The sequence below is a fragment of the Oenococcus oeni genome (genome assembly GCF_020510245.1).
Classification (GTDB): Bacteria; Bacillota; Bacilli; order Lactobacillales; family Lactobacillaceae; genus Oenococcus; species Oenococcus oeni.
In genome coordinates, this window is record NZ_CP084701.1 from 1786915 (window position 1) to 1870168 (window position 83254).

General features: G+C 36.5%; 86 protein-coding genes, 4 tRNA genes and 3 pseudogenes (1 of these 93 cut by a window edge). 29 read left to right on the forward strand and 64 right to left on the reverse strand.

The window, feature by feature from the left end:
* From J3U91_RS09225 to J3U91_RS09235, 3 genes are all read right to left on the reverse strand, one after another.
* Positions 1–442: the beginning of a CTP synthase gene (locus tag J3U91_RS09225; protein ID WP_002819657.1), read on the reverse strand. 1193 nt of this gene lie to the left of the window's left edge; only the first 442 of its 1635 coding nucleotides appear in the window; the start codon lies at positions 440–442; its stop codon lies beyond the left edge, outside the window.
* 193 nt (positions 443–635) lie between these two features.
* Positions 636–1223 (reverse strand): DNA-directed RNA polymerase subunit delta, encoded by a 588-nt coding sequence (gene rpoE / locus J3U91_RS09230; RefSeq protein ID WP_002817721.1) that lies wholly within the window; start codon positions 1221–1223, stop codon positions 636–638.
* A 26-nt stretch (positions 1224–1249) separates the two neighbouring features.
* A complete protein-coding gene (locus tag J3U91_RS09235; RefSeq protein WP_002819658.1) occupies positions 1250–1690 on the reverse strand; it encodes a YwiB family protein in 441 nt (146 codons plus the stop codon).
* A gap of 42 nt (positions 1691–1732) precedes the next feature.
* On the opposite strand from J3U91_RS09235, the gene J3U91_RS09240 reads away from it, so the two are divergent.
* Positions 1733–3025, forward strand: coding sequence for an HD domain-containing protein (locus J3U91_RS09240; RefSeq protein WP_002819659.1), 1293 nt, complete (start codon positions 1733–1735; stop codon positions 3023–3025).
* A 16-nt stretch (positions 3026–3041) separates the two neighbouring features.
* Here the strand turns inward: J3U91_RS09240 and J3U91_RS09245 are convergent, their stop codons facing one another.
* From J3U91_RS09245 to J3U91_RS09315, 15 genes are all read right to left on the reverse strand, one after another.
* Entirely contained in the window at positions 3042–3548 is a 507-nt protein-coding gene (locus J3U91_RS09245) for a universal stress protein (protein ID WP_002819661.1), read from the reverse strand.
* A 186-nt stretch (positions 3549–3734) separates the two neighbouring features.
* The gene (locus J3U91_RS09250; protein ID WP_002818298.1) at positions 3735–4418 is read right to left on the reverse strand and encodes a VIT1/CCC1 transporter family protein; all 684 of its coding nucleotides are present in this window, start codon (positions 4416–4418) and stop codon (positions 3735–3737) included.
* The gene (locus J3U91_RS09255; RefSeq protein WP_002818299.1) at positions 4415–5095 is read right to left on the reverse strand and encodes a VIT1/CCC1 transporter family protein; all 681 of its coding nucleotides are present in this window, start codon (positions 5093–5095) and stop codon (positions 4415–4417) included. The genes J3U91_RS09250 and J3U91_RS09255 overlap by 4 nt, the downstream gene beginning before the upstream one ends.
* A 72-nt stretch (positions 5096–5167) precedes the next feature.
* Positions 5168–5614, reverse strand: a complete 447-nt coding sequence (locus tag J3U91_RS09260) for a universal stress protein (protein ID WP_002820331.1) — start codon at positions 5612–5614, stop codon at positions 5168–5170.
* Positions 5615–5712: 98 nt separating this feature from the next.
* Positions 5713–7311, reverse strand: a complete 1599-nt coding sequence (locus tag J3U91_RS09265) for an Nramp family divalent metal transporter (protein WP_002817728.1) — start codon at positions 7309–7311, stop codon at positions 5713–5715.
* A 219-nt stretch (positions 7312–7530) separates the two neighbouring features.
* The gene (locus J3U91_RS09270) at positions 7531–8421 is read right to left on the reverse strand and encodes a cation diffusion facilitator family transporter (protein ID WP_002819663.1); all 891 of its coding nucleotides are present in this window, start codon (positions 8419–8421) and stop codon (positions 7531–7533) included.
* A 9-nt stretch (positions 8422–8430) separates the two neighbouring features.
* Positions 8431–9132, reverse strand: a complete 702-nt coding sequence (locus J3U91_RS09275; RefSeq protein ID WP_002819664.1) for an NAD-dependent protein deacylase — start codon at positions 9130–9132, stop codon at positions 8431–8433.
* Positions 9132–10655: a phosphoenolpyruvate carboxylase gene (gene ppcA, locus J3U91_RS09280; RefSeq protein ID WP_002819665.1), complete on the reverse strand. Its 1524-nt coding sequence runs from the start codon at positions 10653–10655 to the stop codon at positions 9132–9134. Before ppcA ends, J3U91_RS09275 begins: the two co-directional genes overlap by 1 nt.
* Complete coding sequence (locus tag J3U91_RS09285; protein WP_002819666.1) at positions 10648–11739, reverse strand: hydroxymethylglutaryl-CoA reductase, degradative; 1092 nt, start codon at positions 11737–11739, stop codon at positions 10648–10650. Before J3U91_RS09285 ends, ppcA begins: the two co-directional genes overlap by 8 nt.
* The gene (gene trpS, locus J3U91_RS09290; protein WP_002817733.1) at positions 11736–12761 is read right to left on the reverse strand and encodes a tryptophan--tRNA ligase; all 1026 of its coding nucleotides are present in this window, start codon (positions 12759–12761) and stop codon (positions 11736–11738) included. The genes J3U91_RS09285 and trpS overlap by 4 nt, the downstream gene beginning before the upstream one ends.
* Before the next feature lie 171 nt (positions 12762–12932).
* Positions 12933–14270 (reverse strand): hypothetical protein, encoded by a 1338-nt coding sequence (locus J3U91_RS09295; RefSeq protein WP_002819667.1) that lies wholly within the window; start codon positions 14268–14270, stop codon positions 12933–12935.
* 89 nt (positions 14271–14359) lie between these two features.
* Positions 14360–15256, reverse strand: coding sequence for an ATP-binding cassette domain-containing protein (locus J3U91_RS09300; RefSeq protein WP_002819668.1), 897 nt, complete (start codon positions 15254–15256; stop codon positions 14360–14362).
* Complete coding sequence (locus tag J3U91_RS09305) at positions 15243–15614, reverse strand: GntR family transcriptional regulator (protein ID WP_002819670.1); 372 nt, start codon at positions 15612–15614, stop codon at positions 15243–15245. Before J3U91_RS09305 ends, J3U91_RS09300 begins: the two co-directional genes overlap by 14 nt.
* A 15-nt stretch (positions 15615–15629) precedes the next feature.
* Positions 15630–16439 carry an ABC transporter permease subunit gene (locus tag J3U91_RS09310; RefSeq protein WP_002817735.1) on the reverse strand — a complete coding sequence of 270 codons (810 nt, stop codon included), beginning with the start codon at positions 16437–16439 and terminating at the stop codon, positions 15630–15632.
* Positions 16439–17362 carry an ABC transporter ATP-binding protein gene (locus J3U91_RS09315; protein WP_002819672.1) on the reverse strand — a complete coding sequence of 308 codons (924 nt, stop codon included), beginning with the start codon at positions 17360–17362 and terminating at the stop codon, positions 16439–16441. The genes J3U91_RS09310 and J3U91_RS09315 overlap by 1 nt, the downstream gene beginning before the upstream one ends.
* A 193-nt stretch (positions 17363–17555) precedes the next feature.
* Here J3U91_RS09315 and J3U91_RS09320 point away from each other — a divergent pair.
* Both J3U91_RS09320 and J3U91_RS09325 read left to right on the forward strand, forming a co-directional pair.
* Positions 17556–18961, forward strand: a pseudogene (locus tag J3U91_RS09320) (ABC transporter substrate-binding protein/permease).
* 9 nt (positions 18962–18970) lie between these two features.
* Positions 18971–19960 carry an asparaginase gene (locus J3U91_RS09325; RefSeq protein ID WP_002819675.1) on the forward strand — a complete coding sequence of 330 codons (990 nt, stop codon included), beginning with the start codon at positions 18971–18973 and terminating at the stop codon, positions 19958–19960.
* Between the two features lie 29 nt (positions 19961–19989).
* Here J3U91_RS09325 and J3U91_RS09330 read toward each other — a convergent pair whose 3' ends face one another.
* The 5 genes from J3U91_RS09330 to J3U91_RS09350 all read right to left on the reverse strand — a co-directional run bounded on the left by J3U91_RS09330 (position 19990) and on the right by J3U91_RS09350 (position 23916).
* Positions 19990–20613 (reverse strand): ATP-binding cassette domain-containing protein, encoded by a 624-nt coding sequence (locus J3U91_RS09330; RefSeq protein WP_002819676.1) that lies wholly within the window; start codon positions 20611–20613, stop codon positions 19990–19992.
* Complete coding sequence (locus J3U91_RS09335; RefSeq protein WP_002819677.1) at positions 20613–21443, reverse strand: hypothetical protein; 831 nt, start codon at positions 21441–21443, stop codon at positions 20613–20615. Before J3U91_RS09335 ends, J3U91_RS09330 begins: the two co-directional genes overlap by 1 nt.
* Positions 21440–21949: a hypothetical protein gene (locus J3U91_RS09340; RefSeq protein WP_002819678.1), complete on the reverse strand. Its 510-nt coding sequence runs from the start codon at positions 21947–21949 to the stop codon at positions 21440–21442. Before J3U91_RS09340 ends, J3U91_RS09335 begins: the two co-directional genes overlap by 4 nt.
* A 14-nt stretch (positions 21950–21963) precedes the next feature.
* Complete coding sequence (locus J3U91_RS09345; RefSeq protein WP_002819679.1) at positions 21964–22524, reverse strand: hypothetical protein; 561 nt, start codon at positions 22522–22524, stop codon at positions 21964–21966.
* 462 nt (positions 22525–22986) lie between these two features.
* The gene (locus tag J3U91_RS09350) at positions 22987–23916 is read right to left on the reverse strand and encodes an IS30-like element ISLpl1 family transposase (protein ID WP_071439631.1); all 930 of its coding nucleotides are present in this window, start codon (positions 23914–23916) and stop codon (positions 22987–22989) included.
* A 298-nt stretch (positions 23917–24214) separates the two neighbouring features.
* On the opposite strand from J3U91_RS09350, the gene J3U91_RS09355 reads away from it, so the two are divergent.
* The gene (locus J3U91_RS09355) at positions 24215–24472 is read left to right on the forward strand and encodes a hypothetical protein (RefSeq protein ID WP_002821034.1); all 258 of its coding nucleotides are present in this window, start codon (positions 24215–24217) and stop codon (positions 24470–24472) included.
* 194 nt (positions 24473–24666) lie between these two features.
* Here J3U91_RS09355 and J3U91_RS09360 read toward each other — a convergent pair whose 3' ends face one another.
* Positions 24667–27120, reverse strand: coding sequence for a phosphoketolase family protein (locus J3U91_RS09360; RefSeq protein ID WP_002821033.1), 2454 nt, complete (start codon positions 27118–27120; stop codon positions 24667–24669).
* Positions 27121–27278: 158 nt separating this feature from the next.
* Here J3U91_RS09360 and J3U91_RS09365 point away from each other — a divergent pair, with 158 nt between their 5' ends.
* The 5 genes from J3U91_RS09365 (at position 27279) to J3U91_RS09385 (ending at position 30761) form a co-directional block, all read left to right on the forward strand.
* Positions 27279–27788 (forward strand): aminoacyl-tRNA deacylase, encoded by a 510-nt coding sequence (locus tag J3U91_RS09365; protein ID WP_002817744.1) that lies wholly within the window; start codon positions 27279–27281, stop codon positions 27786–27788.
* 44 nt (positions 27789–27832) lie between these two features.
* Positions 27833–28480 (forward strand): hypothetical protein, encoded by a 648-nt coding sequence (locus J3U91_RS09370; RefSeq protein ID WP_002820672.1) that lies wholly within the window; start codon positions 27833–27835, stop codon positions 28478–28480.
* 233 nt (positions 28481–28713) lie between these two features.
* Complete coding sequence (gene tyrS / locus J3U91_RS09375; protein WP_002820673.1) at positions 28714–29967, forward strand: tyrosine--tRNA ligase; 1254 nt, start codon at positions 28714–28716, stop codon at positions 29965–29967.
* Between the two features lie 42 nt (positions 29968–30009).
* Positions 30010–30082 (forward strand) — tRNA-Ala (locus J3U91_RS09380).
* A gap of 28 nt (positions 30083–30110) precedes the next feature.
* Positions 30111–30761, forward strand: a complete 651-nt coding sequence (locus J3U91_RS09385) for a DUF1345 domain-containing protein (RefSeq protein ID WP_002820674.1) — start codon at positions 30111–30113, stop codon at positions 30759–30761.
* Positions 30762–30878: 117 nt separating this feature from the next.
* On the opposite strand, the gene J3U91_RS09390 is transcribed toward J3U91_RS09385, so the two are convergent.
* The 6 genes from J3U91_RS09390 to J3U91_RS09415 form a co-directional block, all read right to left on the reverse strand.
* On the reverse strand, positions 30879–32615 hold the full coding sequence (locus tag J3U91_RS09390) for a pyruvate oxidase (protein ID WP_002820675.1): 1737 nt from the start codon (positions 32613–32615) through the stop codon (positions 30879–30881).
* Positions 32616–32915: 300 nt separating this feature from the next.
* Positions 32916–33134 (reverse strand): DUF2188 domain-containing protein, encoded by a 219-nt coding sequence (locus J3U91_RS09395; protein ID WP_002817749.1) that lies wholly within the window; start codon positions 33132–33134, stop codon positions 32916–32918.
* A 176-nt stretch (positions 33135–33310) separates the two neighbouring features.
* A complete protein-coding gene (locus J3U91_RS09400) occupies positions 33311–33766 on the reverse strand; it encodes a GNAT family N-acetyltransferase (RefSeq protein WP_002820676.1) in 456 nt (151 codons plus the stop codon).
* A gap of 82 nt (positions 33767–33848) precedes the next feature.
* Positions 33849–34664 carry an undecaprenyl-diphosphate phosphatase gene (locus tag J3U91_RS09405; protein ID WP_002820677.1) on the reverse strand — a complete coding sequence of 272 codons (816 nt, stop codon included), beginning with the start codon at positions 34662–34664 and terminating at the stop codon, positions 33849–33851.
* A 104-nt stretch (positions 34665–34768) separates the two neighbouring features.
* The gene (locus tag J3U91_RS09410) at positions 34769–35527 is read right to left on the reverse strand and encodes an LCP family protein (protein ID WP_004164923.1); all 759 of its coding nucleotides are present in this window, start codon (positions 35525–35527) and stop codon (positions 34769–34771) included.
* Entirely contained in the window at positions 35521–35826 is a 306-nt protein-coding gene (locus tag J3U91_RS09415) for an LCP family protein (RefSeq protein WP_004164925.1), read from the reverse strand. Before J3U91_RS09415 ends, J3U91_RS09410 begins: the two co-directional genes overlap by 7 nt.
* Positions 35827–35983: 157 nt before the next feature.
* Between J3U91_RS09415 and J3U91_RS09420 the strand changes: the two genes are divergently transcribed.
* On the forward strand, positions 35984–36871 hold the full coding sequence (locus J3U91_RS09420; RefSeq protein WP_002820678.1) for a LysR family transcriptional regulator: 888 nt from the start codon (positions 35984–35986) through the stop codon (positions 36869–36871).
* A gap of 63 nt (positions 36872–36934) precedes the next feature.
* Here J3U91_RS09420 and J3U91_RS09425 read toward each other — a convergent pair whose 3' ends face one another.
* Together J3U91_RS09425 and J3U91_RS09430 are read right to left on the reverse strand one after the other, a co-directional pair.
* A complete protein-coding gene (locus J3U91_RS09425) occupies positions 36935–37711 on the reverse strand; it encodes a YibE/F family protein (protein WP_226489948.1) in 777 nt (258 codons plus the stop codon).
* Positions 37708–38337: pseudogene (locus tag J3U91_RS09430) on the reverse strand (YibE/F family protein). The gene J3U91_RS09425 and the pseudogene J3U91_RS09430 overlap by 4 nt, the downstream one beginning before the upstream one ends.
* Between J3U91_RS09430 and J3U91_RS09435 the strand changes: the two are divergent.
* Positions 38327–39097 carry a MerR family transcriptional regulator gene (locus tag J3U91_RS09435; RefSeq protein WP_002820682.1) on the forward strand — a complete coding sequence of 257 codons (771 nt, stop codon included), beginning with the start codon at positions 38327–38329 and terminating at the stop codon, positions 39095–39097. The pseudogene J3U91_RS09430 and the gene J3U91_RS09435 sit on opposite strands and share 11 nt — an antisense overlap.
* Positions 39098–39533: 436 nt before the next feature.
* On the opposite strand, the gene J3U91_RS09440 is transcribed toward J3U91_RS09435, so the two are convergent.
* Entirely contained in the window at positions 39534–40343 is an 810-nt protein-coding gene (locus J3U91_RS09440; RefSeq protein ID WP_002820683.1) for an alpha/beta fold hydrolase, read from the reverse strand.
* 154 nt (positions 40344–40497) lie between these two features.
* Here J3U91_RS09440 and J3U91_RS09445 point away from each other — a divergent pair, with 154 nt between their 5' ends.
* Complete coding sequence (locus J3U91_RS09445; protein WP_002826832.1) at positions 40498–40701, forward strand: hypothetical protein; 204 nt, start codon at positions 40498–40500, stop codon at positions 40699–40701.
* 322 nt (positions 40702–41023) lie between these two features.
* Positions 41024–43837, forward strand: a complete 2814-nt coding sequence (locus tag J3U91_RS09450) for a YfhO family protein (RefSeq protein WP_002820685.1) — start codon at positions 41024–41026, stop codon at positions 43835–43837.
* A gap of 71 nt (positions 43838–43908) precedes the next feature.
* Here the strand turns inward: J3U91_RS09450 and J3U91_RS09455 are convergent, their stop codons facing one another.
* Entirely contained in the window at positions 43909–44790 is an 882-nt protein-coding gene (locus J3U91_RS09455; RefSeq protein ID WP_002820686.1) for an AraC family transcriptional regulator, read from the reverse strand.
* 120 nt (positions 44791–44910) lie between these two features.
* On the opposite strand from J3U91_RS09455, the gene J3U91_RS09460 reads away from it, so the two are divergent.
* From J3U91_RS09460 to J3U91_RS09475, 4 genes are read left to right on the forward strand one after another with little or no spacing between them, the layout of a single operon-like run.
* Positions 44911–46926, forward strand: coding sequence for a beta-galactosidase (locus J3U91_RS09460; RefSeq protein WP_002820687.1), 2016 nt, complete (start codon positions 44911–44913; stop codon positions 46924–46926).
* 2 nt (positions 46927–46928) lie between these two features.
* Positions 46929–47990, forward strand: a complete 1062-nt coding sequence (locus tag J3U91_RS09465) for an MFS transporter (RefSeq protein ID WP_002820688.1) — start codon at positions 46929–46931, stop codon at positions 47988–47990.
* Complete coding sequence (locus tag J3U91_RS09470; RefSeq protein ID WP_079994139.1) at positions 47896–48156, forward strand: MFS transporter; 261 nt, start codon at positions 47896–47898, stop codon at positions 48154–48156. Before J3U91_RS09465 ends, J3U91_RS09470 begins: the two co-directional genes overlap by 95 nt.
* 58 nt (positions 48157–48214) lie before the next feature.
* Complete coding sequence (locus J3U91_RS09475; RefSeq protein WP_002819684.1) at positions 48215–49552, forward strand: glycoside hydrolase family 30 protein; 1338 nt, start codon at positions 48215–48217, stop codon at positions 49550–49552.
* Between the two features lie 124 nt (positions 49553–49676).
* Here the strand turns inward: J3U91_RS09475 and J3U91_RS09480 are convergent, their stop codons facing one another.
* Complete coding sequence (locus tag J3U91_RS09480) at positions 49677–50591, reverse strand: 1,4-dihydroxy-2-naphthoate polyprenyltransferase (protein ID WP_002817775.1); 915 nt, start codon at positions 50589–50591, stop codon at positions 49677–49679.
* A gap of 118 nt (positions 50592–50709) precedes the next feature.
* Between J3U91_RS09480 and J3U91_RS09485 the strand changes: the two genes are divergently transcribed.
* Entirely contained in the window at positions 50710–51717 is a 1008-nt protein-coding gene (locus J3U91_RS09485) for a polyprenyl synthetase family protein (protein WP_002819685.1), read from the forward strand.
* Between the two features lie 52 nt (positions 51718–51769).
* Here J3U91_RS09485 and cydB read toward each other — a convergent pair whose 3' ends face one another.
* The 6 genes from cydB to J3U91_RS09510 form a co-directional block, all read right to left on the reverse strand.
* On the reverse strand, positions 51770–52777 hold the full coding sequence (gene cydB / locus J3U91_RS09490; protein WP_002817777.1) for a cytochrome d ubiquinol oxidase subunit II: 1008 nt from the start codon (positions 52775–52777) through the stop codon (positions 51770–51772).
* The gene (locus J3U91_RS09495) at positions 52777–54219 is read right to left on the reverse strand and encodes a cytochrome ubiquinol oxidase subunit I (RefSeq protein WP_002817778.1); all 1443 of its coding nucleotides are present in this window, start codon (positions 54217–54219) and stop codon (positions 52777–52779) included. The genes cydB and J3U91_RS09495 overlap by 1 nt, the downstream gene beginning before the upstream one ends.
* Positions 54220–54244: 25 nt before the next feature.
* Positions 54245–55417 (reverse strand): NAD(P)/FAD-dependent oxidoreductase, encoded by a 1173-nt coding sequence (locus J3U91_RS09500; protein WP_002819686.1) that lies wholly within the window; start codon positions 55415–55417, stop codon positions 54245–54247.
* Positions 55418–55852: 435 nt separating this feature from the next.
* Complete coding sequence (locus J3U91_RS09505; protein ID WP_002819687.1) at positions 55853–56398, reverse strand: LysM peptidoglycan-binding domain-containing protein; 546 nt, start codon at positions 56396–56398, stop codon at positions 55853–55855.
* Between the two features lie 194 nt (positions 56399–56592).
* On the reverse strand, positions 56593–56715 hold the full coding sequence (locus J3U91_RS09905) for a hypothetical protein (RefSeq protein WP_256207141.1): 123 nt from the start codon (positions 56713–56715) through the stop codon (positions 56593–56595).
* A gap of 6 nt (positions 56716–56721) precedes the next feature.
* Positions 56722–57066 (reverse strand): DUF669 domain-containing protein, encoded by a 345-nt coding sequence (locus J3U91_RS09510; protein WP_002819688.1) that lies wholly within the window; start codon positions 57064–57066, stop codon positions 56722–56724.
* 89 nt (positions 57067–57155) lie between these two features.
* On the opposite strand from J3U91_RS09510, the gene J3U91_RS09515 reads away from it, so the two are divergent.
* Positions 57156–58016 (forward strand): CPBP family intramembrane glutamic endopeptidase, encoded by an 861-nt coding sequence (locus tag J3U91_RS09515; protein WP_002819689.1) that lies wholly within the window; start codon positions 57156–57158, stop codon positions 58014–58016.
* A gap of 32 nt (positions 58017–58048) precedes the next feature.
* On the opposite strand, the gene J3U91_RS09520 is transcribed toward J3U91_RS09515, so the two are convergent.
* A tRNA-Asn gene (locus J3U91_RS09520) sits at positions 58049–58120 on the reverse strand.
* A gap of 175 nt (positions 58121–58295) precedes the next feature.
* On the opposite strand from J3U91_RS09520, the gene J3U91_RS09525 reads away from it, so the two are divergent.
* The 6 genes from J3U91_RS09525 to J3U91_RS09550 all read left to right on the forward strand — a co-directional run bounded on the left by J3U91_RS09525 (position 58296) and on the right by J3U91_RS09550 (position 61518).
* Positions 58296–59147, forward strand: coding sequence for a sulfite exporter TauE/SafE family protein (locus J3U91_RS09525; protein WP_002819690.1), 852 nt, complete (start codon positions 58296–58298; stop codon positions 59145–59147).
* Positions 59147–59521: a DUF1634 domain-containing protein gene (locus J3U91_RS09530; RefSeq protein ID WP_002819691.1), complete on the forward strand. Its 375-nt coding sequence runs from the start codon at positions 59147–59149 to the stop codon at positions 59519–59521. The genes J3U91_RS09525 and J3U91_RS09530 overlap by 1 nt, the downstream gene beginning before the upstream one ends.
* An 11-nt stretch (positions 59522–59532) precedes the next feature.
* On the forward strand, positions 59533–60342 hold the full coding sequence (locus J3U91_RS09535; RefSeq protein ID WP_002817784.1) for a Cof-type HAD-IIB family hydrolase: 810 nt from the start codon (positions 59533–59535) through the stop codon (positions 60340–60342).
* Between the two features lie 257 nt (positions 60343–60599).
* Positions 60600–60682: transfer RNA gene (locus J3U91_RS09540), tRNA-Tyr, on the forward strand.
* A gap of 47 nt (positions 60683–60729) precedes the next feature.
* Positions 60730–60802, forward strand: a tRNA-Gln gene (locus J3U91_RS09545).
* A gap of 254 nt (positions 60803–61056) precedes the next feature.
* Positions 61057–61518 (forward strand): hypothetical protein, encoded by a 462-nt coding sequence (locus tag J3U91_RS09550; RefSeq protein ID WP_002819693.1) that lies wholly within the window; start codon positions 61057–61059, stop codon positions 61516–61518.
* A gap of 751 nt (positions 61519–62269) precedes the next feature.
* On the opposite strand, the gene J3U91_RS09555 is transcribed toward J3U91_RS09550, so the two are convergent.
* The 10 genes from J3U91_RS09555 to J3U91_RS09600 all read right to left on the reverse strand — a co-directional run bounded on the left by J3U91_RS09555 (position 62270) and on the right by J3U91_RS09600 (position 71212).
* On the reverse strand, positions 62270–63433 hold the full coding sequence (locus tag J3U91_RS09555; RefSeq protein ID WP_002819695.1) for a GNAT family N-acetyltransferase: 1164 nt from the start codon (positions 63431–63433) through the stop codon (positions 62270–62272).
* Positions 63434–63486: 53 nt separating this feature from the next.
* Positions 63487–64572 carry a DUF871 domain-containing protein gene (locus J3U91_RS09560; protein WP_002819696.1) on the reverse strand — a complete coding sequence of 362 codons (1086 nt, stop codon included), beginning with the start codon at positions 64570–64572 and terminating at the stop codon, positions 63487–63489.
* 24 nt (positions 64573–64596) lie between these two features.
* Positions 64597–65898 carry a PTS cellobiose transporter subunit IIC gene (gene celB / locus J3U91_RS09565; protein ID WP_002819697.1) on the reverse strand — a complete coding sequence of 434 codons (1302 nt, stop codon included), beginning with the start codon at positions 65896–65898 and terminating at the stop codon, positions 64597–64599.
* Between the two features lie 138 nt (positions 65899–66036).
* Positions 66037–66288: a phosphoheptose isomerase family protein gene (locus J3U91_RS09570; protein ID WP_032804930.1), complete on the reverse strand. Its 252-nt coding sequence runs from the start codon at positions 66286–66288 to the stop codon at positions 66037–66039.
* Positions 66289–66419: 131 nt separating this feature from the next.
* Positions 66420–66878: a MurR/RpiR family transcriptional regulator gene (locus J3U91_RS09575; protein ID WP_226489949.1), complete on the reverse strand. Its 459-nt coding sequence runs from the start codon at positions 66876–66878 to the stop codon at positions 66420–66422.
* Positions 66879–66956: 78 nt separating this feature from the next.
* The gene (locus J3U91_RS09580; protein WP_002819700.1) at positions 66957–68414 is read right to left on the reverse strand and encodes a 6-phospho-beta-glucosidase; all 1458 of its coding nucleotides are present in this window, start codon (positions 68412–68414) and stop codon (positions 66957–66959) included.
* A gap of 16 nt (positions 68415–68430) precedes the next feature.
* A complete protein-coding gene (locus tag J3U91_RS09585) occupies positions 68431–69876 on the reverse strand; it encodes a 6-phospho-beta-glucosidase (RefSeq protein ID WP_002819701.1) in 1446 nt (481 codons plus the stop codon).
* A 6-nt stretch (positions 69877–69882) separates the two neighbouring features.
* A complete protein-coding gene (locus tag J3U91_RS09590) occupies positions 69883–70218 on the reverse strand; it encodes a PTS lactose/cellobiose transporter subunit IIA (RefSeq protein ID WP_002819703.1) in 336 nt (111 codons plus the stop codon).
* Positions 70219–70333: 115 nt separating this feature from the next.
* Positions 70334–70642: a PTS sugar transporter subunit IIB gene (locus J3U91_RS09595; RefSeq protein WP_002819704.1), complete on the reverse strand. Its 309-nt coding sequence runs from the start codon at positions 70640–70642 to the stop codon at positions 70334–70336.
* Between the two features lie 243 nt (positions 70643–70885).
* Positions 70886–71212, reverse strand: a complete 327-nt coding sequence (locus J3U91_RS09600; protein WP_075703294.1) for an HAD family hydrolase — start codon at positions 71210–71212, stop codon at positions 70886–70888.
* Positions 71213–71339: 127 nt separating this feature from the next.
* Between J3U91_RS09600 and J3U91_RS10020 the strand changes: the two genes are divergently transcribed.
* Together J3U91_RS10020 and J3U91_RS09610 are read left to right on the forward strand one after the other, a co-directional pair.
* Positions 71340–71555, forward strand: coding sequence for an IS3 family transposase (locus tag J3U91_RS10020; RefSeq protein WP_079994120.1), 216 nt, complete (start codon positions 71340–71342; stop codon positions 71553–71555).
* Between the two features lie 91 nt (positions 71556–71646).
* A complete protein-coding gene (locus tag J3U91_RS09610) occupies positions 71647–72513 on the forward strand; it encodes an acyltransferase family protein (protein ID WP_338042088.1) in 867 nt (288 codons plus the stop codon).
* A 42-nt stretch (positions 72514–72555) separates the two neighbouring features.
* Here J3U91_RS09610 and J3U91_RS09615 read toward each other — a convergent pair whose 3' ends face one another.
* The 6 genes from J3U91_RS09615 to J3U91_RS09640 form a co-directional block, all read right to left on the reverse strand.
* On the reverse strand, positions 72556–72975 hold the full coding sequence (locus tag J3U91_RS09615; RefSeq protein ID WP_002819709.1) for an Ohr family peroxiredoxin: 420 nt from the start codon (positions 72973–72975) through the stop codon (positions 72556–72558).
* 157 nt (positions 72976–73132) lie between these two features.
* Positions 73133–74548, reverse strand: coding sequence for an MFS transporter (locus J3U91_RS09620; RefSeq protein WP_002819710.1), 1416 nt, complete (start codon positions 74546–74548; stop codon positions 73133–73135).
* Between the two features lie 24 nt (positions 74549–74572).
* Positions 74573–74989 (reverse strand): MarR family winged helix-turn-helix transcriptional regulator, encoded by a 417-nt coding sequence (locus J3U91_RS09625; RefSeq protein WP_002819711.1) that lies wholly within the window; start codon positions 74987–74989, stop codon positions 74573–74575.
* Between the two features lie 567 nt (positions 74990–75556).
* A complete protein-coding gene (locus tag J3U91_RS09630; RefSeq protein WP_002819714.1) occupies positions 75557–76087 on the reverse strand; it encodes a phosphatidylglycerophosphatase A family protein in 531 nt (176 codons plus the stop codon).
* A gap of 59 nt (positions 76088–76146) precedes the next feature.
* On the reverse strand, positions 76147–76779 hold the full coding sequence (locus J3U91_RS09960) for a hypothetical protein (protein ID WP_002819715.1): 633 nt from the start codon (positions 76777–76779) through the stop codon (positions 76147–76149).
* Between the two features lie 2 nt (positions 76780–76781).
* Complete coding sequence (locus J3U91_RS09640; protein ID WP_002819716.1) at positions 76782–77159, reverse strand: PaaI family thioesterase; 378 nt, start codon at positions 77157–77159, stop codon at positions 76782–76784.
* A 146-nt stretch (positions 77160–77305) separates the two neighbouring features.
* Here J3U91_RS09640 and J3U91_RS09645 point away from each other — a divergent pair, with 146 nt between their 5' ends.
* Entirely contained in the window at positions 77306–78199 is an 894-nt protein-coding gene (locus J3U91_RS09645; RefSeq protein WP_002819717.1) for an aldo/keto reductase, read from the forward strand.
* Between the two features lie 81 nt (positions 78200–78280).
* Entirely contained in the window at positions 78281–80152 is a 1872-nt protein-coding gene (locus J3U91_RS09650; RefSeq protein ID WP_002819718.1) for an FAD/NAD(P)-binding protein, read from the forward strand.
* A 39-nt stretch (positions 80153–80191) separates the two neighbouring features.
* Here the strand turns inward: J3U91_RS09650 and lepB (J3U91_RS09655) are convergent, their stop codons facing one another.
* The 6 genes and pseudogenes from lepB (J3U91_RS09655) to J3U91_RS10025 all read right to left on the reverse strand — a co-directional run.
* Entirely contained in the window at positions 80192–80812 is a 621-nt protein-coding gene (lepB, locus tag J3U91_RS09655; protein ID WP_002819719.1) for a signal peptidase I, read from the reverse strand.
* A complete protein-coding gene (gene lepB / locus J3U91_RS09660; RefSeq protein ID WP_002819720.1) occupies positions 80809–81429 on the reverse strand; it encodes a signal peptidase I in 621 nt (206 codons plus the stop codon). Before lepB (J3U91_RS09660) ends, lepB (J3U91_RS09655) begins: the two co-directional genes overlap by 4 nt.
* Positions 81430–81431: 2 nt before the next feature.
* Entirely contained in the window at positions 81432–82292 is an 861-nt protein-coding gene (locus tag J3U91_RS09665) for a membrane protein insertase YidC (protein ID WP_002819721.1), read from the reverse strand.
* A complete protein-coding gene (gene rnpA / locus J3U91_RS09670; protein WP_002817798.1) occupies positions 82273–82641 on the reverse strand; it encodes a ribonuclease P protein component in 369 nt (122 codons plus the stop codon). Before rnpA ends, J3U91_RS09665 begins: the two co-directional genes overlap by 20 nt.
* Before the next feature lie 30 nt (positions 82642–82671).
* The gene (gene rpmH, locus J3U91_RS09675; RefSeq protein WP_002819722.1) at positions 82672–82806 is read right to left on the reverse strand and encodes a 50S ribosomal protein L34; all 135 of its coding nucleotides are present in this window, start codon (positions 82804–82806) and stop codon (positions 82672–82674) included.
* Positions 82807–82988: 182 nt separating this feature from the next.
* Positions 82989–83159, reverse strand: a pseudogene (locus J3U91_RS10025) (hypothetical protein); the annotation flags it as partial.
* Between the last annotated feature and the right edge of the window lie 95 nt (positions 83160–83254).

Genomic DNA, 83254 nt, shown 5'->3' on the forward strand with positions numbered 1-83254 from the left:
CAATTTCCGTAATAATTACATCGGCTTCGGATTCTTTTGCACCGCGAAAAATCTTGTCCTTGATGGCATCGGTCACATGAGGAATAACTTGCACTGTCCTACCCATATAGTCACCGGTTCGTTCACGATCAATTACCTCTTGATAAATCTTTCCCGAAGTAACATTAGAATACTTATTGGTATTAATATCCATGAAACGTTCATAATGGCCAAGATCAAGATCAGTTTCAACGCCATCCTGGGTCACAAAAGTTTCACCATGCTGATAAGGCGACATCGTACCTGGATCCGGATTCAAATAAGGATCGAATTTTTGAACGGTCACTGCCAGTCCCCGAGACTTGAGCAAACGGCCGAGACTTGCTGCAACAATGCCTTTTCCAAGCGAAGAAACAACCCCACCAGTCACAAAAATATATTTAGTTTGTTTCTTGTCTGTCATAAAATAAAAAAAACTCCCGACTTATTAGGTTAGGAGCTTGGCTCTATCGATTAGAGCGCCCTTATTCACATTACAGGTATGTTTGACAATCGTCAAGCTCTCTTTCTTGAAAATAAGAATTCAGAAAACGAAAGCTGAAAATGTCTTCCAATTTAAAAATCCCACTGAAATCAGTGGAATTAAAGATATCTGATTAAACCTCTTGGTCTCCATCACTCAAATCGTCAAGATCATTTTTATCTTTCAGGACATCAAGGCTTTCATCGTTTGTATTTAATTTAATTTCGCCTTCATCGCTATCGCTTCCAGCTGAAGAATCATTTGAATTTGAACTATCGGTATCGTCTTCGTCATCATCATCGCTATCGTCAGAGTCTTCGTCATCATCAGTATCGATCACATCGTCGTCATCATCATCGCTATCGTCGATACCAATCACATCGTCTTCGACTGCAGCAGCTTTCTTGCCGCGTTTCTTCTTTGGCTTTTCGTCTTCTTCATCGAGATCTTCATGAATCGACTCGTTAATTGAATCAATGGCAAACCAAGAACGCAAAGCCCATTCATTTTCACCCATGCTGATAAAAGATCCATCAGCATTTAAATCTGTATAAATCTGAACAATTGTTTGTTCGTCGAATTTTTCACCGCGAACCTTTTCAAGAGCAGCCAACAAATCAACGAATTTTGTCTGTTTGCGCTTTTCGTTTAATATCTCACGAGCTAATTCAATGTTGCTAAATTCCGCAATTTGTTCTTTTGTGTTATCTTTTAGTACCATCTATATTCCTTTTCCTGTCTAGGATGCTAATCTATCTTACTAACCGTTGGTGAAAATTGCAAGGTTAAATCGAATTTTCCTAAAGAATCCTTATCCTGAAACAATTCATACTCTATATGTAAGGAACCGGTCGCATCGACTTGATCGAAATCAACATTCTCCGTTTTAACAAGCATATCTATAATTCCCTGATCAGAGGCGTATTTTGATTCAGCCAGGTCGATTTTTTCATCATATACAAGTACCGTTCTACCGCCATGACCAAAATAGACAACTCGGGTTTTTTCTGGGGCAACTTCCAAGCGTATAAGATGATTTTCCATTTTATAAAGAATTGTATAAGAATGATCTTCGTTTAAAAGCAAGTCCCCTTGAACCGCTTGATTAACTGTCTGCTGTTCGCCGGCTTGATCAATTTTCGAAGCAATTTTGATATTAATAGCCGATTTAAAACTGTCTCTCATCATTAAAATTATACAGTTGTTCAATAATAGTCTAAAATTTAATTAATGACAACTCTTAATTCTGAAAAAGTCTTCCGAGATCCAATTCTTGGTTTTATTCATGTTGATGATTCGATTATTCTGGATTTAATTAATTCGCACGAGATGCAGCGTCTGCGTCGGATTAAACATCTTGGAGTAGCCAATTCAGTTTTTCACGGTGGGGAACAATCACGTTTCCAACATTCACTGGGTGTTTATGAAATATCTCGACGAATGATCCAAGCCCTTGACGACAACGAAAAATTTGCTAATGAAAGACACTGGGATCATGAAAATGATTTATTGGTTCAAGCTGCCGCTCTGCTTCACGATGTCGGCCATGGAGCTTATTCCCATACTTTCGAGCATTTGTTTGATACTGTCCACGAACAGTTCACTCAAAAAATTATTGTCGATCCGAGCACCGAAGTGAATGCTATTTTGAAAACTGTTTCAAATGATTTTCCAGAGCGAGTTGCAGCGGTAATTGGAAAAAGCTATCCGGATAAAAGAGTTGTTCAACTGATTAGTTCGCAACTGGATGCCGATCGAATGGATTATTTGTTAAGAGACGCTTATTATACCGGCGCGGAATACGGTCGATATGATATCGAAAGAATTCTTCGCTTAATGCGGCCGATTAAAGACGGTTTCGCTTTTGATATCGCCGGTGTCCATTCGATTGAGGATTATGTAATTTCCCGTTATCAAATGTATTTGCAGGTTTATTTCCACCCTGTCTCACGCGGAATGGAAGTCGTTTTGGAAAATCTTCTGATTCGGGCACAGGATATATTTGATAAAGATCCGGATAATCCTATTTTCTTCCCTATTATTAGACCGATTTTTGCTTTGAAAAACAAAATAGACATTCAAGACTACATTTCTTTGGATGATTCGGTTTTTAATACCGCCTTTAATATCTGGCAAAAAGTCGATGATAAAATTCTGGCCGATTTGTCCAAAAGATTCTTAGATCGTAAACCCCTCAAATCAATTGTTCTCAATGAGAAAACAAAAGACCTCATTCCAAGTCTTAGAAAGAAGATCAAAGATCGTGGATTCGATCCGAAATATTATACTGGTGAGAATGACGCAACCGATCTTCCTTATGAGAGTTATTCGCCAAAAACCGGCGAAGAGGGAATTAAATTTGTTTATCCCGATGGTCAACAGGTCGAACTTTCAAAATTGAGTCCATTGGTCGAAGCAATCAATGGAAAGGAATCAATCGACCGACGCTTCTTTTTCCCGAGAGAAATGCTTAGCAATCCGGAAATTAATCAACTTTACCTAAAATACAAAAAAACCTATTAAAATTACGAGTAAATAATTATTGTCGATTCAAGAAACCGATTTTTTCTTCATCTTCCGATATTTTTTTATCACGAATTATTGTCACTGATACAGGAGCGGTCTTTGCAATGTAACTCGCTTGAGAGCCTAAATGGCTTGACCATCCGGTTCTTGAATGTGCCCCAACAACGACCAAATCGATATCAGTATGTGGTAAAACATCTTTGACAACTGTTTCACCGGCATTGTCCCCTTGAGCGAACATTTTTTCTACTCGATCATTTTTTAAACCAAAATTTTTGGCTATCTGTTGGTAATCCATTAACGCTTTATCGATTCTATCTTGAAGCAGACTCATTTCATTAGCGTCCAAACGCGTTGTCACCGGCAGTTCATCCTCTTCAAGGACAGATAGGATTGTTAATTTTGCATGATCTTCCTTAGCTTGATGAATTGCAAAACTCAACGCAGATTGACCCTGAGGCGAGTCATCAACAGCGGCAAGAACATGTTTGAATTGTTTTGGCTTGAATTTGCTAACCATAAGTGCTCAACGTCCCCTTACAAATTAAGAAATACCAAATTTAATTTAAATCTGGTAATAACCCAAAGGCCATAAATCTGCTGAAACAAAAGCCCAGCATCATTAAAAACCGTGAAATTATTTATTATAGGTTATTGAACCTATAATACTTCCCAAGTTAAATTATCGTATAAGCACTCCTGAGAATCAAAAAAGTTTTCCAATATAGTAGTGAATTGCAACAGTTATCAGTCCGATCACAATATTTCGAATAATTGCCGGCCGCAAATGAAACTCGCCAAGTTTGGCTGCCAAACTTCCAGTAAGAGCAACAGCAAAAGTCGTTGCAACGATTGTTCCGGCAAATTTGAGATGGCCCGGCAATAAAAGCATTGCCAGTAGTGGAAACAAACCACCCAAAGCAGCACTAATCAAAGAGCTAAAAGCCGCCCCCCATGGATTTACATACTCGCCGATTTTTAAAGTATATTTAGCGGAAACAAGCGACTCAATCTCATGTTTTTGAATCAATTCATCAGCAATAAAATATGCAGTTTCTCTGTTAACTCCCCAACTGATGTAGTTTCTAGCGATCGTTTTACGTGCATAATTTTTGTCACGATCAATTTTCCTTTGTTCAATTTTAATAACAGCTCTTTCGATCTCGCGTTGCGCAGAGACGGAGGCATATTCTCCAGCTGCCATCGAAAAAGCGCAGGATAACAAATCGGAAAAGCCTGCAACCAGAATTAAAAAATTATTACTCGTTGCTGCAGCCGTTGAAAATAGAACGCCGACAACCGTTAGAATCCCATCATTGGAACCAAGGACACCAGCTCTAATCTTGTTTAAACGCTGCTCTAAAGTCTGCTTGTTTTTGGAATTTTTCATTTATGCAGCAACCTTCCAATTAAGTATGTAGCTGTCATTGTAAATAAACCGGAAAGGACATTTCTAGTAATACCTTTTTTTCGGTCATTGTTGCCAATCCGAGCAGCCAGATATCCAGTAATTATCAAGGCAAGCAGTACCCCAAAATAGGTCGAAGCAACCTTATAAGAACGGTTAACCATTAAAATTGCCAACATTGGCAGGGTAGCACCAATCGGGAAACTAATAAAAGAAGCCAAAGCGGCATGATAAGGATTTATTTTATCGCTAATATTAAATCCGTGTTTAACGCGGACAGCTGTTTCAATCGGCTTGGTCTTCATCATTTCGCTGGCAGCCCTTTGAGCGAGTTCTTTTGAAATGTCGTCTTTAATTAAAAAATCTTTTACCAAAGAAATTTGTTGATTAAAAGATTCCTGATTAGCAATTTCTTCTTTTTCAATCGCAGCATTTTCGGCATCACGTTGCCCATGTACAGAGACATATTCTCCAGCTGCCATCGAAATCATGCCGGCAATTGTCCCGGAAAATCCGGCAACAAAAATTACCCAATTATCATTAGTACGACCCTGAGTCGCGGCAAAGACACCCAAAACAATCCCAGCTACTGAAATGATGCCATCATTTGCCCCCATCACACTCGCCCGGACAACATTTATCTTCTCAGCTAAATTCATATTTCTCTCCATATAAATAAAAATGGATTGAGCATCCATTTTATTTTAAAAACTTAATCTCTATTTTGAATCTTATCGGATAATTAAGACAGAAATTGGCGCATATTTAGCCATATAAGCAGCTTGTGAACCAAAATATTTACTAATTCCCTTTTTTGAAAGTGAGCCAATAATCAAGAGATCGGCTTTCACCGCCGGAATAACATTTTTAACGATTGTTTCTCCAGCATTGCCTTCATCAACGATTTCCTTAATATCCTTTACACCGGCTTTGGCGGCTATATCCCGGTATTTTTTTAAATGTTCGACCAATTCATAACGTTCTCCGTGGACATAATCTTTCGTCAAAGCTTGATAGACATTCATTTCATCATTCTCCAAAATAGAAGTAATGATTAAAGTCGCATTGTCTTTAACAGCTCTCCTGACTGCGTATCGAAAGGCTAACTGCGCATCGGCTGAATCATCGACCCCCACGAGAATCCTATTAAAAACTTTATCTATTGGTTTTTCAGACATTCTAATACCTTTCTTAAGTAATTTTTATTCAGTTTTATATCTTTTTGTATCCGCCTAGTAAAAATAAAATCACGATTCTCAAGTTTTTCAAAAATCTCTTAATCTTCGACACCGACAACCGAATGATTTTCTAGTTGATAACGTTTATTGCCTTTTAATATTTCGACAATCGTCCAAACCAACAAAGCTATAATCGCAACAATCAAAGCATAAGCAATGATGTTAGCCAAAAATAACTGAGATTTAGTGGCATTGTCACCAAAGAAGGCAGCAATCTGTCCATTAGCTCCAGGCAGATTGATCAAATTTAGTAAAGTCAGGCTAAGAACTGAAATCCAGCCAAGGACTTTAACCCACATTGTGTTTTTAAAACGCCTTCCCATTTCAATATCACTATCCGTAAACATTAAAAGGGGCAGCATTGAAAACGGCAATGCAAAAGCTAAAAAGACCTGCGAATTGTTCATTAAAGTATTTAAAGCTTCGTGCTCATTGATAGCACTTTGTCCACTAGTCATCGAGACACAAATCAAAACCGGAATAACAGAAATCAAACGGGTTACCAAACGACGCAACCATAAGGGCATTTTCATATGAACAAAGCCTTCCATAATAACCTGGCCGGTTAAAGTTCCGGTAATTGTCGAATTTTGCCCGGAAGCAAGCAGAGCGACGGCAAACAAAGTAGATAAAATACCGGTTTTTGCAACACTGATTAAAATGCCATTACTTAAAGTCGATGTATCGGACAAGGCCTCAAACAAACCGAAAAAGGAAGGATCTTTAACAGCTCCGGATTTAAAGACAGCAACACCCATGATTAAAAGCAGTGCATTAACAAAAAAAGCGGCCGTCAGTTGGATATTTGAATCCCAGCTGGAAAAACGAACTGTCCGGGCAACATCTTCCTCATCATTGTGATCAATCTTACGGGTCTGCGAAATAGCCGAATGCAAGTATAAATTATGGGGCATAACGGTTGCACCAATAATTCCCAAGGAACCGGTTAACGGTGTCTGCCCACCAATATGCGGCGAAGTTGCAAATGCTTTTGCGCTTGGGACAAGTCCCGCAATGACCCCACTCCAATTAGGATCGGAGAGAGCCACCTGATAAACAAATACAAATAGAATTACAAGAATCAAAGCCACCACGATTGCTTCAATCTTTCGAAAACCGATTTTCGTCAACAATAAAAGTAAAAGAACATCGAAAACTGTTATGAAAACCGCAATAACTAATGGAATATGGAACAACAAATACAAGGCGATCGCAGCCCCGATGACTTCGGCGATATCGGTCGCCATAATTGCCAATTCAGTCATAATCCAGAGTACAATTCCCAGTGATTTGCTAGTCCGAGCACGAATTGCCTGGGCCAAATCCATTTGAGAAACAATTCCCAACTTCGCGGCCATATATTGCAGAAGCATTGCAATCAGGCTTGAAATCAGAATAGTTGACATCAGCAGATATTGAAAATTTTGGCCACCAGTAATAGAAGTCGACCAATTACCAGGATCCATATATCCAACCGCTACAAGTGCTCCGGGACCCGAATAAGCAAACAGGGTTCGCCAAAAACCACGTCCTTTTGGTACCTTGACAGTGCCGTTAATTTCCTCCAAAGAAGGACCATTCGCATAATGGATCAAGCCATGATTCCTGCGAGTTTTGCCTTCAGCATTTTCGCTCATGATAAATAAAACCTCTCATTTCTAAAAGAATCAATCAAAAAAGAACTATTAAAAAATTTTTAATAGAAAATTTGAATCTTTTAATCAAAATAAATCTGGCTATTTCCTGTTTATCATATCTGTCAATCCACTTGGATGTGGGTAGCTGATAAATAAAAACTAACCAAACTCACTATACAATAAAAAAAGCCTAAAAAAGGCAATTTTTCGCTAAATTATCTATATTTTCGATTCCTTGTGCTTTTTATCGCTGGTTTCCAATTGCAAAGTGACGTGATCGATATCGAATTTCTTTCGCAAACCATCGGTGGCATCGTCGAGAATTTTCATGTAATCAGCCGGTCGATTGCATTGTAAATGAGCCGAAATAGCAACTTCCGTAGTCGATAAAGCCCAAATATGAACATCATTGATTTTTTCGATTTCCGGAAAGCTTAAAAGATATTTCTCAACTTCATTTTCACTAATATTGTCGGGAACGCCGTTCGTCACTAAACTAAAAGCATGGCAGAGAACGCGCCATGACTCAAAAAGAATGAAGACAGCGGCAAAAATTGAAACCAGGGGATCAAGGATCACCCAGTTGGTAAAATTAATTATAAAACCAGCAAAAACAACGCAAAGACTAATCAAAGCATCGGCAAAAAAATGCCAATAATTGGCTTTTTCATTTAAGTCCCGTTTTGACCCTCTGTGGAAAATATAAGCAGTCAAGCCATTGATTGCAACACCAGTTAAGGCCACGATAACAACAATCCAGCCATCAACATGATCTTCCGGATTCATTAGACGCAAAAAAGCTTCCCAAATTACAATTGCCAAACTGGCGACCAAAATCAAAGAATTGGTAAAAGCTGCCAAAATTGTTGTGTTATAAAAACCATAGGTATGGTGTTTGGTCGGTTTGCGTTTAATCAAAATAACCGCCACGAATGCAATCACCAAACCGAGAACATCCCCCAGATTGTGAATCGCATCAGTTACGAGCGCCAAAGAACCGGCAAAAACACCACAAATAACTTCAAAAACAATGAACAACAAATTGATTGAAATGCCAAACCAATATTTATTGTTCGATTTACCCCTCTGAAAAAAACTCTCCTGATCCATAACTTAATACTAATGCGAGATCAACTCGGAAAAGAATTTTGTTGCATCGCCAATGATTTGTCGAATGGGGGCAGTTGTATTAATTCGTTCCATGTTAATGGCGATTTTATCCGCATCAGCCGGTGCATAATCGATCAAACCGGCAAAAGGATAAACCTGAAAGCTTGTACCGACTATAACAAGTAAATCGGCTTTGGAGACTGTCTCAACTGCTTCTTGAACATGCTGAGGCATTTCTTCGTAAAAAGTTATGTCGGGGCGTAAAACAGCATGATCCGATGCCCTGTACATCGACTTCAAATAATCGTCGACATTCGCTGACTTTTGATCGACCGGGGCGTAAATACGATACAAAGAACCATGAAATTCGATAGTTGAAGGGTCCAGTTTTGTATGCAAGCCGTCAACGTTTTGTGTAATAACGCGTGCCTTACCGGCTTTAACAAATTCGGCCATTTTCCGATGGATCGCGTTTGGTTTAGCATCAGGAAAATACATATTTTCTTTCATGAATTTGTATTGCCGTTCCGGGTCTTTTTGAAAACAGGTGTGGCTCAATAAATATTCCGGCCTGTCCAAGGCGCTCGTTGTATAAAGCCCTCCTTTGCTCCGATAATCGGGAATTCCCGAAGCGGTTGAAACGCCAGCCCCGGTCATAAAAACGATACGTTTTGCATTGTTAAATAAATTTTGAATTTCATCAGTAAGCATTAACCTAAAAAGTTCCTCAAGACAGCTTGTTTTTGAATCAAAAGCGTTCTTGTTGTTGGATCGGAGATCTTAACCAAGTCGGAAGCCAAACGAGAATGTTCTTCTTCTTTTTCATTGCTTGGGCCAATCTCAAATTGAAGAATCGATTGCAGGTCCTGAATATCTTTTTTTGCTTCCAACCAAGCTGGATTTTTAGCAATTAAGCTCTCCAATGCATCCACGCTAATATAATGTGCCAGGAAAGTAAAGTCATTCCTTAAATTCGGATAATGACGAGTAAATATTGCCAGTTCTTCAGCATTCAAGCTCATTAAAGCCAGACCGAAACCAATAAATTCCGGTGGAACCCCAACCGAGTATAAACTACCGGTAAAGGTGATTGCCCGAGGCATTTTGTAACCGTCGACCTGTCGGGAATAACCGAGAATGCCAACGTGCTGACGACGATCGCGACGTTTTGGAAAAGCATCGAAAATTTTTTGTAAATCATTGATCAGCTGATCGAGAGTTTCGTGATAACAATCCGCTGATTTCTTGGCGACATTAATTAAAACGTTTTGTTCCCGATCTGTCATCGAGACAGCTTGATTGTTTTGAAGGCCCGAACGAAGTTCTTTGATGGCTGATTGTACTTGCTTAAGCGGATAGTCGTAACGAAAAGCTGATTGAACAGTTGCTGTTTTTAAGCCGGGAAACTCTTGCAGATAGCGTTTAATCCATTTCGGTGATAATCCCCCGCGGAAAATCGTCGAACCAGTACCGGCGATCGGAAAAATTGGTAAATCCTTTTGATCGGAAAATTCATGCAAACGAGTCAAAGCAAGTTTATTGCCAATAATAGAATTCATAAATCCATTACTTAAAGCCGAATCGGAACCAGCCAAAAAAACACGCAGATAAGGAAGAGACTGACCGGTGCGCTGTTCATACAATTGTAGATACTCTTTTAAAATCTCTGGCGAATGCAATTGGGTTTTAAATCCCTCGAATAAAGGAATCATTTCAATGTGATCGGTATTGTTTGAGCCACTTGTAAATTCATCTGATTTAAAATGAGCTAATTTCGAAAACTTGTCTTCGATTTCGATTAACTGTTCGGACGTCTGCGCCATGGGCAAAATCGCTTCAAACAAGGGACGCTGTTCAAAAGACAGATCCCTGGCAAAATCTTCGGCTGAAAGCATTGTTGTCATTGCCTGCATCAGGCTGTATCCTTTTTCTTCCCAGATATTCGGCAGGCGGAAAGTCAGAAATTTGTCGCGGCCAAGTTGATGCCCTTTAAAATACTCGTAATGTTCGGAATACAAACGATCGATTACGGCCGCATCGGCGTGTTTGCCTTCCCAATCCCACATATATTCATCAGTATCCAAAACAGCAAAATTATTGAAGGCATCGTCGACCTCTTTATAGGCGGTAATAAAGGGATTTTTACTCTGATCGCCTTTAAAAAAAGGGACGCCTGCATTATCAGGATGCTGCGTACCCATAATATTAGGAATTTTTCTATCGATTTTATGCATGAGCGTCTCCTTCAGCGCGATGCTGCATTTTCATGTGTCCCTTTTGAATACCCTCCGAAACCAAAGCTTTTAAAGCGGCGAAATTTTGTACCAAACCAGTTGCTAAAACGACTTTCGCGAGTTCGCCGGACGTTTTAACATCAAGCAAGCGAAGAGCAGCTTGGGCGCTTTTTAAGCCATTAATCGTTCCACCGACAATCCCCAGACTAACCGGCAATTTAACACTGGCAGTCAATTGATTTTTAGAATTTATTTTCCAAGAGGTAAAAGATTTATAATTCCCATCAACTGCGGCATAAGCATGGGCTCCGGCCTCAAAAGCCCGCCAATCGTTTCCGGTTGCTAAAACAACCGAAGACGCGCCATTGAGAAAGCCCTTATTATCCGTCGCTGCCCGATGTAGATCAATCAAACCGAAATGTGATAAATCGGCAATTTTTTTAGCCGTCGATTGGTCGATCCCGGAAACGGTCGCCTTTAATTCTGTCATACTCGTCGTCGGTAAATTAGAAATAATCGCTGCAATCACGCTAATATTTCTGGCACGTAAAAAGTCAGCCAGACTTTCAAGGATTGTATTAACAATATTTGCTCCCATCGCATCTTTTGTATCAATTAAAAGATCAAAAGAAAAATGGTTTCCATCCAACTGTCGAAAATGAATTTGCTGCAAACCACCGTTTCGTTTGACAATTGAGGGGTAAGCCGAGTCTGCAATTTCTTTGAACCGCTTTTGATTTGCTTGATAAACCGTATTTATCTGATCAAAATCGCCGACCACCAAAATCTGTCCAAAACGTGAATGAGTCTGATAAACAGTTTGAATATTCCCTAAATATTTCGATCCATTATTTGCCGCAGCAACAACGCTGGCCTCTTCTGTCGCCATCGGAACAACATATTTTTTTCCATCGACCTGCAGTCTGTACAAGACACCCACCGGCAGAGAAAAATCAGTTAAATAGTTCTCGATTAATTTCTCATGCTCAAAAACAGCTTGCTCTTGGAAACTTTTTGCCAAACTTGGATCACTGACAATTTCAGCGAGCCGTTCCTGATAGTTTTTTTCATAAAATTTAGTCATTTCAAGCCATCAAAATAGTTTACGCCGATTGCCCGACGGACTTTTGTCATTGTTGCCTCGGCAACTTCATTAGCGTGATCGGAACCGTTTTTAAGCATTTGCAAAACAGCCGGAATATCTTGCGCAAACATTTGCCGCCGTTCTCTAATCGGTTTGAGTTCGTTTTCAAGAACATCAATCAAATGCTTCTTAAGCTTCATATCGCCAAGTCCTCCATGCATGTATCGATCTTTTAAATCGGCAACATGTTTCTTGTCCGGATCAAAAATATCCAAATAGGTAAAAACAACATTACCCTCAACATGTCCCGGATCTTCAACACGAATATGTTTGGGATCGGTATACATTTGCTTGACTTTTTTAGCAACGGCATCCTCATCATCGGACAGATAGATCGCATTGCCTAAAGATTTGGACATTTTTGCATTGCCGTCAATACCAGGAATTCGGCCAAGCCCGTTTGGAGGAAAAACACCTTCCGGTTCAACAAGTGTATCAGTATGATAAGCAGAATTAAAAGAACGGACCAATTCGCGAGCCTGTTCAATCATCGGTTCCTGGTCATCACCAGCAGGAACTTTTTGTGCACGAAAAATGGTAATGTCAGCCGCTTGGCTGACCGGATAGGTAAAAAATCCGACCGGAACAGATTCGCCGAAACCTTTTTGCTGAATCTCAGCTTTGACAGTCGGGTTTCTTTGCAAACGTGCCACCGAAACCAAATTCATATAATACTCAGTCAACTCAAAGAGGCCTTTAATCTGTGATTGAACAAAGATTGTTGTTTTTTTAGGATCCAGGCCAACTGCCAAATAATCCAAAGCAACTTCCGTCAGACTGTTACGAATTTTTTCCGGATCGCGGGCATTGTCTGTAAAAGCTTGCGTATCGGCAATCATGACAAAGGAATCATAATTACCGGAGTTTTGCATTTCAACACGATTTTTCAAAGAGCCGACATAGTGTCCAATATGAAGTTTTCCGGTTGGACGATCACCGGTCAAATATATTTCTTTTGTCATGTTTTCAATTATAGATTTTTAATCAAACAATTTTATAAGGAGATAATAATTATTCGACAAAAGGGTATAAATTTCAGCCTGGTTTGAAATCAAGACAGATTTTTCTAATTAAAAATTAAAAAACAGAATCGGTATTTTTACCGGTCCTGTTTTCAATCAATTAATAAATCTCTAGCGGGTTCTCTTTTTTAAAAGCCAAAAACGTTTTCCAAAAATCAACCACCAGGTAAAAGCCGTGATGCCGACACCCCAGGCCATCCACCAAATTGTTGTTGATAAATTGCTTGTAATCGAAAAGAAATACGATGGGGAAAATAAGCTGAGCATCATAGGAAAAGCGAAATCCCAAAAAGCCAACAAAGCCACAAAAATAAAGAAGGGTTTCTTCAACTTTGGGAAGCGAACGTATTTCGTATCACTTTCAAGTGAATAATGTTTATAAAAATACATGGCCAGAATAAATAATGGAATTGAAATTATAAAGAAAAACGTCAATAAGTAAATCGGATAAATTGAAAGTTTGCTTAAAAACGATCTCAGACCATTGTCGATTCGAAAATGCCATTTATATTGGTAAGCCAGAAAACGTATAAATTCTGCCAAAATAGCTGAGGCCAGCAGGACACTGAACCAAGCGGCAAAAAAAGTGTAGAATTTTCCAAAAATAGTGCCGACAAAAGAATCGATTAACAAACCAACCGCGACTAAAATTGTCGCAAACTCCAAAACAATGATTTCATTTTGCAGCAGCCAGGAAAAATGTAACTTGATAAATTCACCGGGTATCAAAAGAATTTTTGTCAAATATTCGAATACCGCCCAGAAAATAGCTAAAACAGAGGGAAGGAAAAACAACCAAAAAGTTTTTGCCAAGGCAACCTGAATACCGTTTTTTGTACGCTGCAACATATATGCGTTAATCCAGTGTGTCTGATCAATCAAGAAAAAAATCGCTCCAATTAAGATAATCAATAATACCGAACTCATTCCATCCGACTGATTAAATTTAAAAGCTTGGGCATAAAATCCATCTCTATTAAAGGGCCCGGCGTTTTTTGAACTTTTCGCAGTTATCGGAAGAAGAACGTAATTACTAGCACTCGATCCTCCAATTGAAGTTACACTGTTGTTGCTTACATATATACTAGCGGACAAGGAACTATCAGAAGATTCCTTCCGATCGCCGTAGTATTGAAGAACCTCTTTTTTAAATCCGGCAAAAGTTTTTGGAAGAATTTTAATCATTTTTCGATAACTGTTAGTGGAATTATTAAAATTGGGATTGATAGTACTTAAATAAAGAAATAATTGGTTGGATTGGGAATTTCCTTTGAATTTTTCTGTATCGCCGTAAGCTGCTTTTTTCTGCCAATCATTAACTAATTTTTCGGCTTTTTTTGTGCCAACCAAACTATTGGCATAGTCTTGTATATCGTAATAATGACGGGCGTCGAAATGCCTGTCAAAAGCGTTTCTTGCCTGGTACCAGCTTGCATCATTTAAAGCCATACTGCTCAAACCGAAAATAGTGACAATTACCAGAATTGTCCAAATCGATACCTAGCGCAATTGATAATAAAGTTTGATTGAATGTCTCATTATTTATTGGTCCTCTTACCCGCCGATTGACGCAAACGATAGTCCTCTTCAAAAGTGGCCCGAAAAATATCATCGGAATTAACCGGCAATTGCTCAATGTATTGGGCCTTGGTTCGTTTAATCCGAGACGCTACTTTACTGTTGTAATCTTTAAAAAGAACAACATATAAATGCCCGCGTTTTTCTAAAATATGCCCACATTCCGAAACGACTTTCGGTAATTCACCTTCAATTACCATCTGAAGTTTAGCGACGTTGGCAGTTTTTAGTTCTTCACCCGGCAAATAATCTTTTTCAATCTTCCCATTTTTTAATAAAATAATTCGATCAGCCAAAAAATCCAATTCCTCTAAATTGTGGGAGGCAATCATAACCGATGTATCGCTATTGGAAACAGCGGTAATCAACATTTGTTTTACCTGATCTCTGATAATCAAATCCAAGCCATCCAATGGTTCGTCAAGGAAAATATATTTGGACTTACTCGTAATTGCAGAAATAGCCAATATTAAACCACGTTGCCCCTTCGACATACCAGAAAGTTTTTTATTAAGAGAAAGATTATTCGTTTTAAGCAAGTTTTTAAACCAGTCGATATCAAGTTGTGGATAACTAACTTTAAAAATTCGTGCCAACTGGTTTGCTGTAAAAGCATTTGTAAAATTATCCGGCGAATCAAGATAAAAAATCTCTGAGCGGGCATCAGCGGATTCGTCAGAAGTAACCCTGCCCTGGTCAGGCACATATTCTCCGCTAATCAAGCGAAAAAGAGTCGTCTTACCGACTCCATTACGTCCAATTAAACCAACAATTTGACTAGGTTTTAACGAAAAGCTAATTCCGGAAATAACTTTCTTGTTCTCTAATGTTTTCGTTAGATTATCAATTTTCAGCATTCTTCCCTCCCAGTATGTCGTTAACAATTTTTTTGATTCTTTCTCCTTTGACGCCGCTTTTTATTAATTCGGCAATCACTTGAGACAGATCGGCAAGCAAACGATTTTGATTAGAATTTTTAACACTGGCTGTATTACCGGTTATGAAAGTACCCTTACCAGGAATCGTTCGAATTACTTTTTGGGCTTCAAGCTCCTTGTAAGCTTTTGCCACTGTGTTTGGGTTAATTTTTTCTTGTAAAGCTGTTTCGCGAACAGACGGAAGCTGGTCGTTGGCAGATAAAACGTCAGTTGCAACTTCATTTTTAATTCGATCAACTAATTGTAGATAGATCGGTCTTTTCTGAGTTATTGCCATCTGGCCTCCGTAAATTTACAAGTTGCGCCGATTAAAAACGACTCCAGCAATAGTAAAAAATATTAAAGTCCAAATAATCGAAGCGCTAATAATTCCCGTTTGACTAATGTGCGAGAGCTGAGCCATAGCTTTGGAGCCGTCAAATACTTGAAGCTGAATATAAGTACTGACATTAAAAGGATTCCATTTAATTAAGTGAAAGTGTTTGTAAAGAAAAGCTGATAGCAAGCTGCTAACAATACTGCCACCCAACCAAATTATAAAAGCCGATGCAATGGCGATCGAATTTGATTTCAACAGACTTGAAAGCATCAGGGCTATTGAACCAATCAAGAATATATATAGAAGATAAGTCACAAAGTTTTCCCAAATATAAGTGATTTCCCCGTGTCCGCTTGAAACGAATACAAGTCCTTTATTAGCGACTGTTATCGATTTGCCAAAATCTTTACCAGAAAATACGATCAGCCAACAGAGAAGATAACTCGCTACAGCGAGCAAGTACCAAAGAACATAATCAAACAATAATTTAATAATTTTTGCAAAGAAGATAATCATTCTTGAATTGCCACGGGAAACAATCACCTTGATCGTATCGAATTGAAATTCTTCGGCGAGTGTCGAACCAAACGAGACAAGCATGAAAATGAAAATAAAGGCATCAAAATAACCGTGATGGTAAACAAAATCTACTTCAGCATGGCTTGGATCAGCCAATAAATAAGCAATCATAGCCAAAATTGGAGTGAAAAATATGATAAGGCTATAAACCAAATAATTCAAACGATGAAAAGATTTAAAAAACTCTTGTCTGATTGCCTGCATTATTCTTCACCCCCATTAATCAAATCAATAAATGAATCTTCCAAACTTTGTTTTTCCTCTCTGATACCTTTTATTTCAATCTTATTCATCACCAATTGCTGCAACAATTTATTTAAATTATGTTTTTGATCGGTTAGGACCTGCAAATCTTCTGTGACAGTTGTCGTCTGAAAACCCGAAGTCTTTAAAAGATCTTCTGCTTTGGAATCATTTCCGGTTTGCAAAACAATTGTCGATCCCTCTTTGCCATGTGATTGGCTGGCAAAGAAATCCGTTTTGGTGCCATTGAATAAAATATGACCATGATTGACTACTACCAAGTCGTCGGCCACCAGCTCCAATTCGCTTAAAATATGAGAACTAATCAAAACAGAAACTCCCTGATCGGCAAGACTGCGCAATAAAGCACGCATAGAATGAACTGATTGTGGGTCAAGACCATTCATGGGTTCATCCAAAATTATCAATTCCGGATTATCAAGCATTGCAATTGCAACGCCAAGACGCTGTTTCATTCCGAGAGAATATTTCTTGGCCTTCCGATTAGCAAATTCGGTAATCATTGTCTGTTCCATGATTTTGCCCAAATTTTCGGCAGAAGTTCCCTGAGCGTATAATTTCAGGTTGCTATATCCAGACATATACGGGTAGATTCCCGGAGTTTCAATGAGGGAACCGACTTTCTTCAATGGCGCCGTGTGTGTTTTGGAAACCTTTTGGCCATCAATTTCGATTGTTCCTTGATAACCGGTCAAACCGGCAATTGACTTCATAATTGTTGTTTTTCCGGCCCCGTTCGGACCGATAAGTCCAACGATTCGACCCGGTTTTATATTAAAAGAAACATCAAACAAGACTTTCCGATTACCAAAATTTTTATTTACTGCTTTGACACTTAACAAACTCGCAGTCTTTTCAAGCATTTTCCCTCCCAAATTTTATCATGTGTACTATATTAATTAGTACAGTTTGAAAATGCAAGTTTTTATTTTTTTGATTTTCGATAATCTTGTCAGAAAAATTGACATTAAAAATATTTTTTACTTATTCTAATGATAAAATTTTAAACTGTATAAATTTCTTTCAAAATTATTTAGCTCTGTTTTTATATTATTAATGATTTTTCCTATTTTTGCGGTCGAAGCGTCAGCACAAAAACCGCATTATAATATTACAACCGATGTCACCTATCCGCCTTTCGAGTTTCAAAAGAAAAACGGTACATACACCGGTATAGATGTCGAAATTATTAGAGCAATTGCCAAAAAAGAAGGCTTTACGATGACTTTAAAGCCGATCTCATTTAATTCGGGAGCTCAAATGGTACTTTCCGGACAAATGGATGGGATAATCGCAGCCATGACCATCACATCTGAAAGAAAGAAAGTTTATGATTTCAGCAAACCCTATTACCGAACTGGAATTATTTGGGCAGTTTCAAAAAAATCACATATTACGAAACTTTCTCAACTCAAAGGCAAGACCGTCGCTTTGAAGACGGGGACTGCTTCAGCGGATTACGCCAAAAGTCTACAGAAGAAATACGGCTTTAAAATTACTTATTTCAGTGATTCCAATACTATGTACAACGATGTCGTAGTCGGAAATTCAGCCGCTACCTTCGAGGATCAATCCGTTATGAAATATGCGATCAAAAATGGTCTGCAGTTAAAAATTCCAAGTAATAAGATTGGAAATGCTGGCTACTATGGTTTCGCCGTTAAAAAAGGAAAGAATGAAGCGCTTTTGAAAGCCTTCAATCGTGGTTTGGCTTCAATCAAAAAAGATGGTACTTATGATAAAATCGTCAAAAAATATCTCGGTGAAAGTCAAAAAAAGATCTCCAGCAATTCAGCAAGTACTGAAAATTCTTCTTCAATTTGGTACCTATTGAAACAAAACTGGCCAAGTTTCGTTAACGGAGTAATCGAAACAATCAAATTAACAGTTGTAGGAATAATTTTAGCCTCGATTTGGGGAATTCTCATGAGAGTCTTAGGGGTTGCCGAATCTAAAATTCTTCGTACTTTTTCCAACATAATTATTTACATTTTTCGTGGTTTGCCGCTCTTGGTTCTGGCTTTCTTTATTTATATTGGTCTTCCACACCTTTTAAATGTCAAGATTCCTGCTTCTGTCGCCGGTATTTTGACATTGACGCTCAACAGGGTGCCTACACAGGTGCTTTTGTTAAAGGGGGCTTTTTGTCCGTTGACAAAGGGCAGATGGAAGCAGCCCGTTCCAATGGACTGAGTTACTGGCAAGCAATGCGTTATGTCGTTATGCCCCAAGGAATGAGAATCACGGTTCCGAGTTTGATCAACCAGTTCATCATTACCTTGAAGGATACTTCGATTCTTCAAGCGATCGGCCTCGTTGAGCTGACTCAGACAGGTAATTTAATTGTTGCCAGGACCCAGCAAGGTTTTCAAATTTGGGCAATTGTAGCAATCATCTATTTGGTTATGATTACCTTATTAACTTGGCTTTCAAATTTTGTTCAATCAAAAATAAAAGCTTAGAATATTTTTATGAAGAGAATCCTTGTTTTAGCAACCGGTGGGACAATTAGCTCAACACCTCAAAAAAACGGTTTGGCACCAGGAATAACAATTGAGCAATTATCTTCTTTTTTTGATCGGGCCGATAACGAGATTGAATTTATTCCAACTATGGATAAAGATTCAACCAATATCCAACCAGAAGACTGGTTGACAATTGGTAGACAGATTTTAGAACACCCAAAATTTGACGCTTATATCATCACTCATGGAACCGACACGATGGCCTATACAGCTTCCGCTCTTTCTTATTTATTAAATGATTTGAAAAAGACCATTGTTTTGACCGGTTCGCAAATTCCTCTCTCCTTTGAACACACCGACGCCAAAAGAAACATCGCCGACGCTTTAACTGTTGCTTCAAAAGCGGATTTTCCCGGAGTTTATTTAGTCTTTGATGGTCAAGTGATTGCCGGGACGAGAGCAGTAAAAGTTAAATCTCATTCATTTGATGCTTTTGCCAGCATTAATTTCCCAGTTGTCGCAAAGGTTGAAAATAATCAGCTGGAGAAAAAATATAATCCCACTTTCAATCCCGCAGCCTTCAAAACAAAATTCTCTCTCGATACAAATGTGTATTTATTAAAAGCTTTCCCAGGTTTATCGGCCAACTTCTTTGATTTTGTTTTGAAAGAAAAAGCCGGTTTAATCGTTGAGAGTTTTGGAAACGGTGGTTTGCCGGATATCGGACGCGACTTGGTTTCTGGTGTAAAAAGTCTATCCAACGCTAATTTACCGGTAATTATTACAACTCAGATTATGAATGAAGGCCAAGATATCAGCCTCTACGAAGTTGGTCAAAAAGTAGCGGCAGCCGGCGGAATTACATCCGGAGATATGAACACCGAAGCCATTGTGGCTAAATTGATGTGGGCCATGGCACAAACCAAAGACTTATCCCAAATAAAAAAAATCATACAAACCCCTATCGCCCACGATTTAGATCGGCTATTAACTTAAAAAGGAGCACAAAAGTGCTCCTTTTTAAGTTAATAGGGACTATATTGACTGACATCAATTACTTGATCGGCCTGTCCAGCTACAAAGCGGTCATGTGTTGCAACAATCACAATTTTACCCATATCGGCCAGATGACGAAGACTTTGCACAACGATCTGTGTGTTTTGAAAATCAAGCGCATCAGTTGGCTCATCGGCTAAAACAATTTTTAGATTTTTTAAATAAAGACGTGCCAGCGCAACCCGCTGCGCTTCGCCACCCGATAAAGTAAAAAATTTACGCTTCAAATAGGATTCATCCAATGAGAAATGATCCAAGGCAGAGACCAAATCCTGTTTAGGAAAACGTCTGCTAATATTGAGATTACGCTGAACACTGTCTTCTTCAATCAGTGCATAATTTTGAAAAAGATAACCTAAATAATTCCTGAAATAACCTAGTGGCTTAATGTCATCTAAATTGATATCGTCAACCCAAATGTCACCCGAAGTAAAATAATTTAATTTGGCTAGGCAATCAAGGATTGTCGATTTTCCAATACCGGATGGGCCGGTAAGTGCATAGAGATTACCACTATGAAAATTGCAGTTGACATTCGTCAAAAGACTGCGATCACCTTGATACTTTTTTTCTCCTTGTTCAACTCTAATCATCAGTCTTCTCCTTTGATTGCTTGGCTGATTCTATGATCAGCACGTAAAGCTTGTATGATTAACAATAATAATTGGAAGATTGTCATGGATGCGATTACACCCGAAATTAAAGCCCGATTATTGTAACCATTATATATGGATGCAGCAAACATTCCTTCCAAAACTGTTACCGACAGGCAAACTAAAGTAAAGAGAAAATGAATACGCGCCAAGTATCTTCCAGATAGTCTGCGAATAGCAATCTTTCTATCATAATTTGAGAAATATATTTGGTTAACCAGGATATAATTTATGAACAGCATCAAAATCAAAATAGCCAAGACGGACAACAACAAAACTAAATGCTGTCTGACCTGCTGATAAGCCTGTAAAGCATGACTTCGAATATTCAAGTAACCACCAATTTGACGACTAATATGTCGCTTTTGGGCTTGTTCGGCCAAAGCATGATAGTTTGATACAACCAGTCCCTGTTTTGAAATCAACGAATCCCAGTAATGATCGGCATCTTCGTTATCGCCGCCAAGAGAAACTGTGGATAGTACCAATATAACCGGTTCTTTAACATAACCATCGTAAAAACCGAAATCGATGCCTTCTGTGTTATAAGTAAACGCCCGTTGTCCATTTTTAATCATAATTTTTTTATAGTTCAGTTCCCTGCCATACAGTTTGGAAATTTGAGCCATTGGCAGTTGGTCAAAATAATTTTTTGAGAGACGATCGCTTTGAGACTTCAGTTTTTCAGGAAAAAGAAAGTAACTATTTTCACTTTGTGCAGGTATGCTTAAGCGATGACCACTAGCAGTTAAAATTTTATTTTTCTTCAAATATTCGGCATTAACAATAAGGACATTACCAAAATCGACATCATCATAATCGTTAGAGGTTTTGCCTGTTGATTCGTAAGCCCCATAACTCGCATGATACCTTTGTGCTTTTCTGACCAGTTCACCAGCCGGTAAGCAGCCTTGTCCTCCTGGTCCTGTTCATTATCGAGCAAGGCATATGGCGAAAAATACGGCGTGTAATAATTTCCCAAATGCTGCCAGTTTGATAATTGTTTCTCCATACGACTGTTAATTGCAAACTGGCCTAGCAGCAGCATTAGCGTGACAATAATCGTTAGCTCCGTAATGGCCTTAAAACAAATACTGGTAACAAGTATTAAAGTACTTTTTCCATCACCTTTAATACTGTTTTGCAAACTATTAGTACTATGTGATGCCATGTGGAATAAAAAGGCAAAGACACTGACAAGAATTTCAGCAAAAATTAAAAGAACAGCAAAATAGACTGTTAACGGCATAACACCCATTACTCGATAGGAAAACATCGTAATCACAACAATTAAAAACCAGGAACGAAAGTAATTAAAAAAACAATTTGATCATGAATGAAATATTTCCAAGCATCCTGAAATTTTGAAACGCCTTCTAAGTAAGCAATATTAGAAGCACGCAAACGTTTAAAATTAGCTACGATGAAAACAACCAATAAAATAAGCAATAGTAAGATTAAAAAAACAGCAAAATAATTATCACTTAAAAAATTATAAATAATTGTATTCCAATTGCCACTATCACGTTTATAGTGCAGTCCCAATCTGTGAAGTTCTTTAGCAACAGCGGTACTGGAAATGTTGCCGAAGAAATAGAGTGGATATCTTAAGTCACTGGTTTCAAATTCTTGTTTGCTTGCAATTGATTGCTTCGAAATTAAAGACTTCGAAAATTTTCTTGTACTGCCGATAACATAAAATTTAGTTCGAGGAACATTCTCAGTTGTTGGCACATTAAAAACTTTCACAATATTAATTTTGCGTTCATTAGCAAATTTAGCTAAATGATGATTTACCACATTAATCGAAGTGCCGGCATCGAGAGAAGTGATATTGTAGGGACGCGCCAATGTAGAAATATAGTTTCTACCTGTCTGTAAGGAAAATATCACAATCAACAAACAAAATGATATTGCGGTCACAATAATTGATAAACGTCTGACTTTTTGCAAAACAAGAAACCCTTTCTTTATAAAAACAACCACCTCGGAAGGGGGCTGTTCAACATTAACAGATATTAACGAACTTTAACATAATTATAACGAGTCTTGTTACCAGCGTTAGGTATTTTGGCAACTGCAAGGAATCCTAAGTTGAATCTCAAATCACTCTAATCAAATTTTAGTTGAAAACGATGCTCTATCTATCCCCACCAAAAAACATCGTATCAGACCATATAGAGAAACACATGTAATTCAAATTTGATTAAATTGTTAACCATTAGCGACTTGAGCGCGCATATTTTATCAATGGCATCAGGATTTCTTTTAGCTATTCAGCAAAAGAATCCCTTTTATTGGTAGATTGCAAATTTAATCCGAATTTTTGGACAAATTTGTCAGCATAACCTGATACGGTGTTTGCCAGTCGAGTATTTTAAGCGGTCGCTGGTTAATTTGGAGTAACGTCGTCGTTAAATCTTGAGCACTAATGTGCTCAAAATAAGTCCCTTTAGGATAAAAATAACGTAAATTCCGATTAAAGCGTTCATTACTACCACGTTCAGCTGGCGTATAAGCATGGCAGTAATAGGTCTTAATACCATATTGTGATTCAAGTGATACTAGCCCACTAAACTCAGTGCCACGGTCCACAGTAAAGCTGTGCACCGGACCATTAAAAGTGGTTAGGAACTTAGTTAGTGCTTCATTAACAGTCGCTGTCGTCCGATCTTTTAACCGGTATGCCCAAAGGAACCGTGATTTTCGATCGATTAAAGTTAATAAAACTGCCTTACTATGCCCACGAGGACCAACGACTGTATCTAGTTCAAAATCGCCGATGCGATTACGTTGATTAATCATCATGGGACGCTGTTCAATTGATCGCCCCAAAGATTGATTATATTTGGATCGTTGGTCAACGTTACGCCGTTGGCGTACGCCATGTTCAGGTAGATCATTCAAGGAGAAACCAATTCTCCCCTGATTTAGCCAATTATAAATAGATTTAGTAGCTAGTTTAAATTCGTGAGCAATCATTCCTGGTGACCAGCTTAGACGTAAATGGTTGAGAATTTTTTGCTTTAACTCATCGCTCAGCTTAGTTTTCCGACCACATCGTGATCGCTTGTATTCGGCATCTGTTTGTGCTAATTCAGCCTGATAAGGTTGACATCGAGATAATTCATAAGAAATTGTTGACGGTGATCGGTTCAGCCGAACGCCCATTTGGATATTGGACAGCCCTAGTTCACAAAAAGTTTCGATTTTAATTCGTTCGGAATAGGTTATACTAGACAAAAGATCAGCTCCTAAAAGATGGGTTTGTGGTAAACACCATTTTAAAGGAAGCTGATCTTTTTTGTCCGAACAGCGTTCGGATTAATTTTACAATCTACCTATTAAAGAAAAGATTTTTGTAATTTTAAAAAATGAAGCATATGTTGACGATTTTAAAGAAATAGTAATTTATTACTATTTTTAGGGCCTTTTTCGCGAAAATTAGTACTATCTGACTAGTTTTTTACTTTTTATGAAAATTATAGTAAAATAAAAATGTTAAACGTTAATAAATAATTGTAGTTTTTAAAAAATTGTTATGGATAACTTTGCAATTCTCAAGACAATTCTGCTCATCTTACTAATTTTGTCAGTGCTACTGAATAAGTACTATTATCGTGAACACAAAGAACAATTAATTCGCTACCGAATTTATCTAATTTCAGCTTATGGAATATTGATTTTCCTGATTTGCAACCAAGTGATTATGTTCGATCTATTAAATTCATTAATGTGGGCATTAATAATTATCAGTCTTTATTATCTAAGCTTAAAAGTGTATTTAAAAGAAGATTAAATATCAAAAATAGAGATTTGTTTTCTTAGTAATTAAATCCCCCAGATTAAATTATTTAATGGCTTTTTTGTCTTATCTAAATTCCACAAACCTTGGAACCATTGTTTCAAATGACTTATTTTTTTAAATTTTTGGGCAAAGAAAAACCACGGATTAAAGTCCGTGGTTTTAATTAAGTAATTCAATAAAAGTTATTACTTTAAAGCAGTCCAGTTCCAGTCAGTGAATTCTTCAATATCACGGCCTTCATTACGAGTAACTTCAAAGTGTTTATCAAGAATTTTATTCATGTCATCGATAAAGCTATCGGCTTTTTCACCATCAATAACGCCTTCGTCTTTCAATGCTGAAACGGCATCGATAGCTTGGTGGAAACGATCCAAATGAGAATAAACACGCATATCATATTGGGTAGTAATGTCACCATCTTCACGGTAACCATGAGCATGAAGATTATGATGATTGCGCTCATAGAAGATTGCTTCAATCAAATCTTCAAAGCCATGGAAGCCAAAGACAACCGGCTTACCAGCTGGAAAGAATTTATCAAATTCTTCATCAGATAGTGAACGATCATCGTTTAACGGACCAACCTTCTTCTGCAAACGACCTAATTCAACAACATTGACATAGTGGAACTTTACGTCTGGGAAGCTCTGATTGACCAACCACAAAGCGGCCAAAGTCTCAATCGTTGGTTCAGTACCAGCAGATGCGAAGGTAATATCAACATCCCCATCAGGAGAAGTAGAAGCCCAGTCGACAATACCAAGACCATTGTTAACCAGTTTCTCAGCTTCTTCAGCAGTAAACCACTGTTGACGAGGTTGTTTAGAAGCAACAATATGATTAATCTTTTGACGATCAACCAATGCACGAGAAGCAACGGCTAATAATTCATTACCATCAGCCGGTAAGTACTGACGAATATAATTTTGTTTCTTCTCGGCTAAATTAGTCAACATTCCAGGATCCTGGTGAGTATAACCGTTATGATCTTGTTGGAAGACAGTCGAGGTGGAAATTAAGTTCAATGATTGGTACTTATTACGCCATGGTTCGGCATCGGCTTGGCGAATCCACTTGAAGTATTCATTAATCATTGAATCAACAACGCGCAAGAATGATTCATAAGAAGCAAACATGCCGACACGGCCAGTCAAGGTATAGCCTTCCAGCCATCCCTCAGCTTCATGTTCAGAAAGTTGAGAATCAATAATCCGACCTTCAGGCGCCAACAAAGCATCATTAGGGAATTTAATCTTGCTCATCCACTGACGAGGTGTCTTATCAAAGAGTTTCCAAAGACGGTTAGACATCGTTTCATCAGGTCCAAAGAAACGGAAACGAGTTGGATTTAGTTTAGCAACGCCAGCCAAGAACCCAGACAAGGTAACCATATCCATGTTCATGTTAGCATCCTTCATTTCGGTTCCACGATTCTCAGGAGTAACACCAGTTGAATATTCCTTCCAATCAGGAAGCTTCAAATCAGAATTATCAACACCAGCATTAGCCAGTGGATTTGCAGCCATTCTCTTGCTGCCCTTAGGAGCAATTGCAGAAATCTCGGCTTTCAAAGAACCATCTTCATTAAACAGTTCTTCAGGCTTGTAAGAATTCATCCACTCTTCGAATTGTGGCAATTCTTCCATGTGCTCTGCCGAGAAATTCAATGGAACTTGGTGAGCACGGAAACTATTTTCAATAGGATTACCATCCTCATCAAACTTTGGACCGCCCCAACCCTTTGGCAAACGAGCAATAATAACCGGCCATGCAGGAATTGTGCCATCTTGATATTTGTTGTTTTCGCGAGCATCTTTTTGGATTTGTTTAATATCTTCGATCGCTTGATCAAAAAGCTTTGCAGCCTTCTTGTGATAAGTCATAAAATCATGAATCTCATCATTTTCAAGGAAGCGAGGAGACCAGCCAAGTCCTTCAAAGAACTTGGCAATCTGTTCATCACTCATACGGCTAAAGATTGTTGGGTTGGAAATCTTCCAACCATTCAAATCAAGAATAGGAAGGACAGCACCATCGGTCTTAGGGTTGATAAACTTGATACCGTGCCAAGCTGTCATAGCTGGACCGGTTTCAGCTTCACCATCACCAACCGTAACGAAACCAACTTGGTCAGGATTATCAAGAATAGCTCCGATACCGTGGGAAAGTGAATAGCCTAGTTCGCCACCTTCATGGAGTGATCCAGGAGTTTGAGCGGTAGCGTGAGATCCGATTCCACCAGGAAATGAAAAGCGCTTGAATAACTTGGACATACCCTTAAGATCTTGAGTAATTTCAGGATAATCCTCAGTATAAGAACCATCAAGGTATGAATTAGTAACCATAACTTGGCCACCATGACCAGGTCCTTCGACATAAAAAGCATTCAAACCATACTTATTGATGAGACGGTTTTCATGGGCATAAATGAATGTCTGTCCTGAAATCGTACCCCAGTGTCCAATTGGCTTGAACTTGACGTCTTCCGACTTTAAAGGAGTCTTTGTAATACTAAAGAGCGGATTGTTCTTTAGGAAAATCATTCCGCCTGACAAGTAGTTGGTTGCACGCCACCACTTATCGACGAGTTCTAGATATTCAGTTGAATCATAATCAACTGCAGGTGCATTAACTGCCATGTATTTAATATCTCCTATAATCTTTTTGTTCTAAAGCACGTGTTTTAGACGCACCCTAACATGATCCATTATACAGCAAAGATTTAGCCGGTTAAGACCGTAAAAACCCTTAGTATAACTGATAACGCTTACATTTAATAAAGAATTAAAATCTAATTATGAGCAAAAGAACAAAGATTAAAAAAACACAAGTTGAACAACTTTTGGATAAAAATAAGATTCCTTACCAATCATTAGAACTTAATGTTTTAAATCAAAGCAGCACAGAAATTAAAAAAAATTTGTCAAAGGCGGGTATCCCCCGAGAGTCTTTGATTTATAAAACGCTGGCCTCAAATGGTGACAAAAGCGGCCCGGTGATTGCCGTTTTACCAGTCACAAAACATTTGGACGAGAAAAAACTGGCAGCTGTTTCCGGAAACAAGCGTACAGAAATGATTCCCTTAAAAGAACTGCAAAAAACGACTGGATACATTCATGGGGCAAACAATCCTGTCGGTATCTGGCATAATCATCATGGTAAGTTTCCAATATATTTCGACAAAACGTCCTTAAGCGATGAATTGATTTATGTTTCTGCCGGAGAACTGAACAGAAGCGATTTAATTAATGCAAAACAGGTTGCCGAACTAATCGGTGCTTCCTTTGCCGATTTGTTAGCCGATTGAATTTGATAAACTTTTTTCAACAAACAATTGAATATTTCCTTATTATGTTGGGAATTGCTATTTTAATTCCAGCTTTTTTCGCTTGGCTGATTTCCTATTTAATTAATCGCGCCGGTTCGGAAATTATCAGTCGCTTTGGCACTGGTTTTTACTTATTTATAAGTTCAATCGGCGTAATCGTTCATGAATTATCTCATTTGCTTTTAGCTTTGTTTTTTGGTCATCATATTGAAAATTTTCATTTATTACAAGTCCCGAAAAATGGTCAGGTTGGTTTTGTCACTCATTCATCAAATCCAAAAAATCTTTGGCAGGCCTTTGGCAACTTATTAATTGGATTTGCACCTATGATCGGGAATTCCCTGGCAATTTATTATTTGACTCTATGGCTGCAACCGGAAATTTTTTCCTTTAGAGTCACATTCAACTGGAGCCTGCTTGTTTGGTTTTTGATTAGTTTTTCTCTGGCCTTGGGAATCGGATTGTCTCACGAAGATTTTCAAAACTCGCTTCAAGGACTGTGGCCTGCTTTATTAATTCTTTTAATCCTTGCTTTTCTGTTCGAGATAATAAATAAGATTTCAATTAATCAACTACTATCCTTCTCTGAAAAAGAAACAACTCTCTTTGGCTTGGCGTTGATAATCGCTCTGACCGAATTAATAATTGCAAAGATTATTAGCGCAATTTGAACTTGTTTGTTATAATTTAAGCAATCTCGGCTGATAGTAGTGGATTGGCGGTCACACAGAAAGTTGGTGGAGCTGAAAACCAACCCAGAAAATTCATGAATTACACAGCAAACTTTGAGATCCGTCTCGATAATTAAGTTGGTGTTTTCCTTGAAAACACAATCCGGGTGGTACCGCGGAGAAATTCGTCCCGATTATATCGAGGCGTTTTTTATTGTTTAGGAGCAAATAATATGGATATTATTGAAGATTTGAAATGGCGTGGCTCGATAAAACAAACGACAGACGAAAGTGGTTTAGCCAACTTATTAAAACATAAAAAAATCAGTTTATACGTTGGCGTCGATCCAACCGCCAAATCAATTCACATAGGAAACTTAATTCCGCTCACAATTTTAAAACGTTTCCAAAATGCTGGTCATCGTCCCGTGATAGTCGTTGGAGGCGGAACCGGAATGATCGGAGATCCCTCAGGAAAAGCATCAGAAAGAAAACTTTTGCCAAAAGATGTTTTTGATGAGAACGTTAGCCGAATTACAAAACAAATGACCCGCCTATTCGGCAAAGATGGCTTCGAAATTGTGAATAATTACGATTGGCTTTCGAAACTGGATTTAATCAGTTTCTTACGTGACTATGGAAAACTCTTTTCAATTAACGTTATGCTTAAACGCGATGTGGTCGCCTCACGTTTACAGGCAGGCATTAGCTTTACCGAATTTACTTATCAAATTTTACAAGCAATTGATTTTTATACTCTGTTCAAAGAAAAAGCTGTCCAATTGCAGGTTGGCGGAGCCGACCAATACGGAAATATTTCCAGCGGTGTTGAATTAATTCATAAATTAGTTGGTCCGGACACCGAGGCTTTTGGTTTAACAGTTCCGTTGTTGTTGAAATCGGATGGTACAAAATTCGGAAAATCAGCCGGTGGAGCTATTTGGCTTGATCCGGAATTTTTATCGCCATATGAGTTTTATCAATTTTTCTATAATCAGACGGATGCCGATGTGGTTAAATTACTGAAAATTTTCACTTTTCTGAACCGCGAAGAAATTGAAGAATTGGCCGATAAAGTTAAAAACGAGCCGGAGAAACGAGAAGCCCAGAGACGTTTAGCCGAGGAAGTAACAAAATTTGTTCATGGCCAAACAGCCGTCGAAGAAGCAGAAAAGATTTCTAGAATTCTATTTAATGGAGACGTTGAAAACTTGACAGCTTCACAGGTTGCCGTTGCATTTTCAGGAGTTCCAACAATCGAAGTCGCAGATCAAAAAACAGATGTAGTTGAATTATTAGTGAAGGACAAAGTAATCGAGAAATCTCGCCGCCAAGCCCGCGAGGATTTAAAGAACGGTGCAATCACAATTAATGGCGAGAAAATTTCTAATGTTAATGGGGTAATCGATCCAACAGAAAAATTCGACGGTAGATTCATCATCATTCGTCGTGGCAAGAAAAAATACTTTTTGGCTAAAGTGCAATAAAATAAAGTTATTAGTAATGACAAGATTTATTTCTTGTCTTTCGGGCGTTTAGCTCAGTTGGGAGAGCGCTGCCTTCGCATGGCAGAGGTCACGGGTTCGAATCCCGTAATGTCCAGAATGGTATAAAGGAAGAATCCAAATTTATGGATCATAAAAGCCAGAAAAAAGTTATTCAAAGAAAAAGAAGTCGTTTCATACTCTCATTTGTCCTGGGATTATTTATCTGTATTTTTGCAAAATTTTGGTTCAATTGGGAAATATCTTTATTGATTGCTTGGGACAGTGGAGCTTTAATTTTAATTGCTTTAATTTATTTAGCATTCCAGCCGGATGATGGTCAACATACTAAACAAATCACTTTAAAAGAAGGAGTTCGTTACCCAATTTTAGATATCTTGATTATCGTCGCCTGCTTGGCCAGTTTAGTTATCGGGATTATTATTTTTACCTATAGTAAAGGAAATCCCATTGAAATTATTTTTTGTATTGTCAGCATTTTCTGTTCTTGGAATTTGATACATATTCTATATGCAGTCCATTATTCAGAAATGTATTACAAGAAAAATATCGGTAAAAAAGAGGGCGGAGTCGATTTTAATAACAAGGAGCTGCCTAATTTTTGGGATTTTATTTACCTGCCTTATACCATTGGCATGACTTATCAGGTCTCAGACACTAACTTTTCAACAACCGAATTTCGAAAGGTAGCATTGGGCCAAGCTTTAATTTCCTTTTTGTTTAGTACGGTCCTTATTTCCACAATGGTTAATTCCCTAGCCAGCATAATGCGATAACACATTTTAAAATTAATTAGCCATGATATAAAATCATCAATTAAAGTAGAAAATCATAATTCTGAATATATAAAAAACGAGTTCCCGAAGAACCCGTTTTGTAGTCGAAAATTATTTTCAGAAAAACTGTCTCAGAATATCTTTGAATGGCGGCAATTCTGGAATCTTCCAATAATTTTCTAAGTATTCCTGACCAAATTTAGCAAAACCTTTTGCCTCGTCAAGTACGATTTTCCCAGGTAATGGTGCGTTATCTTCTACATACGCATTAATCAAGACCGGTTTGTCCTTGGTTTGGTAAGCCTGATCAAGGGCTTCCTTAAATTTATCATTGCTTTTTACTGTAATACCAATTCCGCCGGCTGCCTGAGCGAATTTTCCGAAATCGATATCTGCGAGATTTATTTCGTAATTGAGTTGTCCAGCAGATTGCTGTTCATATTCTATAAATGCCAATTTTTGGTTATTAATAATTACAAAAATAATTGGAAGTTTGTACTTAACAGCTGTGACAAAGTCCTGCATGACCATTGAAAATGCACCATCGCCAATTAGCGACAAAACTCTTCTTTTCGGAAATACTATCTGACCAGCTATCGCTCCTGGAAGACCACATCCCATCGTTCCCAACCAAGCCGAGATAGCGAACTTTTGGTTCCTTTTCACATGCAAAAATCGTGCAGCCCAAGAAGTCGAAGTGCCAACATCTATTGAATAAACTAAGTCATCAGGAGCAGTTTGATCGATATAGGCTACCATACTTTCTGGAGAAATCGGAGTAGTATCAAGTTCTCTCTTTTCTTGCATCCATTTGTTCCAGTTATCCATATTCTTTTGGCAGGCTTGCAAAAAGCTTTTATTATCACGCAAAACTCCTTTTTTATTGAGAGCGTGAACCACATCGTAAACATCGGCTTGGATTGCCGTCGTAACGCTATATCTCTTACCAAGATTTTCAGCTTTTAAATCTACTTGGATACATTTTGCCTGGCCCTTATTTGGCAAGTATGGTAGATAAGGATAATTGCTTCCTAACAAAATCAATAAGTCGGCGTTTTTCATCGCTTCATAGGCCGGTTTCGTTCCTAGCTTACCGACGTTGCCCAAGGAATTTGGATGATCATCGGAAATTGTGCCCTTAGCCGGAAGAGTTTGCACAAATGGAATATTATTTTTTTCTAGAAAGGAAGTAACTTCTTCTCCGGATTCTTTAGCCCCCAACCCAATTAAGGCAATTGGCTTCTGAGAATTTTTTATTAGTTCCGAAGCCTTGTTAATCTGCTCCTCGTTTATTGATGGCTTAGCTAAAGAGAAAGCTTTAGCAGAGGAATGATAAATTGTTTTTAACTCTTGATCAGGTATATCATCAGGGATAGTTAGAACCGCAACTCCTTTGTTTTCGTAAGCACTCCGAATAGCTTGATCCACAATCTCAGCTAGGTTATCTACTGATGAAATCGTGCGGTTAAAGACAGCAACATCATCAAACAATTTAGGAGTATTAACCTCTTGGAAATATCCTTCATTTAACGACTGAGAAGTTACTTGACCGAGCAAAGCCAAGACAGGAACATGATCCATTTTGGCATCGTACAGACCATTTAGCAGATGAATAGCACCAGGCCCACCGATTGATAAGCAAACACCTATCTTTCCAGTATACTTTGCGCTGGCAGAAGCAGCTAATGATGCCACTTCTTCGTGCCTAACTTGAATAAACTTAATTTTATCTTTTTGTCTTCTTAAAGCATCGACGGTTGTATCTACGGAATCTCCAGGAAGACCGTAGACTTCTTTGATCCCCCAATCAGTTAATACGTTAACCAACAGATCCGAACCTTTTTTACTAGTCATATAAATTCCCCCTTCGAAATGATTAGAATTAAGAAATCTTTAAGACTATTCTAAGTCAGAAAAAATTTTTAAAGTTATAAACTGAACTATTGAACTTTAACTGCTTCTGTATCAGGTATATTTTTATAAAATGGAAGTACACTATTAAAAATGACAATTTAGAATTTTAAAAGTGAATAAAATTCAACAACAAAAAAGCGAAAACATTTCTTTCAACTATTTTTCACTGTTATCGCTAATGTTTGTTAAAAAATATAATATCCAAATAAATCAAAAAAACGAAAAAAATATTTTATCTTTTTACTCTTGATCCCGTTTGCTTTTTAAAAACGGGTTCTCTTCTTTGCCTTTATGGTGGTCACGATACCATTTTTCCGCTTGTTCGGTGGCAATCGAAATGGCTCTTTGATCACTATATTTTTCTTCCTTTAAAGCATTGGCTATCTCGATAGCCTTATCGCGAACAACTTTCTTCATATTTTTCATTGAAACCGGGTAATCTTTTTCATTCCAAGGCATGATATTATTCCCTTTCGTTTAGAAAATCAGAAAATTATTAAATTAGGTTCTCTATATATTATGAATCATTTTGAAAATCTTTTCATAAGGTCTGAAAAAATTACCCGTTAAAAAATATAAAAAAACGATTTCCAATAAATCGCCTCATCATCTTAAATGTTAAATTTTTGACCAGTTTATTTTTTTGTTTCGCAAACCAGTGACAACGAGTGAGGGTCGGTTACCGATGTAAAACCGTTTTTAAAATAGAAATGCTCGGCCGGCGTGTCTTTATTTGTTTCCAAAATTATATTTTCAACTCCGATTTTATGCATCGCACGTTTAATTTCTTTTAAAAAGTCGGAACCAAAACCTTGATGTTGATGATCCGAGGATATGAAAAAATTATCCAGTTGATACTCAACTCCTTTATACCAAGGTTTAACGAATCCCAAAGCAACGCCCACCAGCTCATTATCGTCTTTATATAAATAACAACGATTGGTATTCATTTGGAGCAAATGAATAATGTAATTGCTGATATCGTCATATTTATTATCTTCATGCCAGGGATATTGAGAAAATACCTTAATATATAATTTCGTGACCACATCGACATCATTAACACTTAATTGGCAAAATTTTGAAACCATTTTTTATTCCTTTGTTGATTGCAATGCAATTATAATTTACACCAACATCGGCAAACTGAAAATCAGTAATTAATTAAGCGAATTAAATTGCCTTGGAGGCGAGAACTCCAATACCGATAACAATACAGTAAATCGCAAAAGGAAGCATCGTATTATTTTTCTTATGATTAAACCAATGCATTAATATATATATACTCAGAAAAGCTGCTAATCCAGCAACAATTCCCCCAATTAAAGACAAACTCAAAAGTCCGGGAACATGATTTTTGATCAGTTTTGGAATTTCCAAAGTGGCTGCACCAGCAACCATTGGTGTGGACAATAACATAGAAAATCTGGCAGATTCCTCATTTGAAAGTCCCATCCAAAAACCAGCGGTTATACTTGATCCGGAACGAGAAAATCCCGGAATCAATGCTAGAGACTGAAAACATCCGATGACAAGTGCCTGCCAACCCTTTAAATCTTCGATACTTTTATTCCCTCTTTTTTTAGTTTGTTCTCCAAAGAAAAGTAGCAAACCATTAAATATCAAAAAAATCGAGGCAACGATGACATCACTGAAAGCATTAGTAATTGTTTGTTCAAAAATTGCCCCTAAAATAATTGCCGGGATCGTTCCGATAACAATTAAAGCAAGATTCCTTTTCGAAGTTTTTTTATTGAATAACGACTTAAGTATCTTTTTCCAATCTTTGCGAAAATAAACAATTAAGGATATTGTTGTTCCAATATGCATCATCACCACAAATTCCAGAAAATTTGTTTTCAAAAAAAATGGACTAAGTTTCCAGCCGAATAGATAGGGTATGATCACCGAATGGGCCACACTACTAATCGGAAATAGTTCGGATACGCCCTGTCCGATTGCTAAAATTATTGCTTGAAAAAAATTCATAATTAAATTAAATCCTTAAAAAAATAATTAAAAACAGGAAACAGCCTGCCAAAACAATTGCTTATCTTTCTTAAAATAGCCGTATAAAAGAAAGAACTAAAAAATCATTGTCCCAAAATATCGGTGACATCCTCCGGAACATTTATTTCCTGAGTTTTTCCCATTAGAGACGAACCAGTAGTTGCCTTGGACAGACCCAGACTTCTTCTGATGATATTAGTGCCTCGCTGTTGATTTGTTTTGGAAACAACCTGGAATGATACCCCGTCTTCCCAATCGGATGTTCCATAGATTGAATAAGACTTTATATGCTCTTTTGCTTTTTTGTAATTTTTGGCTATTAGCAAAAGGTCGTTAAGCGTTAAATTAGTCTTGACATTCTTGGAAAGCGATTCAAAAAATGAGTTACTGAGAAAAATAGTTGGATTTTTAGCTTTATTCAACAAAGCCTGCATTACCAACCTTTGCCTCAACATTCTACCATAATCTCCCAAAGGGTCATCATAACGCATACGGGCAAAAGCTAGGGCCGCATTGCCAAACATCGTCTTATGTTTCGTCCAATCAACACCATTAGTCGTGTGATAATAACTCGTCGAACCCTTAATAAATTTATAAAGATCGTTTCCGGTATCATGTGCTGTATAGGGATTATAGGCAAATGATAAAGGAGATTTGACTTTTACTCCGCCAACTTTGTCAACCATTTTAATCAGGCCACCCATATTAACCAAGGCAACAAAATTAATCGGCACATTTAAATATTTAGAGATGTCGTTAACCGTTTGGTTCAAGTCTGTAAAAGTATAGACAGCATTGATTTTTTGAGGGAAAGTATCTTCCAGACCGGGGATGGCTACCATTGTGTCTCTTGGAATCGATACCATCGTAGTAGTCTTTTTTTTGGATTTACCGTTACAATCATAAGTGTATCGGTTCGTCCCTTATCTGTGCGTCCTAAATCGCCCGTATCCGTCCCCAGTAACAGAACAGAAAAAGGTTTCTTGGAACTCAAAGTACTGTTGTTTTTGACTGATTTGCTTTTATCGCCGATACTTATGTTTGTTTTTTTTAATAGACCGGAAAGGCTTAAATATTTGTAGCCAACAAAAATCAGTAAGATAAAGATAACAAACAATGAAATTTTTCTTATTTTATGCATTTTGTTCCCCCTTTTTTTAATTTAAAAATCAATGAAATATCAAACAGTACATTCATTAGAGCTTTTGTTTAAAAAAATAATTGACAGATATATAATGCGTTTAAATATTTTTTCTAAATCGATCAATCATCAACATGAAAGATTAAGGTGCATTCCTATGAATTTAAAACAATTAAGATACTTCGTTACAATTTGTGAAGAAGGGCAAATTACTGCTGCTGCCAAACGTCTCCACATTAAACAACCACTATTGAGTTATGAGATAAAACAATTAGAACTGGAATTAGAAACAAGTTTGTTTATAAGAGGCCCTCGAGGAATTTCTCTGACGGATGCTGGTAAAGTACTAAAACCTTACGCCGAACAAATAACAGAACTGTCGGATGTCGCCAAAACGAAAGTTAAGTATCTCGATAAAGGAATTTCTGGTTCGCTCTCAATTGGCAGTATTTCTTCTTCAATAAACAAACTACCGAATCAAAGATTATTAAAACTTAAAAAATATTATCCTAATATCGCTATCAATGTCATCGAAGGGAATACCTACAAACTTTTAGGCTACTTGGAAAAGGGCCTGATCGATTTGGCGATCCTGAGAACGCCTTTTTCCAGTAAGGGAGTAATCGGATATTATTTCGACAAGGAACCGATGGTTGCAGTTTCCGCAAAGAACAATCAAAAAGATACTGTCGGCTTACCGGATAAATATTTAAAAATTGACGATTTATCGAATAAACCACTGATAATCTATCGCATATTTAAAGAATTAATTGAAAATACTTTCAGAAATCTTGGTTTTAATCCTTTGATAGTGGTTCGTTGCGATGATGCAAGAACTGCCCTCGATGGGGCAAAAGTTGGTTTCGGTACTGCAATTGTTCCAAAATCGGCCATTCTCCAAGTCGAAAACGAAGGAGAAAAGGACATCGAATTCAGAGAAATTAAAGAGAAAGCTCTGGAAACCCAATTAGCGATTATGTGGAGAAGAGATGACTCCTTCAATCCATTAACGGAAAATTTTTTAAAAATGTTCATAGGAAAGTAATTTTATAAACAGTTCGTTCTATTTTTTTACATAATGATCCAAAAAACAGCTTAATAAAATTGTCTAAGAACTGTCGAAGCCTTCGCCCTTAAGGTTTTTAATATAAATTTTCTCGAAGATTTTTTTCGATATAGATATAAACGCGATTGAAGAAATTAAGCTGAAAGTTATCTGCGTAATTTCAAAACAAATAATTTTGGAATTAAGAATGCTCGAAATATTATATTTGAAATCGTTTAAAAAAATTAAATAAGAAATATTCCCTGCCACAAAAGAGAAGATCAGTGTATTAATATTGATACCAAGAATTTTTTCAGAAATATTTTTTTCCAGTTGCTTTAACAAAGAAAGCTTGTTTGTCTGAAGATCTCTATCGACCTCTTCTAATGACACTATGTAACTAATGCCGATATCAAGAGATATGCAAACGGAAAGAAACATAATAATAATCGTGGTGAGCTTGTAATAGTTAAGGTCAAACTTAAAAGAATATCCGTCTAAATATTGGAGCATCAAGGGATCGAAACCTTGAACCTGGAATATATGTTCGTTGATCTTTAAAATTAAAAAACAAATTGGATAAACAACCAAAGAAGAATACAAAATAGTTTTCGAAGCAATTTTATCCAGTTTATTGACAAAAATGAGTGAAAAAACTAGAAATAAAATACCAATAATTCCAAAAAAATAGATGCCATTCTTATAAGCCATCAAGACGATTAAAAAAATTGTGATGGCAATAACCGAAAAAGCATAAAGCAGAAAAGAAAATGCTCTTTTTCGAAAAACAAAAAGAGATGCTAGAATTACGAAAATAAATAAAACCAAGTCGGTACTCATAACTTTGGCCTACTGCTTTCTTTATTTAAACCAAATTTTGCATGAAAATAAATTGTGATTGGTACCGTTAAAAGCATTGCCAATATGGAGCTGATAGTCTCTGTAATCGCCATACTGAGGTTAACCGAGACAGAATAATTTACACTATTGTTGTTTTCCAGATATAGAACCAGCGACGGTACGCTCATTACCGCATATGAAATAAATAACGTAACTGACATTGTTGATATTGTTTTATAGGCAACATTGGTTACGCCTTCTTGTCTAAACAAATGTTCCTTGGAGAACTCTTTTTAACTAAAAATATATGTTGAAATAGTGGTTGATGTTTCTATCACACCAGCTGATACACCCAACAAAATTTGCGAATAAAGAATTTCGGAAACCGGCCGGGACAAAAAAGAAATCGATTGTAAAAACAAGCCTTTTTCGTTAGTCGATATAATAGTGAAAAAAATCAAGGATAAACTAATAAGGATCGTCACAATCGATACAGAGAAATCCGAAATAAATTTTTGATTAATTCCATCAATGAAAAATAACGATACAAAAATGAAAAACAATGTCATAATCGACGACGCAAAACTCAAACTCAAACTTGGATAAGCCGAACAAATGACGACCATTAATACAAGAAGCGATCCATTGACGAAGAAAGGCAAAATCGATTTAATAGAGCTGGCATATGATAAAAAAGGTCTGTTAAGAGCTCGACGAGATTCAGACAACAATTATCGTTACTACGATGAAACTGAAGTCGATCAATTACAGAGGATTATGTTTCTAAGATTATTCGATTTGCCGTTAGACCAAATTAAGAAAATCTTGGATAAATCTGAAGCGGAACAATATCAAGCCTTAAGTAATCAGCGCCAACATATCATTGTCGAACGAGACCGTTTATCATCTTTACTTGTTAATTTAGATAAAACACTTGCAACTATGAAAGGAGCATCAAAAATGAAAGATACGGAAAAATTTGCAGCCTTTAAGACAAAAACAATTAATGATAATGAAACACAATACGGTAAAGAAATTCGTAAAAAATATAGTAATTCAACAATTGATAATTCCAATCAAAAATTTAATTCCTTATCAGAAATCGACATGACACACTTACAAGAACTGAAAAATCAGATTTTAGCAGCACTTAAATCATTAGTGGGAACGCAGAATTTAGATCAGCCAGCCGCAAAGCAACTTTTTGAACTGCACAAAGAATTTTTGCTTATGACTTGGCCAAAGGAACAGTATTCACCCGAGGCCCATAAGGGCTTGGCTGCCATGTATGTTTCTGATCCTCGTTTTACGAAATATTATGAAGAAGGCACCGGAGAAAAAGATGCGGCCGAAACGTTAAAAGCCATAATTGATTATTATGCTTAATTGGCTTTAAAAAAATAGATAATTCCATTTTATTGGAACTGATGGCATAGAAAACAGAACTTTAATGCAATCCTTTAAACCCTGCAAAAAAAATTACCGTTATGATCCTCGTCTTATTACTGATAAAACAAGCTTTAAAAACAGCATTGAACAAAGGACTCTAACAGTCGGAAACTATACAATCCTTAAGTTGGCGCGTAGCCGAAAAGGCAATCAAGCAATTCTATACGAATATAACGAAAACTATTGGTTGACAACGAATATTGTGAAATGTTAATTCTAATTGAATAAAGAAATAAAGACCACTTAGGAATATCTAAGTGGCCTTTTCATTAATTACCACAGTCAAAAAAACTTTCAAGTCGTGTCGTGCTCATAAATTATTTATTTCTCTCGACGATTTCCAACACCGGATTTTGAGACTCCAAATTAAAAGCTAATTGTTTGAGTTCAGCTCATCGAGAAATAAATCAAAATGAAAACCAACTGCTTCGCGTTGATCAATCATTAAATTATGACCAGTTCTGTTTAGGAGGACGATTTCACCATTCTCGTTATGATTAATTAATTTCAATTGTTCCTGGTAACCGACTACTTGATCGTTTCTACCGACCATAATTTTAAATGGAAACTGGTAGTTAATATTTTTAAGCTTTTCTTCAAAAGTAAAGGAATAATTATTTTGAAGTTGGTCTATAAAAGTCTTATCTTCTTTTTGAAGTCCTGGAATGATTAAATTTTGATAGTCATGCCAGGCTTGGTTATTAATAATCACGTTCATACTCAAGAAATCAGCAAAATATTCCTTATTTTCTACAGGATTAATATCCTCCTCTAAAATATTAATGTGTTTCCCGGTTAGTCTTTTAGAATGATCGGCTGTAATTACAGGATAGGTCAGAAACACTCCCAATGTTTGATCCTTCAAATGAAAAGCAATCGCTTGAGCCAAGTATCCGCCATATGAATGCCCATACAAAATAAACCTTCTGGCTCCAATAATTTCTTCAATTGCTTCAATGAGAGTTTCTAAAACATTATCGCTAGTGCTTGGAGAAATCGGATCACTGTTTCCCATCCCCGGCAAATCCAAATAAATTCTCTGATACTGACCAACATTTGATAATGGTTCAAAAAACAGACAGGTAGATTGTTTGTCCAATGATAGACCATGTAAAAAGATAATCGGCGTTCCACTTCCAATCGAAAAATAGCTTATATTTGACCTTGTAAGATACTCTTTCATTAAGAAGAACTCCTTTTTTTCTTTTGTTTGCAAAGGCTAGTTATCTCTAAAGCAGGTATTTTTGGCAAGATTGGATAATCAATCCGGATGATATTTATAGTTGGATCGTTTTTTTGAATTAAACAGATTAGACATAAAAATATATAATACAAACATGAAAAAAACGAATAAAAAAGAACTTCTGAAAAGTTTTGCCTACAGCCTATTCGGATTAATATTAACACCTTTAATTGCTTCTTTTTGTATTGAAAAACTTAAGCTCAGTTTACCGCTTTCGATTATTGTGGCCCTATTAATCGTCTTTTTAATTGCTCTTTTAGTCCCCAGACAGTCCAATCGTGACAACAAGAACAGATAAAACCGTAAAAAACTTCAATCAAAAAAATAATTCAAAGCAATAAAAAATGTCAAAGATCCACAAGTTGCTCCTCATTAAGTCATAAAATTGATTTATACCAACTCTTATTTATTTGAAGCTGGTCTTAAAGAGAAGTTAAAAGATTACATAATTTTTTACTTCAGGCCTTATATTTAACGCTGTCTTTAGTGCTTTTGTTTAAGAAACACTAAAATATATCAGATATCAGTATCTTAAAAGAAAGTAATAATCTATTTCTATTAAAAAAGAAAAAATTTTACGCGCCGCGCGTAACTCAAAGAGATTTTTTAAGGGTGTTTATGTGATTTACACCATTCTTTTTGTTCTTCTGATAATTGCGATTTTTGCCGGAACGGCTTTGACTAAAAGCAGTTTGATTTGGAATGCAGACGGCATCTCCCAACATTATCCCGCCCTTGTTTATTGGAGAAAAATCCTAAGAGCATGGATTTTCTATCATCGTTCCCTTCCTTCTTGGAACTGGCACATCGGATTGGGCCAGGGGACCATCCAAACTTTCTCCTACTATAATTTGGGAGACATATTTACGTATCCGTCAATTTTCGTTTCCCAAGCCCATTTGGGAATTTATTACTCGATAATGATTTTGGTAAGGCTCTACTTTGTCGGCTTCAGTTTTCTCTGGGCAGCAAAACGTTTTATACCAACTGCCAAGAAAAATTCTTTGCTTATTGCTTCATTTACTTACATATTCACCGGCTACAGCGCATATGCGATCTTCACTCATCCATTTTTTTTAAATCCGTTAATTATTTTGCCGCTCCTGGCCTATGGATTATATGAATGCCTCTTAAAAAACAAGGGTTGGCTCCTAGCTCTAGCGGTTGCCTGGACAATCTTCAATAATTTTTACTTTGCTGTCTTGTTGGCTTTTGGTACGTTTGTCTTCTGGCTTTCTTTATTGCTTTCCAACAAGCGTTTCAGAGTCGTAAAAAATAATACTAAAATGGTTATCAGCGTTTTAATCGGGCTTCTTTCCGGTTCAATTCTTTTTCTGCCGAGCTTTCTGCAATTATTAAATTCATCCAGAACAAAAGTCCCTTTTGCAAACGGTTTATCTTTTTACCCGCTTAAATATTACTTGTCGCTGCCTGGCGTTCTTTTAACCGATCAAAATACTTCTTATTGGTTTAAAGGCGGATTCTTAGCCATTAGTGTTATTGCAGCACTGTGGACCGTTCGGCGTTTTAAGAAATATAAAAGCTTAGGCTATGTTCTGATTTTTTCTTCTTTAATCTTATTGAGTCCTATCTTTGCAGCAATCATTAACGATGGCACTTCGCCAAATAATCGCTGGTCCTTTATGCTCTCGCTTCCATTAGCCTTGGCAACAATCGTTTTTTTGGAAAATCTTGATTCGGTCGACAAAAAGGATCTGCACATCCTCGCCATCTTGGGTTTTGTTATTGCCATTAGTCTATTTATCAAAGCCGGTTTTGCTTTCAAACTAGTGAGTGTACTCGCTTTTTATGCCGGATCGATATTGTTAATTTGTCTAATAAAAGGAAATAAAAACAATTTAATATCTCAAAAATCAATTGATATCTGGCTAATACTGCTAACTCTTTTAAACGCATTTATGATTGTAGAAAACCTTCGTTCCTCTGACCTTAACCCAAAAGAAACTACATTAATTAATTACGCAACTCTCAAACAGCTCACCAAAGAACAAAAAAATTATCAAAAATATATCAACAAGAAAAATGGTTCTCGTTCTTTAATCGACGATCAACTAAAAAATGTCCAAGGAATTTCTCCTGCCGACAATTTATCGATCATCTCCCCAGCTGGGAACATTAATAGTTATTGGTCGCTTCAAAATAAATATTTAGGAGAATTGAATCAACAGCTTGAAAACAATACCAGCGATCCCAATGACGTCGTAAGCACGATCGATCATCGTTCGCTGTTGATGCGTTATTTTGGCGTCTCGGTTTTCTTTAAAAACACCAGTGATCAACTAGCTCCATCGGAATATATCAATACCGGTGAATTGGTTAACGGGCAAACTGTTTATCAAGCAAAATCAACCGTTCCTTTAATCTATCAATCCTCTGGAACGATCAGTAAAAGTAATTTTTCCAAATTAGCTCCAAGCCAAAAAGAAGTTGCCTTGATTAACAATCAAGTAGAGGACAGTGGTAATACCATAAAAAAGAAGAACTCTACTGACACCCAACTGTTGTCCAAAACGTTTTCTCTGCCGCTTTCTTTGGATGGAAAAAAATTCGCAACAAAACAAAAAATTACAAACAAGGATCCACTGATTAAGCCAGCTGTATCATTCAAAATACCAAAAAAATTACTAAACAAAAAATATGAGTTACATTTGCAAATAGACAGTATTAACTATTCGAGCGGCACATTCAAAGAAAGATATTCGACAGCCGTTAATAAATATACTCTTAGTCATAAACAGCTGATCTTACGGACTCCAAAACAATTTAATGATGATCTCAGATTCAATACTGTCTTATTTAAAATGAACTGGCTTAAAAATAACTTTGGCAGTTTGGGAAATAGCAATGAAGGATTTTCCATTGATGCATACTATAACGGCAAAAGCAACAGCTTCTACCAAGTCGGAGAAAACGATCTTTCCTTTTATACTCCAAGAACAAAAACAACGCTTAATCTCGGACGAATAAAAACCAGTTCGAAAAATAAGTTTGTTACTTTAAAACTTCCACTAGTCGGAGAATATTCATTCAAAGTCAGTTTATGGGCTGTTCCGACCGGGAAGACAACCGATCGGGCAATTTCGGCAGATAAAAGTGTCAGCAATCTTGTTTTAAAAAAAGACAGCGTAAGTTTTACTTTCAAGGCACCAAAAACCGAAATTTTAAGCACGACAATTCCCTATTCGAAGGGCTGGAAAATAAACAAGAGCAAAAAAGATCTGCCAAGAATTAATACGGCTTTTATAGGAATACCGGTTAAAAAAGGTTTTAACAAAGTAGTTTTGTCCTACAAGACACCTTATTTATCTTTAGGTATGATTCTAACTATCATTGGCTTGTTAAGTTTGATTCTGCTTGCGTTTTTCGATTTTTTTAAGATTAAAGCAAAAAGAATTATCAAAAGAAGCAACTAAAAAATTTGAACTTGCTTATCCTAAATTCTACTTGCGCGAATTAGGATATAAGGACCTGGTCCCTTTATTCGTTACCGATACTTTTTTGGGGAAACACCTGTCCATCTCTTGAATTGACGACTGAAATGAGTTGAATCGGAGTATCCCAGTACAAGTGCGATTTCGTCGATATTATATTGCGGTTTAGCCAACATTTGTTGGGCCCATTTTAATTTCAGTTTTGACAAATAATCGCAGGGCGAAAGACAATACACAGAACGAAAAACTCTGTTGCCGTAGCCAACGCTGATTCCGGTTGCCTCCATTATATGTTTGATTGTCGGCATTTCCGGTACCTGTATTTTTTGATTATCCGGGCCATTCAAAAAACGTGTAGCAAAATATAAGACGTGATCATTAAATTCATTTTTGATCATTTCGGATATTGTTTTTGCATATTTTGATTGACTGGAGCCAATTACAGTGGGCTGTTTATTAATCAGACTGTTAAATTTCAACAGCATTTTCGATAAATAAATTTGCAGATTCATTTTGTCCTCAAAAGAATAGACCTTAGAGGAAATCATTTTATTCATGTCTTCAATAATCGGGGTAATTTCTTGGTTTACTGAAGAATCTTTAGGAAAATAAATCGGTGAGTTTTGGATTAAACCGACCACAAAACTTGGATCATCAATATCAAAATGAAAACAGAAATAAGTTAGGTTTTTTAACGCTGAAACCGTATGAATAAATCCTGGTGGAATCAACACGAAATCCCCACTGTTTAGAAGATAACTATCATGCTCAAAATTAACAATTTCTTGCCCGTTAACAACAAATATCAGTTCGAATGCTTGATGCTTATTCAAAGGTACGATCCAAGTATCATCAACTTTTTGAGAATGTCCGCCAAAAAAATTCAAATTCCAATCCAACACCGGTAAACGATGAGCATTTTTTAGAATATTCATTTTTTCCCCTTTAAAAGTTCGATTAGGGTCCTTTTGCCAAATATTATGGCATTTATAAAAAATATTTCTAATTTAAAATTATAGTAGTAAGCGCTTACTAAAACAAGACAAAGGAGTGATATGGATAAGATTTTATACGGAACTGCTTACTATTATGAGTATTTGCCAACTGATAGATTAGCTAAAGACATCGAAATGATGAAAAAAGCACATTTAAATATTGTTCGGATTGGCGAGAGCACCTGGGGTACTTATGAAAAACAGTCCGGAGTATTTGATTTTTCACCACTGGATAAAGTCCTCGACGCTATGGGCAAAGCAGGTATAAGCGTCATTGTTGGTACTCCAACATACGCCATCCCGACTTGGTTGGCTCGGGAACATCCTGAAATTATGGTTCAACAAAAAGAAGAACGTCTTCCGTATGGTGCCAGACAAATAATGGATATTACGAGTCCCGCCTATCTTTTTTATGGAGAACGAATTATTCGAAAAATGCTGGAGCATATTAATGAACACCCAGCAATTATCGGCTACCAAGTTGATAATGAAACAAAGTCTTATGGTACATCGAGCTCAAATGTTCAGGCAGGGTTTGTTAAATATATTAAAAAAGAATTCAACAACGATATAGAAAAATTCAACCGTGAATTTGGTCTCGATTATTGGAGCAACCGTATAAATAGCTGGGAAGATTTCCCATCTATGGACGGGACCATTAATGGATCATTGGGAACGGAATTTGCTAAATATCAGAGGCAACTTGTGACTGATTATCTTAAGTGGCAAGTAAATATCGTTAACGAATATAAGAAAAGCAAGCAGTTCGTAACACATAATTTTGATTTTGAATGGCGTGATTACTCATATGGAATTCAACCGGATGTGAATCATTTCGATGCAGCGGAAACACTCGACTTCGTCGGAACGGATATTTATCATCCATCGCAATCAAAACTTACAGGTACAGAGATATCCTTTGCCGGAGATTTAATCAGAAGTATTAAGCACAAAAGTTATCTCGTTTTAGAAACTCAAGCTCAAGCTTTTAAAGACAGGGTACCTTACCCCGGCCAGTTACGTCTATCAGCCTATAGCCATATTGCTTCCGGTGCAAACATGATCGAATACTGGCATTGGCACTCAACTCACAATTCCTTTGAAACTTACTGGAAAGGAATCCTGAGCCATGATTCCCAATCCAATCCGATTTATGAAGAAATCCAAAAAACCGGTAGCGAACTTGAAAATATTTCTTCCTCGCTTGTTAATTTAAACATCCATGCAGATGTTTGTATCTTGGTTTCCAATCAATCACTAACTGCAATTAATTGGTTTCCATTTTCCGAAAACAAAAACTACAACGATATTTTTCGTCGTTTGTATGATCCGTTTTATAAATTAAATATCAGAACAGATATCAGTGACGAAAATCATATTAAACCAAGCGATTATAAATTAATTGTCGTTCCATCTCTGTATAGCGTCAGCGATAAGGTTTTGGAAAAGTTAAACGATTATGTCGAAAATGGCGGACACGTTATTTATATGTTCAAATCCGGTTTTACCGACGAACATGTTAAGGTCCGGACATCGATTCAACCGGCAATTATCGAAAAAACAGCCGGAGTCCATTACGAATTGTTTGTTACTCCAGACGATCTGGATGCCAAATTAAAACCATCGCTTGAGGGACCAATCTCCAGTGATGACAACTTGCATCTCGACGATTGGATGGAACTGCTTATTCCTGATTCTGCAAAAACCTTGGCTAATTACGATCATCCTGTTTGGAAAAAATATGCGGCCATCACCGAAAATAACTACGGCAAAGGCCAAGTTGTCTATATCGGCTGCTTACCATCCGAAAACGTCATCAACGATTTAATAAAGGATCAAGCCGAGCAGCTGCATCTTACAAATAAAAATTCGCCAAAGTACCCAATTGTTGTGAAAACGGCAAAAAATATAAAAAATGAAAATCTAACTTTTTATTTAAATTATTCCGACAAAAAACAAATTTTGCCTTCGCAAATTAGTAAAGTCGACATTTTCACAAATCAAGTTGGAAAAAATTTTGAAAGCATTCCTCCTTGGGGTGTAAAAATTTTTAAGAACAAGGAAAAAGAGGTTTGAAAATGAATAACATCGAAATCAAAATCAGTAAAACAAGTCGTATCCGTTTCTCAATTAGTTTCTTTATTTTCGCACTTTTATGGATGAGCGGACTTGAAATTGTTGCGGCTGTTCTGCTGCCGCAACATTTAACGAATCTGATGGGAGCGACTGCAGCAACTGCGCTTTTCGGTATTCTTAATGCTGTAACCGCCGCAGCATCGCTGATAGCCAATCTTATGTTCGGAAACTTTTCCGATCGAACCCGTTCCGTCTTTGGCCGCCGTACGCCGTGGATTGTTGGCGGCATCTCTTTGCTGCTAATGGGTGTTTTGAATAATTCATGGGCAATCGGTATCAGTTACTGTATTTGTATGTTTGGTCTAAACATGATGATCGCTCCAGTGATTGCTACTTTATCCGACCGTATACCAAATGACATGCGGGGAACTATGTCAGCCTTCATGTCGGCCGGAACAACTGTTGGTGCTTCTCTTGGTACTTTGATCGGTGCCCGCTTTATCAGTATTCAAATTCCCGGGTTTATCACTGCCGGTGTCCTAATGGGTGTTGCTGGGATCTTTACGGTTATTGTTTGGCCAAAAGAAAAATCATCCAAAGATATGCCGCCGGTTAAAAAGGGCTTCGGAGATATTCTGGCCTCCTTCCGTCCGCCGGTTAAGGGTGCTCGGGACTTCTGGCTGGCTTTCGTTGGCCGCAGTCTTCTGCTTTTTAGTTATTATATGATTCTTAATTATCAGCTATATATTTTGGAAAACTATATTGGACAGGGCAAAGAAGCGGCTGCGGCGACAATTTCGGTCATGTCTGTAATTACAATGATTGTTGGTTTAATCGGTTCAATCGGTTCCGGGGCAATTTCTGATTGGATTGGCCGTCGTAAACTTCCTGTAATTGTCGCTTCAATCCTGCTTGCGGTCGGTTACTTCCTTCCCTGGATTATGAAATCTGCTTCTTCAATGATGCTGTTTGTTCGGTTTTGCCGGTCTTGGTTACGCTGTTTACGGCGCAGTCGATCAGGCGCTAAACGTCGATGTTCTGCCGTCCAAAGAAGAAGCCGGTAAAGATCTTGGAATTTTAAACATCGCCACTACCCTTGGCCAGATGGTTGGACCAATCGTGACCAGCGTCCTTGTTATAGCCGGCGGATATAATCTGGTCTTCCCAACCGCAATTGCGTTTGCCATTGTTGCCTGCATCTTTATTCAGCTCATTCGCTCAACCAAATAAAATTTTGATAATTCTTCAGAGCCGAATTCTTTAATGATTGCTTTTTTAAGGAGGTAACATGACAAGATGGATTGAAAGTACTCCAAGCGAATATTTAAAAATTAAATCACCCGAACAAGTTGGAACCTCAAAATCATCTGATCTGCAATTGACCGGTAAAGAGTTACAAAAGTTGCGTGGATTCGGCGGTTGTTTTAATGAACTGGGATATCTGCCGCTCAAGCAACTCGACAAGAAGAAACAAGAGGAAATATATCGAGATCTTTTCTCACCGGATGAACTAAATCTCTCTTTTAATCGAACTCCGATTGGTGCAAACGATTTCGCGGAAACTTGGTACAGTTACGATGAAACTGATGGCGACTATGATCTTAAAAACTTCTCGATTGATCATGATAAAGAAACACTAATTCCCTATATTAAAAATGCGCAAAAATATCAACCTGATTTAGAACTATTTGCCAGCCCTTGGAGTCCGCCAACATGGATGAAATACCCCAAAGTATACAATTCCGGTCGAATAGTTATGACTCCGGAGAATTTGCAGGCATATGCAAATTACTTCGTTAAATATATAGAGTCCTACGAAAAACAAGGAATTCATATAAAACGAATATGCCCACAAAACCAGGTATTTGCCGACCAAAAATTTCCTTCCTGCTTGTGGAATAGTGAAGACTTGCGAATTTTCATTCGCGATTATCTGGGACCAACATTTAAAAAAGAAAATCTAGATACGGAGATTTTCCTTGGGACACTGAATGGTCCGGAAGATATGTCTTTTAGCGCTACAGGAATTAAGCTGGATAACTATAATCGCTATGTCGACAATATTTTATTTGACAATAAAGCCCGTAACTGCATCAAAGGAGTTGGTTATCAATGGGCTGGCCAACACGCCATTGAGAGAACGCATGAATCATGGCCGGAAATCGAACTGATTCAGACTGAGTCCGAATGTGGTTTTGGTGAAAACAGTTGGGAATACGCCGAATACATTTTTCGTCTATTCAATCATTATTTTACGGCCGGAGCAACTGCCTACACTTACTGGAATATTATTCTGGCTGACTCGATCAGTACCTGGGGATGGCAGCAAAATTCCTTATTTTCCATCGATTCCAAGGACAACAACAAGGTAACTCGAAATCCTGAATATTACGTAATGCGGCATTATTCTCACTATGTTAAACCCGGTGCTCGCGTACTTGAAAGCACTGGCCACTTTAACTCAATGGGGATAGCATTTAGGAATCCCGATGATCAAATTGTAGTAGTGGTTCAAAATGCATTGGAACGCGAACTGCCTTTTACCTTTGTCGACCCGAATAATCCTGCTAAAAGCATAAAAGCAACATTATCGCCACACTCCTTTAACAGTTTCTGCATTGATTGAGTAAATTGTATTTAATCAGTCGAAGGAAAATTTATTTTATTCAAAGTCTTTTATAATAAAACCCGTTGCCCATAAGCAACGGGTTTTTAGGAGAAACTTATTTGTTTAAAAAAAGAAAACTCAATCAAAAATGAAGAAAGACACCAATTGCAACCGTTAAAGTCTGAGCAACCGAAATAAAAAGCAAATTCTTAATTGACAAAATAAAAGTTTCTTTTTTAACCTGCTTTTTATGGAAAATAACTAGATTATGCCAAATCAGGGGAACAATCGCGAAAGTCAATAAGCTGGCAATCGGCTGAAGCTTTAAAATAACTGAAAACAAGAGCAAAAGGAAACCAATCACATAAAAACTGTCGTATAAAATCAATGACTTCGAACGGCCAAGATAATAGACGATAGTATGACGTTTCAAAGTTTTGTCCTCTTCCTCATCACAAATATTATTAGCTAATAACAAGGCTGAAATGGCAAAGGATATCAGGCCAGCTGGCAAAAGCGCTTCGATTGCGATTGACCAATTAAAGGTCATCTTGGAATAAAGATTCAAGAAAACATTGATCAAAAAAATCATATAACCCATCGTAAATCCAGCGAAAAACTCCGCTATTGGCAAAGAAGACAGTGGCCAAGGTCCACCGGCATACAAATAACCAACCGCAAAACAGAACAGACCCATAACAAGAATTATCCAGTTGGTCCTGATTGTCAGCCATATTCCCAAAAGCGCACTGACAAAAATCAAAGCAAAAACCAGCCAGCCAATCATGTGGATATTTAAATGATTGACACCAATCACATTTGTCTTTGAAATAAAATCATTCGTTTTATTTCGCTTGGCTCTTTTATAATCCTGATAATTATCGTTTGCGTCAACAGCCATGTTGAATAAGAGCATTGCAACAAAGAAAATTAACATATTGGTAAAATTTAAATAACCAAAGCGATAATAAGAATATAGAGCGGCCAATAAAAAGGGAAAAATACTTGCTGTTTTAGCTTTAATTTCAACTAACTCTAAAAATATTTTTAAATTCATTTCTAAATTCCTTTAATGGTGTTAAATTAGAAGCCTAATGATTACCCTGATAAAAAATTGGTTTGACAACGCATATCTTTGCCAACTATGAGATATTAATAATTGAAAAGGAAGGGATATGACTGAATTTTTTGGGGAAACTTATTCTTACAAGCAGGATATTGAAAAAGTCAAAGAAATTCTCGCACAACAACATTTTAACGTAGAACCATATCAAGAAAAGACTGAAGTCCTAATTCAAAACAATGGAAAAATGATCAGAGCTTTAATTACGATTCTTTTTGGCAGATACACTTTAACTGTTAATCAAAAGAATTATGATCAAGAGACAATTTTTTCAATCGACCAATGCGCAGCAGCAATCGAATTGCTTCATTTGGCGACTTTGGTTCATGACGATGTTATCGATAACGCCGAGAAAAGACGTGGTTTAACAACTTTACAAAATTTTTTCGGCAATAAAAACACGATCTATTTAGGCGATATCCTATTTACCAAATATTTTTATCTTTTAACGTCTTTGGCTCCTTCAAAAGAATTTATCGCCTATCATTCCTCAGCGATGGAAAAAGTGTTGACAGGGGAATTAATTCAAGATGCGCTTAAATTCCATAAACAGACGACTCTTGCAGAATATTATCAAGCAATTAAAGGAAAAACGGCCACTCTTTTCAGTTTATCAGCTGTCTCAGGCGTTTGGCTTGGAAAAAAGAACAAGCAATTCGACGAGGATAATTTAGAATTTAAAAACGCCTTTAACTTTGGCTATAACCTGGGGATGGCTTTTCAAATGCTCGATGATTTAAAAGATCTGAATCCTTTAGTTAAAAATGGAAAACCGAAGTTTGAAGATTTGAAGGCTGGTATTTACACTTTGCCGATTATTTTGACGCTTAAGGACAAAAGTTTCCAAAAAATCCTTAGTAAAGGCGAGTCTAATCCTTTTATTATCGAAAACTACTTCATTGAGAATCCGGATTATTTAAAAAGATGTAAAGATATTATTGATCATTTCCTAAACGAAGCACAAAAGGCTTTGGAATTTCTGATCGACAGCCCGGAGTCCGATCAATTAAATTCATTGTTGACAAACTTAAGACTCAATCTGGAAAACTACAACATTTAAGATTGCCTTTACAAAAAAACTATTCATAAAGAATAGCGAAAACGAACAATTATTAATCACTTAAGGAATCGCTGCGTCGATTCCGCTGGACCCAGTAGCTCCAGAAGAAATAGATCAAAACAATTGGCAAAAGAACTACTAAAATACCTGTCATGATTTCCAAAGTAAGTTTCGAAGCAGAAGCGGTCTTAATCAGCAGATCATACTTACTATTATTTGAAATCATAACCCGAGGAAAAAGCCCGTTAAAAATAAAAGCAATAATAAGCACAAGACTGAATCCGCTGGCAAAAAAAGCTCTTCCATTGTGATTAAAGTGGATTGATAAATGGCCCCACAAAGTAAGAAGAACAATAATCAACACAATTAATAAACTACTAAAGAAGTGTTTTTCATAAAAATCAGTTTTGAAGATTGAAAAAACAACAAACAAAATTAAAATCGGGTAAAGCAGCCAGTATAATTTATCAGCCATATTAATAGCACGGTTATGCAGACTATTTTTCGTTCTCAAACTCAGAAAGTGAAGACCGTGTATTAAGGAAAGATAAGTAACTGCCAAACCGCCAATAACCGAAAAGATATTAACAACGACATTAAAGCCTGCCCAAACATTCCCTTGAGCATCCATCGGAACACCTTGAATAAGGCTGGTAAACATCATCCCCAAAAAGAAAGGTGAAAACAAAGAACCGAAAAAATTAGACCAGAGCCAAAGTGAACGTTGAAAAGAATTTTCGGCGTGCGTAACAAATTCAAATGAAACTCCACGAAAAATCAATGCAATCAAGGTTAAAAAGAGCAGGATATAATATCCCGAAAACAGACTTGCGTACCAAAGCGGAAAAGAAGCGAACATTGCTCCACCGGCTGTAATTAGCCAAACTTCGTTTCCATCCCAGTGAGGAGCGATTGCTCCTAAAACAGTCTGACGCTCACGATCGTTATTGGCCAAAAAACGTGTTGCCATTCCGACACCGAAATCAAAACCTTCAAAGAACAAAAAACCGGCAAATAGAATTGCAATAACAATAAACCATAAAAATTGAAAAATGGACATTAGTTATAAGCTCCCTTCTTTGAAGAACTGGAAGAATACACATCATCTTCATTATTCTGATCCGCTTGATCGGGACCAGCTTGAAGGACGCGACGAGAATAATAAAACATGAACACGCCGATAAAACTGAACAAGAGAAAGTAAACAATATTCGTGAACAGCAATCCAGCTACCGTGCTAGTTGGAGAAACGGCATCGGAAACAGTTTGCAAACCATAAACTACCCATGGATAACGGCCCATTTCCGTAATTAACCAACCACAACTATTAACTATAAAAGGTAGAAAAGTTGAAAAGCCTAAACCCCAAAGCAGCCATTTCTTTTTCAACAGGGTATTTTTCTTGCGCCGACTGAAAAACAAACCAAGCAAACATATCAGAACGATAAATACCCCGCCACCGGACATGACACGAAAACTCCAAAAGAGCGTTTTAACAGGAACATAATAATTCATGTCCTTGCCGAATTTTTTGTCATATTTAGCATGAAGCTCCTTATTAATCTCATCCATACCTTTAACGGAGCCAGAAAGCTTATGGTAGGACAAAATCGACAACAAATAAGGAACATCGACTGATTCGGTAACTTTTTTATCCTTTGTGTCGACCAAAGCGACCAAACGCCAAGATGCCGGACTGGAAGTATCTTTGTAGATTGCTTCTGTTGCAGCGAATTTCATTGGCTGGTCATTCATAATATAGCGAGTTTGTAGATCTCCAGCAGCAATTGTCGCTACAGAAGAAAGCAAAGCAACTAATAAGGCGATTCGCAAGGACTTCATATGAAATTCATGATTTTGTTTCCAAATTAAACCAAAAGCGGCCATTCCAGCGATAACCATTGCCCCGGTTGTAAAAGCGCCAAACAAGACATGGGGAAACTCTCGCCATAATTGAGGGTTTTCTAATACAGACCAAAAATTAGTCAGCCGTGCCCGACCGGTTTTGATGTTGATCATAAAACCAACCGGATGCTGCATAAAAGCATTGGCTGCAAGAATCCAAAGTGCTGATAATGCCGAAGCAAACCAGGTTAACCAAATAAAAATAACGTGAATGGAAGGTTTAAAAGTGTCCCAAGTAAACATCCAAACACCTAACATGACTGATTCCAAAAAGAAAGCCAAGAGAGCTTCTATTGCCAAAGGCGCCCCAAAAATATCTCCCATGAAACGGGAATAATTGGACCAGTTCATCCCAAATTGGAACTCCTGAATAATTCCGGTAACAACCCCCACAGCAAAGCTTAGTAGAAAGACTTTGCTCCAGAACTTAGTCATTTTCAAATAAATTTCTTTTTTAGTGAAAACATAAGTCGTTTCCATAATCGCAACGACCAAGCTGGTACCGATCGAAAGCGGAACATAAAGAAAATGAAATAAGGTAGTCATCGCAAATTGAAATCGCGAAAGTGAAAGTACACTCATCAATAATACAGGCATAATAATCTACCTCCTCAAATTAAAATCACTTACTGCTCATCATCGCTTTAAAACCGGCCAACTCAAAAACAGTGCGATCATTAACAATACGTTTAAGTGGAGCAACTTTATGGCCTTTCAATTTCCAATGGCCCATAAAGGATAGTTCTGCGACTCCGTTGGTTGGGCCCAAAGAACAGACGGTTCCAAGACTGTGATAAGTAAATGGACTGGTCTTTTGATTATTCAATTTAGCAATAATATTGGAAGCGGCCAAAGTAGCCTGAGCGACCGATATTTGACCGGTCGTTGGATAAAAACGACCATCCGGGCTTGGAACAGCGGAAACATCCCCGATGATGAATTCATTGGGATCATCGGAAGAAGATAAATCATTCTGAACCGCAACTCGATTTCGCTTTTGTGTATAGCCGGAATCATTAATAACGTGACTGCCTTTAACACCAGTTGTCCAAATAATTGTATTAGCATTGAAAGCTTTGTCTTTACTAATAACGGCTCCTTTTTTAACTTCTGTAATCGATGTTTCGGTATAGAATTCAACACCCTGGTTCTTCAAATAATTAACTGCATAATCGACCAATTTTGGATCAAACATCGGCAGTACCTTAGGCGCTGCTTCAATGCAATAAATTTTAATTTTTTCTGCCGGCAAATTAAATCTTTTAACGAAGTCCGGCAAGCGATGAAGCAGTTCTCCAATATATTCAATCGAAGTAAAACCAGCTCCGCAAACAGCAATATGAAGATCGTTTTCATCATGACTGCTTTGAAAACGGGCCAGAGTTTCTTCCAAGCGCTTCTTAGCAACTAAAGCAGTATCGATATCAATGATTGGCAAACCAAATTCATCAGCGCCTTTAATGCCGAAGGTCTCGGACTCAAAGCCCAGGCAGGTTACCAAATAATCATAGGAAACAGTGCTTTTGCTCTTTAATTCAACCTTTTTATTCTGACGATCTATTTTGACAACTTCATCTTCAATAAAGTCGACTTGGTTGCCAATTACATCACGAATATTTAAACTTATATCATTTGGACTTTTACTACCGATTGCAACTTCATGAAGTTGAGTGGATTCATAATGATAAGAGTTTTTGTTAATAAGAACAATTTTGGCATTAGCTTTATGGTCAACGAGTTCTCTAACAACTCGTAATCCGGCATAACCGGCACCTAAAACAACAATCGTTTTCATAAAAATCTCCTTAATAAAAAATTTGTATAAGCTTTTTGCTTAATACCCAAATAGAAAAGCAAAACATTTTTGGTTTGCGGATACTAATCAGCAAAAATAATCTCAGCACCTTCTTAACCCATACATAACTAGAGGATTTAGAACCGGATTTTACAGGTCTGGTTCTAAGACAATTGTAAGACCAATCAGAGATATTCTAAATTTAATAAGAAAATCAAATGATAACCGACAGTATCCTTTGGAAACCAATAAATAAAAGAAACGGACAAATGTCAAGGTAAATATAGACACGTCCATCATTAATAAATAATAACAATCGCTTTCATGAAATTCATATCAAAATCGAAAAAAACGTATCAATTACAACCAAATTCAAAAGAAAAATAAAAAACGTCCCTAAACAAATTAGAGACGTTTCTATGATAAACACTATTTTTACCAACCACCGGTTGTTGGAACGTTTTGCCATCCACCATAACGGGAATTAGCATACCAATTAGCAACAGCATCTTGGTGGGCAGCACTAAAATCAGAAGTAGAGCCACCAACTGCGGCAACACCAGCCGCCCAAGTTGAAGCAGAGAACTGGTAAGCTCCCAAATAACCGTTCCCAGTAAAGGTACTGTAGTTATTTCCTGATTCAATCTCACGACGCAACAATGCTGAACTACCGCCAGAAGTTGTTGCAGGCGTAGTAGTTTCTACAGCAGCTTGCGAACTTTGAGATGAAGTCGAAGTTTGTGTTGCTTCGGTGCCATCAACTGTTAATTGATCACCAGTATAAATTAGGTTAACGTTAGATATTTTGTTTTCTTGAGCAAGTGAATCAACACTTGTATTGAAGTTCTTGGCAATTTTCGATAATGTATCGCCAGATTTTACAGTATAGGTTGTATCCGCACTAGCGCTGACAGCCGAAAAAGAAATTGCAGCTATTGAAGTCACAAGTACAGTACTTAGGTTTGCTTTTAAATTGAACATAAATATAGATTAGCCTAGCGATATTACGAAAACTTTTGATCAATATTATTTTAATTACTATCTATTTACGGGTTATTAAATTAAGGGAGTATGTAAGCCATTTTATGTAATAAAGTAACATTAGCTTAATAAAAAGGCCTTTAATTAGTAAAAAAGATGGATATTATCATCCATCTTCAACATAACTAAGGTCTTTAAACATCCTCTAAGAGTACTTGTGTTGGTTCCCAGTCCCACGGAGCGATTGTTTCCTGCACCCGATCTTCACCTTGAAAGGTCGAAATGTCGTGTGTTAAATTGACTCGGACTGCCTTCAATAACAATTATTCTTTGAATTCATCAAAGTTTGTATAAACACGTTTGTTAGAGGCGCCAGCCGCAACAGCGATCGCATTTAGAGTTGTAAAACGGTATTCTGGGTTTTTCTCCGAATTCCAAACAGCCGTGAAGAAAACCCGTCCGGCATATTTCCCATTAGTATTGTCCAAATCTTCTTCCTGATCTAAACCGCGTCTGACTTCAAGTTGAAACCTGATTCCGGAATTACCGGTTGTTGCTTGTTTTTCAATGATATCCTTAATAATTACTTCGTATGTTCCGGTTGGCAAAGCATCATAGTTATTGGCCTCTGGTAAATGATCATAGTCTGTTTTCAAAAAATCTGTCATCTTTTCTCCTATATTCTTTATTACGTTTTTTTGATTAAAATAAGAAAAATTGACGATTAAAAATATAAATGCTTTAATGATAGAAACTTATGGCAAGAAAACTCACGAAAAGCAGACTAGCAGTTAAAACAGTATTGATTTTCGTTTGGATCCTGCTCAGTATTTATTCAACAAGTATATTAGTCGGCAAGCTTGCCCAGGAATATTTTTTAAAAGAGGAAAATGTCAATATTTTCTCCAATAGTTTTACAAATAACTCTTCAAACACGACAACAAGTCTTGAATTAAATATAATTTCCGAAAGTCTGTTTTTTATCCTATTATTCTTAGGCAACCGTCTTTTCTTCCATGTAAAGATTAAAATAGCGACACGACGTTTTGCCTGGGGCTTGATATACGTTTTACCACTGGGCATTTTCTTGATTGGAAACGTTATTCAGGCTCTCAACACTTTAATAAACAAACAGATTGATCAAAATGAAATTATTCTGGCACTTGTTTTTTCTGTGATCGTCGGAATAGCCGAAGAATTTGCTTTTCGGGGATTGATATTAGGAAATTTATTGACTTATCATAAAAAAAGTCTGTTTTATTACTTTTCGGCAATATTGATTCAAGGATTTTTCTTTGGTGGACTGCATTTGGTTAATCTCGATCGTCAAACTTTTTCGGTCACCTTTACGCAAATTATTTATGCCAGTGCAATAGGAATAATTTTTGGAGTTGTCTATGAAAAAAGCGGCAGCATTGTTATTACAATCTTGGCTCATGCTTTAATCGACGGACTGGCCTTTATAGCCGATCCGACAGCCGTAATGAAAAAAAGTTTAGAAACTCTGCCGTCTTCGACATATGTAGTAATGGCGGGAATCTTACTTTTCATTATCGCCTATGAGGCATTAACGATTCTTTTGGCAAATAAAGCGAAAATGGATAAAATTTGGCAATAAAAAAACAGCAAGTATTGTTGCTGTTTCAAAAACTGTCCAGGCTGGGTTCGAACCAGCGACATCCGCATTAACAGTGCGGCGTTCTACCACTGAACTACTAGACAATAGTAAAGTAATTATAACTACTTTATTTGATTTTAGCAAGCTTATTAACGATTATCAATAAAATAATCATAATTGAAAATTTACATAAAATTCATAAAGAAAAAAAGACTTTTTATTAATTCTCAAGAAAAATAAAAATCGCCTTCCTACCTATTTATCGATAACATAGTAAATATGAGTTTTACTTTGCTTATTGTTTATATTTCGATTGGTATTCTTGCCGGTGTTTTCGGAGCTGTTTTGGGTTTGGGCGGAGGAATGATCGTAACTCCAATTCTTGTCTTGGGTTTTAACCTACCAATTCACTATGCAATCGCCGCTTCGATTATTGCCGTAATCGGAACTTCTTCAGGTGCTTCGGTGGCTTATTTAAAAGACGATTTGCTAAATATTCGTGTTGCAATGTTTCTTGAGATTTTTACAACTATTGGCGCTTTAATCGGAGCTGTTTTAGTGGGTATTTTTAAAGCATCCTGGTTAAATGCTTTCTTCGGCTTTCTTTTACTGTATCAAGGTTTTGCAATGTGGCAGAAAATGCATAGCAAAAAAGCCGATACACTAGCTTTAAAAGACGATACAGCTGCTCGAAAATTAAACCTGGATTCTTCTTATTATGATAAATTGCAAGGAAAAGAAGTCACTTATCATATTCAAAAAGTACCGTTTGGAGCTCTGATAATGTTTGGCGCCGGTTTTGCATCCGGTTTGTTGGGAATCGGTTCGGGCACGTTCAAAGTCTTTGCAATGGATACTGTTATGCAAATGCCGTTAAAACCATCAAGCGCTACCTCCAACTTCATGATGGGAGTTACAGCTGCTGCTTCGGCTCTAATCTATTTTTTCAATGGAACGATCCAGCCTTTGATCGTCGCCCCAATTGCAATTGGAATCATTTTTGGATCGACTTTAGGATCAAAAGTAATGCCCTATTTACCAAATAAACTGTTGAGAGGTATTTTTATTCCAGTTGTTGTTCTGGCTGGAGTTCAGTTGGTTATTAAGGCTTTGGGAATTAACTTATACTAATGAAAAACGAAAATAGACAAGAAATTAAAAACGAAAGCAATATAGAAGAAGGAATTGGTTGGATTCTTAGAATCGGAGTCGCTATTGCGGTTATTATTATGTTTGTTGGTGTCCTATTATTCTTTATTAATCAAAATACCGGTTACGGAAAAACAATTCCCGTCAATCTGGTTTTATTAATTAAAGGATTGGAAGAACTAAAAGCCGGAGCCTGGATTATGATTGGAATTTTTATCTTAATTCTTACGCCGACTATTCGGGTTTTTGCTTCAATCTTTGCTTTTCTGATCGTTAAAGACTATCTATATACAGCAATTACTGGACTTGTATTCTGCATTTTGTTATTTGCTGCTTTTATTGGATTAAAGGGTTAACTAAAAAAACTATGTCGAAAATAAAACTAATCACAATTGATATTGATGGAACTTTACTGTCAAGCGGTCAGCAAGTGCCCAAAGAAAATATTCAAGCAATTAGGCAAGCGGTCAACCAAGGAATTAAGATTGTTATTGCTTCCGGCCGGCCATTATCGGGGATTCTGCCTTGGCTGAAAATCATTGGCGTCCCTAAAGCTGATGATCAATTTGTGATTGCGTTTAATGGCGGAGTGATTCAAACGACTTCAGGAAAATTAATTGCCAAAAATGCAATTGACTATAACGGCTATAAAACATTACAAAATTTTGCAGATAAACAAAATGCTTATTTTCAAGTTGAATCGCTGGATGGATCGCATACTATTTCCCGTTTAATACCCAAAGAAGCACAGATGGAAAACTATTTAATTAATTCTGCTTTACAAATTCACGACCAAATGCCGGAAAAAGTTGAGTTTATTAAACCAATGATCAACGGAAGTCAGCAGGAATTAGACCGTCTTATATCGATAGTACCCAAAAAAATAGAAAAAAATTTCAATGTCGTCAGAGGGGCCTGGTATAACTTGGAATTTATGTCCAAAAAGGCTTCTAAAGGCAGCGCTCTCGCAATCCTCATCGATCATTTGGGAATCTCAAGTGACGCAACAATGGCGATCGGAGACCAAGGTAACGATCTATCAATGTTTAAAGTAAGTAACTTAGCTGTCGCAATGGGTAACGCAGCAAATGAAATAAAATCAAAAGCCGATTTCGTAACAAAAACGAATAATCAAGCAGGCGTCGGCTTTGCAATATCGAAATTTGCGATCAATTAATTTTTAAATTTACTTGATTGACAAACTTAAAAGACGGAGCAATAATATAGGCACATCTAGGAAAGGAGGCGATCCGTTTTGAATTCAATTAAATCTGAACTTCTCAACGGTTTCGCCGCTTAAAGGAAGAGCGGCGGAAGCTGTTGAGAGAACCCGGGCAAATTTAGTTAGATGGCTCGGGTTTTTATTTCTCTTTTTTTGGAAAAATACTTGATATTCGTATCATTTTCCCTTAGAATAATTTAGTCAATGCGATTGGGAGTGTAGCGAAGTGGTTAAACGCTGCGGACTGTAAATCCGCCCTCTTACGAGTTCGTAGGTTCGAATCCTACCGCTCCCATCGGTAATAGGATTCGCTTGTTCGTCACGAATTTATTACCAGTATATTGCCCCATAGCCAAGTCGGTAAGGCAGCGGTTTTTGGTACCGCCATGCGCTGGTTCGAGTCCAGCTGGGGCAATAATTAATTAAAGCCGATATATCCAAATGTTGATATACCGGCTTTTTTGATAGTTAAATTGTATGAAATAAGATAGGGTATTAGCAGTAATTTCAATAATTAAAATCGCTATCTAATGTTTATAGGCATAGCGATTAACGTTGCTTCTATAATTTAAAATAAATTTTTATGTCTGAACAAAGTGTATTTTTTTAAAACTGCTCAATTTCCAAGACATCTTTAATTAAGGCGATAATATAATTAGGAAAAATTATATGGCATACAAAGTTGACTTTAAAAATGTCTCAACAATAGGCTTGGAAAGTTCATCAGTTGCTGAAGCTTTGGCCGGTTTGCGGGCAAACGAGGCTCGCTATTTTTGGAATAAATATAAGCATCATTTTATAACAATACCCGCCGCAGAAAATCCAGAAATTATAGCATGGATTAAAAAAATATTGGCTGAACGGGATCTTCATTTTTCCTACAAAGCGTTGGAAGTTAGTCAGTTCGAAGTCGAAGGAATCAAATTTGCTTATGCATTTTATGAAAACGGTTTGGTAGTTAATATCATGTATTCATTAACGGACAGAAAAAAACGTGCAGTTGGCTTTAAGTTAGCAGACGGAATCACAATTCCTCCCGAATTTGAAGGTAAGTTCAAATTTGCCCGACAAAAATCAAAATTAGCCGGTACGATACGTGGTTCCTTTTTCGTAATAAAAAATGAATATTAACTTTAATAAATGATTATTAATTCTATAATATGTTTAATCGTCACTAACAAAGTAGTACCAATAACTTATAAAGCCTTATTCAGCGGACTCCAGTCCTCCTTTCAAATTAAAAAACTCACGATTTTTAAAAAATTAAGGCATTTTTAGTTCAGAAATAAATAAAATCATCGATTTTAAATTTAATCTTTTTTAAAATGAAAATAATAGTTTTAATCACATTGACTATTCCCTGTCTTAAGGGTATGAATAAAAATAGTGCTTTTGTTGCAAAAGGGTGAATAATGGAACAAACATTAAAAAATACTCGTATTGCTTGGATCGATATTTGCCGTGCAATCGCTATTACATTAGTCATTCTCTAGGTTCCTATTGGCCAGGAAATTTTGGCAATTTTATTTTTGCTGTTCATTTACCAATTTTTTTCGTGTTAAGCGGATACTAAAGTGCTCCATAATTGTTAGACAAGAAATCTAACAGTCATTTTTACATTTTTAAAATGAAATAACGACTTAATCCAGTCATACAGGACTTGATATAATGTGAATACACCTAAAATGAAAAAAATACTGGTATTGAACGGCGATACTTGCCATACATGCCATGTCAAAGAATGTAACCTCCCAATAGTATTTTCCTTCTATTAACTTATAAACCCATGACAAGCGTACTATACTTTTTTTTTCATTAATTATTACATATTTTTTATGAATTTTATTCTATATATTTTATTATATTTTGGTCCTTACCAATTTTAGAAATAGTCGATCAACTGAGGTCTTTCGGAAACAAAGACTTTTGATAGGCTATTTATCTTACTTAAATCCCCTTTAACCGCCCCATAATCAGCTAAAGAGTTTAAATTACGATAGCCAAACATTGCCTTAGTTAGCGTCTGGATTGTTAACTCAAGATCAGCTCCTTCACCGTCGGCATCACTTAATTTTACTTTGCCATCATTAATCTCTAAAGCCCAAGTATGATCATTCCATTCCAAAGTATCTTTAACCCTAAAGTAGATTTTTTCTAAAGAATTTACCTGAATTGGATAGCGTTGTAAAAAGTCCTCCAAATTAACAATTCTTGCCATCATATAAGGAGTAACTGTTAAATTTGTTGTATAAGGATCATCTAAAATATCTGATTTAAAATCTGGATTTGGTGATTCATAAACAAACTTCGAAAAAATTGATTGATGCTTAATAACAAATTTGGCTAATAACTGACGACTTAACGGATTGAGGTTGATCCATTCGTGTATATAAAAGGTTTGATCTTGGTTGTAGTAAATTAAATAACCAATCAAAACATCATCGTCATCGTAGGCTAGAGCGGCCTGGTAATCGGAATGCTTATCAAGCATATGATCCCACCACCATTTTGAACGATTAACTCCACCTAAATCATTGTGATCTAAATACATTTTCTTTAGTTCATCAGGAATACCCTTGATGGAGATTCTTTCAACATGGCCGTGCTCAGCATTTTTGATTCTAGGCAAACTTTCACTCTTGATCTCAACTTGTGTGTGATCAAAGACCTGTTCAAACCCAAAACGACGATAGTATCCAAAGGAAAATGGTGCTAAGTACGACAAAGTAACATGATTCTTATACATGTCAAACAGTGCTTCGTTCATTAATTTACCAGCACCACCTTGACCGCCAAATTCAGGCGCACTCATTACATCCCCGATACCATTCATCTTATAGTCAACACCATGAAAATTGACTTCAAAAGGAATACTAAACAGACCACTACCTAATTTTGAACCATTCATAATACCGTAAGATAACGAATGGTCATATCTTTCTTTGAAGACACGTTTACGTTGTGATGAGTCTTGACGATTAAAGGAATACAAATATAAGTCATAAAACTTGTCGAATTCATTTTCTCCAAGCAAATATTTATTCATAACTTTCTCCCTATAAAAAAATACTATTCATCCGAGAATAGTATTTCTTTGTCTTATTCAGTTAACTTAAAACTACTCCAAGGCTCTATGTATTTCAACAGAAAAGCCTCATCAGAATTCAAATGACCAATAACATTACGTCGTCCATCATTCTTAATATCACGTAGTGCTATTTGAGTTTCACCTTTATATTGTCCATATTTTTCATTAACAATAATGATGTCACCCCGTTTAATATCATCGGTATCATGAGCAGGAAAGTCACGATCACGATAATGCACTCTAGTCATAGTACTACGTAACAAGTAATCTGATGCATCGCCACGATAAACGTGAGTAGACTTCAAGATAACCTCTTTTTCTAATTCAGTAGCATTTTGAGAAAAATCCACTTTCAAAACTGGATATGGTGCATAGAAAGCTTTCGAAGCTTCCTCTAATTCTTCATCAGATGCATAAGTGTTACCGATAATCACATCATCAACTACACCACTTAGCAATAAGTGTTTAACTTGAGTAGCGATTGGTAAATCACGATCATCTTCCAAAGTTGGTAAACCATCTTGTACTGGCCATGGTCCAAAGGTTGCTTGATGTGAACTTACAAAGGCAGCGGAATGGATGTTACGTTCCTTAAAGAAGTTTGACCATTTAATGAAGAAGTCTTCCCCCAAACCAGTATATCTTTGAGGATAGAAATTATGACAACCTAGTAAGTTGTTTGTATCTGGATGATATGAAATGATATTGTCCAAGTAATGAGTACCAGAACTCATATTTATTTCAATTTTCAATCCATAAGGATTACGAGTCATTTTAGCCTCTTCCATACCGGAAAAGCCCTCGTCTAATCTGATTCCATAAGCCCCAAGATCGTGGAAAAATGATAAGTCATCGTAACTGATGTTCAATTCCTTAAACAATCTAGGATTCATATCTACAATCGTAACGAAACCAACCTCATTTCCATAAGCAATCGTTTCTTTGAAACGATTGATAGTCTTATCCTTGTCATCACCCAACTCTAATAATGAAGCAAATATTCTTGAATAACCTAGTTTACTAGCTGTATCGAGATATTTTTTATCTTCCTCTAGGGTTGAATGTTCAGGATATAGTGACAATCCAAGTCTTCTCAAAACGAAACCTCCAAAAAATTAGTATTAAGCTTCAGCGTTCTTTGGATCTAATTCTTCAGCCAACTTTTCTTTATCCATTGACTTGAAGAAGTAGAAGTACATCAAAGTATCAAGAACGATATTGATAATTTGCATTACAGAACCAGAAATATGTCCAGTTGCAATGAATCCTGATAGGATTGGTGGAGTTGTCCAAGGAATGTAAACACCCATTGGTCTTGCAACCAAGTTAGTAGCCATACCAATATATGTTGTTGTTACGTTAATCAAAGGTGTAACAATAAATGGAACTAACATCTTGTAGTTCATAACAATTGGTAGACCGAAGAGAATAGGTTCGTTAATATTGAACAAAGCAGGTCCAGCAACCAACTTACCTAAAGTCTTAAGTTCCTTACTCTTTGCGGCGAAGGCTAACAACATAGCCAAACCGATTGTGGCACCAGAACCACCCATGTGAACGAAGTTATCGAAGAATGATGTTGTAACAATATTTGGTAGAGCTTTACCAGCAGTGAATGCTGCGTGGTTTTGGTTCAAAGCTGTTAACCAGATAGGCATCATAACACCAGAAACAACGTTAGCACCATGAATACCGAAGATCCATAGGAAGGAAATTAGGAGTTCGGCTACTAGAGCACCAGGTAATGTGTTATTCAAGTGACTTAGTGGTGTTGCCAAGAAGAATGAGATAATATTTGGAATACTTTGCATTGGTGTTGCTTCAACACCTAAACGAATTACCCAAACAAGAGCCAAAACAATGAAACCTGGGAACAAAGCAGCAAATGAGTTACTTACTGCAGGTGGAACTGTATCAGGCATCTTAATTGTCCAGTTCTTGTGAACCATCCATACATAAAAGTCGGTAATGAATAAACCAACAATAATAGCTGTAAATAAACCAGCTGAATCAAATTGTGTCAATGGAATCCACAATGCGCCAGCTTTATCTGTCTTCAAAGGAATAGTAAGTACGAAAGCACCCGTTGAAACGATTGAAGCAGAGATTGGATCGACCTTATAACTCTTTGCCAAATTATAAGAAATACCAATAACAGCAATCAGACCCATAATATGGAACGATGCGTTAGTTGGATATTGTAAAACGGTTGCCCAATTCTTACCAAAGACACTAGCCATAAAGTCCAAATAGGCTTGAATTGGAAATTGTGCGATAATCATGAAGACTGATCCAATGATGATCATAGGAACAGCTAATGTCATACCATCACGCAATGCAATCAAATGACGAGAAGAAGCAAGTTTACCAGCGAGTGGAATAACCTTGTCGGTGATAAAACTGTTTGGTTTCTTTTCAGCCATGAGCAAAACCCCCTCAAAAATAAAATTTGTTACTAAGTAGAAACACTGTTATCCGCTTACAAATACCATTGTAAACCCTTTCGTCGAAATGTATATGTTTTTATAAGTAAAATAATATGTTTTAACCTAAAAAACATGTCACCAATCTGTGACATGTTCCGAAAATCTATTATCTACTTGGTCTACCATCTTATGGTAAGCACAATTAGAGATTTGTTCTAAGGTATAAACAATAGGCACTTGCGTCGTAACATTGATGTGTCCCTTACGATTCTGAGGCGTATCATAGGAAATTGCAAAGTCTGTTACCTGATTTAAAACAGAATACGAATTAGCCGTCAAAGCAATTGTTTCTGCCCCGTTTTTCTTATAATAACGAGCTTGTTCCAATACTTCATCAGTCTCACCAGAAAATAGATACTAAAACTAATAAAGTCTTGCTGAAATCGCGATTGGAGAACGGTTCCGGTTGGAACGGATCAATGATCGGTAATGAATAAATACCATAACTAGATAAAATACTAGCTCCATATTGAGCAATGCGCCCAACTGTTACCTACTCCAAAGAACAGAACCAGGTCAGCAGCGTTAATCATATCGGCAGCTTGTTCAATTTTGTTATCAAATGGTTCTTCATCAGCAACTAATTGGAAAAAGTTCTTGATTGGTTCCATGCTGGGATCCTGCTGTGCTTTAGAAGGCTGTTTCAAGCTTTGCTTTAAGGCAAATTTGAACTCTGAAAAGCCACTGTAGTCCATTTTCTTAAGAAATCTCAAAATGGTTGTTGTTGAAACATGTGCGGCATTAGCCATCTCACGAATAGTCATATCTTGTACTTCTCTGGTATGCCCGATGATGTATTTATAAACGATTAATTCTAATCGATTCAACTCATGAACTTTCTGATAAGAAAACATGTTTTTTTCACCCTCCTTTTTATTGGTATATATCATTTTTACTAAACTAGTTTCAGTATACATGTAACAAGTTACATTTTCTAGCGATAAAAAAAGCCGAGACAAGTGATTTAGTCGTTGTCTCAGCTTTTTTTGTTAGATTCAGTCTAAGTCTAATCCGTTCGAACGGATTACTTTTTGATACCAATAGAATGAATCTTTCTTTGAACGTTCAAGTGTTCCGTTACCTTCATCATCTTTATCGACATAAATGAATCCGTAACGTTTGGACATTTGACCTGTTCCAGCAGAAACTAAATCAATGCAGCCCCATGGAGTGTAACCCATAAGATCTACGCCATCTTCATTAACTGCTGTAATCATTTGTTTGACGTGGGCACGCAAGTAATCAACACGATAATCATCATGGATACTGCCATCTGATTCAACTTTATCATATGCACCAAAACCATTTTCAACGATCATCACTGGCTTGTGATAGTGTTCAGTCAACCAGTTCATTGAATATCTCAAACCAACTGGATCAACAGGCCAACCCCAATCATTGTATTTAAGGTTAGGATTCTTAACTGCTTCACGATCACCAACAAACTTAAATTCAGGATTGTCATCACTATACTTAACAGTCATAGAATTATAATAACTAAAGCCAACATAATCAACTGTTCCTTCACGTAAAACAACGCGATCTTCAGCTGTAATATCTGGTCTTAGGTCATGATTCTTGAAGTATGCTTCCATACCAACTGGATATTCACCCAAAGCTTGAACATCAGCCCACCAGTAACGTCTTTGCATAGCTTTTTCAGCCAATAAGATGTCCTTAGGATCTGATGATGCTGGATAAACTGGAGTAAAGTTGACCATATTACCAATTTCAAAATCAGGATTGATCTTGTGACCAATTTTCACTGCCAAAGCACTAGCAACGACTTCATAATGTGATGCTTGATACATCAAGGCTTCACGTTCTGCTTCAGATTCGTTATTTCTAAAAATCAAACCAGAATCAGTTGCAATAGAGAAATCATTTGTAAAGGTTGTTTGATTGTTAATTTCATTGAAAGTCATCCAATACTTAACCTTATCCTTGTAACGTTTGAAACAAACTGTCGCAAACTTAACAAAGAAATCAATTACCTTACGATTTCTCCAACCACCATATTCTGTAACTAAATGATATGGCATTTCAAAATGTGACAAAGTAATAACTGGTTCAATACCATACTTTAAGCATTCATCAAACATATCATCATAAAATTTCAAACCAGCTTCATTAGGTTCCGTTTCATCACCATTGGGAAAAATTCTTGTCCAAGCAATAGATGTTCTAAAACACTTAAAGCCCATTTCGGCAAACATTTTAATATCATCTTTGTAATGATGATAAAAATCAATAGCCTCATGATTAGGATAATTTCTGCCAGCAATTATGCCATCAGTAATCTCACGGGGTTTTTGATAAGCACCAGCTGTCATAATATCCGATACACTGACACCTTTGCCGTCAACATCCCAAGCTCCTTCGAGTTGGTTTGCAGCAACGGCTCCTCCCCAGAGAAAATCTTTTCTTAATCCACTTTTTGTTGTTTCAGTCATATAAAGCCCCTCTCAACTATATGTCTAGATCTTTACCATTTGATTCAATTACTTTTTTATACCAGTAGAAGGAATCTTTTTTAGAACGTTTCAAGCTACCATGACCTTCGTCATCTTCGTCAACATAAATCATTCCGTAACGTTTCTTCATTTCACCAGTACTTGCTGACACAAGATCAATGTGACCCCATGGAGTGTAACCAAGTAATTGAACGCCATCTTCTTTAACAGCCTTTTCCATTTGTAAAATATGATCATGGAAGTATTGAATACGGTATGGATCATGAATACTACCATCATCCTCAACCTTATCGTAAGCTCCAAAACCATTTTCAACGATGAACAAAGGTTTATGCCAACGAGTTGTCATCCAATTCATAGCATATCTCAATCCAACTGGATCAATTTGCCAACCCCAATCTGATTTCTCAACGTATGGATTTGAAACCAAATCATCATGTTCGTCATAATCAAAGTGAGTTTCACCTTCATGTGCCTTTGTTGCAAAGGACATGTAGTAACTGAAGCCGACATAGTCTACTGTTCCAGCCTTAATTGTTGCTAAATCGCTAGCCAAGATATCTAAATTATAACCTTTACGAGCCCAATACTTTTGAATCCATTCAGGATAGAATCCTAAAGATTGAACGTCACCAAAGTAATAACGATATTGCATAGCACGTTCAGCTTTCATAATATCAGCTGGTTTAGATGTCAATGGATAGATTGGACACATAGCAATCATGGAACCAACTTGTAGACTTGGATCAATTCGATGAGCAATTTGAACCGCATCAGCACTAGCAACAAATTCATAATGAGCAGCTTGGAACATCTCTTCTTCCCAGTTGTCATTCTTATCTATTTGCAAGCCGGAGTTTTGAAGCAATGGATGTGGATCTGGCCAATCAGTTTGATTATTTATTTCATTGAAAGTCATCCAATACTTAACTTTATCTTTGTAACGCTTGAAACAAACTTCAGCAAAGCGATCAAAGAATTCAATCATCTTACGATTGCTCCAACCGCCATATTCTTTAACAAGATGATATGGCATTTCAAAATGTGACAAAGTAATAACTGGTTGAATACCATATTTCAAGCATTCATCAAACATATCATCATAAAATTTCAAACCAGCTTCATTAGGTTCCGTTTCATCACCATTGGGAAAAATTCTTGTCCAAGCAATAGATGTTCTAAAACATTTCAAACCTAATTCCGCAAATAATTTAATATCTTCTGGATACTTGTGATAGAAATCATTACCCCAATGATTAGGATAAATTTCTCCATCCTCGACACTATCTGTGACTCTTCTTGCAACACCTTTAGCACCAGCTGTCATAACATCGGCAATACTTACACCTTTGCCACCCTCATTCCAGCCACCTTCTAATTGGTGTGCTGCAACAGCGCCTCCCCAAAGGAAACCTTTGGGCATTTGAATTCCCTCACTCATTTAAGATTATTCTCCTTCTTTAGCAAGTTTCTTATATAGATCAACAATTTCTCCGGCTAAGTCTCTAAATGTAATAGCATTCATAATATGATCTTGTGAATGTACCATTAGCAAAGTAACTTTAGCGTGATCACCATTAGCTTCTTTAGTTAGCATATCTGTTTGAGAATTGTGAGCGTCAACTAAGAACTTGTCAGCTTCCTTCAATTTTTGGTCAGCAACTGTAAAGTGACCTTTTTTAGCAGCATTGATAGCTTCAAAAGATGAACTCTTAGCATTTCCTCCGTTAATAATTAGTCCCATAACTGTTTGTAGTTGTTCATCATGTTGTTCTTCTGCCATTATTCTGTTCTCCTCATTAATCTAATTTTATATTTTTATTAAGCGCTTACTTTATCTTTAAAAAACGAAAAGGGTGCTAACATGCGCCCTTTTTGTGTGTTTTATAAATGAATGATTATTTGATTAAGCTTAAAGCTTCTCTTAGAACCTTTTCACCGTTCAACATTCCGTAATCTTGCATGTTGATAACTTCAACAGGAATTGTCAACTTCTCTTTGAATTGACCTTCTAGATATCTAACTTGAGGTCCAAGCATTAAAACATCAGGATGTTTTTCTTCTAGTTTTGCATCAGCATCAGCAGCGGCAGTAGCGAAGATTTCAGCATCAACACCGTCACTTTCAGCAGCTTTTTGCATCTTTGATACTAGTAAACTTGTTGACATACCTGCAGCACAGCAAAGCATAATTGTTTTTTCAGCCATAATAAAATACCCCTTTGAATATAATATTTATTTGTTTTTTATTTAAAATGTTTACTTAAAACGCTTTCATAGAACAATTAGATTGTATAACTAGTTTCAACATTTATCAAGATGTTTTTATCAAAAAACATCTTGAATTTATAAAAATACTCTCAAATCATTTATAGAACGCCAAATAATCAATCTTTTAAAAAATAAAACAGTGACTACTTGAGAAATATTTTTCTCGAATAACCACTGCTATTAATTAAATTCTTTATTTAAAACTCGCCTAATCATGGTTGCTACACCGTCCTGATTATTAGTATCAGTAACATCCCATGCTACATCCTTCACTTTATCAATTGCATTAGCCATAGCTACACCATAACCTGCTTCTTTAATCATATCCAGATCATTCCCATAATCACCAAAACACATAAAACTAGTCATGGGAATTGTTTCATACTCTGAAATATGTTGCAAAGCCGACAATTTTGTTACATCTTGCCCATTAATTTCAAAATAATCACTACCCGATCGACTAATAGTTATTGGTAGAGCTGTAAATGATTCTAGTTTTTTTGTAATTCATGCAGCCTTTTAGGTGGGCAGCTGAAACAGACCTTATAAATGTTTAAATCTTTCTGGTCATTCAACTTCATCAACTCATTTACAGAATGAGCCTTGAAATGATGCCGCCCCATCCCCTCAAAGTATGTCTCGAAAAGGCAATTGTCACGACAATGCCCCAATTGAGAGCTTCTTTAATCTGCTAAAAAGAGAATGTCTTTATAGGTATAATATCGATGACCTAACCGAATTAAAGAACTTAGTCGCTAAATATATCAATTGGTACAACAATAAACGTATTTCTTTAAAGAAAAATCGATTGTCCCCTGTAGAATACAAGGAACAATCCATGATTTTTTAAAACTTATAAAAATGTCTAACTTTTTTATTGCACTTCATACCTTTATAAGGCCAAGAGTTTTTTATATCGAGTGAGAACCGGAATCAAAACTTTGATAATACCCTATATAGCAACTGTGATGATAGAAATAGCAATCGCTTGTTTCGTCAAAGTTTTTCCGAATAATAAATTTTTATTCTCAAGAATCGGATCAATCAAAGGAATTCTCCTGGCAGCTGTGTATGGATCAGGAGGAGAAAGTATCACTCCTTTTAAAACTTTTATCCCTTGGATTGGTGCAATATGGTTTTTATTGGCTTTTTTCTGGGGATCGTTAATTTTTAATCAGATTATGAAATTGTCTTTTAAAAAATACGATCTGCTGTCAAAATTTGCGATATTTTCTGTCTTAACTTTAGTCGGCTATTATTTATCAAAGATTGTAACTTTACCAATGTCCTTTAATTCCGCTTTGGGATCAATGCTTTTCTTTTTTGCCGGATACCTGATTAGAAGATACAAAAAACTTTTTGATCAATTACCCCTTTATGCTTATTTGATTTTCTTAGCTTCATGGACCTATGTTGCGACTCTCGGTTTGTTTTCAATCGAAAATATGGCAGCCCCAAACATCTTTCTTAATTTGATTTCTTCAGTGGCTGATTGTTTATTTTTAATAAAACTCTCGATGATTATAGATTCATGGCTCGTTAAAAAAGATAAATACAAATTTAGACAGGAAATTCTATTGATTGGATCGGGTTCCCTTGCGATTCTCTGTTTTCATTTGATTGATTTGGATAACATTTCTGTCTGGACTATTTTATTAAAAAAACTGAACGATACTGTCCCTTACTGGTTTGCCATTATGATTGGAAACATCTATCTAATTATATTTGCATACTTGGTAGTAAAGATCATTCCTTTTGTTCCACTCCTTAAATCGTGTTTTTTTCCACGCAAATCAATTAAAAAATAAAAAGACAGGTCGCAGCCTGTCTTACGAAATCAAAAGAAGAATTTATATCTGATCTACAGCCTCAACGCTGACTTCGATATTACCCTTAACAGCCCGCGAATAAGGACAAGTTTCGTGGGCTTTATTTAATAGAGCTTGTGCCTTATCTAAAGAAATCCCCTCTATTACTCCTTTAATTTCAACGCCCAAAACAACATCCGGTATCTCGTTTTGACTTTGATTGTAAAGAGAAACCCTAACCTTGACTGTTGATGATCCGTTTATTCCATCGCTTTTTTTGATATAGTCCAAAGCGCTATTAAAACATGCGCTATAACCTGCCGCAAATAGTTCTTCAGGATTTGTTCCTGATACTTTGCTTCCTGGTTGTTCAATATTCAATTCAAACGAGTGGTTCGGAGAATGTGATTCCCCTGAACGTCCACCAGTATTAATCATGGTTGCTGCATAAATTTTTTGCATAATGTCACCTCCGACATGTCGGTCCTTCAAACTTTACTTATTATTAATAAGTTAATTGTACTTCGTTTCACGATTAAATGTAAACGCATACAACAAAATTTTTTGTATACCTGTATAAACTAAACGACCTTCACAATCAGATTAAAGGCAAAAACTATTAATTGCCCAACGATTTATACTGTTTTTTGTTAAAGCAAACCACTTTTGTTATGATCGCAAATTCAATAAAAGCAAGTATTAATAGAAAAAGTAAAGCATTTTTAGATCCTAATGCTGTCGATATTTTTTTACTCGAATCGACTTTGTCTTGGCTAAAAGTGATAATCGCAGCGACAATAGATGTTCCGACAGCTCCGGCAAACTGCTGTAAAGTATTCAAAATAGCATTGCCGTCAGCATTTAATTTATTTGGTAATTGTTTTAAACCGTTACTGATCAGATTACCAAGTGTCAAACCGACACTGGCCATATAAAAGATGTAAATGAAAAGAATTAAATTATCAGTCAAATGCAAGCTGAAGATTAGAAATAAAAGCGAAGAAACAAATGTTAAAAAGGCTCCAAACATTAACGGTTTTTTGGCGCCAAAATTATCCAATATTTTGCCTCCCAAGGGAGCTAAAACGGCCCCTAAGGCAGCCGCAGGAAATAAAATCAATCCAGAAATAAAGGCTGACTTCCCATTTACGACTTGAATATAATTAGGCAAAATCAAAGCTAAGCCTAAAGAGATTAATTGCAAAAGAAACAAAGAAATGGCATGTCCGGTGAAATTAAGATTTCTAAAAACATCAAAATTAATTAATGGTTGAGAAATATTTTTAGAGCGCCAAAATAATAGGCCAAAACCAAGAAAGCCAACCAACCAGGCTCCTAAAACAGCTAAACCAAATAACTTACTTGTACCAACATTACTGAAACCAATAATAAAACCACCGAAAAGAAGAACAATTCCGAAAAAACTTAAAAAATCAAAGCTATCCCTTTCAATTGAAGAAACTTGTCTGATTGTTATCAATCCAAGTATCAGAGAAACAAACAAAATTGGCAAAAGGAAGATAAAAATGAAACGCCAACCGATCGTAGCGACCACGATGCCGCCAAATGTTGGCCCAATCGCTGGAGCGATTGCTGTAATCAAGGTTCCAATCCCTATCATCATTCCAATTTTATTTGAAGGAACCTGCTCTAAAATAATATTAAACATTAAAGGCAAAGCAATTCCGGTACCGATACCCTGAATGAAACGCCCTAATAATAAAAATAGAAAATTCGGGGCAATTGCATCCAAAAAAACACCGAAAATAAATAGTAAATTAGCCATCACAAAAAGTGACCTGACTTTAAATCTTTTTTTAAAAAAAGCTGACAATGGCATGATAATCGCGACAACTAAAAGATAAATTGTCGTCATCCATTGAACCGTTGCCGTTGAAACATTAAACTCCTTAATTAATGTTGGAAAAGTAATATTCATGGCCGTTTCCACAACCACACCGCAAAAAGACATAATTCCGATCGCTAAAATACTTGCTAATAATTTTTTTGAAATTCCTTCTTCGTTTTCCTTCATACAATCTATCCTTTTTTAAATCTTTCAATCCGATTCAATCATCCGTTTCAAAATTTTCTCAAGAAAAACAACTTCTTCTTTGTTTAGCCCGGAAGTCATTTGTGATTGATCGGAATCCATATAACTTAAAATGATTGTTTCCAATTTGTTTGCTTTTTTAGTTAATTTAAGACATTTTTGTCGAGAGTCCTTGCCGCTTACTTTTCGATATAAGAGTTTTTTTATCTCCATTCGTTGCAATAAAACAGTAGCAGTCGAACTCTTGATACTGAACTCGCTTTCCAAATCTCTTTGTAAAACTTCTTTATTTTTATTGCGCGAAAGATAATCGATAATCGTCATTTGGGTTCCGGTTAAATCATATTTTTTTGCAAAAATATCAAACCTTGTCGACATTTGATTTGATGCAATTTTGAGTAGTCTTCCTAAATCACGTGACAATTTAATTCTCCTAAAACACTAGCTAGCTAACGATTATTATACTAACATAAACTTTTCCTTTCAAAAACAGTTATTATATTGGCCAATTTCATATTTATCTGTTGGCCAAAAACGATATAAACTTATAAAAAAATAAATTAGGTATTTACCTGAATTTTGAAAATCGTGTCAATCAGTTTAGGAAATTTTCTATTCAATTCCTTGGAACGTAAACTCAAATCGTTATGCAAGCCTTCCCGTCTGATTGTTATCAATTCATTTCGACGCAAATTCCTATAATATTGTGATAGATTACTCTTTTTTCCTAAAGTCTCAAATGTCGAACATGATAATTCTGTTCCAACTTTGGCAAAGATTAAAAAAATTCCTAAACGGTCGAATCACTTAATGATTTAAGGATTTAGATAATATTAATAAAATAAATATCAGTTTAATGATCTGTTGCTGGAAAAAAATAAGATAAGTCCCCTTTGTTTTGCAAGGATTTGATTCTTACAAGTTCGATAATAATAACAAAATTACATTTCTTAGAATAGAAATTATCTAGTTATCACAAACAGATACTTATTATTCAATTTCATCATCAGATTCAATTGAATCAACAAAGCCGTTTGGGTATCTTTGAGCCAGCCTTGATCCAGCTGCAGCCGCAATTCCACCAATAATATCGTCGGCAAAAGTAGTTGTTATGTGATCATTGGTTTTACCCAAACGATCCAGCTTGCCGATAATCCCTGGCTTAACGTTGTCAACATATCCATATCCAGTAAAGCCAATCGATCCAAATGAGGCTGCAATCGCATTTCCCAGCAGTTCATCAACACCAAAAAGACCAAAATCCTCTTTAATAACACCATTAATTGGTTCTTTTAGTTTATCCTCTTCTGTCAAACGATCAAGTTCCAGCGCGACCCAAACAACGTGCTGAACTTCTCGTTTTTGAAGAACCCTTTTAACCGAATGCAAAGCAATTTCTTTTGTGAGGCCCGGCAAATACTTTAACTGAAAGTAATAGGTAATTTCAGCGATATCTGATAATTCGATTTTTCTTTCTTTTAATTTTTCAACTGTGTTTTCGTAATTGACGTGTTCATCCATAACTACCTCGATGTAGACAATAATTATAGTTTAAAAACAAAAACATACAAAAATTTGGATCATACTTTAATAATAATTCCAAGAAGAATTCCGATTATCAATGAAAAAGAAATTATGAAATAATTTTGAAGAGCCAAAATTGCTGTTGATTTAAGAAAGGGCCGAGCGACGAATTTTAGAATATTATTAAAGACCGAAAACAAAGAGAAGAAAATTAAAAAGGATGTCCAAGGAAGAAAACCAAATAAAATTGCTCCAGCAACAGCAAAAAAAGTAACTCCATAATCACTTGAGAAAAAAATAAGGTCCCTGCGTAAACCTCTTGAATCACTATCTCTGTTTTCTTTATTATTTGAAATTATTATAGCCAACTGATAATCGTAAATCGAAATAACAACCGGTAACAAAGATAAAAACATTAATAAATAAAATTCAAAAGGACTTTTCCTATAATTAGAATAAAAAATGATTAAAGGTAAGAAATAACCAAAAATCAAGGCATAAAACACAGCGCTTAGTCTTGTATATTCAAGATGTTCAAAAAAAGAAAAGAGAAAAGATAATATCAGATAAATTAATATAATAGTACTGGAAACAAACCAATTAATTTTTTGAAAGTTAAACTGAACGATCAATAAAGCAAGAATGATTGGCGGAATCATTAATTTTATTTCAAACAGATTTTTCTTCATTATTATTTGTCTTTGATATATAAAGTCACAGTAGAAACCGTTGTTGCTTTACCGATTCCATCAACGTAAGTTTTAACAGACCAAACTTGTGTTGTTCGGCCCCGATGTTCAGGAATCGCAACTGCCTGTAAAGCATTCCCTGTTTTCAGACTAACCGAACGTATTTGGTTTGTATTAACAGAAAGTCCCAACACCGTTTTATCTTCACTAACGTTCTCTTTTGCCGCAATCGAAGCAGTTGCTTCGGCCATAAAGGCATTGATACCGCCATGAATAATCCCCGCCGGCTGTAAAATCGCATCAGTAATAGGAATTTCCAAAATCGTTTGGTCTTTATCGATCTTAACGAAACGTATTTTTAAAGCATCGTAAACATTCATAAATAATAGTTTACTCTCTACTTCTATATAATTAGTAACATAGAGAAAAAAAGCGAGCTCATTATTCATTGCCTGAATCAACTCATCGCTGTTTGATAATAAAACAATGATTGAATCCAGATCTTCTGGATTAAGAAAGGTTTTAAATGGAAATCAAAGCAAATAAATTAACTGATACTTACACATTAAACAACAATGTTCAAATTCCGGTTATTGGTTTCGGAACCTGGCAATCAGCTGATGGAGAAGAAGCCTATAACGCTGTAAAATGGGCCTTAGAGGCCGGTTATCGACATATAGATACAGCAGCGGCATATGGCAACGAGGAGTCTGTAGGTCAAGCAATCAAAGACTCCGGAGTAAAAAGAGAAGATTTATTCGTAACAACAAAGCTGTGGAATTATCAAAGAGATAATTATGAAAATTCCCTACGCGGATTCCATGATTCCATTACTCGTTTAGGGCTTGATTATGTTGATCTCTATTTAATTCATTGGCCTGAGCCAATCGAGTATCGTGATCACTGGCAATCATTGAATGCTGATTCCTGGCGGGCAATGGAAAAAATTTACAAAGATGGGAAAACACGGGCAATCGGGGTTTCAAACTTTCGTGAAAAACATATTGACGAATTGATGAAAACAGCAGAAATCGCCCCAATGGTAAACCAAATTTTTCTAAATCCTGGTGATCAGGAAAAAGATTTGGTGACTTATAATAAAAATCATAATATATTGACAGAAGCCTATTCTCCATTGGGAACCGGTAATCTACTGGACAATCCGGAATTAAAAAAATTGGCCGATAAGCACGGTGTTGATGTCGCACAAATTTTGATTCGTTGGAATCTTGAAAAAGGATATCTGCCATTACCAAAATCAACTCACCAGAAATATATTGAATCAAACAAAAAAGTTTTTAGTTTCCAATTAGACTATGATGATCATAAAATTTTGGATGCCTTAGACGGTCAAGGAAAGCAACATACAGACCCACATGAGCATAATTTTCAAAAAGTCGTTCCCTTCTTAAACAATTAGTTTTCAATAGAATAGATGCGAAATATTAACGAATATAGCCATAGTTAAATAAAACTATGGCTTTTTCTTATAATTAAAGTTATGAAAATTGCAATCATTGGTGCTGGTCCGAGAGGAATCGCGGTAGCAGACCGTTTAGTCGCTCGATCAGAAAAAGAAAAGGTAAATGTAGAAATAAAAATGTACGATCCCTACCCAATTGGAGGCAAGGTATGGAATCCAATGAATAAACTTAATCATTCTTTAATCACGAATACAGTTGTTAGTCAGGTGAGTTTTTTCATTGACGATTCGATTGAAAATCCCGGTCCAATCAGGCAAGGACCCAGTTTTTATGAATGGATCCAACAAATCGCACCAGAATATTTGAAGGGCAGCTCAGTTGGTAAAACTTATCTAGACAAATTAGATTTAAAAGAAAATGATTTCGCTCCACGCGGATTACTCGGACTCTATCAACAGTGGTTCTTTGAAAACATTAGGAAACAGACTGGAAAAAATTCCTCTCTGGCCTATGAACAAACAGAAATAAAAGCAATTACTCCAGTAAATCAACAATACAAAATCGATTTCTCCGGTACTTCAGAGAAGTTTGATTTCGTTTTCATGGCACTAGGATACGGAGAAAATAAATATAATGATGAAGAAAGAACTTTCGCGGAATTTGCCAAAAGGAATAAATTATCTTATTTTGGGCCAGCCAATCCCTCAGAGACAAATCTCGATGATATCCCAGCTACTCAGGCGGTCATAATTCGTGGTTTGGGTCTTACCTTCTTTGACTACATGATCATGCTGACAGAAAACAGGGGCGGAAAATTTGTCCAAGACGGTGAACAATTAAAATATATCGCAAGCGGTCGGGAACCGATTATTTTCGCCGGTTCTCGTAGTGGCCTACCTCTTCATGCACGTGGAAGAAATCAAAAAGGTCCAAGTGAGGAATATAAACCAAGATTTTTCACTAAAAATAATTTAAAAAATTTAAAGAATCATACGGGCAATTTGGATTACAACAGTTTTTTTAAACTCTTTGATAAAGAAATTCAATATAAACATTACGAGAATCTAATCAAAGACCCTGATTATAGTAATATTATTCACAAAAGGACAAACCGTTTTCTACGTGAATTAAGAAGAAATCCAGCATCCAACTATGAAAAAATTGCTGAAGAGTATCATATGCCAAAAAATCAAATTTGGAACTGGGATAGAATCCTAAATTCTGCTTACAAAGCCGATCTTCATCAGAGCTTCAAGAATTGGTATATCAAGTATCTCGATTTTGACATTGAAGACGCCAGCAAAGGAAATAAAGACGCACCTTATGCCGGAGCTTATGACATATTGCGGGATATTCGTAATTTGATTCGTGATATATTCGAGAATCAATTTTTTCTTCCTGATGACAGTGAAAAGTTCTTGACAAAATTTAATGCTGTCAATAACTTTTTAAGTGTCGGTCCTCCATTAATAAGGATTAAGCAATTAAGAGCTCTGGTGGATTGCCACATTGTGAATATTCTTGGACCAGAAATGAAAGTTGAAAATGATCCCCGAAATAAATCATTCTTTGCAAAGAGTCAAAGATTAGAAACGATTAATGCAAAGAGCCTAATAGAAGCTCGCCTACCAAGTGTTGACAATGATCTGGCAACTCAACCATTAAGATTAATTCTCAATAAATATGGCTGGTATCATAAGACAAGATATCAAAAGAACCAACAACAAATTATTCTAAATGCTGCACAAATTAATCCTAAAACCTACCAACTGATTGATAGAATGGGACAAGTTGTACCAGGAATTTATTCTGCGGGAATTCCTCATGAAGGTGTAAGTTGGTTTACAACAATAATACCCCGTCCAGGAGTTAGAACGATTATTTATAAAGAAGCGGCTATAATTTCTAAAGAGATAATTGATGAGATTAAAAAAAGAACTGAAACATAATCAGTTCTTTTTTGCAGTGTTCCACGTGAAACATATTATTCATTCGAAGAAGTTGCGACTAAAATGATTTATATTATTAATCTTTGTTTTTGTTTCCCAGAAAAAAACCTTAACAACTCCTTCAATCTGCCTTTTTTTAATAAGGCCATACTGCCGACTATCAACTGGGTCAATTCGATTATCGGCTAAAACGAAATAACTGTTTTTTTGAACCTTCTTAATATTTCTCTGACTTTTAGGCCAATTTTTACTTAATGAAAGGGAATTGATTGACCAACCTGTATCAATCGACATTCCTGTTTCAGTTTTAACTTGTGAACTGATATAAGATTGATTCACTTTTTTGCCATTAACATACAACTGTCCTTTTTTGTAATTAACCTTATCTCCTGGTAACGCAACCACACGTAAAGCAATATCTTGAACTCCAGTATTCTGTTTTTGCAAATTATTAGTTTTAGAGACGATAACTGTTCCACGTGAAACATTAGCTTTCTTTTCCAAAAGAACAATTTGATTATTTACAAGATTCGGCGACATAGATTGACCAGATATTCTAACAAAAGAGAAGAAATTTCCTCTAAGAAAAACCGCAATCGCGATGCCAGCAATTGCGGGAATTAACCAAATTTTCAAAAAATACTTCAAATGTTTATTCATTTAACAAAAAAATTCTTCCAAACATCATTTATTTCTTGATGTCTACTTGCCCAAGGAAAAACCTTCGCGACACCGAGAACGTGAATTTTCTTAACAAAACCGAAATATCTGCTATCTTCTGATTTCGATCTGTTATCTCCAAGAACAAAATAATTACCAGCAGGAACAGTGATAGCTTTTCCGTCGATCCAATGAGACTTTCCGGAAACAAATGGCGAATTTCCTGAAGATAAAGTCTTTAGAGTCCAATTACTGGTGCCGGTCGTACGGTTATAGGAAGAAATATACTTTTGCGATATTTCTTTACCGTTAACATAAATATCACCATTCTTAGCTTCAATTTTATCACCAGGAACACCAATTACACGTTTAACATAATCTTTTTCTCCCGCTTGAATTCCAGGATCTTCCTTTTTGGCATCAAAAACAATAACCGAACCACGATGAACTTTTTCTGTCTTAAAGACCCAAATCCGTTCTCCGTTCTTAAGATTATTAAGCATTGAGTCGCCATTAACCGTAACAGGTACTAATAGAAAGGCTTGAATTAGCAAGGCTAACAGTAAACCAACAGCAATCGGAATAATCCAGGAAAATATCGACTTAATCCTTTCCATTGTCATTTCCTCCGCTTATGTGCTTTACGCAAGGTTTTTTTAATTGCTTTTTTTCTTTCTAATTCAGCAAGCTCTTTTGCCTTCTCTTCGGCGCGGGCTTTAAATGGATTTTGAAGAAAGAAAGTTTGTACAACCTGAAAAGCATTTGTTGCTACCCAGTAAAGCGATAATGCCGATGAAACGGCCAGAGCAGAAAACAAAATGATAAATGGAAAAATATAAGGCATAGCCTTGGCGAATCCAGGTTGGTCTTTCCCCATCGAAGCAGTACTCATCCAAGAACTGATAAAGGTAAACAGAGCTGCCAATATAGGCAAAACAAAGTAAGGATCCGGACTTCCTAATTGAAGCCAGAAGAAAGATCCAGTTTTAAGGGCAGGGGTTGAAGAAACCGACTGAAACAAAGCCCATAAAACCGGTAGCTGAATCAGAACTGGTAAAAGAGAAGCATATGGATTAACGCCCGCTTCCTTATAGATAGAAGAGGTTTCCTCCTGCAACTTCGTCATTGAATCACGATCACGTTTGCCTTTGTACTTGGCCTGTACTTTCTTAACCAAGGGAGCAACTTTTGCCATGTTTTTCGAAGATGAAATCGAATAGACCATTAAGGGCAAAATCAGAAAGCGAATCAATAGTGTGAAAATTACAATACCAAAACCATAGGAATTTCCACACAATTTAGAGACACCAAGAATCGAATTCGCAAAAAATCCTGTGATTGATCCAAGAAATCCTTTGTAAACTGTCGAAGCGTTATTCGGAACAAAAGCGAACGCCACAATCGCAATCAAAGCGGCAATCGCAATTATAATCGAAGGCCAGCCGACTTTTTTAATAAAACTAGTTTTTTTCTTTTCCATTTAAAATTCCCGCCAAATCCAGTACATGCATTAATTGATCCTGAATTATTTTTTGTTTTTGCCCCTTAACCAAAGGTCGAGCGACAATAACAATATCTAAATTATTCGGGATAAAAAGAGAAATATTGTTAAAAGATTCACTAATACGACGTTTAACCCAAACGCGCTCATGTGCTTTACCAATTTTTTTTGAAACGGATAATCCAATTCGCCAATGCGAAACGTCTACCTCTTTTGGCTGAGTATCGCTATATACAACAAAATAACGGTTAGCAAAAGATTTGTGCTTAGCAAAAACTCTTTGGAAATCGCTGGTTTTTTTTATTCGAAATGGTTTCTTAGTGCCCATTTTACAAAAAAAGTCGCATAAGCGACTGAATCAAGCGGCTAATACCTTACGGCCCTTGGCACGACGTCGTGCAAGTACCTTACGACCATTGGCAGTACTCATCCGCTTGCGGAATCCGTGGACACGTTGTAAGTGCCTCTTCTTTGGTTGATAAGTTCTTTTCATGTTTTACTCCAATATTATGTCTTTACAGACAAAGTTACTAAAGCATGGTAACACAAAAACCCCAATAATCTCAATAGTGACAAGCTTTTAAAAGAAATTTAATTGTCCACATTACCACGTTACGTGGTGTGGAATTATTAAGAAAGTTTAAAGAGAAAAGTGCCGTTATACCTGCTTTTCCACTAATTAACAACATATCCACAACTTGTTAACAAATAACCCTGTTTTTTATGTGGATTCTGTGGATAAGCGGTTAAATTGTGGAAAGATCGGGTATTTGTGGATAACTTTGCTTGTGGAAAAGTTTTAAAAAAGTGGAAAGAGTCAAAATTACCCACAAACTTGGGGATAAATTGGTTAACAGACTGTAAATATCTCGGAAAGTTATCTACACAGACTGTTGAAAATAACGCTCTGTTCCCGTTTAATTAGTCTAGTTGGGAAAAAT

Excerpts from the sequence above, each read along its gene's own strand:
- J3U91_RS09240 (WP_002819659.1), top strand. The coding sequence starts at position 1,733 with ATGACAACTCTTAATTCTGAAAAAGTCTTCCGAGATCCAATTCTTGGT.
- J3U91_RS09525 (WP_002819690.1), top strand. The coding sequence starts at position 58,296 with ATGAGTTTTACTTTGCTTATTGTTTATATTTCGATTGGTATTCTTGCC.
- J3U91_RS09415 (WP_004164925.1), bottom strand. The coding sequence starts at position 35,826 with ATGCATAAAATAAGAAAAATTTCATTGTTTGTTATCTTTATCTTACTG.
- J3U91_RS09630 (WP_002819714.1), bottom strand. The coding sequence starts at position 76,087 with ATGGATGAACACGTCAATTACGAAAACACAGTTGAAAAATTAAAAGAA.
- J3U91_RS09255 (WP_002818299.1), bottom strand. The coding sequence starts at position 5,095 with ATGAATTTAGCTGAGAAGATAAATGTTGTCCGGGCGAGTGTGATGGGG.
- J3U91_RS09275 (WP_002819664.1), bottom strand. The coding sequence starts at position 9,132 with ATGCTTACTGATGAAATTCAAAATTTATTTAACAATGCAAAACGTATC.
- J3U91_RS09250 (WP_002818298.1), bottom strand. The coding sequence starts at position 4,418 with ATGAAAAATTCCAAAAACAAGCAGACTTTAGAGCAGCGTTTAAACAAG.
- J3U91_RS09620 (WP_002819710.1), bottom strand. The coding sequence starts at position 74,548 with ATGAAGGAAAACGAAGAAGGAATTTCAAAAAAATTATTAGCAAGTATT.
- J3U91_RS09390 (WP_002820675.1), bottom strand. The coding sequence starts at position 32,615 with ATGACTAGTAAAAAAGGTTCGGATCTGTTGGTTAACGTATTAACTGAT.
- ppcA (WP_002819665.1), bottom strand. The coding sequence starts at position 10,655 with ATGCATAAAATCGATAGAAAAATTCCTAATATTATGGGTACGCAGCAT.
- J3U91_RS09305 (WP_002819670.1), bottom strand. The coding sequence starts at position 15,614 with ATGGCAATAACTCAGAAAAGACCGATCTATCTACAATTAGTTGATCGA.
- celB (WP_002819697.1), bottom strand. The coding sequence starts at position 65,898 with ATGGCTGAAAAGAAACCAAACAGTTTTATCACCGACAAGGTTATTCCA.
- J3U91_RS09590 (WP_002819703.1), bottom strand. The coding sequence starts at position 70,218 with ATGGCAGAAGAACAACATGATGAACAACTACAAACAGTTATGGGACTA.
- lepB (WP_002819720.1), bottom strand. The coding sequence starts at position 81,429 with ATGGAAAGGATTAAGTCGATATTTTCCTGGATTATTCCGATTGCTGTT.
- J3U91_RS09405 (WP_002820677.1), bottom strand. The coding sequence starts at position 34,664 with ATGAATTTTTTTCAAGCAATAATTTTAGCAATCGGACAGGGCGTATCC.
- J3U91_RS09505 (WP_002819687.1), bottom strand. The coding sequence starts at position 56,398 with ATGTTCAATTTAAAAGCAAACCTAAGTACTGTACTTGTGACTTCAATA.
- J3U91_RS09615 (WP_002819709.1), bottom strand. The coding sequence starts at position 72,975 with ATGCAAAAAATTTATGCAGCAACCATGATTAATACTGGTGGACGTTCA.
- J3U91_RS09650 (WP_002819718.1), top strand. The coding sequence starts at position 78,281 with ATGAAAATTGCAATCATTGGTGCTGGTCCGAGAGGAATCGCGGTAGCA.
- J3U91_RS09485 (WP_002819685.1), top strand. The coding sequence starts at position 50,710 with ATGACTGAATTTTTTGGGGAAACTTATTCTTACAAGCAGGATATTGAA.
- J3U91_RS09480 (WP_002817775.1), bottom strand. The coding sequence starts at position 50,591 with ATGAATTTAAAAATATTTTTAGAGTTAGTTGAAATTAAAGCTAAAACA.
- J3U91_RS09535 (WP_002817784.1), top strand. The coding sequence starts at position 59,533 with ATGTCGAAAATAAAACTAATCACAATTGATATTGATGGAACTTTACTG.
- J3U91_RS09500 (WP_002819686.1), bottom strand. The coding sequence starts at position 55,417 with ATGAAAACGATTGTTGTTTTAGGTGCCGGTTATGCCGGATTACGAGTT.
- J3U91_RS09530 (WP_002819691.1), top strand. The coding sequence starts at position 59,147 with ATGAAAAACGAAAATAGACAAGAAATTAAAAACGAAAGCAATATAGAA.
- J3U91_RS09580 (WP_002819700.1), bottom strand. The coding sequence starts at position 68,414 with ATGACTGAAACAACAAAAAGTGGATTAAGAAAAGATTTTCTCTGGGGA.
- J3U91_RS09325 (WP_002819675.1), top strand. The coding sequence starts at position 18,971 with ATGAAGAGAATCCTTGTTTTAGCAACCGGTGGGACAATTAGCTCAACA.
- J3U91_RS09400 (WP_002820676.1), bottom strand. The coding sequence starts at position 33,766 with ATGGTTTCAAAATTTTGCCAATTAAGTGTTAATGATGTCGATGTGGTC.
- cydB (WP_002817777.1), bottom strand. The coding sequence starts at position 52,777 with ATGTCCATTTTTCAATTTTTATGGTTTATTGTTATTGCAATTCTATTT.
- J3U91_RS09585 (WP_002819701.1), bottom strand. The coding sequence starts at position 69,876 with ATGAGTGAGGGAATTCAAATGCCCAAAGGTTTCCTTTGGGGAGGCGCT.
- J3U91_RS09245 (WP_002819661.1), bottom strand. The coding sequence starts at position 3,548 with ATGGTTAGCAAATTCAAGCCAAAACAATTCAAACATGTTCTTGCCGCT.
- J3U91_RS09310 (WP_002817735.1), bottom strand. The coding sequence starts at position 16,439 with ATGCAGGCAATCAGACAAGAGTTTTTTAAATCTTTTCATCGTTTGAAT.
- J3U91_RS09300 (WP_002819668.1), bottom strand. The coding sequence starts at position 15,256 with ATGCTGAAAATTGATAATCTAACGAAAACATTAGAGAACAAGAAAGTT.
- J3U91_RS09295 (WP_002819667.1), bottom strand. The coding sequence starts at position 14,270 with ATGGCTTTAAATGATGCAAGCTGGTACCAGGCAAGAAACGCTTTTGAC.
- rnpA (WP_002817798.1), bottom strand. The coding sequence starts at position 82,641 with ATGGGCACTAAGAAACCATTTCGAATAAAAAAAACCAGCGATTTCCAA.
- J3U91_RS09515 (WP_002819689.1), top strand. The coding sequence starts at position 57,156 with ATGGCAAGAAAACTCACGAAAAGCAGACTAGCAGTTAAAACAGTATTG.
- J3U91_RS09260 (WP_002820331.1), bottom strand. The coding sequence starts at position 5,614 with ATGTCTGAAAAACCAATAGATAAAGTTTTTAATAGGATTCTCGTGGGG.
- J3U91_RS09425 (WP_226489948.1), bottom strand. The coding sequence starts at position 37,711 with ATGAGTACCGACTTGGTTTTATTTATTTTCGTAATTCTAGCATCTCTT.
- J3U91_RS09510 (WP_002819688.1), bottom strand. The coding sequence starts at position 57,066 with ATGACAGATTTTTTGAAAACAGACTATGATCATTTACCAGAGGCCAAT.
- J3U91_RS09235 (WP_002819658.1), bottom strand. The coding sequence starts at position 1,690 with ATGATGAGAGACAGTTTTAAATCGGCTATTAATATCAAAATTGCTTCG.
- J3U91_RS09595 (WP_002819704.1), bottom strand. The coding sequence starts at position 70,642 with ATGGCTGAAAAAACAATTATGCTTTGCTGTGCTGCAGGTATGTCAACA.
- J3U91_RS09330 (WP_002819676.1), bottom strand. The coding sequence starts at position 20,613 with ATGATTAGAGTTGAACAAGGAGAAAAAAAGTATCAAGGTGATCGCAGT.
- J3U91_RS09420 (WP_002820678.1), top strand. The coding sequence starts at position 35,984 with ATGAATTTAAAACAATTAAGATACTTCGTTACAATTTGTGAAGAAGGG.
- J3U91_RS09410 (WP_004164923.1), bottom strand. The coding sequence starts at position 35,527 with ATGGTAGCCATCCCCGGTCTGGAAGATACTTTCCCTCAAAAAATCAAT.
- J3U91_RS09265 (WP_002817728.1), bottom strand. The coding sequence starts at position 7,311 with ATGAGCGAAAATGCTGAAGGCAAAACTCGCAGGAATCATGGCTTGATC.
- J3U91_RS09555 (WP_002819695.1), bottom strand. The coding sequence starts at position 63,433 with ATGAATAAATATTTGCTTGGAGAAAATGAATTCGACAAGTTTTATGAC.
- J3U91_RS09465 (WP_002820688.1), top strand. The coding sequence starts at position 46,929 with ATGAATAACATCGAAATCAAAATCAGTAAAACAAGTCGTATCCGTTTC.
- J3U91_RS09360 (WP_002821033.1), bottom strand. The coding sequence starts at position 27,120 with ATGGCAGTTAATGCACCTGCAGTTGATTATGATTCAACTGAATATCTA.
- J3U91_RS09960 (WP_002819715.1), bottom strand. The coding sequence starts at position 76,779 with ATGAAGAAAAATCTGTTTGAAATAAAATTAATGATTCCGCCAATCATT.
- J3U91_RS09495 (WP_002817778.1), bottom strand. The coding sequence starts at position 54,219 with ATGCCTGTATTATTGATGAGTGTACTTTCACTTTCGCGATTTCAATTT.
- J3U91_RS09445 (WP_002826832.1), top strand. The coding sequence starts at position 40,498 with ATGAAAAAAACGAATAAAAAAGAACTTCTGAAAAGTTTTGCCTACAGC.
- trpS (WP_002817733.1), bottom strand. The coding sequence starts at position 12,761 with ATGACAAAAGAAATATATTTGACCGGTGATCGTCCAACCGGAAAACTT.
- J3U91_RS09340 (WP_002819678.1), bottom strand. The coding sequence starts at position 21,949 with ATGTTTTCCTATCGAGTAATGGGTGTTATGCCGTTAACAGTCTATTTT.
- J3U91_RS09550 (WP_002819693.1), top strand. The coding sequence starts at position 61,057 with ATGGCATACAAAGTTGACTTTAAAAATGTCTCAACAATAGGCTTGGAA.
- J3U91_RS09370 (WP_002820672.1), top strand. The coding sequence starts at position 27,833 with ATGTTGGGAATTGCTATTTTAATTCCAGCTTTTTTCGCTTGGCTGATT.
- J3U91_RS09665 (WP_002819721.1), bottom strand. The coding sequence starts at position 82,292 with ATGGAAAAGAAAAAAACTAGTTTTATTAAAAAAGTCGGCTGGCCTTCG.
- J3U91_RS09440 (WP_002820683.1), bottom strand. The coding sequence starts at position 40,343 with ATGAAAGAGTATCTTACAAGGTCAAATATAAGCTATTTTTCGATTGGA.
- J3U91_RS09365 (WP_002817744.1), top strand. The coding sequence starts at position 27,279 with ATGAGCAAAAGAACAAAGATTAAAAAAACACAAGTTGAACAACTTTTG.
- rpmH (WP_002819722.1), bottom strand. The coding sequence starts at position 82,806 with ATGAAAAGAACTTATCAACCAAAGAAGAGGCACTTACAACGTGTCCAC.
- J3U91_RS09435 (WP_002820682.1), top strand. The coding sequence starts at position 38,327 with ATGACGACCATTAATACAAGAAGCGATCCATTGACGAAGAAAGGCAAA.
- J3U91_RS09285 (WP_002819666.1), bottom strand. The coding sequence starts at position 11,739 with ATGACTAAATTTTATGAAAAAAACTATCAGGAACGGCTCGCTGAAATT.
- J3U91_RS09270 (WP_002819663.1), bottom strand. The coding sequence starts at position 8,421 with ATGGATCAGGAGAGTTTTTTTCAGAGGGGTAAATCGAACAATAAATAT.
- J3U91_RS09475 (WP_002819684.1), top strand. The coding sequence starts at position 48,215 with ATGACAAGATGGATTGAAAGTACTCCAAGCGAATATTTAAAAATTAAA.
- J3U91_RS09640 (WP_002819716.1), bottom strand. The coding sequence starts at position 77,159 with ATGAATGTTTACGATGCTTTAAAAATACGTTTCGTTAAGATCGATAAA.
- J3U91_RS09395 (WP_002817749.1), bottom strand. The coding sequence starts at position 33,134 with ATGCCTTGGAATGAAAAAGATTACCCGGTTTCAATGAAAAATATGAAG.
- J3U91_RS09645 (WP_002819717.1), top strand. The coding sequence starts at position 77,306 with ATGGAAATCAAAGCAAATAAATTAACTGATACTTACACATTAAACAAC.
- lepB (WP_002819719.1), bottom strand. The coding sequence starts at position 80,812 with ATGAATAAACATTTGAAGTATTTTTTGAAAATTTGGTTAATTCCCGCA.
- J3U91_RS09315 (WP_002819672.1), bottom strand. The coding sequence starts at position 17,362 with ATGCTTGAAAAGACTGCGAGTTTGTTAAGTGTCAAAGCAGTAAATAAA.
- J3U91_RS09385 (WP_002820674.1), top strand. The coding sequence starts at position 30,111 with ATGGATCATAAAAGCCAGAAAAAAGTTATTCAAAGAAAAAGAAGTCGT.
- rpoE (WP_002817721.1), bottom strand. The coding sequence starts at position 1,223 with ATGGTACTAAAAGATAACACAAAAGAACAAATTGCGGAATTTAGCAAC.
- tyrS (WP_002820673.1), top strand. The coding sequence starts at position 28,714 with ATGGATATTATTGAAGATTTGAAATGGCGTGGCTCGATAAAACAAACG.
- J3U91_RS09575 (WP_226489949.1), bottom strand. The coding sequence starts at position 66,878 with ATGTATACTGAAACTAGTTTAGTAAAAATGATATATACCAATAAAAAG.
- J3U91_RS09460 (WP_002820687.1), top strand. The coding sequence starts at position 44,911 with ATGGATAAGATTTTATACGGAACTGCTTACTATTATGAGTATTTGCCA.
- J3U91_RS09455 (WP_002820686.1), bottom strand. The coding sequence starts at position 44,790 with ATGAATATTCTAAAAAATGCTCATCGTTTACCGGTGTTGGATTGGAAT.
- J3U91_RS09355 (WP_002821034.1), top strand. The coding sequence starts at position 24,215 with ATGGATAACTTTGCAATTCTCAAGACAATTCTGCTCATCTTACTAATT.
- J3U91_RS10020 (WP_079994120.1), top strand. The coding sequence starts at position 71,340 with ATGTCTCGAAAAGGCAATTGTCACGACAATGCCCCAATTGAGAGCTTC.